This window comes from Bacillus hominis (assembly GCF_030348325.1).
Taxonomy (GTDB): Bacteria; Bacillota; Bacilli; order Bacillales; family Bacillaceae_G; genus Bacillus_A; species Bacillus_A hominis.
Genome location: NZ_JAUCFS010000005.1, coordinates 1,287,053 through 1,402,395 on the forward strand (window position 1 = coordinate 1,287,053; position 115,343 = coordinate 1,402,395).

At 35.4% G+C, this 115,343-nt stretch carries 131 protein-coding genes, 3 pseudogenes, 4 riboswitches and 3 other annotated features (2 of these 141 running past the window's edge); of the genes and pseudogenes, 94 read left to right on the forward strand and 40 right to left on the reverse strand.

What is annotated here, in order from left to right; all coding sequences use genetic code 11:
- On the forward strand, positions 1-408 hold the 3' portion of the coding sequence (locus tag QUF93_RS08880) for a DinB family protein (protein ID WP_289358521.1). Its footprint begins 126 nt before the window's first position; 408 of the gene's 534 nt are visible here — the last part of the coding sequence; its start codon lies beyond the left edge, outside the window; the stop codon is at positions 406-408.
- Positions 409-575: 167 nt separating this feature from the next.
- Positions 576-692, forward strand: a complete 117-nt coding sequence (locus tag QUF93_RS08885) for a DUF6254 family protein (protein WP_000038354.1) — start codon at positions 576-578, stop codon at positions 690-692.
- A 9-nt stretch (positions 693-701) separates the two neighbouring features.
- Here QUF93_RS08885 and QUF93_RS08890 read toward each other — a convergent pair whose 3' ends face one another.
- Complete coding sequence (locus QUF93_RS08890) at positions 702-1,910, reverse strand: ATP-binding protein (RefSeq protein WP_002117348.1); 1,209 nt, start codon at positions 1,908-1,910, stop codon at positions 702-704.
- 208 nt (positions 1,911-2,118) lie between these two features.
- A riboswitch (PreQ1 riboswitch) is annotated at positions 2,119-2,162 on the forward strand.
- A gap of 93 nt (positions 2,163-2,255) precedes the next feature.
- Between QUF93_RS08890 and queC the strand changes: the two genes are divergently transcribed.
- The 4 genes from queC to queF are packed head-to-tail and all read left to right on the forward strand — an operon-like array spanning position 2,256 to position 4,634.
- Complete coding sequence (gene queC, locus QUF93_RS08895) at positions 2,256-2,918, forward strand: 7-cyano-7-deazaguanine synthase QueC (RefSeq protein WP_002117350.1); 663 nt, start codon at positions 2,256-2,258, stop codon at positions 2,916-2,918.
- A complete protein-coding gene (gene queD, locus QUF93_RS08900) occupies positions 2,918-3,409 on the forward strand; it encodes a 6-carboxytetrahydropterin synthase QueD (RefSeq protein ID WP_002064383.1) in 492 nt (163 codons plus the stop codon). Before queC ends, queD begins: the two co-directional genes overlap by 1 nt.
- A complete protein-coding gene (gene queE, locus QUF93_RS08905) occupies positions 3,402-4,118 on the forward strand; it encodes a 7-carboxy-7-deazaguanine synthase QueE (RefSeq protein ID WP_289358522.1) in 717 nt (238 codons plus the stop codon). Before queD ends, queE begins: the two co-directional genes overlap by 8 nt.
- Before the next feature lie 18 nt (positions 4,119-4,136).
- On the forward strand, positions 4,137-4,634 hold the full coding sequence (gene queF, locus QUF93_RS08910; protein ID WP_002117354.1) for a preQ(1) synthase: 498 nt from the start codon (positions 4,137-4,139) through the stop codon (positions 4,632-4,634).
- 48 nt (positions 4,635-4,682) lie between these two features.
- Here queF and QUF93_RS08915 read toward each other — a convergent pair whose 3' ends face one another.
- The gene (locus QUF93_RS08915; protein ID WP_002064385.1) at positions 4,683-4,868 is read right to left on the reverse strand and encodes a YkvS family protein; all 186 of its coding nucleotides are present in this window, start codon (positions 4,866-4,868) and stop codon (positions 4,683-4,685) included.
- Between the two features lie 257 nt (positions 4,869-5,125).
- Between QUF93_RS08915 and QUF93_RS08920 the strand changes: the two genes are divergently transcribed.
- Together QUF93_RS08920 and QUF93_RS08925 are read left to right on the forward strand one after the other, a co-directional pair.
- A complete protein-coding gene (locus QUF93_RS08920) occupies positions 5,126-5,281 on the forward strand; it encodes a hypothetical protein (protein WP_002117356.1) in 156 nt (51 codons plus the stop codon).
- Positions 5,282-5,372: 91 nt separating this feature from the next.
- Positions 5,373-5,975 (forward strand): histidine phosphatase family protein, encoded by a 603-nt coding sequence (locus QUF93_RS08925; RefSeq protein ID WP_002117357.1) that lies wholly within the window; start codon positions 5,373-5,375, stop codon positions 5,973-5,975.
- A gap of 60 nt (positions 5,976-6,035) precedes the next feature.
- Here the strand turns inward: QUF93_RS08925 and QUF93_RS08930 are convergent, their stop codons facing one another.
- The gene (locus QUF93_RS08930; protein WP_289358523.1) at positions 6,036-6,614 is read right to left on the reverse strand and encodes a GNAT family N-acetyltransferase; all 579 of its coding nucleotides are present in this window, start codon (positions 6,612-6,614) and stop codon (positions 6,036-6,038) included.
- A gap of 261 nt (positions 6,615-6,875) precedes the next feature.
- Between QUF93_RS08930 and ykzS the strand changes: the two genes are divergently transcribed.
- From ykzS to QUF93_RS09025, 19 genes and pseudogenes are all read left to right on the forward strand, one after another.
- Positions 6,876-7,070, forward strand: a complete 195-nt coding sequence (gene ykzS, locus QUF93_RS08935; RefSeq protein ID WP_000360788.1) for a protein YkzS — start codon at positions 6,876-6,878, stop codon at positions 7,068-7,070.
- A gap of 170 nt (positions 7,071-7,240) precedes the next feature.
- Positions 7,241-7,558, forward strand: a complete 318-nt coding sequence (locus tag QUF93_RS08940) for a hypothetical protein (protein WP_289358524.1) — start codon at positions 7,241-7,243, stop codon at positions 7,556-7,558.
- Between the two features lie 477 nt (positions 7,559-8,035).
- The gene (gene nrdI, locus QUF93_RS08945; RefSeq protein ID WP_000959445.1) at positions 8,036-8,395 is read left to right on the forward strand and encodes a class Ib ribonucleoside-diphosphate reductase assembly flavoprotein NrdI; all 360 of its coding nucleotides are present in this window, start codon (positions 8,036-8,038) and stop codon (positions 8,393-8,395) included.
- Positions 8,382-9,509, forward strand: a pseudogene (locus tag QUF93_RS08950) (ribonucleotide reductase barrel domain-containing protein); the annotation flags it as partial. The gene nrdI and the pseudogene QUF93_RS08950, both read left to right, overlap by 14 nt.
- A 382-nt stretch (positions 9,510-9,891) precedes the next feature.
- Entirely contained in the window at positions 9,892-10,842 is a 951-nt protein-coding gene (locus tag QUF93_RS08955; protein WP_353050853.1) for a ribonucleotide reductase barrel domain-containing protein, read from the forward strand.
- Positions 10,843-10,935: 93 nt separating this feature from the next.
- The gene (nrdF, locus tag QUF93_RS08960) at positions 10,936-11,904 is read left to right on the forward strand and encodes a class 1b ribonucleoside-diphosphate reductase subunit beta (RefSeq protein WP_128282261.1); all 969 of its coding nucleotides are present in this window, start codon (positions 10,936-10,938) and stop codon (positions 11,902-11,904) included.
- Between the two features lie 420 nt (positions 11,905-12,324).
- Positions 12,325-13,674 (forward strand): APC family permease, encoded by a 1,350-nt coding sequence (locus tag QUF93_RS08965; protein WP_289358525.1) that lies wholly within the window; start codon positions 12,325-12,327, stop codon positions 13,672-13,674.
- 486 nt (positions 13,675-14,160) lie between these two features.
- Positions 14,161-14,451 (forward strand): SAV0927 family protein, encoded by a 291-nt coding sequence (locus QUF93_RS08970; RefSeq protein WP_002117370.1) that lies wholly within the window; start codon positions 14,161-14,163, stop codon positions 14,449-14,451.
- A gap of 27 nt (positions 14,452-14,478) precedes the next feature.
- Entirely contained in the window at positions 14,479-14,727 is a 249-nt protein-coding gene (locus QUF93_RS08975) for a biotin/lipoyl attachment domain-containing protein (RefSeq protein WP_000291043.1), read from the forward strand.
- Between the two features lie 145 nt (positions 14,728-14,872).
- Positions 14,873-17,002, forward strand: a complete 2,130-nt coding sequence (locus QUF93_RS08980) for a sigma 54-interacting transcriptional regulator (protein ID WP_289358526.1) — start codon at positions 14,873-14,875, stop codon at positions 17,000-17,002.
- Positions 17,003-17,273: 271 nt separating this feature from the next.
- Positions 17,274-17,447, forward strand: a complete 174-nt coding sequence (locus QUF93_RS08985) for a hypothetical protein (RefSeq protein ID WP_289375265.1) — start codon at positions 17,274-17,276, stop codon at positions 17,445-17,447.
- A 132-nt stretch (positions 17,448-17,579) separates the two neighbouring features.
- Complete coding sequence (locus QUF93_RS08990; RefSeq protein ID WP_289375266.1) at positions 17,580-19,073, forward strand: aldehyde dehydrogenase family protein; 1,494 nt, start codon at positions 17,580-17,582, stop codon at positions 19,071-19,073.
- Positions 19,074-20,456: a putrescine aminotransferase gene (locus tag QUF93_RS08995; RefSeq protein ID WP_289358528.1), complete on the forward strand. Its 1,383-nt coding sequence runs from the start codon at positions 19,074-19,076 to the stop codon at positions 20,454-20,456.
- 195 nt (positions 20,457-20,651) lie between these two features.
- Positions 20,652-21,032 (forward strand): GntR family transcriptional regulator, encoded by a 381-nt coding sequence (locus QUF93_RS09000; RefSeq protein WP_289358529.1) that lies wholly within the window; start codon positions 20,652-20,654, stop codon positions 21,030-21,032.
- Complete coding sequence (locus QUF93_RS09005) at positions 21,029-21,727, forward strand: ABC transporter ATP-binding protein (protein WP_289358530.1); 699 nt, start codon at positions 21,029-21,031, stop codon at positions 21,725-21,727. Before QUF93_RS09000 ends, QUF93_RS09005 begins: the two co-directional genes overlap by 4 nt.
- Positions 21,724-22,518 (forward strand): ABC transporter permease, encoded by a 795-nt coding sequence (locus QUF93_RS09010; RefSeq protein ID WP_289358531.1) that lies wholly within the window; start codon positions 21,724-21,726, stop codon positions 22,516-22,518. Before QUF93_RS09005 ends, QUF93_RS09010 begins: the two co-directional genes overlap by 4 nt.
- A gap of 14 nt (positions 22,519-22,532) precedes the next feature.
- Entirely contained in the window at positions 22,533-23,435 is a 903-nt protein-coding gene (locus tag QUF93_RS09015) for an ABC transporter ATP-binding protein (RefSeq protein WP_289358532.1), read from the forward strand.
- A complete protein-coding gene (locus QUF93_RS09020; RefSeq protein WP_289358533.1) occupies positions 23,435-24,211 on the forward strand; it encodes an ABC transporter permease in 777 nt (258 codons plus the stop codon). The genes QUF93_RS09015 and QUF93_RS09020 overlap by 1 nt, the downstream gene beginning before the upstream one ends.
- A 367-nt stretch (positions 24,212-24,578) precedes the next feature.
- Positions 24,579-25,595: a CPBP family intramembrane glutamic endopeptidase gene (locus QUF93_RS09025; RefSeq protein WP_289358534.1), complete on the forward strand. Its 1,017-nt coding sequence runs from the start codon at positions 24,579-24,581 to the stop codon at positions 25,593-25,595.
- Positions 25,596-25,632: 37 nt separating this feature from the next.
- Here QUF93_RS09025 and QUF93_RS09030 read toward each other — a convergent pair whose 3' ends face one another.
- Positions 25,633-25,815 (reverse strand): DUF3913 family protein, encoded by a 183-nt coding sequence (locus QUF93_RS09030; RefSeq protein WP_098546348.1) that lies wholly within the window; start codon positions 25,813-25,815, stop codon positions 25,633-25,635.
- Between the two features lie 168 nt (positions 25,816-25,983).
- A complete protein-coding gene (locus QUF93_RS09035) occupies positions 25,984-26,436 on the reverse strand; it encodes an Lrp/AsnC family transcriptional regulator (RefSeq protein ID WP_002117396.1) in 453 nt (150 codons plus the stop codon).
- 125 nt (positions 26,437-26,561) lie between these two features.
- Here QUF93_RS09035 and QUF93_RS09040 point away from each other — a divergent pair, with 125 nt between their 5' ends.
- From QUF93_RS09040 to QUF93_RS09050, 3 genes are all read left to right on the forward strand, one after another.
- Positions 26,562-26,972, forward strand: coding sequence for a carboxymuconolactone decarboxylase family protein (locus QUF93_RS09040; protein ID WP_289358535.1), 411 nt, complete (start codon positions 26,562-26,564; stop codon positions 26,970-26,972).
- A 13-nt stretch (positions 26,973-26,985) separates the two neighbouring features.
- Positions 26,986-27,549 carry a cysteine hydrolase family protein gene (locus QUF93_RS09045; protein ID WP_289358536.1) on the forward strand — a complete coding sequence of 188 codons (564 nt, stop codon included), beginning with the start codon at positions 26,986-26,988 and terminating at the stop codon, positions 27,547-27,549.
- A 79-nt stretch (positions 27,550-27,628) separates the two neighbouring features.
- Positions 27,629-28,027 carry an SseB family protein gene (locus QUF93_RS09050; RefSeq protein ID WP_289358537.1) on the forward strand — a complete coding sequence of 133 codons (399 nt, stop codon included), beginning with the start codon at positions 27,629-27,631 and terminating at the stop codon, positions 28,025-28,027.
- A gap of 28 nt (positions 28,028-28,055) precedes the next feature.
- Here QUF93_RS09050 and QUF93_RS09055 read toward each other — a convergent pair whose 3' ends face one another.
- On the reverse strand, positions 28,056-28,976 hold the full coding sequence (locus QUF93_RS09055; RefSeq protein ID WP_289358538.1) for a S66 peptidase family protein: 921 nt from the start codon (positions 28,974-28,976) through the stop codon (positions 28,056-28,058).
- A 70-nt stretch (positions 28,977-29,046) separates the two neighbouring features.
- Here QUF93_RS09055 and QUF93_RS09060 point away from each other — a divergent pair, with 70 nt between their 5' ends.
- Entirely contained in the window at positions 29,047-30,183 is a 1,137-nt protein-coding gene (locus QUF93_RS09060; RefSeq protein WP_289358539.1) for an NAD(P)H-dependent flavin oxidoreductase, read from the forward strand.
- A gap of 17 nt (positions 30,184-30,200) precedes the next feature.
- On the opposite strand, the gene dltD is transcribed toward QUF93_RS09060, so the two are convergent.
- The 5 genes from dltD to QUF93_RS09085 form a co-directional block, all read right to left on the reverse strand.
- Positions 30,201-31,376 (reverse strand): D-alanyl-lipoteichoic acid biosynthesis protein DltD, encoded by a 1,176-nt coding sequence (dltD, locus tag QUF93_RS09065; RefSeq protein ID WP_002117410.1) that lies wholly within the window; start codon positions 31,374-31,376, stop codon positions 30,201-30,203.
- Positions 31,373-31,612 carry a D-alanine--poly(phosphoribitol) ligase subunit DltC gene (dltC, locus tag QUF93_RS09070; protein ID WP_002011622.1) on the reverse strand — a complete coding sequence of 80 codons (240 nt, stop codon included), beginning with the start codon at positions 31,610-31,612 and terminating at the stop codon, positions 31,373-31,375. The genes dltD and dltC overlap by 4 nt, the downstream gene beginning before the upstream one ends.
- Positions 31,613-31,679: 67 nt before the next feature.
- Positions 31,680-32,846 (reverse strand): D-alanyl-lipoteichoic acid biosynthesis protein DltB, encoded by a 1,167-nt coding sequence (dltB, locus tag QUF93_RS09075; RefSeq protein WP_002117413.1) that lies wholly within the window; start codon positions 32,844-32,846, stop codon positions 31,680-31,682.
- A complete protein-coding gene (gene dltA / locus QUF93_RS09080) occupies positions 32,843-34,357 on the reverse strand; it encodes a D-alanine--poly(phosphoribitol) ligase subunit DltA (RefSeq protein ID WP_289358540.1) in 1,515 nt (504 codons plus the stop codon). Before dltA ends, dltB begins: the two co-directional genes overlap by 4 nt.
- Before the next feature lie 12 nt (positions 34,358-34,369).
- A complete protein-coding gene (locus QUF93_RS09085) occupies positions 34,370-34,516 on the reverse strand; it encodes a teichoic acid D-Ala incorporation-associated protein DltX (RefSeq protein WP_002011626.1) in 147 nt (48 codons plus the stop codon).
- 359 nt (positions 34,517-34,875) lie between these two features.
- Between QUF93_RS09085 and QUF93_RS09090 the strand changes: the two genes are divergently transcribed.
- The 5 genes from QUF93_RS09090 to QUF93_RS09110 all read left to right on the forward strand — a co-directional run bounded on the left by QUF93_RS09090 (position 34,876) and on the right by QUF93_RS09110 (position 37,938).
- Positions 34,876-36,045: an amidohydrolase gene (locus QUF93_RS09090; protein ID WP_289358541.1), complete on the forward strand. Its 1,170-nt coding sequence runs from the start codon at positions 34,876-34,878 to the stop codon at positions 36,043-36,045.
- Positions 36,046-36,278: 233 nt separating this feature from the next.
- The gene (locus tag QUF93_RS09095) at positions 36,279-36,443 is read left to right on the forward strand and encodes a hypothetical protein (protein WP_164881586.1); all 165 of its coding nucleotides are present in this window, start codon (positions 36,279-36,281) and stop codon (positions 36,441-36,443) included.
- Entirely contained in the window at positions 36,436-36,882 is a 447-nt protein-coding gene (locus QUF93_RS09100; RefSeq protein WP_289358542.1) for a flavodoxin, read from the forward strand. Before QUF93_RS09095 ends, QUF93_RS09100 begins: the two co-directional genes overlap by 8 nt.
- A 24-nt stretch (positions 36,883-36,906) precedes the next feature.
- Positions 36,907-37,680: a hypothetical protein gene (locus QUF93_RS09105; RefSeq protein ID WP_289358543.1), complete on the forward strand. Its 774-nt coding sequence runs from the start codon at positions 36,907-36,909 to the stop codon at positions 37,678-37,680.
- Between the two features lie 96 nt (positions 37,681-37,776).
- Positions 37,777-37,938 carry a hypothetical protein gene (locus QUF93_RS09110; protein ID WP_002149564.1) on the forward strand — a complete coding sequence of 54 codons (162 nt, stop codon included), beginning with the start codon at positions 37,777-37,779 and terminating at the stop codon, positions 37,936-37,938.
- On the opposite strand, the pseudogene QUF93_RS09115 reads toward QUF93_RS09110, so the two are convergent.
- Positions 37,935-38,102, reverse strand: a pseudogene (locus QUF93_RS09115) (aminoglycoside phosphotransferase family protein); the annotation flags it as partial. The gene QUF93_RS09110 and the pseudogene QUF93_RS09115 overlap by 4 nt on opposite strands.
- Before the next feature lie 257 nt (positions 38,103-38,359).
- On the opposite strand from QUF93_RS09115, the gene QUF93_RS09120 reads away from it, so the two are divergent.
- A complete protein-coding gene (locus QUF93_RS09120) occupies positions 38,360-38,857 on the forward strand; it encodes a DAPG hydrolase family protein (protein ID WP_289358544.1) in 498 nt (165 codons plus the stop codon).
- Positions 38,858-39,113: 256 nt separating this feature from the next.
- Here QUF93_RS09120 and QUF93_RS09125 read toward each other — a convergent pair whose 3' ends face one another.
- The 3 genes from QUF93_RS09125 to QUF93_RS09135 form a co-directional block, all read right to left on the reverse strand.
- Positions 39,114-39,263: a hypothetical protein gene (locus QUF93_RS09125; protein WP_002149552.1), complete on the reverse strand. Its 150-nt coding sequence runs from the start codon at positions 39,261-39,263 to the stop codon at positions 39,114-39,116.
- Positions 39,264-39,281: 18 nt separating this feature from the next.
- On the reverse strand, positions 39,282-39,455 hold the full coding sequence (locus tag QUF93_RS09130) for a 2-isopropylmalate synthase (protein ID WP_289358545.1): 174 nt from the start codon (positions 39,453-39,455) through the stop codon (positions 39,282-39,284).
- 76 nt (positions 39,456-39,531) lie between these two features.
- A complete protein-coding gene (locus QUF93_RS09135) occupies positions 39,532-40,890 on the reverse strand; it encodes an MATE family efflux transporter (RefSeq protein ID WP_289358546.1) in 1,359 nt (452 codons plus the stop codon).
- A gap of 181 nt (positions 40,891-41,071) precedes the next feature.
- Here QUF93_RS09135 and uppP point away from each other — a divergent pair, with 181 nt between their 5' ends.
- Positions 41,072-41,863 (forward strand): bacitracin resistance undecaprenyl-diphosphatase, encoded by a 792-nt coding sequence (gene uppP / locus QUF93_RS09140; RefSeq protein WP_002201211.1) that lies wholly within the window; start codon positions 41,072-41,074, stop codon positions 41,861-41,863.
- Positions 41,864-42,056: 193 nt separating this feature from the next.
- Positions 42,057-42,521: an SRPBCC family protein gene (locus tag QUF93_RS09145; protein WP_212935449.1), complete on the forward strand. Its 465-nt coding sequence runs from the start codon at positions 42,057-42,059 to the stop codon at positions 42,519-42,521.
- A 40-nt stretch (positions 42,522-42,561) separates the two neighbouring features.
- Here QUF93_RS09145 and QUF93_RS09150 read toward each other — a convergent pair whose 3' ends face one another.
- Together QUF93_RS09150 and QUF93_RS09155 are read right to left on the reverse strand one after the other, a co-directional pair.
- On the reverse strand, positions 42,562-43,149 hold the full coding sequence (locus tag QUF93_RS09150) for a thioredoxin family protein (protein WP_080018400.1): 588 nt from the start codon (positions 43,147-43,149) through the stop codon (positions 42,562-42,564).
- 33 nt (positions 43,150-43,182) lie between these two features.
- Positions 43,183-43,614 (reverse strand): regulatory YrvL family protein, encoded by a 432-nt coding sequence (locus QUF93_RS09155; protein ID WP_289358547.1) that lies wholly within the window; start codon positions 43,612-43,614, stop codon positions 43,183-43,185.
- A 162-nt stretch (positions 43,615-43,776) separates the two neighbouring features.
- Between QUF93_RS09155 and QUF93_RS09160 the strand changes: the two genes are divergently transcribed.
- A complete protein-coding gene (locus tag QUF93_RS09160) occupies positions 43,777-44,196 on the forward strand; it encodes a MarR family winged helix-turn-helix transcriptional regulator (protein ID WP_289358549.1) in 420 nt (139 codons plus the stop codon).
- A gap of 153 nt (positions 44,197-44,349) precedes the next feature.
- Positions 44,350-44,505, forward strand: coding sequence for a hypothetical protein (locus QUF93_RS09165; RefSeq protein WP_002149538.1), 156 nt, complete (start codon positions 44,350-44,352; stop codon positions 44,503-44,505).
- Positions 44,506-44,528: 23 nt separating this feature from the next.
- Here the strand turns inward: QUF93_RS09165 and QUF93_RS09170 are convergent.
- A pseudogene (locus tag QUF93_RS09170) lies at positions 44,529-44,749 on the reverse strand (cation:dicarboxylate symporter family transporter); the annotation flags it as partial.
- 1,089 nt (positions 44,750-45,838) lie between these two features.
- Between QUF93_RS09170 and QUF93_RS09175 the strand changes: the two are divergent.
- Complete coding sequence (locus QUF93_RS09175) at positions 45,839-47,182, forward strand: TrkH family potassium uptake protein (RefSeq protein WP_289358550.1); 1,344 nt, start codon at positions 45,839-45,841, stop codon at positions 47,180-47,182.
- Positions 47,183-47,216: 34 nt separating this feature from the next.
- On the opposite strand, the gene QUF93_RS09180 is transcribed toward QUF93_RS09175, so the two are convergent.
- Positions 47,217-47,582 carry a hypothetical protein gene (locus QUF93_RS09180; RefSeq protein WP_000136552.1) on the reverse strand — a complete coding sequence of 122 codons (366 nt, stop codon included), beginning with the start codon at positions 47,580-47,582 and terminating at the stop codon, positions 47,217-47,219.
- A gap of 283 nt (positions 47,583-47,865) precedes the next feature.
- Here QUF93_RS09180 and ytfJ point away from each other — a divergent pair, with 283 nt between their 5' ends.
- Together ytfJ and QUF93_RS09190 are read left to right on the forward strand one after the other, a co-directional pair.
- Positions 47,866-48,333 carry a GerW family sporulation protein gene (ytfJ, locus tag QUF93_RS09185; protein WP_289358551.1) on the forward strand — a complete coding sequence of 156 codons (468 nt, stop codon included), beginning with the start codon at positions 47,866-47,868 and terminating at the stop codon, positions 48,331-48,333.
- Between the two features lie 108 nt (positions 48,334-48,441).
- Positions 48,442-48,531, forward strand: a complete 90-nt coding sequence (locus QUF93_RS09190) for a hypothetical protein (protein ID WP_000608227.1) — start codon at positions 48,442-48,444, stop codon at positions 48,529-48,531.
- Positions 48,532-48,955: 424 nt separating this feature from the next.
- Here QUF93_RS09190 and QUF93_RS09195 read toward each other — a convergent pair whose 3' ends face one another.
- Both QUF93_RS09195 and QUF93_RS09200 read right to left on the reverse strand, forming a co-directional pair.
- On the reverse strand, positions 48,956-49,195 hold the full coding sequence (locus QUF93_RS09195; RefSeq protein WP_289358552.1) for a YkuS family protein: 240 nt from the start codon (positions 49,193-49,195) through the stop codon (positions 48,956-48,958).
- Positions 49,196-49,280: 85 nt separating this feature from the next.
- Entirely contained in the window at positions 49,281-49,520 is a 240-nt protein-coding gene (locus QUF93_RS09200; RefSeq protein ID WP_002117451.1) for a DUF3911 family protein, read from the reverse strand.
- Positions 49,521-49,936: 416 nt separating this feature from the next.
- On the opposite strand from QUF93_RS09200, the gene ilvE reads away from it, so the two are divergent.
- From ilvE to QUF93_RS09300, 20 genes are all read left to right on the forward strand, one after another.
- Entirely contained in the window at positions 49,937-50,833 is an 897-nt protein-coding gene (ilvE, locus tag QUF93_RS09205) for a branched-chain-amino-acid transaminase (RefSeq protein WP_002011723.1), read from the forward strand.
- A 16-nt stretch (positions 50,834-50,849) separates the two neighbouring features.
- Positions 50,850-51,076, forward strand: a binding site (T-box leader).
- A gap of 72 nt (positions 51,077-51,148) precedes the next feature.
- Positions 51,149-52,849: an acetolactate synthase large subunit gene (ilvB, locus tag QUF93_RS09210; RefSeq protein WP_289358553.1), complete on the forward strand. Its 1,701-nt coding sequence runs from the start codon at positions 51,149-51,151 to the stop codon at positions 52,847-52,849.
- Positions 52,846-53,355, forward strand: coding sequence for an acetolactate synthase small subunit (gene ilvN, locus QUF93_RS09215; protein WP_000822949.1), 510 nt, complete (start codon positions 52,846-52,848; stop codon positions 53,353-53,355). The genes ilvB and ilvN overlap by 4 nt, the downstream gene beginning before the upstream one ends.
- A gap of 27 nt (positions 53,356-53,382) precedes the next feature.
- Positions 53,383-54,393 (forward strand): ketol-acid reductoisomerase, encoded by a 1,011-nt coding sequence (gene ilvC / locus QUF93_RS09220; RefSeq protein ID WP_002117458.1) that lies wholly within the window; start codon positions 53,383-53,385, stop codon positions 54,391-54,393.
- 1 nt (position 54,394) lies between these two features.
- A complete protein-coding gene (gene leuA, locus QUF93_RS09225) occupies positions 54,395-55,915 on the forward strand; it encodes a 2-isopropylmalate synthase (protein ID WP_289358554.1) in 1,521 nt (506 codons plus the stop codon).
- Positions 55,916-55,992: 77 nt separating this feature from the next.
- Complete coding sequence (gene leuB / locus QUF93_RS09230) at positions 55,993-57,057, forward strand: 3-isopropylmalate dehydrogenase (protein ID WP_289358555.1); 1,065 nt, start codon at positions 55,993-55,995, stop codon at positions 57,055-57,057.
- Positions 57,057-58,451, forward strand: coding sequence for a 3-isopropylmalate dehydratase large subunit (leuC, locus tag QUF93_RS09235; RefSeq protein WP_289358556.1), 1,395 nt, complete (start codon positions 57,057-57,059; stop codon positions 58,449-58,451). Before leuB ends, leuC begins: the two co-directional genes overlap by 1 nt.
- Entirely contained in the window at positions 58,429-59,010 is a 582-nt protein-coding gene (gene leuD / locus QUF93_RS09240; RefSeq protein ID WP_289358557.1) for a 3-isopropylmalate dehydratase small subunit, read from the forward strand. The genes leuC and leuD overlap by 23 nt, the downstream gene beginning before the upstream one ends.
- A gap of 308 nt (positions 59,011-59,318) precedes the next feature.
- Entirely contained in the window at positions 59,319-60,581 is a 1,263-nt protein-coding gene (locus tag QUF93_RS09245; protein WP_289358558.1) for an ATP phosphoribosyltransferase regulatory subunit, read from the forward strand.
- Complete coding sequence (gene hisG / locus QUF93_RS09250; protein WP_289358559.1) at positions 60,557-61,192, forward strand: ATP phosphoribosyltransferase; 636 nt, start codon at positions 60,557-60,559, stop codon at positions 61,190-61,192. Before QUF93_RS09245 ends, hisG begins: the two co-directional genes overlap by 25 nt.
- A gap of 11 nt (positions 61,193-61,203) precedes the next feature.
- Positions 61,204-62,493 (forward strand): histidinol dehydrogenase, encoded by a 1,290-nt coding sequence (gene hisD, locus QUF93_RS09255; protein WP_289358561.1) that lies wholly within the window; start codon positions 61,204-61,206, stop codon positions 62,491-62,493.
- A complete protein-coding gene (gene hisB / locus QUF93_RS09260) occupies positions 62,493-63,077 on the forward strand; it encodes an imidazoleglycerol-phosphate dehydratase HisB (RefSeq protein ID WP_002117469.1) in 585 nt (194 codons plus the stop codon). Before hisD ends, hisB begins: the two co-directional genes overlap by 1 nt.
- A complete protein-coding gene (gene hisH / locus QUF93_RS09265; RefSeq protein WP_289358562.1) occupies positions 63,078-63,707 on the forward strand; it encodes an imidazole glycerol phosphate synthase subunit HisH in 630 nt (209 codons plus the stop codon). It abuts the gene before it with no gap.
- Positions 63,680-64,399, forward strand: a complete 720-nt coding sequence (gene hisA / locus QUF93_RS09270) for a 1-(5-phosphoribosyl)-5-[(5-phosphoribosylamino)methylideneamino]imidazole-4-carboxamide isomerase (protein ID WP_289358563.1) — start codon at positions 63,680-63,682, stop codon at positions 64,397-64,399. The genes hisH and hisA overlap by 28 nt, the downstream gene beginning before the upstream one ends.
- Positions 64,393-65,151 carry an imidazole glycerol phosphate synthase subunit HisF gene (hisF, locus tag QUF93_RS09275; protein WP_289358564.1) on the forward strand — a complete coding sequence of 253 codons (759 nt, stop codon included), beginning with the start codon at positions 64,393-64,395 and terminating at the stop codon, positions 65,149-65,151. Before hisA ends, hisF begins: the two co-directional genes overlap by 7 nt.
- On the forward strand, positions 65,148-65,453 hold the full coding sequence (hisI, locus tag QUF93_RS09280) for a phosphoribosyl-AMP cyclohydrolase (protein WP_002117475.1): 306 nt from the start codon (positions 65,148-65,150) through the stop codon (positions 65,451-65,453). The genes hisF and hisI overlap by 4 nt, the downstream gene beginning before the upstream one ends.
- Before the next feature lie 10 nt (positions 65,454-65,463).
- The gene (gene hisE / locus QUF93_RS09285) at positions 65,464-65,787 is read left to right on the forward strand and encodes a phosphoribosyl-ATP diphosphatase (protein WP_002117477.1); all 324 of its coding nucleotides are present in this window, start codon (positions 65,464-65,466) and stop codon (positions 65,785-65,787) included.
- 12 nt (positions 65,788-65,799) lie between these two features.
- On the forward strand, positions 65,800-66,819 hold the full coding sequence (locus QUF93_RS09290; RefSeq protein ID WP_289358565.1) for a histidinol phosphate phosphatase domain-containing protein: 1,020 nt from the start codon (positions 65,800-65,802) through the stop codon (positions 66,817-66,819).
- A 68-nt stretch (positions 66,820-66,887) separates the two neighbouring features.
- Positions 66,888-67,052, forward strand: coding sequence for a DUF4025 domain-containing protein (locus tag QUF93_RS09295; protein WP_289358566.1), 165 nt, complete (start codon positions 66,888-66,890; stop codon positions 67,050-67,052).
- Positions 67,053-67,198: 146 nt separating this feature from the next.
- Positions 67,199-68,170, forward strand: coding sequence for an NAD(P)-dependent oxidoreductase (locus QUF93_RS09300; protein WP_289358567.1), 972 nt, complete (start codon positions 67,199-67,201; stop codon positions 68,168-68,170).
- Positions 68,171-68,202: 32 nt separating this feature from the next.
- Here QUF93_RS09300 and pssA read toward each other — a convergent pair whose 3' ends face one another.
- Positions 68,203-68,904 carry a CDP-diacylglycerol--serine O-phosphatidyltransferase gene (pssA, locus tag QUF93_RS09305; RefSeq protein ID WP_002117483.1) on the reverse strand — a complete coding sequence of 234 codons (702 nt, stop codon included), beginning with the start codon at positions 68,902-68,904 and terminating at the stop codon, positions 68,203-68,205.
- A 165-nt stretch (positions 68,905-69,069) separates the two neighbouring features.
- Positions 69,070-70,956, reverse strand: coding sequence for an LTA synthase family protein (locus QUF93_RS09310; RefSeq protein WP_289358568.1), 1,887 nt, complete (start codon positions 70,954-70,956; stop codon positions 69,070-69,072).
- A 261-nt stretch (positions 70,957-71,217) separates the two neighbouring features.
- Between QUF93_RS09310 and QUF93_RS09315 the strand changes: the two genes are divergently transcribed.
- The 12 genes from QUF93_RS09315 to QUF93_RS09370 all read left to right on the forward strand — a co-directional run bounded on the left by QUF93_RS09315 (position 71,218) and on the right by QUF93_RS09370 (position 82,225).
- Complete coding sequence (locus QUF93_RS09315; RefSeq protein WP_289358569.1) at positions 71,218-71,613, forward strand: DUF3888 domain-containing protein; 396 nt, start codon at positions 71,218-71,220, stop codon at positions 71,611-71,613.
- Positions 71,614-71,701: 88 nt separating this feature from the next.
- A riboswitch (Lysine riboswitch) is annotated at positions 71,702-71,883 on the forward strand.
- A 179-nt stretch (positions 71,884-72,062) separates the two neighbouring features.
- The gene (gene lysA / locus QUF93_RS09320; RefSeq protein WP_002117487.1) at positions 72,063-73,379 is read left to right on the forward strand and encodes a diaminopimelate decarboxylase; all 1,317 of its coding nucleotides are present in this window, start codon (positions 72,063-72,065) and stop codon (positions 73,377-73,379) included.
- Positions 73,380-73,496: 117 nt separating this feature from the next.
- Positions 73,497-73,605: riboswitch (SAM riboswitch) on the forward strand.
- A 72-nt stretch (positions 73,606-73,677) separates the two neighbouring features.
- Positions 73,678-73,821, forward strand: a complete 144-nt coding sequence (locus QUF93_RS09325) for a YezD family protein (RefSeq protein WP_000116159.1) — start codon at positions 73,678-73,680, stop codon at positions 73,819-73,821.
- Positions 73,822-73,907: 86 nt separating this feature from the next.
- Complete coding sequence (locus tag QUF93_RS09330; RefSeq protein WP_289358570.1) at positions 73,908-74,612, forward strand: phosphoadenylyl-sulfate reductase; 705 nt, start codon at positions 73,908-73,910, stop codon at positions 74,610-74,612.
- Positions 74,613-74,651: 39 nt separating this feature from the next.
- Positions 74,652-75,788: a sulfate adenylyltransferase gene (gene sat, locus QUF93_RS09335; RefSeq protein ID WP_289358571.1), complete on the forward strand. Its 1,137-nt coding sequence runs from the start codon at positions 74,652-74,654 to the stop codon at positions 75,786-75,788.
- Positions 75,789-75,800: 12 nt separating this feature from the next.
- Positions 75,801-76,394: an adenylyl-sulfate kinase gene (gene cysC, locus QUF93_RS09340; RefSeq protein WP_002117491.1), complete on the forward strand. Its 594-nt coding sequence runs from the start codon at positions 75,801-75,803 to the stop codon at positions 76,392-76,394.
- A gap of 11 nt (positions 76,395-76,405) precedes the next feature.
- Positions 76,406-78,028 (forward strand): nitrite/sulfite reductase, encoded by a 1,623-nt coding sequence (locus tag QUF93_RS09345; protein WP_289358572.1) that lies wholly within the window; start codon positions 76,406-76,408, stop codon positions 78,026-78,028.
- Between the two features lie 10 nt (positions 78,029-78,038).
- Complete coding sequence (locus tag QUF93_RS09350) at positions 78,039-78,239, forward strand: DUF3906 family protein (protein WP_097902378.1); 201 nt, start codon at positions 78,039-78,041, stop codon at positions 78,237-78,239.
- Between the two features lie 87 nt (positions 78,240-78,326).
- Complete coding sequence (gene cobA, locus QUF93_RS09355; RefSeq protein WP_289358573.1) at positions 78,327-79,103, forward strand: uroporphyrinogen-III C-methyltransferase; 777 nt, start codon at positions 78,327-78,329, stop codon at positions 79,101-79,103.
- 1 nt (position 79,104) lies between these two features.
- On the forward strand, positions 79,105-79,857 hold the full coding sequence (locus QUF93_RS09360; RefSeq protein WP_289358574.1) for a sirohydrochlorin chelatase: 753 nt from the start codon (positions 79,105-79,107) through the stop codon (positions 79,855-79,857).
- On the forward strand, positions 79,832-80,449 hold the full coding sequence (locus QUF93_RS09365) for an NAD(P)-binding protein (RefSeq protein ID WP_002117500.1): 618 nt from the start codon (positions 79,832-79,834) through the stop codon (positions 80,447-80,449). Before QUF93_RS09360 ends, QUF93_RS09365 begins: the two co-directional genes overlap by 26 nt.
- Before the next feature lie 61 nt (positions 80,450-80,510).
- Positions 80,511-80,758: a binding site (T-box leader), on the forward strand.
- Between the two features lie 111 nt (positions 80,759-80,869).
- Entirely contained in the window at positions 80,870-82,225 is a 1,356-nt protein-coding gene (locus tag QUF93_RS09370; RefSeq protein WP_002117502.1) for a sodium-dependent transporter, read from the forward strand.
- A 30-nt stretch (positions 82,226-82,255) separates the two neighbouring features.
- Here QUF93_RS09370 and QUF93_RS09375 read toward each other — a convergent pair whose 3' ends face one another.
- Both QUF93_RS09375 and QUF93_RS09380 read right to left on the reverse strand, forming a co-directional pair.
- Positions 82,256-82,417, reverse strand: coding sequence for a hypothetical protein (locus QUF93_RS09375; RefSeq protein WP_289358575.1), 162 nt, complete (start codon positions 82,415-82,417; stop codon positions 82,256-82,258).
- 99 nt (positions 82,418-82,516) lie between these two features.
- Entirely contained in the window at positions 82,517-83,779 is a 1,263-nt protein-coding gene (locus QUF93_RS09380; protein WP_289358576.1) for a murein hydrolase activator EnvC family protein, read from the reverse strand.
- A 501-nt stretch (positions 83,780-84,280) separates the two neighbouring features.
- Between QUF93_RS09380 and gltP the strand changes: the two genes are divergently transcribed.
- The 9 genes from gltP (at position 84,281) to QUF93_RS09425 (ending at position 91,978) form a co-directional block, all read left to right on the forward strand.
- On the forward strand, positions 84,281-85,555 hold the full coding sequence (gene gltP / locus QUF93_RS09385; RefSeq protein WP_289358577.1) for a glutamate/aspartate:proton symporter GltP: 1,275 nt from the start codon (positions 84,281-84,283) through the stop codon (positions 85,553-85,555).
- Positions 85,556-85,623: 68 nt separating this feature from the next.
- A complete protein-coding gene (locus tag QUF93_RS09390; RefSeq protein WP_289358578.1) occupies positions 85,624-86,142 on the forward strand; it encodes a ribonuclease FAU-1 family protein in 519 nt (172 codons plus the stop codon).
- Positions 86,143-86,262: 120 nt separating this feature from the next.
- Positions 86,263-86,369, forward strand: a riboswitch (SAM riboswitch).
- 94 nt (positions 86,370-86,463) lie between these two features.
- A complete protein-coding gene (locus QUF93_RS09395) occupies positions 86,464-87,780 on the forward strand; it encodes a Na+/H+ antiporter NhaC family protein (RefSeq protein ID WP_289358579.1) in 1,317 nt (438 codons plus the stop codon).
- A 229-nt stretch (positions 87,781-88,009) separates the two neighbouring features.
- Positions 88,010-88,366, forward strand: a complete 357-nt coding sequence (locus QUF93_RS09400) for a lmo0954 family membrane protein (protein WP_000808645.1) — start codon at positions 88,010-88,012, stop codon at positions 88,364-88,366.
- A 49-nt stretch (positions 88,367-88,415) separates the two neighbouring features.
- The gene (locus QUF93_RS09405) at positions 88,416-89,078 is read left to right on the forward strand and encodes a PspA/IM30 family protein (RefSeq protein ID WP_097831771.1); all 663 of its coding nucleotides are present in this window, start codon (positions 88,416-88,418) and stop codon (positions 89,076-89,078) included.
- Between the two features lie 108 nt (positions 89,079-89,186).
- A complete protein-coding gene (gene liaF / locus QUF93_RS09410) occupies positions 89,187-89,927 on the forward strand; it encodes a cell wall-active antibiotics response protein LiaF (protein ID WP_002117517.1) in 741 nt (246 codons plus the stop codon).
- Positions 89,927-90,982 carry a sensor histidine kinase gene (locus QUF93_RS09415; RefSeq protein WP_002117519.1) on the forward strand — a complete coding sequence of 352 codons (1,056 nt, stop codon included), beginning with the start codon at positions 89,927-89,929 and terminating at the stop codon, positions 90,980-90,982. The genes liaF and QUF93_RS09415 overlap by 1 nt, the downstream gene beginning before the upstream one ends.
- A complete protein-coding gene (locus QUF93_RS09420; RefSeq protein WP_002117521.1) occupies positions 90,979-91,611 on the forward strand; it encodes a response regulator in 633 nt (210 codons plus the stop codon). Before QUF93_RS09415 ends, QUF93_RS09420 begins: the two co-directional genes overlap by 4 nt.
- Positions 91,612-91,621: 10 nt before the next feature.
- Positions 91,622-91,978 carry a DUF3992 domain-containing protein gene (locus QUF93_RS09425; RefSeq protein ID WP_080018402.1) on the forward strand — a complete coding sequence of 119 codons (357 nt, stop codon included), beginning with the start codon at positions 91,622-91,624 and terminating at the stop codon, positions 91,976-91,978.
- 24 nt (positions 91,979-92,002) lie between these two features.
- Here QUF93_RS09425 and brnQ3 read toward each other — a convergent pair whose 3' ends face one another.
- Complete coding sequence (gene brnQ3, locus QUF93_RS09430; protein WP_289358580.1) at positions 92,003-93,358, reverse strand: branched-chain amino acid transport system II carrier protein BrnQ3; 1,356 nt, start codon at positions 93,356-93,358, stop codon at positions 92,003-92,005.
- A gap of 59 nt (positions 93,359-93,417) precedes the next feature.
- Positions 93,418-93,675: a binding site (T-box leader), on the reverse strand.
- A 262-nt stretch (positions 93,676-93,937) separates the two neighbouring features.
- Here brnQ3 and QUF93_RS09435 point away from each other — a divergent pair.
- A complete protein-coding gene (locus QUF93_RS09435) occupies positions 93,938-94,147 on the forward strand; it encodes a hypothetical protein (RefSeq protein ID WP_289358581.1) in 210 nt (69 codons plus the stop codon).
- Between the two features lie 39 nt (positions 94,148-94,186).
- On the opposite strand, the gene QUF93_RS09440 is transcribed toward QUF93_RS09435, so the two are convergent.
- Complete coding sequence (locus tag QUF93_RS09440; protein ID WP_289358582.1) at positions 94,187-94,963, reverse strand: class I SAM-dependent methyltransferase; 777 nt, start codon at positions 94,961-94,963, stop codon at positions 94,187-94,189.
- Between the two features lie 108 nt (positions 94,964-95,071).
- Here QUF93_RS09440 and QUF93_RS09445 point away from each other — a divergent pair, with 108 nt between their 5' ends.
- A complete protein-coding gene (locus tag QUF93_RS09445) occupies positions 95,072-95,923 on the forward strand; it encodes a YhfM domain-containing protein (RefSeq protein ID WP_289358583.1) in 852 nt (283 codons plus the stop codon).
- 221 nt (positions 95,924-96,144) lie between these two features.
- Here the strand turns inward: QUF93_RS09445 and QUF93_RS09450 are convergent, their stop codons facing one another.
- Positions 96,145-96,342 carry a hypothetical protein gene (locus QUF93_RS09450; protein ID WP_289358584.1) on the reverse strand — a complete coding sequence of 66 codons (198 nt, stop codon included), beginning with the start codon at positions 96,340-96,342 and terminating at the stop codon, positions 96,145-96,147.
- Positions 96,343-96,493: 151 nt separating this feature from the next.
- On the opposite strand from QUF93_RS09450, the gene QUF93_RS09455 reads away from it, so the two are divergent.
- The 3 genes from QUF93_RS09455 to hmpA all read left to right on the forward strand — a co-directional run bounded on the left by QUF93_RS09455 (position 96,494) and on the right by hmpA (position 99,592).
- On the forward strand, positions 96,494-97,591 hold the full coding sequence (locus QUF93_RS09455; RefSeq protein WP_289358585.1) for a site-2 protease family protein: 1,098 nt from the start codon (positions 96,494-96,496) through the stop codon (positions 97,589-97,591).
- Positions 97,592-97,705: 114 nt separating this feature from the next.
- Positions 97,706-98,227, forward strand: a complete 522-nt coding sequence (locus QUF93_RS09460) for a hypothetical protein (protein ID WP_289375268.1) — start codon at positions 97,706-97,708, stop codon at positions 98,225-98,227.
- Positions 98,228-98,383: 156 nt separating this feature from the next.
- A complete protein-coding gene (gene hmpA / locus QUF93_RS09465; protein ID WP_289358587.1) occupies positions 98,384-99,592 on the forward strand; it encodes an NO-inducible flavohemoprotein in 1,209 nt (402 codons plus the stop codon).
- Positions 99,593-99,621: 29 nt separating this feature from the next.
- On the opposite strand, the gene QUF93_RS09470 is transcribed toward hmpA, so the two are convergent.
- Complete coding sequence (locus QUF93_RS09470) at positions 99,622-100,134, reverse strand: Crp/Fnr family transcriptional regulator (RefSeq protein ID WP_128281665.1); 513 nt, start codon at positions 100,132-100,134, stop codon at positions 99,622-99,624.
- A 170-nt stretch (positions 100,135-100,304) separates the two neighbouring features.
- Here QUF93_RS09470 and QUF93_RS09475 point away from each other — a divergent pair, with 170 nt between their 5' ends.
- Positions 100,305-100,532, forward strand: a complete 228-nt coding sequence (locus tag QUF93_RS09475) for a hypothetical protein (RefSeq protein WP_088057988.1) — start codon at positions 100,305-100,307, stop codon at positions 100,530-100,532.
- Positions 100,533-100,826: 294 nt separating this feature from the next.
- Here the strand turns inward: QUF93_RS09475 and QUF93_RS09480 are convergent, their stop codons facing one another.
- The 3 genes from QUF93_RS09480 to QUF93_RS09490 all read right to left on the reverse strand — a co-directional run bounded on the left by QUF93_RS09480 (position 100,827) and on the right by QUF93_RS09490 (position 103,375).
- Positions 100,827-101,627: a sulfite exporter TauE/SafE family protein gene (locus QUF93_RS09480; protein ID WP_002117550.1), complete on the reverse strand. Its 801-nt coding sequence runs from the start codon at positions 101,625-101,627 to the stop codon at positions 100,827-100,829.
- Between the two features lie 117 nt (positions 101,628-101,744).
- Complete coding sequence (locus tag QUF93_RS09485) at positions 101,745-102,743, reverse strand: inorganic phosphate transporter (RefSeq protein ID WP_289358588.1); 999 nt, start codon at positions 102,741-102,743, stop codon at positions 101,745-101,747.
- 11 nt (positions 102,744-102,754) lie between these two features.
- On the reverse strand, positions 102,755-103,375 hold the full coding sequence (locus tag QUF93_RS09490; protein WP_000231445.1) for a DUF47 domain-containing protein: 621 nt from the start codon (positions 103,373-103,375) through the stop codon (positions 102,755-102,757).
- A gap of 311 nt (positions 103,376-103,686) precedes the next feature.
- On the opposite strand from QUF93_RS09490, the gene QUF93_RS09495 reads away from it, so the two are divergent.
- On the forward strand, positions 103,687-105,726 hold the full coding sequence (locus tag QUF93_RS09495; RefSeq protein ID WP_289358589.1) for a transglycosylase domain-containing protein: 2,040 nt from the start codon (positions 103,687-103,689) through the stop codon (positions 105,724-105,726).
- Between the two features lie 178 nt (positions 105,727-105,904).
- On the opposite strand, the gene QUF93_RS09500 is transcribed toward QUF93_RS09495, so the two are convergent.
- From QUF93_RS09500 to QUF93_RS09510, 3 genes are all read right to left on the reverse strand, one after another.
- Positions 105,905-106,333, reverse strand: a complete 429-nt coding sequence (locus tag QUF93_RS09500) for a hypothetical protein (protein WP_289358590.1) — start codon at positions 106,331-106,333, stop codon at positions 105,905-105,907.
- Between the two features lie 220 nt (positions 106,334-106,553).
- Complete coding sequence (locus tag QUF93_RS09505) at positions 106,554-107,768, reverse strand: Gly-Xaa-Xaa repeat protein (RefSeq protein ID WP_289358591.1); 1,215 nt, start codon at positions 107,766-107,768, stop codon at positions 106,554-106,556.
- A gap of 186 nt (positions 107,769-107,954) precedes the next feature.
- Complete coding sequence (locus tag QUF93_RS09510) at positions 107,955-109,220, reverse strand: ATP-binding protein (protein WP_289358592.1); 1,266 nt, start codon at positions 109,218-109,220, stop codon at positions 107,955-107,957.
- Positions 109,221-109,381: 161 nt separating this feature from the next.
- On the opposite strand from QUF93_RS09510, the gene QUF93_RS09515 reads away from it, so the two are divergent.
- Positions 109,382-110,227, forward strand: coding sequence for a DUF72 domain-containing protein (locus tag QUF93_RS09515; RefSeq protein ID WP_002117564.1), 846 nt, complete (start codon positions 109,382-109,384; stop codon positions 110,225-110,227).
- 215 nt (positions 110,228-110,442) lie between these two features.
- Here QUF93_RS09515 and QUF93_RS09520 read toward each other — a convergent pair whose 3' ends face one another.
- From QUF93_RS09520 to deoD, 4 genes are all read right to left on the reverse strand, one after another.
- Positions 110,443-110,637, reverse strand: coding sequence for a DUF3924 domain-containing protein (locus QUF93_RS09520; RefSeq protein WP_002117567.1), 195 nt, complete (start codon positions 110,635-110,637; stop codon positions 110,443-110,445).
- Positions 110,638-110,758: 121 nt separating this feature from the next.
- Positions 110,759-111,289, reverse strand: coding sequence for a tyrosine-type recombinase/integrase (locus QUF93_RS09525; RefSeq protein WP_000806236.1), 531 nt, complete (start codon positions 111,287-111,289; stop codon positions 110,759-110,761).
- A 107-nt stretch (positions 111,290-111,396) separates the two neighbouring features.
- Entirely contained in the window at positions 111,397-113,208 is a 1,812-nt protein-coding gene (locus QUF93_RS09530) for a sensor histidine kinase (RefSeq protein ID WP_289358593.1), read from the reverse strand.
- A gap of 201 nt (positions 113,209-113,409) precedes the next feature.
- Positions 113,410-114,117 carry a purine-nucleoside phosphorylase gene (gene deoD, locus QUF93_RS09535; RefSeq protein WP_000110705.1) on the reverse strand — a complete coding sequence of 236 codons (708 nt, stop codon included), beginning with the start codon at positions 114,115-114,117 and terminating at the stop codon, positions 113,410-113,412.
- Between the two features lie 175 nt (positions 114,118-114,292).
- On the opposite strand from deoD, the gene QUF93_RS09540 reads away from it, so the two are divergent.
- On the forward strand, positions 114,293-115,087 hold the full coding sequence (locus tag QUF93_RS09540; RefSeq protein ID WP_289358594.1) for a DUF8832 domain-containing protein: 795 nt from the start codon (positions 114,293-114,295) through the stop codon (positions 115,085-115,087).
- Between the two features lie 4 nt (positions 115,088-115,091).
- Here the strand turns inward: QUF93_RS09540 and mprF are convergent, their stop codons facing one another.
- Positions 115,092-115,343, reverse strand: partial view of a bifunctional lysylphosphatidylglycerol flippase/synthetase MprF gene (mprF, locus tag QUF93_RS09545; protein WP_289358595.1) — the final stretch only. Its footprint extends 2,334 nt past the window's final position; the window shows 252 of its 2,586 coding nt (coding positions 2,335-2,586); its start codon lies off the right edge, out of view — the gene reads right to left on this strand; its stop codon occupies positions 115,092-115,094.

A 115,343-nucleotide genomic window follows, 5' to 3' on the forward strand; every position in this document is an offset into this window, starting at 1 on the left:
GATAAATGGAGTATTATTCAAATTTTACATCACTTGCATTTAGTAGAACAATCGGTGACATCTGCCCTTGTATATGCTTTACAAAAAAAAGAAAGAAAACTGACTCCATTTAAAGACCTCCAACTTACGCTTGATCGCACATATAAACGAGAAGCTCCTCAGCAAATGCAACCAACAGAAACTTTAATGAAAAAACAACAAGGAATTCAATTACTAGAACATTCACGACAAGAACTATTCCATGCGCTTCATAGTGTGATAGATGAAAAAGAATTATTTGAAAATGGATTAAAACATCCTATTTTTAATGATTTGAATTTATATCAATGGGTTCAATTTCTTGATTTGCATGAACAAAGACATCTTACGCAGTTAAAAGAGGCGAAACATGCAATACTACAACGGTAAGATGAGAGGGGCGGGGGATCTTCCTGCTTCTTTTTTGTGCGCAGCTCACTTCAAAAGCCGGTGAATGTATGGTAAATAATCAAAAAGGGTAGAAAAAACTATGCATAGTTTCCTGTCTTACTTTGGAATAATACTTGGTGAAAGAGTTAGAAGGAGTTGAACAAAGTATGTCAAAGAAAAAGAGAGAAGAAGAGCGCGCTTGGAAAGCTCGGAAAGAAAACCAAAAGCCACATGGAAAGGTGAAAGCTTTTGCAGAATTAGTTGAAGGAACAGAAAAAACGTGATGAACTTCATCACGTTTTTTGTATGATTGGGAAAGTTAATAAAAATGTTGTACCTGTTCCTTTTTCACTAATAATATCAACCTTTCCATTCATTGCTTGAATAACACTGAAGACGACCATCATCCCGAGTCCGGTCCCTTTTTCTTTCGTCGAGTAGAAAGGTGACCCGAGGCGTTTTACTTGTTCTTGATCCATACCAATACCTGTATCTTTTATATATAATTGTATATGTTTATGGTCTGGAACTAATGTAAGAATAAGGTCACCACCGTTAGGCATAGCCTCAATACAGTTTTTAAAAATATTTAATAAGCATTGGTTCAGCTTTTGCTTTTCACCAGCTATAAAGAAAGATGTACTTTGTTTTATGTAATGTATACGAACATTTGTTAAATTGGCGAGAGGTGTAATTAAAGATAACGCATGAAGTAATTCTTCCTCTACTTGTAATTGTTGTTCTTTTTCAATACTCGGTTTTGCAAAAGTTAAGTAGTCTGTAAGAACATGATTTGCTTGTTCGATACCATTAATGGCTATGTCGATATATAATTTTCGTTCTTTCTCAGAACATGTATCTGACTGTAAAAGTTGTAAAAACCCTTTCGTTGCAGTTAAAGGATTACGAATTTCATGAGAGATAGAAGCTGCCATTTCACCGATTAAATGAAATTTTTCAGCATTTATAAGTTCATTTTGGAGACGAACTTGTGTTTGTAATATGTGTAGCAAATATAAAATAAGAATTGTACCAAGCATCGTACATAGTTCGTACACGATAATATGTGGTATATAATCTGCCGTATTTGTAACCTCTGAAAGGAAAAATGGTATCCAGACAAATCCGAATATGAGACTGTAAAAGATAGCGAGTGCTATTTTTATACGATTAGAACTTCGGTTAAACAGTTTGTATGTTAATAGTAGAACAATGAATAGTAGAACCGAAGCGATAAAGGATGGGAAAACACCTATTCCTCCTAATAAGAAGCGGTATATGTTTAATACAGCTAAGATAGAAGCACCAGCAATTGGCCCCCCTGTTAATGTACCAACAATTAATACGATATGACGCATATCAAATTGAAATCCATAATTTGTTTTTGCTGCGAAAGTGATACATAGTATGGTAGCGAGGCAACATAATATAATAAATATAGCTGAATTTAATTTTGGAGAGCGTTTCCCTTTTTGATTCCAAAATAAATGATATACAAGCATTGTAACAAGGATGGATAATATATTTAAAAAGAGATAAATAATAAAGAGTTTCAGTTGGATGCCTCCTCTCTTCTCACATTAAATTAATCATACTATAAAATGAAAGAAATGAAATGTGAAATAGCGGAAAAAATCAGAAATTTTTTATGGTAGTATACAATATGTTACAATAATCTTTGTTAATGAAAGAAGAAATTCCGTGCACTGCATGGGAGAGGTTCGCGAACTCCCTCTATAAAAAACTATAGAAACAACAATATCCTTAGGTATTGTTTTGTTTTTTTATTGTGACAGTTCAAGAACGTTCTTTCTTCTTATTCGTAGTAGAGAAGGAGAATGAGTGAAATGAAAAAAGAAAAAGCAGTTGTTGTTTTTAGTGGTGGACAAGATAGTACAACATGTTTATTTTGGGCAATACAACAGTTTGCAGAAGTGGAAGCTGTAACGTTTAATTACAATCAACGTCATAAGTTAGAAATTGATTGTGCAGCGGAAATCGCGAAAGAGTTAGGAATTAAACATACGGTACTAGATATGAGCTTATTAAATCAACTTGCTCCAAATGCGTTAACGAGAACGGATATGGAGATTACACATGAAGAAGGTGAATTGCCATCAACATTTGTAGATGGACGGAATTTACTATTTTTATCATTTGCGGCTGTATTAGCAAAACAAGTTGGAGCACGTCATATTGTAACGGGTGTATGCGAAACTGATTTCAGTGGTTATCCAGATTGTCGTGACGTGTTTGTGAAATCATTAAACGTTACATTAAATTTATCTATGGATTATCCGTTTGTTATTCATACACCACTTATGTGGATTGATAAAGCAGAGACATGGAAATTATCTGATGAACTTGGAGCATTTGAGTTTGTTAGAGAAAAAACATTAACATGTTATAACGGAATCATTGGTGATGGTTGCGGTGAATGTCCAGCATGTCAACTTCGTAAAGCAGGATTAGATACGTATCTACAAGAACGCGAAGGAGCGAGCAACTAATGGATAACTTTTTTGGATTTCGCATCGTAGAAAATTTACAAAAAATGGACAAGGATATTCAGCGTGAACAACTCAAATATCATAATAAAAGAGTAATGGTCAGCAAGGAATTTACATTTGATGCAGCGCACCATTTACACTGCTATGAAGGGAAATGTAAAAATTTACATGGACACACATATAAAGTCGTATTTGGAATTAGCGGATATGTAAATGAAATAGGCCTTGCAATTGACTTTGGAGATATAAAAGAGATTTGGAAAAATGAAATAGAAATTTATTTAGATCATCGTTATTTAAACGAAACATTGCCAGAAATGAATACGACTGCTGAAAATATGGTCGTTTGGATTTATGAAAAGATGGCAGAAGCATTAACGAAAGATAATCGTGAGAACGAATACAAGGGAGCTCGCGTTGAATTTGTTCGTCTTTTTGAGACACCGACTAGTTATGCGGAAGTAAGACGGGAGTGGATGCTCGATGAGTAAAATCCCCGTCTTAGAAATATTTGGTCCGACTATTCAAGGAGAAGGAATGGTTGTAGGCCAAAAGACAATGTTTATCCGTACAGCGGGCTGTGATTATAGCTGTGCTTGGTGTGATTCTGCTTTTACATGGGATGGATCGGCCAAAGATCAAATTAAACAAATGACACCGGAAGATATTTGGAATGATCTTGTAGAAATTGGTGGAGAAAACTTTTCTCATGTTACGATTTCAGGTGGAAATCCTGTTTTGCTGAAAAATATGCAATTTCTTCTTTCTATATTAAAGGAGAATGGAATGCGAACAGCGATAGAAACACAAGGAAGTAAATGGCAAGATTGGTTGCTTCAAATTGATGAGGTAACGATTTCTCCAAAACCACCAAGTTCGGCGATGAAAACAGATTTTCAGATGTTAGATTCTGTTATTCATAAACTAGCAGGGAAAGATTTTAGTTTAAAAGTAGTAGTATTCGATGATCAAGATTTTGAATATGCAGTTAAGATGCATGAGCGTTATCCGAATGTACCATTTTTCTTACAAGTAGGGAATGATGATACGAAAACAGTGGATGATGCGGTGCTTATAAAAAACTTATTAGAAAAATATGAATGGCTTATTGAAAAAGCTGTGAATTGTAAAGAAATGAATGATGCGAAAGTATTGCCTCAGCTCCATGCGTTAGTATGGGGAAATAAACGAGGAGTATAACAAGAAGGGATGTTTAAAATGGCAGGAAGATTAGACGAAGATTTAAAAGATGTAACATTACTAGGAAATCAAAATACAAAATATTTATTTGAATATAGCCCGGGAATTTTAGAGGTATTTGATAATAACCATCCAAACCGTGATTACTTTGTAAAATTCAACTGTCCTGAATTTACAAGTTTATGTCCGAAAACAGGACAACCAGATTTTGCAACAATTTATATTAGCTACATTCCAGAACAAAGAATGGTAGAGAGTAAATCTTTAAAGCTATATTTATTTAGCTTCCGAAATCATGGTGACTTCCACGAAGATTGCATGAACGTTATTATGAATGATTTAATTAAATTAATGGATCCACGCTATATTGAGGTATGGGGGAAATTTACACCACGTGGTGGTATTTCAATCGATCCTTACTGTAACTACGGCCGCCCAGGAACTAAGTATGAGCAAATGGCAGATTACCGTATGATGAATCACGATTTATATCCAGAAACGATCGATAATCGTTAATAGAAAGAAGGGATCTGTATGATATACAGATCCCTTCTTTCTATTATATTATGCATGTTGATTAATGACAGTATAGTTTTTATGGCTTACAACTGTAAGAGGTTCCATATCTAGTTCTCTAAAATTCTCCATAATTGTTATATCAACAATAACGGAGTTTTGATTTACCTTTTGAACACGGCCTTGCATTCCACCTTTAAATTCGATGATATCTCCAGTTTCTGCGATCTGCATAAGCAACTCTCCTTGTTCTAGTTTTCCCAAAAAAAGAATAATTTGGGCTTTTTTATTTCCTCTTATTTTGAACTATATTTACTACTTTGTAAATGTTTCCAAAGTAAAAAGTCGAAAAATATTCACTTTTTGTAAGGAAATATGTAAAAAGATATTGTTTAGGAGAGGAAGGATGAAAATGCATACATCTTTATATAGGAGTATAATAAAAAATACAATGACCTACTAAAGTGGGAGAAATTAGGGGCGGTAAAATGATGTTTGAAATTGTGGGGAGCTTTATAGCGATTTTATTATTTTTATTTTCTTATATACAGTTGAAGAAAGTGCGTCATCATGAAACAACTACATATTTTGATGGACTGGATGGTGTGCACACATCAATAACACATCATAGTGGTGGGGATATGTAATGATATATAACTTTCTTTTTATGCATGGTATGATGGCAATAAGAAATAGTACGTAATATAGTTCGTAAGTGATGAATGGGGAGTGGGAAGAATGCGAATTTCTTTTATTCGTCATGGTCGTTTGGACAGTACTATAGAGCCAATGACAATTATTTCATTTCGTGAATGGATGAAGCAATATGATTTAGGGACTACCGTAAAAGAAACTCCTATACCAATTGAAACAATTGAGATGATTGAATCAGCGAAATTGGTCGTAACGAGTGATCAGAGGCGTGCTGCGCAATCAACAGCCGAATTAACTGATTCTTTATCTTTTGTGCAAAATCCTCTTTTTAGGGAAGCTGAAGTTCCAACGAGTTTTTATGCTCCAAAATGGTTGAAATGTAAACCTAATGTATGGATGTTTATTGGACGTACACGATGGATATTTGGTTATAGTAAAGATGTTGAGTCTTATAAGGAAGTACGAGAAAGAGCAAGGCAAGCTGCTAATATGTTGCACCGCTATGCGCTCGTACATGGACGTATTGCCCTTGTAGGTCATAGTTATTTTAATGCGATGATTGGGACTGAACTGAGGGCGATGGGATGGTCTGGTTCGCCTATTTTTCATAGGAAGCCATGGGGATGTACAACGTATACATTTCATGAGGAGATGGATGGAAATGTATTAAATACAAAATTAACTTAAAAGAGGCTGTCTCTTTGGCAGCCTCTTTCTCTACATAACAAGCAAAAAAGAATTGTCCTTTTAATATATAGAAACCAATGACCGTAATGGTTTTATTAGATGGGCATACGGTTCGCCGACGAGCATAACGATTTTATCTTCTTTGTAACCAAGTTTTTCATATAGTGAAAAAGCGCGTTTGTTTTCTAAATTAACAAGTAAGGCGATTTTTTCATGCCCTTTTTCAGTTGCATGAAGTTCAGCTGCATCGATTAATTTAGAGCCAATGCCACGTCCACTGTACATATTTGAAACTGACAACGTGTCAATATAATACTCATCAAGTTCAGCTTCTTTTTCTAACGTAATGAATTCGTCTTCATGTAGTTCTCTTAAGTGGTGTACGATTGGTGCATCAAGTTGTTCAGCGTCACTACCGTGATAAACGACAATAACTCCAACTACTTTTCCATCTTGTTCAGCCACTAAACAGTTTTCATAGCTCAATCGATTATTTTCTTTTGCGAACCATGTTTCAAGCCCTAGTATTACTTTTGCTTCAATTGTGCTACCTGTGATTTTTTCAGCAATTTCGTGCAGAGCGTCATACAGTAAAGGTGCTACTCCTACCGCATCTGTCTTTTTTGCTTTCCGAATCATAGTATCCCTCCTAGTTCTATGTATATATTGTAGCATAAAATAAAATAACAAACAGTGGCTTGGAACTTTGTTGTACAGAGCGTCAAAAAGTTTGATATAGAGAAGTAGCTATGTTAGTATATGATATTTAGTGCGAATATAATAAAGTGATATAGCTATAAAAATAATAAAAGTGAATTATATAATAGTAACGGGATAATTTTACCGTTGTCGACATATAGAAGATGCGATAAAATAAACTATTGCAGAGAGGTGAAATACATGGATAAACAATTAGCAAATGCAATTTTGGATCAGCTGAAAAATGGTGAAATAAAGGAGTATGTTGCGACGAAAGATGTATTTTATACGTTCAGGGAAGTTGTTGTAAGTCGAGAAGATTTTAAACATATTATCGGGAACGCACAGCGCGGTGGACAGGTAATTTATACATATTCAGAAACACCACGTTCATAAAGTGAAACTTTAATCAGTGGGGGCATCCCCCACTGATTATTAGTTGAACCAATCGGGCATTTACGGGCAGTTATCTCCCACCTGACTTCCTTGTATCCATCGAATTTCAAGGTGGGAGTCTTACTGCCCGAAAATAGCGGGATAAATAGAAGATAAAGGAGAGGAGAATTATGGGAGATTTTAAACAAGGCATATTGCCACATTGGGATTATATGTGGAAAGATAGAGCTGGGAATAGGTTTATGGGAATGGTTATGTATCCAGAGAAACGAAAATGTTCAGCAAAAATGCTTCAGAAAATAAAAAGAGCATATGAGCAAGCAGTAGAAATTAAAGTAACTGTACAAGTTCAACATACATATCAGTACGTAGAGGGAATGATCGTATACTTTGATGAAGAAGCTCCTGTATGTACAATGCTCGATAAAGATGAGAATCCACATCATATATTTGTAAAAGATATTTTGCGTATTGAGCACTCTGAATAATTTTTTTCATAAATAAATTGAAGTTCCATAATAATAATCTTTTTCTATAATAGTTATCTTTTAGTATGTAACGAGGAACGAAAGAGTATGTATAATATTTAATAAAGTAAAATTGATAAATGTAATCGTTTTTTGGAACAGATTATCGTTTAAGGTCTGTTCTTTTTTGCGTGATGCTGGAGAAATATATTACTCCAGCATTTACTGTTTTATGACAAAAAATATTGTTAACTTTTTTTAAAATAAGGTTAAATTCGTTGACAACTTTTTTGAAAAGCACTTTATTGACATGAGTTTTAGAATGTTGTTTCATAGTCTTTGTATTGAAAAAAATCGACGGTCATGTCGAAAAGTAAAAGTTAAAAAAAGAAAGAATTTATACATATATCTTGTGTCTTATTTTGAAACGTAATACAATATATAGAGAAATCAAGAAACGACATACAGAGAATATAGATTGGAGAGGGAGGGTCGGAAATGTTAGTTGCATATGATTCTATGACAGGAAACGTGAAGCGTTTCATCCACAAATTAAATATGCCGGCCGTTCAAATTGATGAAGCTCTAGTATTAGATGAAGACTTTATTCTTATTACGTATACAACAGGTTTTGGCAATGTACCGGAACGTGTTTTAGACTTTTTAGAACGCAATAATGAAAAATTAAAAGGCGTATCTGCAAGTGGCAATCGTAATTGGGGAGACATGTTTGGTGCAAGTGCTGACAAAATTTCTACTAAATATGAAGTGCCTATTGTATCAAAATTTGAGTTATCTGGAACAAATAATGATGTAGAATATTTTAAAGAAAGGGTGCGGGAGATTGCGACACATTGAACTGAATAATGAAATCACGCAAATGCAGGACGGTTTTTATCAGCTTCATAAAGATAAAGAGGCATTAGAAGTCTTTATGGAAGAAGCTAGAGAGAATACCGTTCATTTTAATAGCGTGGCAGAGCGAATGGAGTATATGAAAGAACACGATTACTATTACAACGTTCTGGACGAGTATAACTTGGAGGAAGTAGAAGGAGTATATAACATCGCTTATGGTGAAAACTTCGAGTTCCAATCTTATATGGCAGCATCTAAGTTCTATAAAGATTATGCGTTAAAAACGAATGATCAAAAACAATACTTAGAAAGCTATGAAGATCGTGTAGCAATTGTTTCATTATACTTAGGACGCGGTGATGTTGCGAAGGCAAAACACTTCGCAAGCATGATTGTAAAACAAAACTACCAACCAGCGACACCAACCTTTTTAAATGCGGGAAGAAGCAGAAGAGGAGAAATGGTGTCTTGTTTCTTGTTAGAGATGGATGATAGCTTAAATTCAATCGGCTTTAACATTAATACTGCAATGCAATTATCGAAAATCGGTGGTGGAGTAGCTTTAAACTTATCTAAGCTACGCGCACGTGGTGAGCAAATTAAAGGTATCGAAAATGCCGCAAGTGGTGTAGTGCCTGTTATGAAATTGCTTGAAGATTCGTTTTCATATGCGAATCAACTTGGTCAACGAAAAGGTGCCGGCGCTGTATACTTAAACATTTTCCATTGGGATATTATTGAATTCCTTGATACAAAAAAAATAAATGCCGATGAGAAGAGCCGTATTCAGTCTCTATCAATCGGAATTATCGTTCCAAGTAAGTTCTTTGAGCTTGCTGAGAAAAACGAACCTTTCCATGTTTTCGCGCCTTATACAGTATTTAAAGAGTACGGAAAACATTTAGATGATATAGATATCGACGAAATGTACGATGAATTAATGAGCAATCCGAAAGTGAAGAAGAAGCCACTAGATATTAGTGCGCGTGATATGCTTATTAAAATTGCTATGATTCAGCTTGAGTCTGGTTACCCATACTTAATGTTTAAATCAAATGCAAATAACCAACATCCACTGAAGGATATTGGAACTGTGAAGATGTCGAACTTGTGTTAAATATGTAGCACCTTCTAGTAGAAATGCTAGTCGAAAACTCCGTTAAACGGGGAAAGCCTCAAGTTTGAGGTAACCTACCGTGCTAAATCTTATCTTAGAATGAAAATATAAAAGTTCAGAATGTATCTTATTATTTTGTATAGCAGAGTTATTGAACAACATAAAGTAATAAGAGATTTTCTGAAAGATTAAGATAAGTAAAAGCCTAACGACTATCCCTTATGGGAGTAGAGCGCAAGCGATTGGCGTTCGAAAAGCGGAGCACCTAACCAGGTAATGCTGTAGGTGATGATATAGTCTGTCCTGTATGGTGACATACAGCAGTTGCATGAGCAACGGACCGAGCAGTAGCGAACTCGGTTGAACATTCGAGACAGAAATCTTCCAGCTACAAGAAACTTCTGAAATAAATGATTACGGTACAGAAGACATTATCCGTCGTGATATTAACTGTAACTTAGGATCGTTAAATATCGTAAACGTAATGGAAAATAAAGAAATTCGTGAAGCAGTTCATGCGGGAATGGAAGCTTTAACAGCTGTTTCTGATATGACGATCATTCCGAATGCCCCAACTGTGAAAAAAGCAAATGATGAGCTTCATTCAGTTGGACTTGGTGCAATGAACTTACACGGATATTTAGCAAAAAATAAAATCGCTTATGAAAGTGCTGAAGCGAAAGAATTCGCTCGTACATTCTTTATGATGTTAAATTACTACTCGATTGAGAAAAGTATGGAAATCGCTAAAGAAAAAGACGAAACATTTAAAGACTTCGATAAGTCTGATTATGCGAACGGCACATACTTTGAAAAGTATGAAACAACAGATTACAGCCCAGTAACTGAAAAAGTTCAGCAACTATTTGAAGGAATTCATATTCCAACAAAAGAAGATTGGACAAGTTTAAAAGAGCAAGTGAAGAAGAATGGATTATATAATTCATATCGTCTTGCAATCGCTCCTACACAATCTATCAGTTACGTTCAAAATGCAACTTCAAGCGTAATGCCGATCGTAAGTCAAATCGAATCAAGAACGTATGCGAATGCGACAACATATTATCCAATGCCGTATTTATCAAAAGATACGTTCTGGTACTATAAATCGTCTTACGATATGAATCAGTTTAAACTAATTGATTTAATCGCAGAAATTCAAGAGCATATTGATCAAGGAATTAGTACGATTCTTTACGTTAATAGTGATATTTCAACACGTGAGTTAGCACGTTACTACATCTATGCGCATAAAAAAGGCTTAAAGAGTCTGTACTATACAAGAACACGTAAGTTAAGTGTGGAAGAGTGCGTGGCTTGTACCGTTTAATATAAAAAGTGTGACATTATGAGCAGGGTTTTCTGAACCCTGCTCATGCTTAGTTATCAATTTTTCATGTTTATTTAGAGAAGGGGCGATTGAATGCGTGCGGTAAACTGGAACAAAAAAGAAGATGATTTTAGTTTAATGTTTTGGAAGCAAAACATCGCTCAGTTTTGGACAGAAGAAGAAATCGCGGTATCTTCTGACAAAAATACTTGGGCACAATTATCAAAAGAAGAGCAGGTTGCTTATAAGCGCGTATTAGGTGGTTTAACACTTTTAGATACGAAACAAGGCGGCGAAGGGATGCCACTTGTACTTGTTCATCTTGAAAATTTACAAGCGAAAAGTGTATTAGCTTTCATGGGAGCTATGGAAGAAGTACATGCGAAGAGTTACAGTCATATTTTCACAACGTTAGCTACGGAAGAAGAAATTGATGATATTTTTGAATGGGTAGATAATCATCCATTACTTGAGAAAAAGGCTGGTATTGTTACTAGTTACTATCGTCGTTTATTAAAGCCTGAAGTAACGAAAAAAGAGCTATACATGGCAATGGTAGCAAGTGTATTCTTAGAAAGTTACTTATTCTATAGTGGATTCTTCTATCCACTTTACTTAGCAGGTCAAGGCAAATTGACGGCAAGTGGTGAGATTATTAACCTAATAATTCGTGATGAGTCCATTCACGGCGTATTCGTCGGTATTTTAGCACAACAAATCTTCGCAGAACTTTCTGCAGAAGATCAACAAGAAGTGCAAAAGGAAACGCAAGAGTTATTAATGGAACTATATGAAATCGAAATGGCATATACAGAAGAAATTTACACTTCTATCGGTCTTGTAGAAGATGTAAATCGTTTCGTTCGTTACAATGCGAATAAAGGACTTATGAACTTAGGACTTGAGCCGAAGTTTGAGGAAGAAGAAATTAACCCAATCGTTTTAAATGGTTTACGTACAGATACGAAAAACCATGATTTCTTCTCGGTAAAAGGAAATGGTTACGTAAAAGCAACGAACGTTGAAAAGTTAGCAGACGATGACTTCGTATTCAATTTTTAATATAGTGTTATAGAAAAAGCTGTCTTTATAGAAAAGACAGCTTTTTTGTTATGAATAGTTTACATAACGTTATTATTTCATGAAAATATTTTTATCTCGTAAAAGTATAATTTATGAGGAAGTGAAAATAAAAAACGGATTAAAGTTCTGTTTTTTTTATATTTAGCAGTATGAGAGATTGAATAACTTATGTCAAAATGAATAAAAAATGATAAGAAGTGAGGCCTAATTCCACCTATATGTTCTTTTTCGGAGTGCTTTTTTTGACTACAGAAATATTGGCTCGAAAATTGCATGGATATTTAAAAACAAAAGGAAATTGTAATAGATTGTGTGAGATATACAGTCGTTTGAAAACGCTTCCTTTTAACTGTCGATTTTTAAATGGAAATTAGATAGAGAAAGTAGGGGGAATGATAGGTGGGAAAAGTAGTTGGTTTAAAACGTTCATTAGGGCTGTGGTCAATTGTTATGCTAGGGGTCGGGTACATGACACCGATGGTTGGATTTGATACGTTTGGAATTGTTTCGGAAAAAACGGGTGGACATGTGCCAGGAGCTTATTTGATTGCATTAGCGGGGATGTTGTTTACCGCTGCAAGCTACGGCAAAATGGTAAAGGTTTTTCCTACCGCAGGATCTGCTTATACGTATACACAGAAGACGATTAGTGCAAGGCTTGGGTTTCTTGTTGGATGGTCCGCGTTATTGGATTATTTGTTTCTACCGATGGTGAACGCACTATTAACGAGAATTTATATGTCAGCATTTTTCCCAAGTGTTCCTAATTGGGTATGGGTCATTGGCTTTGTTCTCCTGATTACATTAATAAACATGATTAGCGTAAATGTTACTGCTAATTTCAATACGTTCTTAGTAATATTTCAAGTGTTAGTAATGGCCGTGTTTGTTTTTCTAGTTATAAAAGGCTTATTATCGGGAGAGGGAACAGGAGAAATCTTTTCCATTCAGCCGTTTTTTCAATCAGATATACAAATATCACCGTTAGTTGCAGGTGCGACAATTCTTTGTTTCTCATTTTTAGGTTTTGATGCAGTAACTACATTTTCAGAAGAGACACCAAACGCGGAGAAAACAATTCCTCGAGCTATTTTTCTTACTGCTTTAATCGGTGGAGTTTTATTCATTACTACTACGTATTTTACACAATCTATGTTTCCAGATACATCTGTATTTAAAAATCAAGAATCAGCATCTCCAGAAATTGCACTATATGTTGGTGGGAAATTATTTCAAGCTTTCTTTTTAGTAGGAACCCTTATGGGGACACTTGCGTCCGGTTTAGCTTCTCATACAAGTGTATCCAGGTTATTATACGTAATGGGGCGAGATAATGTAATTCCGAAGAAAATATTCGGATACATTCATCCTCGATGGCGAACTCCAGTATATAACATTATTATTGTAGGGATTATTTCACTCTCCGCTATATTCATTGATTTAGAAACGGCAGCATCCCTTATTAACTTTGGAGCGCTTATTGCATTTACATTTGTTAATTTATCTGTAATTTTCTACTATGTAATTAAGAAAAAAAGATATAAAACGATAAAAGACTGTTTAAATTTCTTAGTGATGCCTATTTTAGGTGCTGCTACTGTAGCAGTACTATGGTTTAACCTCAATATCCATTCACTTATTTTGGGACTTGGCTGGGCTGCTATTGGAATTGGGTACCTTCTATATATTACGAACATGTTTCGTTCAGCTCCTCCGCAAATGCATTTTGAAGAAGTACAGGAAATATAAAGTGAAACTATAATCAGTGGGGGTTTGTTCATCCCCCACTGATTATTAGCCTTCACCAATCGGGCGTTTACGGGCAGCCCGACTCCAACCTAACTTCTTTGCTCCAGCCGAATTTTGAGGTGGGAGTTTTACTGCCCACAAATAGCGGGATAAAAAGCAAAAGACATCGGGAATGGATCCGATGTTTTTTGCTTTGAAGATTGGGAAACCATGCAGTATTGCATAATTCATTCAAAGATTCATAAGGAAGAGGGGGAAGGCTAGGGAGTATGGCTGATAAATGATGATCAATATAGTATTTTCATTTGGCACAATTATTGCTTTGTACAATTAGTAACAATATAAAAGCGGGGTGTTATGGTCGTAATCCAAGCAGAAAACAAATGCAGTTGAACTTGAAAATCATTTCATTGAAGGTGGTTGCGCAATTGTAGGGATATTACGTCTAATATGCTAGTTGCATTTTTAACCTAAAGGAGGGACCAAATGAAACTGGATATTTTATTAGAAGAAGTGGAGAGACAACAAATCGGCTATTATTGCATTTTGTCGAATAGTCATCGTTACGATATAGCTGTTACGTATTCGCAACAGTTTCTTGGAAAAGCAATGGTTACCTCAATTCAAAATGGGAGAATGGTTTTATTAAGTCAAGAAGATATTGGAGAGGAACAATATTGGGCACCAAGGCTAGGAATTGAGGTAGAAGATATAGAAGAGATTCAAAGCTTTTTCTATACGATTCTTCAGTCACAAAGGTTAGAAGAACAATATTAATAGAATACAAGAAAGGGATGATTGATTGTGTATTATGATATTATTACGAGTCCATGTTATGGAATAATTGAAAAGGTGTCTATTGATAAGGATTCTCGAATTTATGAATGGGAGCCATTATTCTCTATTAAAGATATGAATGGTAAACTGGAAGTAATTAAGATGGGATGTAGTGGAGAAGTTCAATCTTTAGAAGTAGAGGCAGGAGATAAAGTAATTCCAGGTATGGTATTAGCTTATATTCAAGAAGATCTTTTTGTTAGTGGTAGTGATTAATGATAGAACAATGAGGAAGATGGAGGCGTTCATCTTCCTTTTTTTTATTAGGTAAAGGAAAAAACGCTTTATTTTCAGATTAATTAAAAAAATCTGTATTTAATGATACAATACAAATTAAATAGTTCAAAGGAGGAATAGCAGAATGTTTTCCATTGCTCATAAAAAAATTAGACCTATTGTCTCTCTACCTATCGATCAATCTGAAAAGGAATGGAATATAGATGTTAAAAATATAAAAGAATCTTTTCTATTTTTAAAAAGAGGGGAGAAATTATTTGCATACGTTCATGTGAAGGATCTGCTATCAAATAGTAAGGGATTAACTTCTAAAGTATTGCTTTCAAATGCTATTTCACTAGATACAATATGTCATCTTAGTAAAGATATTTCTTTAACAGCTCTTTTTCAAATTATTGGAGCGCCAATTGTCATAGTAAAAAATGAAATGGATGAGCTAACAGGATATATAAGAAGAGAGGATGTTTTTGCAGAACTATTTAAACAAGAAAATCAGAGTGTTGATATATTGAAAATTATTTTAACGTCTATTCCAATGGGAATTTTTGTAGTAGATCGTGAAAAGAAAATTGTAAATTGCAATGAGTCTGGTTTGAAGATGATTAAATCGACTCCTGAAAAAGTTATGAATGTACCAGCAGAACTGATTTTTAATGAAGAACACATTAATAACGTATTTACAACGGGAAAAACGATCTTGAATCAATTACAAATCACAAATGAGATGGGTGTATTAGTTGACTATAGTCCGATTCCAAACTTTGATCAAAGTATTGAAGGAATGGTTATTATTGTGCAAGATTTGCCGATGGTCGAGGACATGGCGATGGAAATTGAATATATAAAGGATTTAAATAAAGATTTACATGCAATCTTGTCTAGTATTTATGATGAAATATTAGTTGTTAATCATAAAGGGGAATTAATTCGTTATAGTGAAACTGTTATCAATGATTTTTGGGGGAGTAATTTGAAAGACCTTTTAGGAAAAAATCTTTTAGACCTAGAAAAGAAAGGATTATTTAGTCCATCTGTTACACGATTAGTGTTGGAAAAACAAAAAAAGGTATCAGTTGTACAAGAAACAAAAAGCGGAAGAAAAATATTAGCAGTTGGAAACCCTGTATTTAATGAAAACGGAGAGCTTCATCGTATTATTATTGCCTCAAGGGATATTACCGAAGCAACGAGATTGAAGACAGAATTACATGAAATAAAGAAGATATCAGAGCAATATAAGAAGGAGTTAGATGACTTTAAAAATAAAGATCGTTTTCTTAAGAAGCTTATTTACTGTAGTCCGAAAATGGAGCAAATTATTAACCAAGCTAAAAAAATAGCAGATTTTTCTTCCAATGTTCTTATTTCTGGAGAATCTGGTGTCGGAAAAGAAGTGATTGCCCAAGCAATTCATCAACTTGGAAACCGATCGTCAAAGCCATTTTTAAAATTAAATTGTGGTGCAATTCCAGAAACTTTGTTAGAAAGTGAACTATTTGGTTATACGAAAGGTGCTTTTACAGGAGCCGATAAAAATGGAAAAGAAGGATATTTTAAGAGGGCTGATCAAGGTATTTTATTTTTAGATGAAATTGGAGAAATGCCTTTACATTTGCAAGTAAAATTGCTTAGAGTCCTGCAGGAACAAGAAGTAATTCCTATTGGAAGTACAATACCTACGAAAATAAATGTACAAATTATTGCTGCTACAAATAAGAGTCTTGAAAAGATGGTGGAATCTGGAACATTCCGTGAAGATTTGTTTTATCGCCTAAATGTAATTCCGTTGCGAGTTCCTCCTCTACGAGAGCGAATGGAAGATGTTCCGGTACTTGCCTTTCATTTCTTGCAACAGTTAAATGAAAAATATAATAAAAATTATCATTTAACTCCAGATGCGCTTAGCTTACTAGAGTTTTACTCATGGCCAGGAAATGTACGTGAATTACAAAATATGATTGAACGTTTAGTAGTATCAGCAGACGATCCAGTAATTGAAGCGGAGTTTGTTAGTAAGTTTTTAACACCTCGTTATGACTTTAAAAAATCAAAACCAGTTATTACAAGAGTATTACCATTACAAGAAGCACTACATTCTGTAGAAGAACAATTGATTTTACTTGCAATGAAGCAGTATAAAACAACGACTAAGGCTGCAAAAGCTCTTGGAATCAGCCAATCTTCAGTGAGTCGTAAATATCAAAAAATTGTTAGTGAAAAAGGGATAGCGGCTGATATCATCTCTTATTCCTAAAAAAGGAGAAGGTCACATAGACTTCTCCTTTTTGTGTGCGCTCAGCAAGTACATATTCTCTAGGGTTCAAGTCCCGAGTCGTGAAGGCGGTAGCGGAAATGATTAACGTTCTGTTTTATCCCGCTATTTGTGGGCAGTAAAACTCCCACCTCAAAATTCAGGTGGAGCAAAGAAGTTAGGTGGAAGCCCCGCTGCCCGTAAACGCCCGATTGGTGAAGGCTAATAATCAGTGGGTGATGAACAAACCCCCCACTGATTAAAGTTTCACTTTATGCAAAATGGAATAGTGTATGCCAAAATGCATAAATTGTTTGTTGTTTTTAAGAAAATAGTCAGTTTATCCCGCTATTTGTGGGCAGTAAAACTCCCACCTCAAAATTCAGGTGGAGCAAAGAAGTTAGATGGAAGCCCTGCTGCCCGTAAACGCCCGATTGGTGAAGGCTAATAATCAGTGGGTGATGAACAAAACCCCCACTGATTAAAGTTTCACTTTATGTATGATTCCTTTGAAGTTTAAATATTGGCATGAAATTTGCTTATAAATATATAAACGATCGATAAAGGGGGATTCAATATAGTGCTAGATTTAAAAATGTATGTAAACGGTGAATGGATAGAGTCTAGTAATCAAGAGAAAAGAATGATTATTAACCCTGCGAATGGTAAGGGTATAGCATATGCACCTGAGGGGACGATTGAGGATGCAAAATACGCGATAGAAGTGGCAAGAGCGGCCTTCGATAGCGGAATTTGGTCAGAAACATCCACTGCTGAAAGGGCATCATATTTATTTAAAATAGCAGATGAAATTGATAAAAATATGGAAGAATTAGTATACCTTGAAACAATGGATAATGGAAAAACGTACCGTGAGGCAGAAGGAGATATTGGAGATGCAGCGGCTTGTTTTCGCTATTATGCCGGATTGATTACAAAGCCAGATGGTCAAACATATCATGTAGCCGATCCGATGCAAGCGATGGTTGTAAGAGAGCCAGTTGGTGTTTGTGGATTAATTGTTCCATGGAATTATCCGCTATTGATGAGTGTATGGAAAATTGCACCTGCTTTAGCAGCTGGAAATACAATTGTGTTTAAACCTTCTGAAGTGACACCAATCACTGCAACAAAGCTATTCGAAATCCTTGAAAAAGTAGGGCTACCAAAAGGTGTTGCCAATATGGTAATGGGGGCCGGTCCAATAGTAGGAAATGAAATTGCAGCGAGTAATAAAGTGGATATGATTTCCTTTACAGGTGGAACAAAAACAGGTAAGCACATTATGAGAACAGCGGCAGATAATATGAAAAAGATTTCGTTAGAACTTGGAGGGAAATCTCCAAATATTATTTTTGCAGATGCAGATTTTGAGACCGCTATTGATTATGCTCTATTCGGTATTTATGCAGGTAGCGGACAAGTATGTTCAGCAGGATCAAGAATCCTTGTAGAAGAAAAGATTTATGATAAATTTGTTAATCGTTTTGTAGAGCGAGCACAGCAAATTAACGTTGGTCCTGGTGATAATCCAGAATCAGAAATGGGGCCACTTGTAAGTCAAGAACATATGGAAAAAGTATTACGTTATATTGAAATTGGGAAAGACGAAGGTGCAAATGTTGCTTGCGGAGGTAAACGAATAATGGAGGATGGAAAAGGTGATGGTTTCTTTATTGAACCAACAGTCTTTGTCAATGTAAAACCTGATATGCGCATTGTCCAGGAAGAAATTTTCGGTCCTGTTGTAGTAATTCAAAAGTTTAAAGACGAACAGGAAGCAATTGAGTTGGCAAACGGTACAGACTATGGCTTGGCTGGAGGGGTATTTACAGTTGATGGTGCAAAAGCAATGCGTGTGATTCGTAAACTTCGCGCAGGAATTACGTGGATTAATAGTTATCATCCAACATACAATGAGGCGCCTTGGGGCGGATATAAGCAAAGCGGTATTGGACGTAGCCTAGGAACGTTTGGTTTAGAAGAATTTCAAGAAATTAAGCAGATTAATATAAATCTAGAAGTAGAACCTATTGGTTGGTTTGCAAATAAAAAAAATGTAGAGGTGAATTAGATGGAAACGAACGTGAAAAATAAATTGAATGAGAAAGATAAAAAAGATTCAAATGTAAATGAGTATATTACGAAAGTACTACAGTTAATTGAAAAAGAAAAGGTTACTGAAGAAGAGGCGAACTGGATTCAAAAAGAAACAGTAGATGGATTTAGAGAGCATGTAAACCCTGGTTTCCTTGCTTATAGAAAAACAGTAACAAAAGATGGACAATTTGCAGCGGTAGAATGGTCAGATGAAGGATCGTGTTTCATGGATATTAATGGTAAAAGATATATTGACTGTTTAGGTGGATTTGGAATTTATAATGTTGGTCACCGTAATCCGAAAGTGGTAAAAGCTGTGACAGATCAATTAAAGCGTCAAGCATTACATAGTCAGGATTTACTGGATCCACTTCGAGCAATTCTTGCAAAGATTTTAGCGGATATTACACCTGGTGATTTGAAATACGCCTTCTTTACAAACAGTGGTACAGAAAGTGTGGAGGCAGCGTTAAAACTAGCAAAAATGTATAGTGAACGAACAACTTTCATTGCTACAACTCGTGCCTTCCATGGTAAGAGTCTTGGTTCCTTATCCGGAACGGCAAAAGGAATGTTCCGTAAGCCATTCTTACCATTGATTCCGGGTTTTCGCCACGTTCCATTTGGCGATATTGAGATGATGAGAAAAACATTTGAGACATGTGCATTAGTAGGAGAAGATGTTGCAGCAGTTATTTTAGAACCAATTCAAGGAGAGGGCGGTATTATTTTACCTCCAGAAAATTATTTGAAACAAGTACGAGAGCTTTGTGATGAGTTTGGATCACTTCTTATTTTTGATGAAGTACAAACTGGAATGGGACGCACAGGAAAAATGTTTGCTGCAGAATTATATGATGTTGTGCCGGATATTATTTGTCTTGCGAAGGCGTTTGGTGGAGGTGTAATGCCAGCGGGAGCTATTGTTGCGAAAGAAACAGTATTCAAAAGTTGGTTTGAAAATCCATTTATGCATACAACAACATTTGGAGGAAATCCTCTTGCATGTGCTGCTGCAATTGCAACAATCCATGTATTATTGGAAGAGAAATTACCGGAACGAGCTATGGAAGTTGGGGAGTATTTCTTAAATGGATTGAAACAAGCAGCAGAAGGGCACGAAGATAAAATCTTTGAAATTCGTGGTCAAGGTTTAATGATTGGGATTGAATTCCATAAAGACGAGATTGGTTATGAAGTGTCAAAGGCGATGTTTGATGAAGGAATTCTTGTTGCGGGAACATTAATTAACTCAAAAACAATTCGTATTGAACCATCCCTTACAATTAGTTATGAAGAAGTAGATACAGTTATTAATACGTTTAAATCTGTGTTAACTCAAGTAAAAGTAAAATAAATTTCGTATAAGGTTATATGTGAATTCAAACGATTGAAACTATAATTAGAATAGATTTACTTATATTTTATTACAGGAAGGCAGTGTAACGAAAAGTTACACTGCCTTTTTATTACATTTTATTTGTAAGTATTTACATATATTCTGTTCTAGTGTACTATTTAACTAATACACTAATACGAAAGGAGGGAAGAAATGAAAATAGAGTTTTCTCCAAATACACCAATTTACATTCAAGTAATGGAATACATAAAAAAAGAAATTGTAACGGGGCATTTATTGTCTGGCGATAAAATCCCCTCCGTACGTGAATTAGCGAGTGAATTACAAGTAAATCCAAATACGATTCAACGCACATTTCAAGAGTTAGAACGTGATGGTGTTGTTGTAACACGTAGAGGAATGGGACGATATGTAACAAATGAAGGGGAGAAAATCATGGAGCTGCGCAAAGACATGGCGAAAGAATTACTTCACTCTTTTATAGATGGAATGGACAATTTAGGTTTTTCAGAAGACGAAATTCTTTCAATTCTTCGTTCTTCATTAAATGAGAAAAAGGAGGAGAGCGAATGACAGAGCTATTAAAAATAGAAAACTTATGGAAGAGATATGGATTGAAAGCGGTGATTCGTGAATTAAATATAGAGATTAAGGAAGGGAAAATTATAGGGCTTGTTGGAGATAACGGGAGCGGGAAAACGACGTTATTGAAAATGATTGCAGGTCTGCAGCACCCTTCTGAAGGTAGTATTACAATAGCTGGTAAGAAGGTAGGATTAGAGACGAAAGAAATTGTTTCCTTTATGTCCGATAAGCCAGTCTTTGATGATTGGATGACTGTAAAAGATACTTTATTTTTCTATAGAGATTTTTATAAAGACTTCGATATTCAAAAAGCGGTAGATGCGATCGCTGAATTTAAAATACCGTTAGAAGAAAGAATTACAGCATTGTCAAAAGGGATGATCGAGAAGCTGCAAATCATTTTAACATTTTCTCGAACAGCGAAGTTATACGTACTGGATGAACCGCTGGGCGGGATTGATCTTGTTTCTAGAGAGCACGTATTAGAACTTATTTTACAGTTTTATCGCGAAGATTGTACCATTTTAATTGCAACACATTTAATCGGAGAAGTTGAAAATATTTTTGACGAAGTAATCTTTTTAAAAGATGGTGAAAGTGTACTTCACGAAAATGTAGAGGAGTTACGTTTCCAACGAGGAAAAGCGGTTACAGATTTGTTTAAGGAGGTGTTTAGTAGATGAAGGCCAGTTTAATATATATGTACAATGCGAATAAAAAACAGATTTTTATTTTATTGTTGTCATTTATATTCATTGCAGCTGTTGCTTTTGTAAGTATGGGGAATTATATTAAACAAGAATCTGGAGAGGTAAGGCAAACAATTATAATTGCTTTAGTTATCTTAGTATATATAATTTTTGCAGTATTAATATTTCTGCAGGCGATGTCTGCGTTTGGGAAAATGACTGAAAGTACATTATTTCGATTAACACCGATATCTGGTAAAAAAATTGTTTTAGCAATATTGTCATATGCAGCAATTAACTTAATGGTTTTTGAAGTAATAGGGACTATTTTTCTATATAGTATTTCAATGAAAGTAATAAAAGGTACAGAGCTATATGGAATGTTATTTACCGAAAGTACGCTCACGCTAAATATATTCAAGCAGTTATTTAGTAGTGTGTTATATGTATTTAATTTATCAAGTATACTACTTTTCTTACTTTTTATAGTAGCTAGTGTTAAAATGTTTTCTTTGAAAAAGAAGAAAATGGAATATACAATTGTTTTCTTTTTATTTTTACTAGTAACGAAATTAACAAGTGTGATATATGGAATGCTAGGCGGGCTTGCACCTACATCTTCTTTTATAACAAAGTTAGTTTATATAGATGAATCAACGGATGTAAATCTGATACTATATCCAGAAAAGCTTATGAATTTATACAGTATTGCTTTTTCAATCGGTATATTTGTTTTACTTGTTTATATAACAGGTCGCATAATCGATAAAAAACTAGAAGTCTAAAGGAGGAATCAGCATTGGGAAATGTAGTAGTGAAATTAGAGAATGTTCGAAAAAAGATTGGTGGAACAGAAATTATTCGCGGTTTATCATTTGAGGTTCGCGAGGGAGAAGTATACGGGTTCCTTGGGCCGAATGGTAGTGGTAAGACGACGACAATTCGTATGATGACAGGTCTTATTTCGATGACAGAAGGAGATATTACAATTTGTGGTCATAGTATTCGTACAGAGCGTGAAAAGGCGTTAGAACAAATTGGAGCGATTGTAGAGAATCCGGAACTATATGATTATATGACTGGTATGCAAAACTTGAAGCATTTTGCAAACATGGCAATTACCCCTATTAGTAAAGAGCGCATCGCTGAAATTGTAAAGCTTGTTGAATTAGAGCATGCAATTCATAAAAAGGTAAAAACATACTCACTTGGTATGAAACAACGTTTAGGAATTGCACAGGCGTTACTTCATCAGCCGAAGATTTTAATTTTAGATGAACCGACAAATGGATTAGATCCAGCTGGTATTCGTCAAATTCGTGACTATTTACAACGATTAGCGAAAGAAGACAATATCGCTGTAATCGTATCAAGTCACTTACTAAGTGAAATTGAATTAATGTGTGATCGTGTTGTTATTATAAAGCAAGGTGAGTTCGTACAAGAGTATAACTTACATGAAAAAACGAAGCATGATGAAACAGTTGTAGTCGCATTTGAAGTAGATCAAGTTCAGAAAGCGAACGAAATTATTAAAGGTAAAGTACAAGGAAATGTAGCTGTGACATCTGTAATGAAAGAAGAGATTCCGCAAATTGTAAAACAGTTAGTGAATGCGGATGTACTTGTATATGGTGTTACTGTACAAAATAAAACGCTAGAGGATGAATTCTTAGCGATTACAGGGGGAGTGAAAGCGTAATGTTTAAATTAATTCAAAATGAATTTTTAAAGTTACATGCGAAAAAAGGTATGTACATTTTAATAGGTGTAATTGCAGCATTGGAGATTTTGGGAGTTTTAGCGATGCTGAAATGGGGAGGAGGACATGAGTTTAAAGGATCATATGTAGATTTTGCAAGTTCAGAGATTGGTTTAATTACCTTATTTGCAACAATTTTTGGAATTACGATTGCTTCTCGTACAATTACTGATGAGTTTCAAAAAGGTACAATTAAGCAGTTATTAATCCGTCCGAGAAAACGAATTACAGTTTTGTTCTCTAAATATATGACAGTGTTACTTACTATATTATTTATCATATTTGCTAGCACGTTAATCGCAATGATTATTGGCGGAATTGTAATGGATGGTAGTAAAACAGAATTAACGTTAGGAATCGTAATGAAGTCTATTTTATATCAAGTACTTTCACCGTTCTTCTTTGCAACGCTTGCATTTTTCTTAGCAAATGTATTTAGAAATTCTGTATTGCCATTAATTATTACGATGTTCCTATTTTTCTTACAAGGAGCAATTAATATGGTACTAATGATGTTTGCAAAAGGTGTAGCGAAATTTGTGGTGTTTTCCCATTTGAATTTAAGTGTTTACGACAGTAATAAATTAGTAAGCGGTGGAATGGAACCACCATTTACAGAATTTACGTTTACAACTTCATTATTACTTGTAGTTGCATACCTTGCTGTATTACTTGTAGCATCAAGTGTATTATTCCAAAAACGTGACGTATTATAATAGAAAAAGTCCCCGTGTTAACGGGGATTTTTATTAAACAGTTCTTTCTTCAATCGTTTTAATAGATATATTGTTTGAAAGTATCTGAGAAAAATAGGGGTATTTTCAACTATGTTCATATTGTAATTTAGTTATTCGGCCATTTGTGGGAGAAGAGCTACCCATAAAGCACTGAATAAAGTTTCACTTTATCCCGCATTAACGGGCAGTAAAACTCCCACCTCAAAATTCGGCTGGAGCAAAGAAGTTAGGTGGGAGATCAACTGCCCATAAAAGCCCGATTGGTGCGGGCTAATAATCAGTGGGGGATGAACAAAACCCCCACTGATTAAAGTTTCACTTTATATCATCTCTGGAGGTGTTCAATATGCAATATGCATTTTCACGTATAAGAATGCGTAGTTTTTTTGGATGGATGATTATAGGGATGTTCCTGACGATGATTCCATTAAGTTTATCAGGTGCTTCTGACAATACGATAGAGTTCCTGTCACAAATATCAATATTTTTCGTATTTCCACTATTGTGGCTATATTTAAAAACAAGTAAAAATAATGTTGTTTTTAAAAGTTTTTTTGATAAGCCCGGACGTTTACATTGGGGGTTAATTGTATTAGCAACGATAATGGGAATGATTTTTTCAGTCGGTATATCCCAAATTCAATTTTATATTTTAGCACATACTTTACCTGATTTCTTAGTTACCATGTTAGAAGATGGAAATGTAATTAATACGAGTAACATATACATGACGATATTTACTTTCATTTCAGCATGTGTATTAGCCCCAATAATGGAAGAGGTTATTTTTAGAGGGTTTTTCTTACAGCGAATGGCTTACAAATGGGGGATTAAACGAGCGGTTATTATATCCTCTCTTATTTTTGGACTAGGACATTTTGATGTTATCGGTGCTTTCATGTTCGGTGTTATTATGTGCCTTCTATACATAAAGACAAAAAATATATGGATGAATATTGCTGTGCATGCTCTAAATAATTTGGTTGCAACGAGTATGCAATTTGTAGGTGGAGATGGAAGTGACGCAATCTCGATTACTGAATTACAAGTACAAAGTAATTTATGGATCGGCATTGGTCTTACGATTATCGGTTTATTATGGTTAATTCCTTTTACTTGGAAACAATGGCGTACTGTAAAAGAAGTAGGTGTGCCACCAATTCGCTTAATAAATGAAGAAAAAGTGGGGAATTTATCACGGGAAAATGAAATGTATAGCCAAGTTATACTAACGAATAGATTGATGGCGGTGGAACTGCCAGATGAGGCTGTCAACCAGCTCAAGTTAGAAGAAAATGAGTATGTAACAATAGCTGTAGAAGAAGATAAGATTATTATAAAAAAGGCGGATTATAGGCCGTGAAAAAGTAGCTCTCCGGTATGAAAAGGAGAGCTGCTTTTTAATTTGTAATAATTTCTACACGGAAGTTATTTCCATTTTTAACGTATTTAATATCTGTAACGATCCGAACTGTTTTTAGAAGTTCAACTTTTTCACCAATTCGAGGGATGGTTGGAACATTGTCCCAAATACCAAGCAAATCATCTAAGTGTGCCGTTTTTTCATAAAACCAGATTTTCAATGTAAGGCCCCTTTCTCGAACTTTATGTATTTTAATACATAATATATTATTTTTATTCTTTTTGTAAGGGGTTTTTTATCTTTTTGTGAATAAAGTGAAACTTTAATCAGTGGGGGGCTGTTCATCCCCCATTGATTATTAGCCCTCACCAATCGGGATAAAAATTAATTAATCTTCTGGGAAGATATGTTCAATGTCCGGAGTAAGAGCTACTTCTGATAATACGATATGAGAAACTGTCGTTGCATATGAAGAAACATCATTGATAAATTCTTCAAGTTCAACGAGTGAAGGAACAGAGATTTTTACAATGTAGCATAAGCTTCCTGTTACTCGGTAACAAAAACTTGCAGATGGATAAGACTGAATAAACTGTTGCATACGTGTTGTATCACCATTTTTTAAAGTGATTTCTAAAATACAATCTAAAACAAGTCCTGCTTTTTTATAATCGATATCGATTGTGTATTTTTGAATAATTCCTTCACTTTCAAGTTTACGAACACGTTCTGTAGTAGACGGAGCCGATAAGTTTACTCGTTTTGCTAATTCGCGCATCGAAAGGCGACTATCATTATATAATTCATTTAAAATTTTTCGATCAACACGGTCTAATTGCATTTGTAAATATACCTCCAGTAAAATGATAATTTTTGTAAAGAAAAATTATAAATTAAGATTCATATGAAATGTAAAGTGAACTTTATTTATTTTACAATAAAAAAGAAGGGAATAGGAGGAAAATGATGGAGAGAATTACATTATCAAATATAGGAGATACAAAGTTTCAAAAATTATTAGGGCATAATCCGGATATATTAAATTCGTGGAGTACGTTAGAAAATACACTGTATAGTACAGGGACCCTTTCCGCAGAGTTAAAGGAGCAAGTAAGAAGAACATTAGCGTTTGGGAATGAATGTTCGTACTGTATGGCAAAGGGAAAGCCGGATGATATACAAAAGATAGAAGAAATTAGCGTAGCCGTTACTTTTGCACATGCATTTGTTCATGACCAAAAGGCGATAGATGATAATATGTTTCATATATTAAAACAATATTGGACTGAAAAAGAAATTGTAGAGCTTTGTGCCTATATTTGTTTTCTTACTGCGTCACAACAACTTGGTTTTCTGTTTCAATTACAGCCCAATTAACTAGGAGGATAGTATGCTTAATCAAGCAGCACTTATAATCATTGATGTACAGGAAGCATTCAACTTACCGTACTGGGGCACAAGGAATAACCTTTTTGCGGAAGAAAATATGAAAAGTTTGTTAGAAGAATGGAGAAAAAGAGAATTACTAGTTATTCATATTCAGCATGTGAATAAAGAAAATGTGGAGTCGATGTTTCATCTAGATGCAGAAACAGTACGTTTTAAAAAAGAAGTGAGGCCATTACCAGGTGAGATTATTATTCAAAAGGTTGTTAACAGTGCATTCATTGGGACAAATTTAGAAGAGATATTACGAGTAAAAGATCATACTTCTTTAGTAATTGTAGGATTAACGACAAATCATTGTGTGGAAACTACAACACGGATGGCAGGTAATTTAGGGTTTACAACGTATTTAGTGAGCGATGCGACGGCTACTTTTAATCGTACAGGTCCAGACGGGGTAGAGTATAGTGCAGAGGCTATTCATAATATGACACTTGTAAATTTACATGAAGAATTTGCTGCTATTGTGACGACGAAAGAAATATTAAAAACTATTTCGATAAAATAATTGCAGAATTATGTAGAAAAAAATAAGAATATTTCGTATAATCTAAGTATAATCATTTTGAAAATAGGGGTGGCATCATATGAAGCAAATTCCAGTAAAGAAAATAGAAGAAGTACTCGTTTTAGCAGGGGATGATAAACAAAAGCAAAAGGAATTTTATGAATTGCTCTTAACAACGGAGTTTTATGTTGCTGGTTCATTAGAAGCAGAGGACGGGGTAACAGAAGGCACACTTCGTTTACGTCATTTCCAAGGAGAAGGTAGATGGATCGTTCCATTCTTTACACAATTGGAATTTGTAAAAGATGTGTTGCCAGAAGGGACACCCCTTATTACGATACGTGGAAGAGAATTATTTGGTAGCATCGAGAAAGATGCGACAGCTGTATTAAATGTTGGGACAGATATGAGTAAAACATTTATTCCAGAAGAAATCGCAGATATAGCATCAGGACGAATCTTTAATTATTATAAATAAAAGGAAAAGCCTTAGCAGCTTTTCCTTTTTAATTTGAACAGGGAGTGGCTATACCAGAAGAAATAGAAACAGTTTTGTTATTTGTATTTATTGTTGCTGTAGCTCCGAGGGGAATACCGATATTTGGGCTTATATGTCCAATCGGTAAACCGAATAACACAGGTATATTATATGGCGTGAAATATTCATATAATATTGTTTGCAATGATTGGGACGGTTTAGAAGGGGTGCAGTCGTGACAGCTTGTAAAAATAACACCGCTGCATTCATTAAACTGTCCAGATAAAAGTAGTTGATTTAACATCCGATCAATTCGATACGGTTCTTCACCAATATCTTCAAGCAATAAAAGTTTATTTGCCGTATTTATCTCATAGGGCGAGCCAACTATACTTGTTAACACAGTTAAATTCCCTCCAACTAATGTGCCTGTAGCTGTACATGGAGAGGTAGGTACGATACATTCTGATGCGTATAAGATAGATGAATACGGATGGAATAGTTGATTAAAAGAAGATAAAGAGAGAGAATCTATACCTTTTCCTAATTCCTCAATCATTGGACCATGAAAAGTTACAAGCTCTGCATAACGTGAAAAGGCAGTATGTAAAGCCGTAATGTCGCTATACCCCCAAAAGATTTTTGGATTCTGTTGAATGATTTCATATTGAATGTGAGGGAGGAGACGAGCACTTCCGTAACCGCCTCGTGCACAGAAAATTGCTTTCACTTCATTGTTGGTAAAGGCTTCATGTATATCATCAAGACGAACTTGATCATTTCCAGCTAAATATCCATACTGTTCATAAACACTCTTCCCAATTATTACGGATAAACCCATCTCCCTTAATACGTTCACACCTTTTAATACATTCTCAAGTGTTGGTGGGCCAGACGGTGCAATAATCATTACAGTGTCACCTTTTTTTAACGCATTTGGATAAATCATTGTATTCCCTCCCTTTCTTTCAATATATTCGCGTACTGATGGTTCAATCCTTGTAAAAGGAGGGGAAAGCATGTCATATAAAGAAGCTATAAGGAAAGTAGGAGGGAAAATGATGTTTACAAGCCGAGTTACAGAGATATTACAAGTGAAGAATCCTATCATTCAAGCGGGGATGGCAGGTACCATTACAACGCCAAATCTCGTTGCAGCTGTGAGTAATGGCGGAGGATTAGGTACGCTTGGAGCTGGCTATATGAGCCCAGAACAAATTCGTGAAGCGATTTATAAGATAAGGGAGTTAACAGATAAACCATTTGGCGTTAATTTACTTTTAGCAAAAGAGGTACAGATAGAAGAAGAGAAGGTAAAAAGGGCGAAAGAATTACTTAGTGGAGTGAATAGAGAATTAGGTATAGAGGAAGAAGATGTATTAAAGCTTCCAACAAGCTATAAAGAACAATTACAAGTGCTATTAGAGGAAAAGGTACCAGTCGTTAGTTTTGCATTTCAAACGTTAGAACAAGAAGAAATAGATGCTTTGAAAAGGGAAGGGATAAAAGTTATCGGAACAGCTACCCATGTAGCTGAAGCGAAAGCACTTGCCGAGTTAGGGGTAGATATTATCGTCGGGCAAGGTAGCGAGGCAGGAGGGCATAGAGGAACGTTTATTGGGAAAGAACAAGATGCGATGATTGGTACATTTGCATTAATCCCGCAATTAGTAGCGGAGGTACCTCATATTCCGATTGTCGCAGCAGGTGGTGTAATGAGTGGGCAAGGGCTTGTTGCGGCATTTGCGTTAGGGGCAGAAGCTGTTCAAATGGGATCAGCCTTTTTAACGAGTGAAGAAAGTATTACCCATGAGGTGTATAAAGAAGTGATTTTACATAGTACAGATACGAGTACAACGGTAACCCGTGCGTTTTCCGGGAAATATGCACGGGGTATTCGTAATAAATTTATAGAGAAACATGAAGGAAGAGAAGGGGATTTACCGATGTATCCAGTGCAAAACGTATTAACTTCAAAAATACGCCAAGAAGCAGCGAAGCAAAATAAGGAAGAATATATGTCTCTTTGGGCGGGACAAGCATCATCGTTAGCACGAACGGAATCAGCTCAGCACGTAGTGAAACGTGTCATGAATGAAGCGGAGAATGTAATAGAACAATTAAAAAATGTATATAGAAAAAGACCACTTGAATAATTCAAGCGGTCTTTTCGTTAGTTTGCTTTATAAAATTGTTGGATAGCTTCGTCGATGTAAACCCAGCCTTTCCAACCTAAGTGCATATGATCTTTTAAGAAGTACTTATCATATTCATGATTTGAGAAATCAGCAATTGGATAGCCAGCTTTCTTAATTTGCTCATGAACTTTATTGTAGTATAATTCGCGTTTTTCTTTTGGGAAGCCAGCGTAATCATACCAAGGACCTTTTACAGGGACAGAAATGAAGAGCGGTTTTGCGCCAGATTGTTTTAATAAATCAAGTACAATTTGTAAATCTTCATACTCTGGTGATTGGTCATAAGCATCATTTTTTAAGTAACCTTCACGTTGCTTTAATTTCTTCTTAATTTTGCTATTGAAGTAATCATCTTCGATACCATATTCGTTAGATCCTGATTCTAATGCACCTGTTTGATCAGCATGCTTACGAGCTTCTTCCCAGTTCATTTGTTTCAATGATGGATCAAGCTTTTCTTTATGCGGTTTAATATCAAACATAACTGTAAATAAATCTTTACGATCTAGAATGTTACGATAAATATAAGCGAAAGGTTTAGCAGCAAGTGCTTTTACTTTATACTTTGTATCATCGTAGGCGATACCTTCAAGCGAAATTTTTAATAAAGTTTCTTTTTTAACAATCTCAAAGTTTAATAAGCGTTTTGCAATTTGTTTTTTCATTTCAGGTTTTAAATCATCGTTGAAAATGAAGTGGTAACCTTGTTGTTTTGAAAAGTTAGGTGCAAAGTGTGTCTCATCAATACCTTGTGGTACAAACCATTGTGGAGAAAGAACGAATATCATTTTCTTATCTTTCAATTGATCCATTGTAGATGCGAAGTTTAATACATGTACAAGGTCTTGTGTTCCGCCGCGTCCAAGTAGGAATGGTGTGAATCCTTCAGGCTTTACTTTGAAATAATTCGATGGATGGAAAGCATCCATACGTGCGAATTCCGATGAACCGTACATCGGAAGGTATTTCGGGTCTGCTAACATCTTTTGCTGTAAAATCATACTTTGAATCTTTTCTTCTTTTAAAGAAGTCGCAGCTTGTTCTACTTTCTCATCACTTAAAAGTGGGAGTAGGAAGCGCGTAGGAATAAGTAAGAATACAGCAAAAAGGGCCAATGCTAAAAGCATCGGACCAAATTTTGCTTTGTTCATCGGATTTCTTCCAACTTTTTAATAACCATATTTGGTGTAGCCCACTCATCGCGGTCAAAATCAGAAATAGAAACTTCAATCTCTAAACGCTCTTGGAATTCAACTAATAAAGATACTACAGCGAAAGAATCAAGAATACCTTCTTCAAATAATTGAACATCTAAGTTTTCTTTCACAATATCGTTTTCACATACTTCTTCTAAAATATCTAATACTTGCTCTTTGAATTCTGCCATTTTTAAAATCTCCTTTATATCCGAATATATTATATGTGCAACTTCTTAATGGAATAAGAAGGGTGCATTAAAAGTATCTGTTAAGGTGTCCAGAGAAAATTAGGAAACCGAAACATACAACGTGGAACGTAATTACAATCGCAAGGACATGTGTAAATTTATTGTTTGGCCAAAACTTATGCTTCTTGTTTTTTCGTTCGAAAATATCGAACAAGATAAACAAGGCAGCGTGATAAAGACCATAAATAATGTATTGATACACATGCTCACCAGTAATATGCCATATTCCCATGATGAAAAAGTTTAAAAATGCACCGATATACGAAATTGTGTAACGGTTTTTAATTAGCTTTTTCTTCGTTGCGAAAAAGACGAAACGCATGTAAATAAAGTCACGGAACCAGAATGATAAACTCATGTGCCAGCGATTCCAGAAGTCTTTAATGTTACGACTAATAAATGGTTTATTAAAGTTTTCTGGAGTTTTAATTCCCATCATATAACTTACACCAATTACAAATGAGCTATAACCAGCAAAGTCGAAGAATAAATATAAGCTATAGCTATACATGTAAATCATATTTGATAGGATTGTATCTTGCTGAGCAAATGCCGGATCCATAAAATATTGCTTTATTAAGTAAGCAATAATAAATTTATACAAGAAACCTTGGAAAATACGATTTAGCCCTGTATATAGTAAATTTTGATATTCTTCTGCACTAGGTGGCTTTTGAATATCTTTTTGGAATCTGCGGTAACGATCGATAGGTCCTGTTGAGATAGCCGGGAAGAATAAAACGAATTCCCAAAAATTAAAGAAGGAAAGTTCTTTAATTAAGCCATCACGAACTTCAAATACCATTTGTACTGCTCTAAATGTTACATAGGACATTCCTAAAAATACAACAAACTTTAGCTCAGGTACAAACGGTGCGATTTTTGCCAAAATAAGCGGTAAAATCGATAAAATAACAGCTATACAAAACGTGAATGTACTATTATTTTGTTTTCTTAATATTAAATAGCCTTTAATAAGGGCATATTGCCAAATAATAAATGCGGCTAACATGATTGCTTGCTTCGGTTTATCAGAGAAGATAATAACAAGCATTACTAATGTTAAAACGGCATTATATTTACGCAACATTTTACCTTTTAATCCAGCTATGATAGTAGGTATTAATAAAATGCCCACTATAGCGAAAAAATAAAATGATCCATATGCGGTCATGCTGTAACCTCACTCAATAATTTTTTGCGATCTACCTTTCCATTTGGTGTCATTGGAATAGAAGAGTGATACATGAATTTACGTGGAATCATGTAATTTGGTAATCGCTCATTGAGTTCTTTTTTGATTGCAGAGGTTAATTTGAATTCTTTTTCAAATGAATGCTCTCCAGGAACAACAACCGCTAATAAATAATCGTATTTTTCACCTTTTTTAATTGGAACAACAACTGCTCCTTCTACGTAAGAACATGCGCGAAGATGATGTTCGATTTCTTCTAATTCCATTCGATAACCATGAAGCTTAATTTGGAAATCAAGACGACCATTATAGAATAGAAGACCATTTTCTACATAGCCAGCATCACCTGTTTTATAGGCGCGCTCACCATCAATCATGGTAAATACTTTTTCTGTTAATTCAGGACTTCCTAAATAACCAACGCTTACACTTGGTCCAACAATTACGATTTCACCTTTTTCACCGTCAGGTGCAATCGTACCATCTTCTTTCACAATAAGAAGGCGGCAGTCTGATTTACAGTAGCCGACTGGAAGAGATTTGTATTTATCTACAATTTCTTCTGTAACGTGAATGCCTGTTACAGCAACGGTAGCTTCTGTAGGACCGTATGTATTCATAATTGTTGCTTTTGGGAAACGCTCAATTAATTTTCTAGCTACTTCATTTGGTAACACTTCACCGCAGAATAAGAATGTTTTCATGTTTGGTAGCATACTTTCAGAGAAAGAGGCTTCCATTAAACACATTTCTGCGAAAGATGGTGTCGAAGTCCATACTTGTATATCCGATTGCTCTAAAGAAGCAAACAAGTCTTTTGGACGTGCAATCATGTCTTTATCGATTGCCCATAGTGTACCACCCGTTACTAACGATGGGTAAATATCCATCACAGATAAATCGAATGAGAAAGGTGCTTGATTTAAGAATACTTGTCCTGTTTGTAAGTTGAAATCTTCAACAGCCCACTTCGTAAAGCTAACAAGGCAATTATAAGTAATCTGAACCCCTTTCGGATTACCTGTGCTTCCTGATGTGTAAATAATGTAGAAGTTCTCATCGTCTTTTACCGCATGTTCAGGATTTGGAGTATTCCCTTTATGAGTAAAGAAAATATCTTTTAAGTTATCTTCACTTGCAATGCGAACTGGTAAGTCCGTTACCGTTACTTCTGCCCCTGATAACAGTAATTTCGCACCAGAACTTTCAGCAATACGTTGTACACGATCAGCTGGAATAGATAAATCTACAGGAATGTAAGCATGCCCAGCTTTCACACATCCTAAAAAGTTAATAATCATTTCAGGCTGCATATGGCCATAAACCATAATTGGTGAACGATCATCTGGATACTCAGAAGAAATCCAATGTGCTAACGCATCAGAATCTTCCTTTAATTGTTTATACGTAATTTTCGCATCTCGCCAAACAAAAGCGGTTTGATCAGGCGTTACTTCAGCCCACTTTTCAATTTGTTCTAATAACTTCATAACGTTCCCACCCTAAAATTCGTTGTAAATAAATGTACTTGTGTTTGTATCATGGAATCCATACAACCAAAGCAATGCAAATAAAATTGCAAGGTAATAAACCGTCTTTGCAACCCATTGTGTGAGTGGTTGAGACCATATCTCTTTTAATCTTTCCATGTCTTTCCCTCTCTTAATGAAATAATAGCTCTTTGTAGGTATCATGTCCTACATTATTGTGAAAAAAACGAAATTCCACATTTTAGGTAAAAATAAGACAAAAGGCTCTTTTCTGATATTAGCACTAAATACTAAAAAAGAAAATCCCTAACTTAGCAATTATATTACATTCAGCATGAATTTGTAATGGGTTTGTCATGTGAAAAGAAAGTGGATTGTATGAATACATAAAAGTGGATTGTGAGAAGGCGTGAAAATATAATATTTGTTTTGTTATTCCTGAATTGGAGTGGGCTAATAATCACGGGGTACTTAGTACATTTTCAAGGTATAGAGCCTTTTAAAAGGAGGGAATTATTATGAAAAGAGAGTGGAGGAGTTTTATTTCAGAAGAAAATATCATTAAATGGAGACGGTATTTCCATAAATATCCAGAATTATCATTTCATGAAAAAGAAACTTCGCAATTTATATATGATACATTATGTTCATTTTCTTATTTTGAAGTAACAAGACCGACTAAGTATAGTGTACTAGCCATTAAAAGGAGCGTGAAAAAAGGAAAAATAGTTGCTATTCGAGCGGATATAGACGCATTACCAATTCAAGAAGAGACACTAAAGCCATATGGATCGGTTAATAAAGGTGTCATGCACGCATGCGGGCACGATGCACATGCAGCTATTTTATTAAGTACAGCAGAGACGATAGCAAATATGAAGGAAGATTTTGCAGGCGAAATCCGTCTGTTCTTTCAGCACGCAGAGGAAGTGTATCCCGGTGGCGGACAAGAAATGGTGGAGGCCGGTGTTATGGACGGCGTCGATTATGTAATAGGTTTGCACGTTATGTCTGGATTAGAAAGTGGGAAGGTAGGAATTGTATATGGCCCTATGATGGCAGCACCAGACGTATTTACAATTGAAATTTTAGGAAAGGGCGGTCATGCGGCACGACCAGAAGAAACGATAGATCCTATTGCTATCGGAGCACAAATTATTACAAATTTACAACATATCGTATCAAGAAATACAAGTGCTTTCATGCAAAGGGTAGTTTCAGTTACGCAGTTTCATGGGGGAACGGCCGATAATATCATTCCAAACAAAGCAGCTTTAATGGGAACTGTTCGATCTTTTAATCAAACATTAAGAGAGGAAGCAAAAGAGAAAATTGAGCAAATTGTGAAAGGAATTACAGAAGCACATGGAGGGGATTATACATATACGTATCGTTACGGATATGATCCAGTTGTTAATAATGAGTACATTACGAAAATAGTAGAAAAAAGTGCGATAGAATTGTTCGGAAATCAGCGTATTGTGCATCTTGAACCTTCTATGGGAGGAGAAGATTTTTCAGCGTATTTAAGAAAAGCACCTGGTTGTTTCATTAAATTAGGAACAGGGAATAAAAATATTGATACTTGTTATCCACATCATCATCCGAAATTTGATGTAGATGAATCAGCTTTAATTTATGGAGTAGAATTATTTTTAGAAACAACGATAAGATTACTAAAATCATAGAAAAGTATAAAAAAAAGCAACTGCGCTCTATCGCAGTTGCTTCTATTTCTTCCGTCAGAGAGGGCTGAGAAAGAACTATGCTCATTTATAGTATATGAATAGCTAACGGACAAGCTTGTACATTTTAACTATTTTTTAAAAAATAGTCATTGACTTTGATAATCAATTTCAATTAATCTAATAGTATAATCGGAATTGATAATTATTATCAATGAAACGAATGAGGAATCTTAATGAGAAAAACATTTCACCTTTTACGAAGGGGATTAAAAAATAAAGATGTTGATAAGCATATTGAATGGCAACGAAATATAATTCGTTCTGAATATGTAGATGAGAAGAAAATAATTCAAATAGAAAAAGCGATACATAGTAAAGGGAGAGATTCAGTTGAGTAAGTTAGTAATGATTTTTGCAAGTATGAGTGGAAATACGGAGGAAATGGCTGATCATATTGCGGGTGCAATTCGTGAAACAGAAAATGAAATTGAAGTCATTGATATTATGGATTCACCAGAAGCTTCTATATTAGAGCAATATGACGGTATTATTTTAGGTGCTTATACTTGGGGAGATGGTGATCTTCCTGATGATTTTTTAGATTTTTATGATGCAATGGATTCTATTAACTTAACTGGTAAAAAAGCAGCAGCATTCGGTTCTTGTGATTCGGCTTATCCGAAATACGGGGTAGCGGTTGATATTTTAATAGAAAAGCTGCAGGAGCGCGGGGCAGCAGTTGTGTTAGAAGGATTGAAAGTAGAATTAACGCCAGAAGATGAAGATGTAGAAAAATGTTTACAGTTTGGAGCTGAATTCGTAAAACACCTTTCTTAATGGCAGAAGGGAGATGAAGAGCAATTGCATGAAAAAATCGCAATCAAAACGATGACAGATTACCATTTGTATGATTTTATGCGTTGTCCACACAAATTTTATTTCCGTCATATAAAAAGAAGAGAACCTTCTTCATTTGAATGGCAACAAATAGCACAAATGATTGTGAATCAAATTATTAATGAATATTACACGCTACCTGCGGGCCAACAAACGAAAATTGTACTTTTAATATTAATAGAAAAGTACTGGAAAAAAGTAAGGATTAATATGTTTGCTTCAAAGGCGGAGTACTATATTGTTTTAGCGAAGTTAACTGATCATTTATTACAGTTTGTTGAAAGAGATGAGAGTCAGGCGCCGCCGTTATTTTTATATGAGAAGTTTCAAACATATATGGAAGAGTTAGGTGTTCATATTTCATTGACATTTGAAGTTGGTGAGTGGAGTACAGAATCATTTACAATTAAAAAGTATGTTATTGATGCAAATGAAGAAATGCTAGCTCTGTGTCAGAAGTTAATGACTGTGTTTAGTTATAAAGCTTTCGGCATTCTTCCAGGAAAAATCGAAGTGATTAATTTAATAGAAGGAACTAAGTATGAGTACGTTCCAAAACAGGAAGATATTATAACTGGAATGGATGATTTATTTAGAATGAAAGAAATGCTGCAACAACCTGAGCACTACACAGAGCGTAATGTTCGTTCTGAGTGCATGAGTTGTGCCTTTCGTAGCGAATGCCAAGTAGAAGAGGCAAAAGAGGAAACATTGCAGAAGAAAAATATCGTACATTAAAGGATGCAATTTTGCATTCTTTTTATTATTGACATGAAAAGCTTTTCATCATTTACGGTATATTTGTAGAAAATTTTATAAGGGGAGGAATAATCAATGAAAGATGAAACGAAAGTATTTCAATGGTTAAAAGAACAAAATGCTCCTTTTGGAATTCAACTGCAAATTTTACAGGCGTTTCAATTGTATAAAGTTATTGTTGAAATGGATAAAAAGTTAATGATGTATGAGGAGAGAGAATATAGGGAGAGAATTTAATCTCGTCCCTGTAATATCGCTTGCAGTTGTTTTACACTCTTGTTTATTTCTATTTCGTTATTTGTCTCAATGTTATAGATGAGGTTATGTAGTAAAGGGCTGTATTGATAAAAACTAGTGATGCGGTGAATGAGTAATGGATCGTGGTGAGAAATAAGTGTACTGTTTATAAGAGCCCATAATCGTTCCTCGTTTTAGGGTATTCTACCTTATGATATCGGAATTTTCTTTCTATATGTATCACTTTCACTTTGTTTTTGTAAATTTTTTCCCTCCTGAATTTTTTTAGACATATTGTTATAAAATGTTCAGAATGCAACAGATCAGCTATTTCTGTTTATTGAACACATACGATACCCATACTATAATACTTAATATAAATAACCAACACTGTGTTGGTTAAAAAACAGGAGGTATAGAAATGAAAAACCAAGTATCACTAGTAGTTGAACATAAATTGAATGGCGTAACACCAGAAATGATTGACTGGTGGTGGGATAATATTGATACTCCTGAGCGATATAAACTATGGCATCCAGAAGAACATGTTGATTTTAAGTGGTTAGTTGACCCTAAAGTACATGGGCATGTAGGAGCCATATCAGTTTCAATCGAATCTGCGGGGGATGGAGTGGAATTTCCACTAAGGATTAGATGGGAAGATTCTAAAAAATGTCCTATAAATACCCATTACAGCCATGTTTTAATGGGTTCATGTTTAGATGATAATGACGATGTAATTTCACAAGTAATACATCAATACGAAAAATCCGAGAATGGTACAGTAATGACTTCTACATTCATTTTCCCGAAAGGATTACCACCATTTATTAATCTAAGTGGTTTATATAAACACAATGTAGAAGAAATGAGTCAGTTCAGTAAATTTTTACCGGAACTTTTTGAAGAAAATTTGTAAGGCAACTTAACAGCTTTACTTTTAATAAGTGACTAACTAGAAAATAAATCGGATCCCACCATTTTAGATAGGACTAAAATGGTGGGATCTTTTTAATATCAAATTAATCACTTTCCACTTTACTTCTTTTGGGTAATGTACTCTTCCCTTCAAACGAAAAACACCTCCGCTGAATTTACATACTTAGTATGCGAATTCAACAGAGGTGTTTTTTTATGTACTACTATTCGGGCTCACTTCAAAGAGCAGAGGGATCTTAAAGATTTTCATTTTGTTGACCAAGTTCTTTTTGAGCAATGTATAAATTTCCTTGTTCGACTTGTTTCAATGTATGAACAGAATCTCCTGCATATCCTTTTTCCGTTTTCACAGTTCTTTTTGAACGATTGGATTCTTGTTTCTTCATATAATATGTCACCTTTCCTTAAAAATAGACGAAAATGATGAGTACGAGTAATACAGCAGCGAAAATGGTAATGCCCATTAAAAACGAAGTGTTTTTATATTTAGGTGGCTTATGTATATCTTGCCGATATCCAGGTGAGATTTCAGGGGCGAATTCTTCATCGAATGATTGATTTTTTTCTTTTTCGTCCATATGTATCCACCTTTCTTTTTCATTATGTTATACGTTATAAGAAAAAATATGCATAAAGAAAACAGCCGCTCTATCTTTAGCGGCTGTTTTGTGTTGTATATTTTCGTTGTACTTGAAAGAGACGGATAAGTAGGAAGCTCGCGCCAAACGCTAAACCGATAATAAGACCAATCCAATAACCTTTCGCTGCCCAGTCAGTATACGTTGCGAATATGTAGCCAAGAGGTAGACCTATTACCCAATAAGCAATTAATGTCATAATTAAGGCAACGTTTACGTCTTTATAACCACGAAGTGCTCCTTGTACTGGAGTTGCAATCGCATCTGAAATTTGAAATAAAATCGCAAATATAAGAAATTCTTTTGCTAAATGATGAACTTGTACATCTGTCGTATAAATAGAAGCAATTTCATCATCAAAGAAATAGAGAAGAATCGAATATAAAAGGGCGAATGCAAGGGCTAAGCCAATGCCGATAAATCCATATTGTTTTGCATTATTGTAACGTTTTGCTCCAACTTCGAATCCAACCGCGATGGTCATTGCCATTGCTAAACTTAGCGGAGTCATATATAACAAGGAAGCAAAGTTCATAGCTGCTTGATGTGCTGCAATTGTTGTCGTACTAAAGTTACTCATCATAAGTGTTACCGCAGCGAAAATACTCGTTTCAAAAAAGATAGCAAATCCGATCGGGACGCCAAGTTTTAGGAATTCCTTCCAACTTGCAAGAGAAGGACGATATAACTGTTTAAAGACATGGAAAGATGCGAAAGGTTCTTTCGTACGAATAATAATGACTGTAATAATTAAAATGCACCAATATGTTGCTGCAGAAGCGATTGCCGCACCAACACCACCGAGTTTTGGAAAGCCGAAGTTACCAAAAATTAATAAGTAATTTAATACTACGTTAATTGGTAATGATAGTAATGTAATAATCATCGTTGTTCGAGTTTTTCCTAATGCATCAATAAATCCTCGTAAGACAGTGTAAGTAAATAAAGGGATAATTCCAATTGCGATGATACTTAAAAATTGTGCTGCAATACGTTCTACAGGTTCTTCTAAGCGCATGCCATTTAAAATAGGTGAAACAGCGAAGAAACCGATAAGGATGACAACGAAACTAGCACAAATTGCTAAATATACTGCTTGTATAACAACGTGGGGAACATCCTCTTTTTTCTTGGATCCAACGAGTTGTGCAACAATAGGAGTAGTAGCCATTAAAATTCCTGTTAATCCTGTACTAACTGGAAGCCATATACTTGTTCCGATAGCTACACCTGCTAAATCAATAGGACTTGCATGTCCAGACATTGTCGTATCAAAAAAGCTCATCGCAAATAATGACATTTGCGTTACAAAAATCGGGAAAAATAGTAAGACAAATTGCTTTAACTTTTGTGAGAATGAAGTAGTTTCTTTCATAAAATCCCCTTTCCGATAAAAACCAAACTCTTCCTATCATACAATTTAATCAAAAAATAGAAAAGAAATACGCGCATGCAACATATGAAATCAATAAAAAAAGGATGCACTTTGAAAAGGGATAAGGTATTATGATAAGGTGTGAAAAAATTACATATTCGTTATTAAGGAGGCACTATTCGTGGCTGATTGGTTAATTGGATTAATCATGGGTGCTGTTGAAGGTTTAACAGAGTTTTTACCAGTTTCATCAACAGGACATATGATTTTAACAGGTCATTTACTTGGATTTGACGACGAGAGAGCGAAAGTTTTCGAAGTTGTTATCCAATTGGGATCGATTTTAGCAGTTGTTGTTATATTTTGGAAGCGTCTATGGTCATTAGTTGGAATCGGGAAAGTAACAGATGGACCATCGTTAAATTTATTACATATTATTATCGGGATGATTCCTGCCGGAATTCTTGGTGTATTATTCCATAGTGCAATTAAAGAAGTCTTATTCGGTCCAGGTCCGGTTGTTATTAGCTTAGTAGCTGGTGGTATTTTAATGATTGTTGCTGAGAAGTTTTCAAAACCAAGTACAGCAAGAACATTAGATGAAATCACATATAAGCAAGCATTTACAATCGGAATGTTCCAATGTTTAGCACTTTGGCCAGGGTTTTCTCGCTCTGGATCTACAATAAGCGGTGGTTTATTAGCTCGCGTTTCGCATACAGCGGCAGCTGAATATACGTTTATTTTAGCAGTACCAATGATGGTAGCTGCAAGTGGTTTAGATTTAATTAAAAGCTGGGATATATTAAGTGCAGCAGATATACCGTTATTTGCAACTGGATTTATTACAGCATTCGTTGTTGCGATGCTTGCAATTGTTTCATTCTTAAAATTATTAGGTCGTGTAAAACTAACACCGTTCGCTTATTACCGTTTCATTTTAGCTGCGGTATTCTATTTCTTCATTATGTAATAATAAATTATCAGCAATCCCCTATAGAATAGACATTGGAAAAAAGTCTATTCTATAGGGGATTTTTTTATAGAGAGAGAAAAATAAAACTTTTACCTTCAATTACTTGTATTTCACTATGTGAAATATGCCATAATGATTTCGTTATAATAACTTTACGAAAATCGATAGGGTATTTGAGAGGGGCAGTTTAGTGAGTTTTGCAATAGAAATAGTAATTCCAGCACCAATTGATGTTGTGTTTGATTATGTAAATAATGACGAGAAAATAATGGAATGGAGTACCTTTATGGTAGAAAATAGGTATCCTCCACACGTAGATGTAAATAATCCTCGTGAAGGTGATAAATATATATCCGTGCAAAAGATGGGGAAGAAAATATATGAGTTTGAGGCGGAAATTTTAGAGTGTGAAGCACCTTATATCGTGTCAATTGGATGTGACATGAAGCAAGGCTATACAGCCGCAACTTATATGTTGGAAGAAGATGAAGAAGGCACATCGCTTACCTTAATATTAGAATTTGAACCGAAGAATTTTTTATATAAGATTATGTATAAGTTGACTGGATGGATGACACGTGCGGTATATATGGGTGAAATGGAACGTTTAGCAGAGTGCGTAGATGCTGCATATTCTCAGAAAAAAGGATTATAATTTTGTTTAATAAAAAAACATGCCGAATTCGGCATGTTTTTTATTTTACTACTTTTTCAATCATGCTTTCCATTACATGCTCCCAAAGAGAAGTATCATCAGCTAATGTAGCACGGAAATTAGCGTACATTTCTTTTTGTTTTTCCTCGAATGTTGGATCTTCTTTTTCAGGCAGTGTAGCGCGCATGGAAGTTACTAATTCTTGTACTTTTGGAGCGCGTGGTCCCCAAACGGCTTGTTCATTTCCGTCTTTATCAATGAAGATAAAGATTGGAATGGCGCGGGCTGTTCCATTTGTTAAATATTGATCCATTAATTCTAAGTTTTCATCACGAATTAATAATGTCATATCAATATTTGCAACTTCAGAAATTCGTTTCATAACAGGTACACATAAAAGAGCGTCGCCGCACCAGTCAGCTGTTAATACGATAACGCGCCAGCCATCATTTTGGCGTTCTTCTAAAACTGGAAGTAATTCATTAGGAATTAAAAAGTTATTGTAAATGTGTAGTAGCTCATATTGGTTTACTTTCATTTCATTCACATATGTATCAAAGGACATGCCTTTATCAGCCCATTGTAGTAAGTTCATAAGTAACACCTCTTTAGTATGATTTGTTTTTATTGTACCAATTTTTATATAGAAAAGCTTGTATTCTTACTCTTTCTTATCACTAAATAATTTATTTAGTGTGTAAAGGAATAGTGCGACACATAGTTCAGCTATGTTGGACATTTGTACGCTCTCTATCCAGTCATCGGCAGTATGAATGACGAACCAATCTAGTGTAATTTCAATAATGGAGAGAAGAGCAATTGAGAGCCAATTTGGCATGTTTGTCATCATTGGATATAGGAGTACTTTAAAGAAAATGAAGATAAAATATGTAATACCATCTAATAAAAGGATAAGTGAAAAAAAGAGTAGTAGAGCTGTTCGTGATGAATATTCTATACCTGTAATTTGAAAGATTCCTACATATACAAAGAATATAAATGCAAAGAATATAATGAGAATAAGAATGACAACACCAATAATAATAGTCTTATCTTTTAGACTGAGATTAGAAAATTTGTCTTCTTCACTCACTATCCCAACTCCTTTTTCTGGAAAATCAATTTCATTGTACCATGAAATATTTATTAAAAAACTACGAATTATGGGAAAATAAGGTGACAAAAAGTAAGATTTCATGTAAAATTATTAATAAGGTTTTTATTTAACTAAATGAAATAAAAGGGGCTGTCAAAGTTGTCTCAAAATCGAGAGCAATTAATGGAAGAACTATCGACAAACGTTTTTTCTATGTTTCGCACGCTGCGTAATGATATTGGAAAAATATTTGGTGGTTACATACCGTGGAATGAGTTCATCGTCCTTAGAATATTGAACCGTACGAATAAAGAAATGGTATCACGTGTAGCGAATGAGTTAAATGTGTCGAATAGTCATATTACAGCTGTTACAGAAAAATTAATTAATAAAGGCTTTGTAACTCGTTCACGTTCTACATCAGATCGCCGAGTTGTATATTTAGAGATTACAGAACAAGGGAAAGATTTAGTTGCGAAAATGGAAAGTGAGAAAAAGAAATATTTACAAGAAAGATTCTCAGCACTTTCAGAAGACGAAATGAATGTAATGATATCTATTTCTAAAAAACTTATTTAAATAATTACAAATAAGAAAACGCTTACCTAATGAAAAAGAAGACCTTCCTCATATATGGAAGGTCTTTTTCTGTGTGTAATGGATGATAAAAAATAAAATGTGTATGAAAAAAGATAGAGCGCCATACTACTAATAAAGGAAGGAGGGGGAAATATGACGAATCGTAATGGTAGTCAAGGAAGTGGAAATCAAGGTTCACCAAAATCAGGGCAATTCCAGCAGGAGTTTAGTGCTGAATTTGAAACAGGTAATGATAACAAAGGAAAAGAATATCGTTCGAAAAAAGGAAGCAAATCAAAAAAGGAGTGAAATGATTCACTCCTTTTTTTGATTTAAGATGCCGCAGATTGATCAGTATTATATTTTTCTTCTGATTTTGAAACAATCATTGCGCAAATTCCATCGCCAGAAATATTGACCGCATTCTAGACATGTCTAGAATGCGGTCAATACCAATAATTAAAGCTACCGGTAGATTTGCTTGATTTAAAACCATCGTAAGCATTACAAGTCCAACACCTGGTACACTAGCAGTGCCAATATAAGCGAAGAGAGTTAAATTATGTATGTGGAAAACAAAATAGACCATCATATGATGGCCTAGGGAAGGGGACAATTTATGTCAATTTAATTAGGGATGGAAGCTATTCAAAGACACTGGGGAATGTCTTATAAATTAGGGAGGAACAGCTCCGATACGTATACTATAAAAGTTGGATGTGATTCTCGTGTGAACTTGGAGTGAAAGAGAGGGGGAGTTTTAAATAAATGATAAAAGAAACAAAAAATAAGACCATCATATAAAAGATGGTCAAGGGAAGGGGACAATTTATGTCAATTTAATTAGGGATGGAAGCTATTCAAAGACACTGGGGAATGTCTTATAAATTAGGGAGGAACAGCTTCGATACGTATACTATAAAAGATAGATGTGACCTAGATGTGAACATAGAGTGAAAGAGAGAGGGAGTTTTAAATAAAAGATAGAAAGAACAAAAAAATAAGACCATCATATAAAAGATGGTCAAGGGAAGGGGACAATTTATGTCAATTTAATTAGGGATGGAAGCTATTCAAAGACACTGGGGAATGTCTTATAAATTAGGGAGGAATAGCTCCGATACGTATACTATAAAAGATAGATGTGACCTAGATGTGAACATAGAGTGAAAGAGAGAGGGAGTTTTAAATAAAAGATAGAAAGAACAAAAAAATAAGACCATCACATATAGGATGGTCTAAGGAAGGGGACAATTTATGTCAATTTAATTAGGGATGGAAGCTATTCAAAGACACTGGGGAATGTCTTATAAATTAGGGAGGAACAGCTTCGATACGTATACTATAAAAGATAGATGTGACCCTCGTGTGAACTTGGAGTGAAAGATATGGGGATTTGAAAAGGGATAAATAGTTGTTGGTGTTGTTGTAAGAGTTATAGTATAAGTGGAGATATAATAGAAAATATTCTTTTGTAAAATGATGGGAGTCTGAATATAAATAAAAGTTGAAATCTATGAAAAAAAGGATTATGCTCAACTATGTTATAAGAATATAAGGTTTATCCTTCTACTTGTAGGCTCTTAAAGAGTCTTTATTTATGAGGGGATAAAAGCTTCGCTTGATAAAGGGAGTTAGTGATATGGAAATAGCAAAAAAACAAGGGTTGTATAATCGCCTTATACGATTAAATCCACCACAAATTTTAGCATTAGGCTTTTTTTGTTTAATTGTGGTCGGAGGATTGTTATTAAAGTTACCGTTTGCAACGAAAGTACATATTAGTTGGGTAGATGCTTTCTTCACAGCTACGTCGGCAGCGACTGTAACGGGTTTAGGTGTTATAGATACTGCAAGTACGTTTACGATGTTTGGTGAAATTGTTATTATGTTTTTAATTCAAACAGGTGGTCTCGGTCTTATGACGATAGCCATTTTAATTGTTTGGGTATTAGGTAAAAAAATTGGTTTACGTCACCGATTATTAATTGGAGAAGCATTTAATCAAACAAATATTGGTGGTCTTGTGAAATTAGTGAAACGAGTTTTTATTTTTTCTATTTGTATTGAGCTAATTGGAGTTATCTTTTTATCGATTCGCTTTATTCCAGAGTTTGGATTTGGAAAAGGTTTATACTATAGTATTTTTCACGTTATTGCGTCATATAATAATGCCGGTTTTGCGCTTTGGCCAGATAATTTAACAAGATATGTAGGAGACCCTATTATTAATATTGGGATTTGTTCTTTAATTGTAATAGGAGGGCTAGGGTTTACGGTATTAATTGATATATGGTATAGCCGCAGTTTCCGAAAATTATCACTTCACTCCAAGATCATGATTGTTGGAACGATAGCACTTAACATTATTGCGATGATTGTGATTTTTGTATTGGAATATAATAATGTGAAGACTTTGGGACAACTATCTTTAAATGAAAAGTTATGGGCTTCGTTCTTCCAAGGAATTACACCTCGTACAGCCGGTTTTAACACGATAGATTATGGCGGCATGGAAGAGTCATCGATATTATTTACGATGATATTAATGTTTATTGGTGCAGGAAGTGTATCGACAGGTGGTGGAATTAAGTTAACGACATTCGTTATATTAATTACATCAGTTCTTTCTTTCTTTAGAAAGAAAGAGGATTTTGTTTTATTTCAGCGTACGATTAAAATGTCGACAGTAACGAGAGCGTTAGCAATTGTCGTTGCTAGTCAAATACTTATTTTTACAGCGGTATTTGTATTAATGCTTACAGAAGACTTCAGTTTTATTCAGTTATTATTTGAGACAATTTCAGCATTTGGCACAGTAGGGTTAACGATGGGGATTACTGCGAAGCTATCGGCGTTTGGAAAATGTATTATTATGTTTGTTATGTTTTGTGGATTAATCGGACCGTTAACACTTGTTTTCTCTTTGGCACGACCAGCGAAACAAAAAATTAAATATCCATCAGAAGATGTATTTACAGGATAAGGTATCCCGCATAAAGCGAGATACCTTTTTCTTTTTAAAAAAGAGAGAACAATAAACCAATAAGCGCCACTCGGAATAAAATCGCAATGAGTGCAGCGATACCACCTACAATGGCAGCGATACCGCCAGTTACAGTAGCCCCACGATTATATGCGTAAATACCGAGTAAAACAGACACAAGACCAAACAGTGTTGGGAATGTGAATAGCGATAATATTGCTAAAGCAAGAGCAATAAAACCAGCAGTCGATCCAGCTGCAGATGATCTTACATCATCGTTATCTTTATCATCATAATCAATACGCTGTGGCGCAACTTCAGCTGCGTATTCTTCTTTATAGTCACTATAATCACTATCTATTCGATCTCTTTTTTTATATTCATCAAATTTCTCAGTCAAAGTAAGGACTCCTTTCATAACAAGGTTCAATAATAGTATGTTTCTCTTTACTGTTTTTATCCCTCTATTTGCGTGCAGTAAGACTCCCGCCTCAAGATTCGGCTGGAGCGAAGAAGTTAGGTGGGAGTCGGGCTCCCCGTAAACGCACGATTGGTGCGGGCTAATAATCAGTGGGGGATGAACAAAAGCCCCACTGATTAAAGTTTCACTTTATCCGAGCCTGTACAGGGAGTAATATCCAATTGGAAAGTAAAAATGTTTTTTCAAAATAGGAAAACTAAGTATGACTTCCTCTATTTTGGAAAGTATAAAAAAGAATAATGAGGAAAGGGTGCAATACATAATGGAACATCCAATTGAAAATTTAATGAAAACAGCAATGACCAATTTAAAAGAAATGGTAGATGTAAATACGATTGTTGGAAGTCCAGTTTCAACAACTGATGGAAATGTAGTATTAACAGTATCCCAAGTTGCTTTTGGTTTTGGTGCCGGCGGAAGTGACTTTAAAGGTGATTTTATTTCCGAAAAACATAATAACGGACAAGGGCAGCATAAAGAGAACAAGCAAAGTCATCCATTCGGAGGCGGAAGCGGGGCTGGGGTTTCTATTAGCCCAGTTGCTTTTTTAGTAGTTGGTTCTAACGGTGTGCAAGTATTACACCTCAATAGTAGTACACATTTAATTGAAAAGGCTTTAAATACTGTCCCAAGCACTTTAGATAAATTTGTAAATGGTCGCCAAAAGTGAACTTGCATTTTTTAGGAATTATGATATATTAGAAAAAGTGCGCTTTAGGATGATCGGAATAATTGAACTGTAAATATATATGATGTGTGGAATAAGGGAGAGGAATTTATGATTAATATCAAAAACTTAGTAGTTGGCTTATTTATGTTAGTAAGCGGTTTTGTTGTATATGTAATAAAAGAAAAAGCTCCATTCTAAAACAGACAAACCGTTAATGTCTGTTTTAAATTTGTAAAAAAATGTTGACAAGTTATTGTATTGGTGTTAAAATTTTAATTCGTGTCTCGGTTAAAGCTAGTGTAAAGTAAATAAATCTTATGAATATAATACGAAAAGTTTGCGAAAGATCGGGTAGTCTTACCAACAACTTTTGTGAACAAACCCTATAAATTGTATATGTAAGCTTTATATGTATACTAGTGAATCAAGGAGCGGTCAGTGGAACCGTAATGATGAGAGAGAGGTAGGGCTTTCATCCAGTATATGTTACTTTCCCGTTAGGTGAATATAAAAAAGAGGGCTCCTTTTGAAAAGGAGCCCTCTTTCTATAGATAAATTGAAACTATCATCAGTGAGACCATTCCCGTTAAATGTTAGCTCACAAATAATGTGATAAAAATGATTAAGTGCGGTTTTCAACTTGCTGACAAATTTCATCTGTTGTTAAACCATGTGCTGTAATTACAGATCCTTTTATCGATGTATCTGCAATGCCCATTATATTAGAATCTTGCCCAGTTACAACACAACAATCACAACCTTGTGCATCATGTTCAGAGTTAAGTGAAACGACTTCATGCCCTTGTTGCTGAAGAGCATGCTGAACATCTGTTAAAGAGTTTTCAACACCAATTCTAGCCATAATTCTCACCTCCTACCATCTAATTGCTAGTATGCTCAAGTACATAGCATATATTTATAAAAAAAGGTAGGAAGAGAATATTTGTTTAGTCGTTATATACACCCGTAAGCATTTGACTAACGAATTGATCGTTTACTGTATCTTGGGCGAAAGTAGTATTAGATTGAATGCCGATTGAAGCAATAAAGTTGTTATGTTCTTTGTTATTAGGTTCCACCTCTACATAATTATCGAATTTACAAAAACCTTTCGAATCCATTAGATCAAATAGTTGTAGCATTTCTACTACCTCTTGTCTCGTTCCTTTAATTTGTACACACGCCATTTTTATTTCCTCCTTCAATTTGACAAATTGTTTTTTAAAAATAGGATTATGATTACTAAATGAAAAATATGAATGTTATTTTTAGACAGCGTTATTTTTGTTATTTTCCCCCTTTTTCACTAAAAGTCGTTGTATATTCCCGAATTTATAAAATCGGACGTCCGTTTATTGAATACAATAGATTCGTATCAATTGGCGAAAACCCTTCTTTTAAACAAATATTTTTTTAGTAGAATTTGGCGAAAAAAAATATTTGTTTTTTTGTAAACGTTAACAATGTTGTTAAATCAATATAATCAAAGATGTACGTACGATTAAAAATTAAAAATTTTCTAAAAATTCACTTGATTTATTTGAAAAGGAGAGTAAACTAGGAAACAATAAAAAACTCATAGAACATAGGGGGGCGCTTTCAAGTGAACGAGCAGTGGATTTTCTTAAATGGAGAATTTGTTCCAAAAGACGAAGCAAAGGTTTCAGTATATGATCATGGCTATTTATATGGCGATGGAGTGTTCGAAGGAATTAGGGTATATAGCGGTAATGTTTTCCGTTTGAGAGAGCATCTTGTCCGGTTATATGAATCAGCGAAATCCATCATGTTAGAAATTCCATATACGTTAGAAGAAGCAACGAAAATCGTTGTTGAAACGATTCGACAAAACAAACTATCTAATGGATATATCCGCCTCGTTGTATCAAGAGGGCCTGGGAATTTGGGATTAGATCCCGATTCTTGTACGAAACCAAATGTAGTAGTAATTGCAGAGCAATTATCTTTATTCCCACAAGAATATTATGAAAAAGGGATTCCGATTATAACAGTTGCAACGCGCCGCAATCGCCCAGATGTTTTATCGCCTCAAGTAAAATCTTTAAATTACTTAAATAATATTTTAGTTCGCATTGAGGCGAAACTAGCTGGAGTACAAGAAGCACTTATGTTAAATGACCAAGGATACGTAGCTGAAGGCTCTGGAGATAACGTATTTATTGTGAAGGGAAATAAATTAATTACACCACCAAGTTCTGCTGGAGCGTTAGAAGGTATTACACGAAACGCGATTTTAGAAATCGGCGAAAAACTTGGATATGACGTAAGAGAAGAATTATTTACAAGGCACGATGTATATGTAGCTGATGAAGTGTTTTTAACAGGAACAGCTGCTGAAGTAATTGCTGTTACGACAGTAGATGGAAGAACGATTGGTTTAGGTAGAACAGGGCCACATACGAATCGTTTATTAGAAGAATTCCGTAAATTAGTTGTAGAAGATGGAGAGAAAATTTACGAAGAAAATAAAGTTGGATAATAGCTCTTTATGACATGATAAAGCGTTGATAGGGAGGAGTAGTTGACTGTGAAGCCTCACAGAGAGTCGGTGGTTGCTGGAAACCGATGGTTCACGTCGACGAACATCACCCTTGAGTGCTAAGCTGAAACGTTTGTTTAGGCTTAGACGGTAGCTCCGTTATTAGCTAGACTCATCCCGAGTCACTGAGGCAAGAGTATTCTTGCAAAGAAGGGTGGTACCGCGAAATCTTTCGTCCCTTCAGCACATAGCTGGAGTGTGGACGTAGGATTTTTTTATTTTATAAATGTTTAAAAAAGGGGGCTTATAAGAAAAATGTCTTCAAAAACAGAAGAGAAACTGGCAACTGGTGCACAGCTATTGTTAGAAGCGCTAGAAAAGGAAGGAGTAGAAGTGATTTTCGGTTATCCAGGTGGTGCGGTTTTACCTCTATATGATGCACTTTATGATTGTGAAATTCCACATATTTTAACGAGGCATGAGCAAGGTGCAATTCATGCTGCTGAAGGATATGCAAGAATTACAGGAAATCCAGGAGTGGTAATTGCAACAAGTGGACCGGGTGCTACAAATGTTATTACGGGTCTAGCTGACGCGATGATTGATTCATTGCCACTTGTTGTATTTACAGGGCAAGTAGCAACAACGTTAATCGGAAGTGATGCTTTCCAAGAAGCGGATATTATGGGGCTTACGATGCCGGTGACAAAACATAATTATCAAGTGCGAAAAGCATCGGATTTACCCCGAATTATTAAAGAAGCATTTCATATCGCTAGGACAGGAAGACCGGGCCCAGTCGTTATTGACCTTCCGAAAGATATGGTAGTAGAGCAAGGCGAGCGATGTAGCGACGTACAAATGGATTTACCAGGATACCAGCCTAATTACGAACCGAATCTACTACAAATAAACAAATTATTACAAGCGATTGCGGTCTCAAAAAAGCCATTAATTTTAGCTGGAGCAGGTGTATTGCATGCGAAAGCATCGAAAGAATTAACAAGTTTTGCTCGCAAATATCATATTCCAGTTGTTCATACATTACTTGGCCTTGGTGGGTTTCCACCAGATGATGAACTATTTCTAGGGATGGGAGGAATGCACGGTTCATACACCGCAAATATGGCGTTATATGAATGTGACTTGCTTATTAATATAGGTGCAAGATTTGATGATCGTCTTACTGGGAATTTAGCTTATTTTGCTAAAGAAGCGATTGTTGCACATATAGATATTGATCCAGCGGAAATTGGGAAAAATGTGCCGACTGAAATCCCTATTGTTGCGAGTGCGAAGCAAGCATTAGAAGCTCTACTCACTTTTAAAGAAGGGGAAGTAGATCACAATGATTGGCTTTCGTTATTGAATAGTAGAAAAGAAAAATACCCTCTTTCTTACAAAGAACATGCAGAACGTATTAAACCTCAATATGCAATTGATATGCTATACGAAATTACGAAAGGAGAAGCGATTGTAACAACAGATGTTGGGCAACATCAAATGTGGGCAGCCCAATATTATCCACTGAAAAAACCAGATAGATGGGTAACCTCTGGGGGATTGGGAACAATGGGATTCGGGTTTCCAGCAGCAATAGGTGCACAAATCGCAAAGCCTGAAGAACTAGTTATTGCAATTGTCGGTGATGCTGGATTTCAAATGACCTTGCAAGAACTTAGTGTGTTAAAAGAGCATTCTTTACCAGTTAAAGTTTTTATTTTAAATAATGAAGCTTTAGGGATGGTGAGACAATGGCAAGAGGAATTTTATAATAGGCGATATTCGCACTCCTTACTTTCATGTCAACCAGATTTTGTCGCACTTGCCAATGCATACGGCATAAAAGGTGTTCGTATTGAAGACCCACTTCTTGCAAAGCAACAATTACAGTATGCAATTGAATTAAGAGAGCCTGTTGTAATTGATTGCCGTGTACTTCAATCTGAAAAGGTTATGCCGATGGTTGCCCCAGGGAAAGGGGTTCACCAAATGGAGGGAGTGGAAAAAAGGTGAAGAGAATTGTAACAGCGACAGTTCGAAATCAAAGCGGTGTGTTAAATCGCATTACAGGTGTTATGACACGTAGACATTTTAATATTGAAAGTATTTCAGTAGGTCATACGGAATCGTCAGATATTTCGAGAATGACGATTGTTGTACACGTTGAAAATGAACAGCAAGTTGAGCAGTTAATTAAACAACTCCATAAACAAATCGACGTTCTGAAAGTATCAGATATTACAGAAGAAGCAATGATTGCTAGAGAGCTTGCACTTATTAAGGTAGCAACTTCTGTAGCAAGAGCAGAATTATATAGTTTAATTGAACCATTTCGAGCCACTGTAATAGATGTTGGGAAGGATTCCATAGTGGTGCAAGTAACAGGTACTCAGGAGAAAGTAGAAGCGTTAATTGAATTACTTCGTCCATACGGTTTGAAAGAAATTGCTAGAACAGGTGTAACAGCATTTACACGTAGTATGAAAAAACAAGATAAACAAGTTATGTTAATTCAATAATTATTTAAAAAATAGGGGGAAATGAAAATGGCGAAAGTTTATTATGAAAAAGACGTAACGGTAAATGTATTAAAGGAAAAGAAAGTAGCAATCATCGGTTATGGATCGCAAGGTCATGCACATGCGCAAAACTTACGTGATAACGGATTTGATGTAGTAGTAGGACTGAGGAAAGGGAAGTCATGGGATAAAGCGAAAGAAGACGGTTTTTCTGTATATGCAGTAGGAGAAGCGGCTGAAAAAGCAGATGTAGTAATGATTCTACTACCTGATGAATTACAGCCAGAAGTATATGAAGCTGAAATTGCACCAAATTTACAAGCAGGTAATTCTCTCGTTTTCGCGCATGGATTTAATGTTCACTTTGATCAAGTAAAACCGCCAGCTAATGTAGATGTATTTCTAGTAGCACCGAAAGGTCCAGGACATCTAGTGCGTCGCACGTTTGCTGAAGGGGGAGCTGTTCCTGCATTATTTGCAGTATATCAAGATGCAACAGGAATTGCGACTGAAAAGGCACTCTCTTATGCAGATGGAATTGGAGCGACGAGAGCGGGGGTACTAGAAACAACGTTTAAAGAAGAAACAGAAACAGATTTATTTGGAGAGCAAGCTGTACTTTGCGGCGGAGTGACTGCACTTGTAAAAGCAGGATTTGAAACGCTAGTTGATGCTGGTTATCAACCTGAACTTGCATATTTTGAATGTTTACATGAACTAAAACTAATTGTTGACCTTATGTATGAAGGTGGACTTGAAAATATGAGATATTCAGTTTCAGATACAGCACAGTGGGGGGACTTCGTATCAGGACCACGCGTTGTTACTGAAGATACGAAGAAAGCGATGGGGGAAGTGTTAGCAGAAATTCAAGATGGCACATTTGCAAGAGGATGGATTGCAGAGCATAAAGCAGGAAGACCAAATTTCCAGGCGACAAATAAGAAGGAAAATGAACATGAAATCGAAGTAGTTGGACGTAAATTACGTGAAATGATGCCTTTCGTACAGCCACGAGTAAAGGTAGGGATTAAATAATATGAAGCAGATTTTGTTCATGGATACGACGCTTCGTGATGGCGAACAATCACCAGGAGTTAATTTAAATGAACAAGAGAAATTGCAAATTGCAAGGCAATTAGAGAGACTTGGTATTAATGTAATGGAGGCGGGATTCGCAGCGGCTTCTGAAGGTGATTTTCAATCGGTAAAACGTATCGCAAATACCATTCAAAGTGCTACGGTTATGAGTTTAGCTAGAGCAAAGGAAAGCGATATTAGAAGAGCATATGACGCAGTGAAAGGTGCTGTATCTCCTCGTTTACACGTATTTTTAGCTACAAGTGACATTCATATGAAATATAAGCTTTGTATGTCGAAAGAAGATGTATTAGATAGTATTCATCGCTCGGTTACGCTTGGGAAATCATTATTTCCAACAGTACAATTTTCAGCAGAAGATGCGACAAGAACATCGAGAAGGTTTTTAGCTGAAGCAGTAGAAGTAGCGATTCGTGCAGGAGCGAATGTAATCAATATTCCTGATACAGTTGGATATACGAATCCAGAAGAATATTATTCTCTTTTTAAATACTTACAAGAATCCGTTCCTTCGTATGAAAAAGCAATTTTCTCTTGTCATTGTCACGATGATCTTGGGATGGCAGTAGCGAACTCGTTAGCTGCAGTTGAAGGTGGAGCGTTACAAGTAGAAGGAACGATTAACGGAATTGGAGAAAGAGCAGGAAATGCAGCCTTAGAAGAAGTCGCAGTTGCTCTCCATATTAGAAAAGATTTCTATGAAGCAGAATCCTCTATGACGTTAAAAGAAATTAAAGCGACAAGTACATTAGTAAGTCGTTTAACAGGTATGATTGTACCAAAAAATAAAGCGATTGTTGGAGCAAATGCATTCGCTCATGAATCAGGTATTCATCAAGATGGTGTTTTAAAAGAAGTGACGACATATGAAATTATTGAACCGGCGCTTATAGGTGAATCTCAAAATTTATTTGTACTTGGAAAACATTCTGGACGTCACGCATTTACGGAAAAAATGAAAGAATTAGGCTACGAATTTACAAACGAAGAACGAGATGCGGTGTTTGAAGCATTTAAAAAATTAGCTGATCGAAAAAAGGAAATTACAGAAGAAGATTTACGTGCGCTTATGCTTGGTGAAGCAGCATTTTCGGCACAACAATATAGCATTACGCAATTGCAAGTACACTTCGTATCAAATAGTACACAGTGTGCAACGGTTGTACTAAAAGATGAGGAAGGAAATATGTACGAAGATGCAGCAACTGGTTCTGGAAGTATTGAAGCGATCTATAATGCCATTCAAAGAATTTTAGGATTAGAATGTGACTTAGCGGATTATCGCATACAATCTATAACGCAAGGTCAAGATGCACTTGCACATGTTCATGTTGAATTAAAAGAAGGAACTCATCAAGTATCAGGTTTTGGTGTTGCGCAAGACGTATTAGAAGCATCGGCGAGAGCGTATGTCCATGCAGCAGGGAAATTGAAATCTTTTATATCACTTGTAAAGTAAGTGTGTGATAGGTGAGGGAAACTTTCCTCACCTATCAAATTAAAGTTCTGAAAATTCAGTTAAAAGGAGTGTTTATATTGGAAAAACGTATCGTTTGTTTAGCTGGTGATGGTGTTGGTCCGGAAATTATGGAAAGTGCGAAGGCAGTATTGCATATGGTAGAGAGGCTATATGGACATCATTTTCATTTGCAAGATGAGTACTTTGGCGGGGCTGCTATCGATTTAACAGGGCAACCATTACCACAGCGAACGCTTGCCGCCTGTTTAGCGAGTGATGCGGTTTTACTTGGCGCAGTGGGTGGACCTCGCTGGGATCATGCGAAAGAAAGGCCGGAGAAAGGATTATTAGCTTTAAGAAAAGGACTTGGTGTATTTGCGAATGTTCGACCTGTAACGGTAGAAAGCGCAACTGCACATTTATCACCATTAAAAAACGCTGATGAAATTGATTTCGTTGTCGTTCGTGAATTAACAGGTGGGATTTATTTTTCTTATCCGAAAGAACGAACGGACGAAGTAGCAACAGATACACTTACGTATCATCGCCATGAAATTGAACGTATCGTTTCTTATGCTTTTCAATTAGCGAGTAAGCGGAAGAGAAAAGTAACATCTATTGATAAAGCGAATGTTTTAGAGTCTAGTAAACTGTGGAGAACTGTGACGGAAGAAGTAGGTCTTCGTTATCCAGACGTTGAATTAGAACATATTTTAGTAGATGCAGCTGCTATGGAGTTAATTCGGAACCCAAGGAGATTTGACGTTATCGTAACAGAGAATTTGTTTGGTGATATTTTAAGTGATGAGGCTTCTGTATTAGCGGGGTCATTAGGAATGCTTCCATCAGCGAGTCATGCGGAAAACGGGCCATCTTTATATGAGCCTATTCACGGATCAGCACCAGATATTGCGGGGAGAAATAAGGCGAACCCAATTGCGATGATGCGTTCGGTTGCGATGATGCTTGGGCAATCATTTGGATTAACGAGAGAAGGATATGCGATTGAATCCGCAATATCTGCAGTTCTTCAATCTGGAAAATGTACAGCAGATATCAGGGGAGATGAAACGACAACTTCATTTACGAAAGCGGTTATTCAAGAGATGGAAGAGCAAGCGCTAGTAGGGAGAGGACGATAATGGGAAAAAGATTACTAGATAAGCTTTGGGAGAGACATGTAGTTGCGACAAACGAAAATGGATTGGATTTATTATATATCGATCTTCATCTCGTTCATGAAGTAACGTCACCGCAAGCCTTTGAAGGCTTGCGGCTTGCAAATCGAACTGTCCGGAGACCAGAATTAACATTTGCAACAATGGATCATAATATTCCAACGAAAGATGTTTGGAATATTACTGATCGTATTGCGAAGCAGCAATTGGATACACTTCGTGAGAACTGTAAACAATTTCAGGTGCCATTAGCGGATATCGGTGATGAAGAGCAAGGGATTGTTCATGTTATAGGACCAGAACTTGGGCTTACACAGCCAGGGAAAACGATTGTTTGTGGTGATAGTCATACGGCTACTCATGGTGCATTCGGTGCGCTAGCGTTTGGTATTGGTACGAGTGAAGTCGAACATGTATTAGCAACGCAAACGTTGTGGCAACGAAAACCGAAAGCGATGGGCATTGAGTTAAAAGGAAAATTACAGAAAGGTGTTTATGCAAAAGATATTATTTTGCATCTTCTTTCAAAGTACGGTGTAGCAGTTGGAACTGGATATGTAATGGAATTTTACGGAGAGACGATTCATGCTATGGAGATGGAAGAGAGGATGACACTTTGCAATATGGCAATTGAAGGGGGAGCAAAAGCGGGCGTTATTGCACCAGATGAAAAAACATTTTCTTATGTAAAAGGGCGTAAATATGCACCAAAAGACTATGAATCTTTCACGGGAAAATGGTCGGAGCTTTATACAGATTCAGATGCGATTTATGATTTACATATTTCAATAGATGTTACAAGTCTAGCACCGTACGTAACTTGGGGAACAAATCCTAGTATGGGTGTTCCTATTGATGAAAAATTACCAGAAAAGCATAATGAAAATGATGAAAGAGCATTTTCATATATGGGATTGAGCCCTGGGCAAAGTACGTTTGAAATTCCTGTTAAGCATGTCTTCATTGGTTCTTGTACAAATTCACGTTTATCTGACTTAGAAATTGCTGCATCTGTTGTAAAAGGGAAAAAGGTAAAAGAGGGTGTGCGAGCACTCGTTGTACCAGGATCAAAAAGTGTGAGAGAGCGGGCAATGCAAAAAGGCTTGCATCGCATATTTGAAGAAGCGGGGTTTGAATGGAGAGAGCCTGGATGTTCAATGTGTCTTGGGATGAATCCAGATCAAGTACCTGAAGGAGAACATTGTGCTTCTACTTCAAATCGTAATTTTGAAGGAAGGCAAGGGAAAGGGGCAAGAACACATTTAGTAAGTCCAGCTATGGCTGCAGCAGCTGCATTATATGGGCATTTTGTTGATATTAGAAAGGAGAGTTATGATGGAGCCATTTCGTATTCATAAAGGCACTGCCGCAGTACTTATGAATGATAACATTGATACAGATCAAATTATTCCGAAGCAATACTTAAAGAGAATTGAAAGGACGGGATTTGGAAAGTATTTATTTGATGAGTGGCGTTATGATAATGAGCGCCATGAAAATCCTAATTTCCCCCTTAATGCACAAGAACGAAAAGGAGCAAGTATATTAATTACAGGTGATAATTTTGGATGTGGTTCTTCAAGAGAACATGCTCCGTGGGCGCTTGCGGATTATGGTTTCCGCGTTATTATCGCCGGAGGATTTGCAGATATTTTTTATATGAATTGTATGAAGAATGGTATGTTACCGATTGTAATGGATAAAGAGATGCGTGAACAACTTGCCAAAATGAATGCGAGAGATCAAATGGAAGTCGATTTAGAGAATGAAGTAATTACTACGAATACGCACAGATTTCATTTTACAATCGAGAAAATGTGGAAAGAGAAATTATTAAATGGTCTAGATGAAATTAGCATTACGATGCAATACGAACGAGAAATTGGAGAGTATGAAAGGGAGATAGCCTTATATTAAGAAATAACGGAATATTAAAAATGTATTTACATTCAGAATTAACTGTTATATACTATGTGAAAATCAGAGGAGAAAGGGAGTAAGTATTATGAATATCGTGCAATCTATTAAAATGCTTACACAACTACATCATCATACATGAAACCCTTGAACCTAACGTGAAAACGTGTAGGCACAAGGGTTATTCCCGTTGTACCTACACTCTACTAAAGAGCCTTGTAGGTATTTTTTCTACAAGGCTCTTTTTATTTTCGGTTTAGGTGAATGGAATGAGCATACATTAGAGAGGGAAGGGTGTGTGAATTTAGATGACAAAGTGGAAGCGTGCAAATCCGAATGGAACGAGGGATTACTTATTCGAAGAATGTACGTTAATTGAAGAAGTGGAACAAAAATTAAGACGGACCTTTTTAGATAGAGGTTATGAAGAAATAAGGACACCTACAATTGAATTTTACGATGTTTTTGCATTTCAAAACAGGCCGATAGATGAAGAAAAGATGTATAAATTTTTTGATGAAAAAGGACGGATTATTGTACTGCGCCCAGATATGACAATTCCTTTAGCAAGAGTAATTGGAACGCAGAGACGGGACACTCCTCTTAAAGTGACGTATAGCGGAAATGTATTTCGGGCGAATGAGTCTCTTTCTGGAAAATATAATGAAATGGTACAAAGTGGTATTGAAATTATCGGGATTGATAATGTAAGAGCAGAAATTGAGTGTGTCATAAGCGTAATTCAAGCACTTCAAAAATTGAAGGTACAATCTTTTACAATTGAGATTGGGCAAGTGCAGTTATATAAATGTATTGTAAAAAAACTCTCCATTCATGGTGAAGAAGAGAGGGTACTTAGAACATATATTGAGAGTAAAAATTATGCTGGTCTCTCAAATTTTATTGAAGAAAAAAAATTAGATCGGTGTGATGAAACAGTAAGATTACTTGAGAAATTACCAAGGTTATTCGGGAGTTTAGATGTTATTGAGGAAGCAGAAAAACTCGCCTCAAGTAATGAAATGAAAATGGCCATTGCAAGAGTGAAAGAAATATATGAAACAATTGAACAGTTAGGATATGGATCTTACATATCAATTGATTTAGGTATGGTTCAACATTTGGATTATTATACGGGTGTTATTTTCAAAGGGTATATATATGAAATTGGAGAAGAGATTGTTAGTGGCGGAAGATATGATGAGTTAATTGGAAATTTTGGAGAGATGATGCCAGCTGTTGGGCTCGCGGTGCAAGTAAATCAAATTGTTAAGGCACTTCAAGAGCAGCAAGAACCATATAAACGAAAGAGAATAGATATTATGATTCATTATGAGTTAAATAGATTAGCAGAAGCGGAAAGGTTACGAAATTTACTTCAAAAGGACGGGAAGAATGCCCAATTATCTTTATTCCCAAATTTAAACGATACTTTTCAATTTGCAAACAAGAATAAAATAATGACAGTCGTTGAGGCGAAGAGTGAGTCACTAGTGGAATATGTATGGAGAGAGAAATGGATCATCCAGAAAGAAGGGGAGGCTTCATGCGTAACATTCAAATTGCGTTAACGAAAGGAAGATTAGAAAAGCATGTTATTCCACTGTTTGAGAAAATTGGAATTGATTGTTCAGAGCTCAAAGATAAAGGAAGAAAACTTGTTTTTAAAAGTAAAAACAAAAACATTTCATTTATTTTAGTGAAAGCGGTAGATGTTGCTACTTATGTAGAACATGGCGTAGCTGATATTGGAGTCGTTGGAAAAGATATATTAATGGAATGTGAGAAAGATATATATGAGATGGTGGATTTAGGAGTAGGCGTGTGTAAATTTTGTGTCGCTTCTATTCCTACGTATAATCCGAAGAGTTATCGAAAAAAACGAATTGCTACGAAATATCCGCACATTACTTCTACATATTTTCATGATAAAGGGGAGGATGTAGAAATTATTAAAATAGAAGGATCTGTAGAGATTGCTCCACTTCTAGGGTTGGCAGATGCAATTGTGGATATTGTTGAAACAGGAAAAACATTACAAGAAAACGGATTAATTGTATTTGAGGAAATGTGCTCTATATCAGCTCGAATGATAGTAAATAAGGCTGCATTGAAAACTAAAAAAGACGAAATATTCGGTATTATAAACATGATGGAACAAGAAATTTTGTCAGGGAAATAGGGGGAGTTTCAATGGAGATAGTTTGTGAAGAGTTCCAAGAGGCTTTATCGAAAATAAAATTGCTAAGAGAAAGCGCTAATATAATAGAAGAAACTGTTCAAAGAAGTGTAAGTGAAATTGTTCAAAACGTAAGGAAGAGTAAAGATGAAGCTGTATCGTTCTATACAAAAAAGTTTGATGGTGTAGAGATAAAAAATTTTCGTGTAAGTGCAGAAGAAATAAAACAAGCAAGTAAGTTTGTAGAACAAGCTTTTTTAGAAGCGTTAGAAGAGGCAAAGAAAAATATTGTCTCGTATCACGAAAAGCAAAAAAGACAATCTATGTTCGATTGCGTGAGTGAAGGGGTAATTAGAGGACAGCTCATCCGGCCGTTAGAAAATGTAGGTGTATATGTGCCGGGCGGGACAGCTTCGTATCCTTCATCAGTATTAATGAATGTATTGCCAGCAAAACTCGCAGGAGTGAAAAAAATTGTAATGGTAACACCGCCGAGGCAAGGAGGAATTGATCCGCATATTTTAGCTGCTGCAAGCCTTGCAGGTGTAGATGAAATTTATATGGCTGGTGGTGCTCAAGCAATTGCTGCTTTAGCATATGGGACGGAATCGATTCCGAAAGTAGATAAAATAGTTGGCCCCGGAAATTTGTATGTCGCTCTAGCAAAACGAGAAGTATACGGGATAGTAAATATCGATATGATTGCTGGACCATCAGAAATTGTAGTTATCGCAGATGAAACAGGAAATGCCGAATATATTGCTGCGGATTTATTATCACAAGCAGAGCATGACGTGAGAGCGACTGCTATTTGTATTACAACGAATGTACAGCTTGCTAAAGAAGTAGAAAGAGAAATAGAAAGACAGCTAGAGACGTTACCAAGAAGTGAAATAGCTCGTGAGTCAATAAAAAGAAATGGATCAATTTTTATTGTTCCTTCTTTAGAAGAGGCATTTCAATTATCAAATGAAATTGCTCCAGAACATTTAGAGTTACACATAAAAGAGCCAATGAATGCTCTAGCTTATGTAAAGCATGCTGGATCAATTTTTCTTGGTCCATATGCACCTGAACCGCTCGGAGATTATTTGGCGGGGCCGAATCACGTATTACCGACAAGTGGAACGGCAAGGTTTTTCTCTCCGTTATCCGTCGATGATTTTGTGAAAAAATCAAGCTTCGTTTCTTATACGGAAGAAGCGTTAAGAAGTGTACAGCATCATATTGTAGAACTTGCAAATAAAGAAGGTTTACATGCACACGCAAGAGCGATCCAAATTAGGTTTAAGGAGGAAGAATAATGCGCCAATCTAGTCAAGCACGTGAGACGACTGAAACAAAGATTAAATTAAGTTTGCAGCTCGATGAAAGTACGAGTGTTTCTGTGCAAACGGGAGTTGGTTTTTTTGATCATATGCTAACTTTATTTGCTAGGCATGGAAGATTCGGTTTGCAAGTTGAAGCTGAAGGTGATGTATTCGTTGATGCGCATCATACGGTTGAAGATGTTGGAATTGTACTCGGAACTTGCTTGAAAGAAGCGTTGCAAAATAAAGAGGGGATTAACCGTTACGGCTCAGCATATGTACCGATGGATGAATCTTTAGGATTTGTCGCGATTGATATAAGCGGGCGCTCATATATTGTATTTCAAGGTGAATTAACAAATCCGAAGCTGGGAGATTTTGACACGGAATTAACGGAAGAATTTTTTAGAGCAGTTGCCCATGCTGCAAATATTACATTACATGCTCGCATTCTATACGGAAGCAATACACATCACAAAATTGAAGCTTTATTTAAAGCGTTCGGTCGAGCTCTTAGAGAGGCAGTCGATAAAAATGCCAATATTACTGGTGTAAATTCAACGAAAGGGATGTTGTAATTGATTGCAATTATAGATTATGGAATGGGAAATATTCGCAGTGTGGAACAAGCATTAAAATATATTGGAGCAGAGTACATCATAACGGACCATAAAGAAGAAATATTGAGAAGTGATGGAGTTATTTTACCAGGAGTAGGCGCATTTCCGAAAGCGATGGACATTTTAGAAGAAAAAAATTTAGTATGTGTGCTAAAAGAAGTTGGGAGATCAGGAAAACCGCTTCTAGGCATTTGCTTAGGAATGCAGCTTTTATTTGAAAAAAGTGAGGAACTACAAGACTGTACCGGATTAAATTTACTACCAGGTGTCATTCGAAAGTTAAAAGTTCCTTATAAAATTCCACATATGGGGTGGAATGAATTAAAAAAAGAAGGAGAAATATCGCTTTGGGATAGAGTAGAGGACGGTTCTTTCGTATATTATGTCCACTCTTATTATGCAGATTGTCCGAATGAAATTGTGTATGGGGCAAGTGAATATGGAGTGAAGGTACCTGGTTTTGTAGCAAAAGGAAATATATTTGGCGCACAGTTTCATCCTGAAAAAAGTGGTGAAATTGGAATGCAAATGTTAAAAAATTTCAAAGGGGTGGTAGAAGCATGGAAATCTTCCCAGCTATCGATGTAAAAGAAGGGCGATGCGTAAGGCTGTATCAAGGAGAGTTTAGTAAAGAAACGGTGATGAATGAAGATCCAGTCGCACAAGCAATCATATTTGAAAAAATTGGAGCGAAAATACTACACGTTGTTGATTTAGATGGAGCAATTGCTGGAGAGTCAGTAAATTTACCTGTCATTGAAAAAATATGCAAGGCGGTGCGTATTCCGGTGCAAGTTGGAGGAGGTATTCGGTCACTTTCGGCGGTGGAGAAGTTGTTGTCAGTAGGTGTAGAAAAAGTGATATTAGGAACCGCAGCGCTGTATGATAAATCATTTTTAGAAGAAGCGATTCGTCTATATAAAGAGCAAAGCATAGTTGGAATTGATGCGAAAAATGGTTTCGTAGCAACGAGGGGGTGGCTCGATGTGTCTGAAGTTTCTTACATTGATTTAGCAAAGCAAATGGAAGGTTTAGGTGTTCAAACGATTGTGTTTACAGATATCTCAAAAGATGGGACGCTTGCAGGTCCGAACTTTGAACAATTAGAGTTACTGCAAAAAAGCGTGGGCATTCGTGTGATTGCTTCTGGAGGAGTGGCATCTATTCAAGATGTGAAAAGGTTAAATGATATGAATATATATGGCGTCATCATTGGGAAGGCACTTTACGAGAAAACGATTGATTTAGAAGAAGTGTTACAGGTTACAAAACTATGTTAGCGAAACGAATTATTCCATGTCTAGATGTGAAAGAAGGGCGGGTAGTAAAGGGTGTAAATTTTATAGGGTTACAAGACGTCGGTGATCCTGTTGAAATAGCCGCATTATATAATGATGCGGGAGCAGATGAAATCGTATTTTTAGATATTACTGCGACGCATGAAGGGCGAAAAACGATTATAGATGTTGTAGAAAAAACTGCTTCAAAAGTATTCATTCCTCTCACAGTTGGCGGGGGGATTTCAAATGTTCAAGATATGTACAATTTACTAAGAGCTGGAGCGGATAAAGTTTCAATAAACTCAGCGGCAATGCGAAATCCAAAGTTAATCCAGGAAGGTGCAGAACATTTTGGCTCACAATGTATTGTCGTAGCAATCGATGCTAGAAAAGTGGCAAAAGATAAATGGAATGTATACGTAAATGGCGGAAGACTTGATACGGGAATGGATGCAATAGAATGGGCGAAGCGCGTTGTCGAGCTCGGGGCAGGAGAAATTTTGTTGACGAGTATGGATGCAGATGGAACGAAAAACGGATATGATCTTCGTTTAACAGAAGCAATTTCAAACAGCGTTTCTGTCCCAGTAATCGCATCAGGTGGATGTGGTCATGTGGATCACATTATAGAAGTATTTCAAAAGACAACAGTTGATGCAGCATTAGCAGCATCAATCTTTCATTATGGTGAAGCGACTGTACAGGATGTAAAGAAAAAATTAAGAGAAGCAAACGTTGAGGTGCGGTTATGAAGCCTAACTTTTCAAAAGGATTGATACCAGCTGTTGTTATCGAGGAAGATACGAAAGAAGTTTTAATGCTAGCTTATATGAATGAAGAAGCGTATGACAAGACGCTGGAAACGAAAAGAACATGGTTTTATTCCCGTTCGAGACAATCGTTATGGAATAAAGGAGATACATCGGGAAATGTTCAATATGTACAATCACTTTATTTAGACTGTGATCAAGATTCAATCGTTGTTGTCGTAAAGCAAGTAGGGCCTGCTTGCCATACGGGAGAAAAAACGTGTTTTCACTACAAAATTATATAGGGGGATACATATGGAAGATATCCTTAAGTTATTATTTGAAACAATTGAAGAACGAAAGAAAAATCCACTCTCTGAATCATATACGAATTATTTATTTTCAAAAGGTGAAGATAAAATTTTAAAGAAAATCGGTGAGGAGTGCACTGAAGTAATTATCGCGTCTAAAAATAATGATAAAGAAGAAATAGTAAAAGAAATGGTTGATGTGTTTTATCACTGTTTTGTTCTGTTAGCTGAAAAAAATATTTCATTAGAAGATGTCATGCAAGAAGTGAAAGAAAGAAATGGAAAGCTTTCGAGAGTAGGGGAGCGAAAAGAAATAGATACGTTATAAGGGGGAATATATATGAAAGTGGATTATCATCTTCATTTAGAAGAAGGGCCCTATTCAATAAGCTGGCTTGCCAAAATAAATGAAGCACTACAATATTATGAGCCACTTCAAGAAGAAAGGCATTCTATTGGCTGGCTAATGAAAACACAAGAACGCCTGCAAAGACGTGTGAAGGAAGGACCATTTACAGCGAAATGGATTGATTTATATTTAGAAGAAGCTTTGCGAAAAGGTATAAAAGAAGTTGGTATTGTCGATCATTTATACCGTTTTCATGAAGCGAAAGGATATTATGAAAAGTATGTAAATATTAGTGATTCTAAGCTCGGTCGTTTACAAAAAGAATGGTTAGATCAAGTAAGAGTAACGTCTCTTTATGATTTTACAAAGGCGATTGAAGAGGCAAAAGAGCGATGGAGTAAACGAGGGGTAACGCTCAAACTTGGAATTGAAGCGGATTATTTTATCGGCGGTGAACAAGAGTTAAAAGGCTTACTAGCATTAGGAGAATTTGATTATGTAATCGGTTCGGTCCATTTCATAGATGGTTGGGGATTTGATAATCCAGATACGAAAGAGTATTTTGATACGCATGAGTTACATACTTTATATCATACGTTTTTCGCTACAGTTGAAAATGCTGTTCGTTCGGAGCTCTTTGATATTATAGCTCACCTCGATAACATAAAAGTATTTAATTACCGGTTAGATGAGAATGAACAGCTTTCTTATTATAAGGAAATAGCGCGTGCGTTAGTAGAAACGAATACGGCAACAGAAATAAATGCGGGATTGTACTATCGCTATCCTGTGCGCGAAATGTGTCCAAGTCCGCTTTATTTACAAGTATTAGCTAAGTATGGAGTTCCGATTACTCTATCCTCAGATGCTCATTATCCGAATGATTTAGGAAAATATGTGGAAGAAAATATAAAGACATTACGCAATCATGATATTTCTCACATAGCTACATTTACGAAACGAGTAAGAACGATGAGATTGCTTGAAGAAGAAGTAACAATTTCAAAATAAAACGCGATTTTTTGATGAAAATCTTCCTTTTTGTTCAAAATAAGAAAGAATGAAAAGGAGGGTAAGAAATGGCGAAACAACAAAAGAAACAAAATGTACAAGCGGTGGACCAAGCGTATACTTCTGAAACGAATCAAACAGCTAATTCAGTTATTGAGGAACAAATTAGCGATACAGTTGCAGAAGGAACTATTGATGCGAAGCTTGAGCAAGAATCACAAGAGAAAGCGTAAGAAGAGAGGAGAGATGAATCTCCTCTTTTCTTATGTGAAAAAATGACGATTTTCAAAACTATAATCAAATCCCTTGGTTTTTATATATGAATTTCTTACAATGAAATATAAGAGGTATCTTATTTTGTATAGAAGAGGTGTTAGTAGTGGCGAAAATATTAGTAGCAGGGAAAATTCCAGAAATCGGCTTAGAATTATTAAAAGATCATGATGTAGAAATGTACGATAAAGAGGAGTTAATTTCTTTAGATGAATTAACAGAGCGTGTAAAAGATAAAGATGCATTGTTAAGCTTACTTTCTACAAAGGTGACGAAAGAAGTTATTGATGCGGCACCTAATTTAAAGATTGTTGCAAACTACGGTGCTGGTTACGATAATATTGATTTCACATATGCAGGAGAAAAAGGAATTGCAGTATCGAATACACCGAAAGTATCAACTGAAGCGACAGCAGAATTAACATTTGCACTTCTTTTAGCAGCGGCACGTAGAATTCCTGAAGGAGATACGTTATGTCGTACAACTGGATTTAACGGATGGGCGCCATTATTTTTCTTGGGCCGCGAAGTACACGGTAAGACAATTGGAATTATTGGCCTTGGAGAAATCGGGAAGGCAGTTGCAAAGCGTGCGAAAGCATTTGGAATGGATGTTTTATATACAGGACCAAATCGTAAGCCTGAAGCAGAAAGTGAACTGGGCGCAACATATGTGACATTGGAAGAATTATTACAAACAGCGGACTTTATTACAATTAACTGTGCTTATAATCCAAAGTTACATCATATGATCGATGAAGAACAGTTTAAAATGATGAAGAAAACAGCATATATTATAAATGCTTCACGTGGACCAATTATGAATGAATTTGAACTTGCTCAAGCATTAAAAACGAATGAAATTGAGGGTGCAGCCCTTGATGTGTTTGAATTTGAACCGAAGATTACAGAAGAGCTAAAAGGATTAAAGAATGTTGTGCTCGCTCCTCACGTAGGAAATGCAACATTTGAAACTCGTGATGCGATGGCTGAAATGGCAGTTAGAAATATTTTAGCTGTATTAAATGGTGAAGAACCAGTAACACCTGTAAATCAAAAAGTATTAGTTACAAAATAAAAAGAAACCTTCCAATTTCGGAAGGTTTCTTTTTATTTTTCTTTATTTTCTTTTTTAGATGGTCTTTGTCTAAGAAATTGAGATAGCATATACAAAATATATAGTGGAATGGCAATGAATAAGAAAACAGAAAAATTACCAAAACCTGTTTGGTACATTGTGATAATGCTTCCGACTAAAAATAGTGTAATAATGATGCTATATCGTGGAATTGGTACATCTTTTAAACTTGGGATACGAATACGACTTACCATTAAAAATGCGAACGTTACAAATACTGTAATAAGAACGATTTTTGGAATGGTATTTGAAAATAATGTTAGGAAAGCGACAAGCCCTCCTGCTGCAGTAATCGGAACTCCAGTGAAATATTTCATAGAAGTAGAAGATGGTGTTACATTAAATCGTGCTAAGCGATATGCTCCAAACAGTGGGAATAATCCCGCTATGTATAGTCCAATGATTCCGTAGTTGGAAAAAGATGTGTAATACATTAAAACAGCAGGTGCTGCGCCAAATGTTACAACATCTGCGAGTGAATCAAGCTCTTTCCCCATTTGTGAATCAACGCGTAATAAACGAGCAACACGCCCATCAAGACTATCTAACATCATCCCGATAAGTACTAAAATAGCAGCTGATTTATAATATCCTAAAGATGCATAGCCGATTGATAAAAATCCGCTATATAAATTTCCGAGCGTAAATAAGTTTGGAATAGCTGCTCTATACAAAATCTGATCCCTTGCTTTCTGTTATAAATTCTTAATTAGTGTATGAAAGTTTACTTATTTTATCATACCATAAATTTCTTTCTCATACGAAAGAAATTCCCAATTTGTGAAAGATTTGAAGTGTAAGTAAAAAAGAAGCAACTTTTCACAAAGTTGCTTCCTACATTATTCAAATTTCGTTGTCATCGTTCCAGTTTTATATCGATTGTTAGGATCGAATCGTAATAAATCTCCATAAATCAGTTTGTCAGAGAGTTTTAAATCTGTTTTTGCTTTTTCAATATACGGCTGACATAGTGATACATCTGCCTCTTCACCTGAGCTTTTTTTGTAGCACACATTTTTTGTATACACATAATCCTCTGTTACAAAACTACCATCGCGCATTACCATAAGTGGATCTTTTTCTTTTATAAATAAGTCAGTTCCAAATTCAACTGATTGATTCGTTTTAATACCAAGTAAATGAAGCAGCGTTGGTTTAATATCGATTTGACCGGATACTTTAGAAATGACTTTTCCTTCTTGACCAGGTACATGAATGATGAGAGGGACGCGTTGTAATTGCATCGCATCAAACGGTGTAATAGCGTCTTTCCCAAGGAACTGAGCCATAGCTGCGTTATGGTTTTCGGAAATACCGTAATGATCACCATAAATGACAATAACGGAATTGTCGTACAGTCCTTCTGCCTTTAATTGATTAATAAATAATTTAAGAGCTTCATCTGTGTAACGAACTGTTGGGAAGTAGCGGTTTAAAACAGCACTTTCCGAATTAAACTCATCAACATATTGATCTTCTGGATTTAGAAGAAACGGAAAATGGTTTGTTAAAGTAATAAATTTTGTATAGAACGGCTGCGGTAAAGATTTTAGTTTTGGAATAGATTGCTCAAAGAACTCTTTATCTTTTAATCCCCAACCGACAGACATTTGTTCCGTGCCTACGTAATCATTTAAATTAAAATAGCGATCATATCCAAGTGCAGGATACATTACATCACGATTCCAAAATGTTTTATCGTTTGAATGGAAGACAGCAGAAGAATATCCGTATTTCTTTAATTGTTCTGGTGTGGCTGTATATTCATTTGTTGCATGAGTAAAGAACACAGAACCACGATCTAACGGATAAAGTGAGTTTTCCACGATAAATTCAGCATCAGAAGTTTTACCTTGTCCAGTTTGATGATAGAAGTTATCGAAATAAAAACTATCTTTAATAAATTCGTTTAAAAATGGAGTGATTTCTTTTCCATTTATTTTTTTATTAATAACAAAACTTTGTGTAGATTCCATTGAAATTAAAATTACATTTTTCCCTTTTGCAGCTCCAAATAAGTTTTTATCTACGTGTTTATCTTTTGCGTCAGTATAGTTTTTAATCTCAGAGAATCCGTCCCCACTTGCAAATACACGTTCAGCTGAAGATTTAGATTGGAGTGTAATATCAAATAGATGATATGTGTATAAACCTAAATTTTTCACGACAGTTTGACGGTCAAATGAGCGTGAGAACATTTGTGGCTTATAAATAACTGAAACGACAATTTGCAGTGCCAATATCGCTGTTACACCACTAAAGAAAGTTCGCTTTTCAGAGCGTGAAAGTGGTGTTTTGTCACAAAATGCCGGGAATTTACGTGATATAAACATTAAAATAATTGCATCCGCAAATAAAAGTAATGTTTTATACGTAAAGAGTTCTTTAATGCTCGTTCCTAAATCAGCCATATTATTTGTTTGGAATAAAACGGGGAAAGTAACGAAATCATCATAAAACCCGTAAAACATTGCATTTCCAAATAAAATAAATGACAGAACAAAACTAATTCCAATAATAATTCGGTTGCGGTGCTTAGATGCAAGTAAAGCGAAACCGAAAAATAAAAGTAATGAAGCTAGTGGATTAATAAAAAGCATAAATTCTTCAAAGAAGTTATCAATTTTAATATCGAATGCTAGCTTGTACACAATATATGTTTTAATCCATAATAAAACGACTGCAACGAGTGCAAATCGCAGTTTTGGAAACAAATGTTTTAGCATAATATACTCCTCTCTTAAAATCATGACAGTTCCTGTGAGTTTGTTTGAAAAGTGTCTCACTTTATATATACGAACAGTCCTTTATTATTATGATTATTATACTATGAGTATCATTATACGAAAATAAAAGAGGGTTGTGGGCCTTTTTTGCAACAATTGAGTAGAAAAAGCGAAGTGGGAGACAATAAAATGGAATTTCTATGTATGATTATTATCATTCGTTAAACATGGAAAGTATTGCGTAATGATAAGGAGGTTATGATGCGAAAATTATTATATTTTATAGTATGCATTAGTTTTATGCTTTTTGCTTCACCGAGTGTGTCAATAGCCCAATATGATGCACCCCTTATGGAAGATGCACTTTATTCTGTTTTATTTCCAAAAATAAATAAAGCAATTGAAAAACAATATGGGACCTTGAAACCTTATCAATGTCCTAAAATTATTAGTATAAAAAAAGTGTATAGTGGTACATATTTATTTCAAGCAATTATTGAAGTAACGAAGTATGAACAGGTTGGAGGGAAAATTCTTCCCCCATTTGAAAAAGTAGCAATTACATTTAATAACGAAGAAGGCGAATGGGAAGTAACAAAGATTATAGTAAAGCGCTTACCAAACGATGCGAAACTAAACTGTAAAAAAACAATATAAAAAATTGTTTGACAAATAAAATGTTCCTTTGGTATTGTTAATAGCAACATTAGATGTTTGAAAATTAAATAGACTTACCTCATCTACTCTCAAAGGTAGAGGCCGCGATAGGAAAGAGTAAGCTATGTGAGATTTAGTGGAATCTGTGATCATAGGTTGAAAGGGACTATTGCCGAAATATAAGAATGACCACCTTATTCTTATATTGGGACTACATTGAATAAATGTAGTACTGTCATAATATTTATTTTATGGAGAGCTATTTGGAGATGTTGATGCGGTTTCTTATTTGAGAAGATAACAACTCGTTTATTTTTTCAATATATATTTTTCCTAATAAGAAACGCGTGTGAACATTGTTCCGCGCGTTTTTTGTCTATCTAAAAGCGTGCTGCAATGAATAGAAGATTGGGGTTATGAGTTTTAGAGGAAATAAGGGAGGAATTCAAATGTATTTACACGGCACAAGCCGAATCAATGGGCAAGGACACTTAGAAATTGGAGGGTGCGATACGACGCAACTAGCAAAAGAATACGGAACACCACTTTATGTATACGATGAAGAGTCAATTCGAGGGAAATGTCGTGCGTTTCATCGTGCTTTTAAAGAAAGTGGTTTCTCTTATCAAGTAGCATATGCTAGCAAGGCGTTCTTGTGCATGGAGATGTGCCGAGTAGCTCGTGAAGAGAATATGTCTTTAGATGTTGTTTCTGGAGGAGAATTATATACTGCGCTCCAAGCAGGGTTTCCTGCATCGCGTATTCATTTTCACGGAAATAATAAAACAGAAGAAGAAATGATTATGGCTCTTCAGGCAAATATCGGTTGTTTTGTAGTAGACAATTTCTTAGAATTAGAAATTTTACATGATTTAGCAGTGCAACATGGGAAATTTGTGAACATATTAATCCGTGTAACGCCTGGAGTAGAGGCACATACACACGAATATATAACAACAGGTCAAGAGGATTCGAAATTTGGATTTGGTGTTTCAAATGGTCAAGCGATGCAAGCAATTGAGCTTGCCTTGCAAAAATCAAATTATAATGTGTTAGGAATTCACTCGCATATTGGATCCCAAATATTTGAAACGGCTGGATTTGTTCGAGCAATTGAAGTACTCCGCCAATTTTTAGAAGAAGTGAGAGAGCGAACACATTATGTGATGAAAGTATTAAATGTGGGCGGAGGTTTCGGTATACGTTATACGGAATCAGATACACCGTTAACACTTGAAACGTATGTGCACGCTGTAACGAGTACGATAAGCGAACAATTTACACTATGTGAATATCCGCTTCCAGAAATATGGATTGAACCAGGTCGTAGTATCGTAGGTGATGCTGGAACAACACTTTATACAGTCGGATCGGTGAAAGATATTCCTGGCATTCGAAAATATGTTTCAGTCGATGGTGGAATGACAGATAATTTAAGACCGGCTCTATATGGAGCTCGTTATGAGGCAATGTTGGCGAATCGAGGAAATGATGAAAATGAGGAACTCGTTTCGATTGCTGGGAAATGCTGTGAAAGTGGAGATATGCTTATTTGGGATATTAATCTCCCGAAAGTTGCTTCTTCTGATTTACTAGCGATTTCATGTACAGGTGCATATGGGTACTCGATGGCGAATAATTATAATCGTATTCGTAGACCAGCTGTCGTTTTTGCAAAAGGTGGGACATCACAAATTGTTGTAGAGCGTGAAACATATGAAAATATTATTGGGAACGATCGCATACGTATTAAAGAGCTGGTGTGAATGAGAAAGAAGGAGTTGTCTAGTAAAGGCAACTCCTTTTAAAAAAAGAAAAATAATTAAATATATCGGAAAACTAGGATTGAAAAAAATCTGAATTGTGATAAAATACAAATACAAAGCTTATCAAGAGAAGCGGAGGGAACTGGCCCGACGAAGCTCGGCAACCTGCTTATAGAAAGCAAGGTGCTAAATCCAGCAAAATGGAATCCATTTTGAAAGATAAGGTAAAATATATTACCGAACAGTCTTTTCGAAATGGGAAAGATTTTTTTTATGAATAAAAGGGGGGGCTGTTCGCGTGAGTGTACGGGAGCATTTTGATGAAGTGTCTGAGAAGATTCAAGCGATGCTTGCTGATATGAAATATGGTTCAATTACAATTGTTGTGCAAGATGGAAAAGTCATTCAATTAGAGAAAAGTGAAAAAGTACGTTTAAAGTAAAAAGCGCTGACTAGAAAAACTAGAGGCGGTTTTAACCTATTTTATTAGGTTAAAACCGTCTTTTTGCTTTTACAGGGGGAAAAAACATGTTGACGTATGAAACGTGGGAAGAAAATAGCGTTTCATTTTCAGAAGAAGATGAAACAAAAGGCGCGCTATCAGTATTAAGTTGGGCTTATAAAGAATATAAAGGTGAAATTGTATATGCATGTAGCTTTGGAGTGGAAGGGATGGTTTTATTGCATCTTATAAACCAAGTAAATCCATCTGCTAAAGTTGTATTTTTAGATACAAATGTTCACTTTCAAGAAACGTACGAATTAATTAAAAAGGTACGAGAGAGATTTCCTTCATTAAATATTATAGAAAAACAGCCAGCACTTACACTTGAAGAACAGGCAAAGCTTCATGGAGAAAAATTATGGGAAAGTAATCCGAATCTCTGTTGTAAGATCAGAAAAATTTTGCCGCTAGAAAAATCATTAGCAGCCGAAAAAGCGTGGATATCAGGCCTTAGAAGGGAACAATCAGAAACGCGTAAGCATACAAAATTTGTGAATCAAGATCATCGTTTTCGGTCTATTAAAATTTGTCCACTCATTCATTGGACTTGGAAAGAAGTTTGGCGATATGTATACAAACATAGTTTGCCATATAATCCACTGCATGATGTTGGGTATCCAAGTATTGGGTGTGAAAAATGTACATTGCCTGTAGGAGATGGTGGCGACTCAAGAGATGGAAGATGGGCTGGGAAAATGAAGACAGAATGCGGACTCCATTTTCAATAAGATAGATCTTGAAATAACTCTAAGAGGGGATATAAAAAGATGAGTACAACAAATAAATTAGTAAACCGTATTGATGAAACATATGACATATCGAACATTGTCAAAGAAATTGAGCTAGACAAAATTGCGCTTAGTGATTTAGAACTTCTGGCGACAGGGGGATATAGTCCACTTACAGGATTTTTAGGGAAGAGAGATTATGACTCAGTTGTAGAAACGCTTCGTTTAGTAAACGGTAGTGTTTGGAGTATACCGATTGCATTACCAGTAACAGAAGAAGAAGCGGATAGATTGAAAATTGAAGAAGAAGTAAAACTGGTTAACGATGGAACTATATATGGTGTCATTCAAATAGAAGATATTTTTGTGCCTGATAAAGAAAAAGAAGCGTTACTCGTATATAAAACGACGGATGAGGCTCATCCAGGAGTGAAAAAATTATATGAACGACCAAACGTTTACGTTGGAGGAGCTATTATTCTCACAAAACGCTTTGAACATAATCAATTTCCTTCTTATCATTTAGATCCAATTGAAACGAGAGAAGAATTTAAAAAACGTGGTTGGAAAACAGTAGTGGGATTTCAAACGAGAAACCCAGTGCATCGTGCTCATGAATATATTCAAAAATCTGCCCTTGAAATTGTAGATGGCCTCTTTTTAAATCCGCTCGTTGGTGAAACGAAATCAGATGATATTCCAGCTGATGTAAGGATGGAAAGTTATGAAGTATTACTGCAAAATTATTATCCGGCAAATCGCGTTTTTTTAGGGGTATTTCCCGCAGCAATGCGTTACGCCGGGCCAAGAGAAGCGATATTTCATGCATTAGTAAGAAGGAATTTTGGGTGTACCCACTTTATTGTAGGGCGTGATCATGCCGGGGTAGGAGACTATTACGGAACATATGAAGCACAAGACATCTTTGCGAATTTTACAGTAGAAGAGTTAGGGATTACACCGCTATTCTTTGAACATAGTTTTTACTGCACGAAATGTGAAACGATGGCTTCAACGAAAACATGTCCGCACGGAAAAGAGGATCATGTCATTTTGTCGGGTACGAAAGTAAGAGAGATGTTAAGAAATGGTGAGATTCCACCAAGTGCATTTAGCCGTAAAGAAGTAGTGGAAGTGTTAATTAAAGGTTTGAAGAAAGAAGCAGTAACAGAATAGGGAGAGAATGAGATGGATACGAATATTACTTGGCATACAGCATCTGTTTCAAAAGATGAGAGAAGAGTGAAAAATGGGCATCATAGTTTTGTAGTTTGGTTTACTGGTTTATCGGCTTCAGGTAAATCTACCGTAGCGAATGCGGTTGCTCGGAAACTATTTGAAAAGAATATTGGGAATTATGTGTTAGATGGGGATAATATTCGCCACGGTTTAAATAAAGACTTAGGGTTCTCTGAAAGTGATCGTATGGAAAATATAAGACGTATTGGTGAAGTGGCGAAGCTATTTGTAGACCAAGGAACTGTTGTCCTTACAGCGTTTATTTCACCATTTCGAGTAGATCGAAAACAAGTTAGAGATCTATTAGCGGCAGATGAATTTATTGAAGTCTTTGTGAAGTGTCCGATTGAAGAATGCGAGAAACGTGATCCGAAAGGGCTTTATAAAAAGGCGAGAAAAGGTGATATTAAACAGTTTACAGGTATTGATTCACCGTATGAGGAACCAGAACGAGCGGAATTAATTGTAGAAACGCACAAGCATTCTATTGAAGAATGTGCAGAACAAATTGTGAAGTACTTACAAGAGCGCAGTTTCATATAGGGGGATAAAAGATGAGTTATGAAAAAGTGTGGGCTAATAATGAAAAATTAAATCAAACAGAGAAAAAGAAATTAGAGAAAGACGGATTAGAAATCTTCAATGATATTCCTTACTATGCGGAGAATGGATTTGAATCTATTCCGAAAGAAGAGTGGGACGCCTTTAAATGGGCGGGATTGTATTTACAACGTCCGAAAGAAGCTGGATATTTTATGATGCGTGTCAATATTCCTTCTGGGATTATTACAAATGCACAGGCGGAAGTTCTTGCTTCTATCGCTGCGGACTATGGACGCGATGTGATAGATATTACGACAAGGCAGGCGATTCAGTTTCATTGGTTAGAAATTCAGCAAATTCCAGATATTTTTAAAAGATTAGCGAGAGTTGGTTTATCTTCAGCGGGGGCATGCGGTGATATTACGCGTAATATTACAGGTAATCCACTTGCTGGAATTGATGCGAATGAACTATTTGATACAACATCGATTGTTAAAGAAATATACGATTATTTCCAACATAATGAAGAGTTTTCTAATCTACCACGTAAATTTAAAATGTCTATTAGTTCTAACATTTATAATTCAGCAAATGCAGAGATTAACTGTGTGGCATTTACACCTGCTACGAAAGAAATAGATGGTGAGAAAAAAGTTGGTTTTCATATAAAAGTAGGCGGAGGCTTATCAGCTCGTCCATACTTAGCGGAAGAATTAGATGTATTCGTTTTACCAGAAGAAGTGAAGGCAGTATCGATTGCAATCGCTACTATATTCCGTGATTTTGGATATCGTGAAAAACGCCACTTAGCACGTTTGAAATTTCTTGTCGCTGACTGGGGCGCTGAGAAATTTAAAGAGAAACTAGTAGAATACACAGGCCCATTGCAAAGTAAAGGGGAAAGTGCTCTCAAAGGCTGGAATGCAGGATACTTTTATGGCGTTCAAAATCAAAAACAAGAAGGATTAAAGTATGTCGGCTTTAATGTACCAGTAGGGCGTTTACATGCAGAGGAAATGTTTGAGATTGCAAGAATTGCAAAGAAATATGGAAACGGGCAAATTCGAACTTGTAACTCTCAAAACTTCATTGTTCCGAATATTCCGCCGGAAAATGTTGCAGGATTATTAAGTGAACCGTTGTTTGAAGCAATTTCTGCAAATCCGAAATCATTTATTGGTCATGCGGTTTCATGTACCGGTATTGAGTATTGCAATCTTGCTTTAGTAGAAACGAAAGAAAGATTACGCAAAATCGCAGAGTACTTAGATACACAAATTGCACTCGATGTTCCAGTTCGAATTCATATGGTAGGATGCCCGAACTCCTGTGGTCAACGTCAAATTGCTGATATTGGTTTGCAAGGGGTAAAACTGAAAACAAAGGAAAAGGGAATCGTTGAGGCGTTTGAAATATATGTGGGCGGAACGCTATTAGACGGAGGAGCATATAACGAAAAATTAAAAGGGAAGATAGATGGAGAAGATTTGTCGGATGTTCTCGTGTCCTTTTTAAGTTATTTCCAAAAGAATAAATTACTAGCCGAAACGTTTTATGATTTCGTAGGACGTGTTGGAGTGGAAGAATTACAAATTGTACTAAATCGTGTATTAGAAGAAGTAATAGCATCTTAGGAGGGATAGTATGGATTTATATCGATTTGAAGCGGCATTAGCAAATACTATTGTTCCAATTGTTGTCGTTGCTCAAAGTGAAGAACAGGCATTTAAGCTTGCCGAGATTGAGCTCGAAAAACATTTTTTACCGTTGCCAGAAGTAAAAGAGATTTCCTTGTTTGAAAAAAAGAAGATTCGAAAAGGTGCGGCCTTTGTTATTCACGAGTAAGGAACATTGAAATACGAAGTAATGTAAACTTCCATTCATACTATAAGGATGGAAGTTTCACTTTAATAGTAGAAATGAGGAGAGATGATGGGAAAAGTATATATCGTTGGAGCGGGTCCTGGTGATCCAGAGTTAATCACTGTTAAAGGATTGAAATGTATTGAGAAAGCGGATGTTATTTTATACGACCGTCTGGTGAATAAAGAGTTGCTCTCGTACGCAAAGCCTGAAGCAGATTTAATTTATTGCGGGAAGCTCCCGAATTATCACACGATGAAGCAAGAGACGATTAACACATTTCTTATTAAATACGCAAAAAAAGGAAAGGTTGTAACGCGTTTAAAGGGCGGAGATCCGTTTGTATTTGGCAGAGGCGGAGAAGAAGCTGAAGCGCTAGCGAAGCAAGGTGTACCATTTGAAATCGTCCCAGGTATTTCGGCTGGGATAGCTGCACCTGCTTATGCTGGAATTCCAGTAACGCATCGCGATGCAAGTGCAAGTTTTGCTGTTGTGACAGGGCACCGGAAAGAAGGTGCTGAAGAGGACGTGAAGTGGGAAAGTTTAGCGAAGGGTGTAGATACATTAGCGGTTTATATGGGGGTTAGTAATTTACCTTACATATGTGAACAACTAATAAAACATGGAAAAGATCAAAGTACACCTGCCGCTATCATTGAGTGGGGAACGACATCTATGCAGCGTACTGTTACAGCGACGTTAGGAACAATTGTAGATGTTGCCAAAAAAGAACAAATTCAAAATCCGAGTATGATTGTTATTGGAGAAGTTGTCCGTTTTAGAGAAAAGATACATTGGTTTGAGAAACAAACGGAAAATGCATATCAAGTAAGCGGAGTATTGTAAAATGAAGGCTGTTCTATATATATGTCATGGAAGCCGTTTGAAAGCAGCAAAAGAAGAAGCTGTTGCATTTATTACGTCATGTATGAACCGTGTAGAGGCAAATATTCAAGAAATTTGTTTTTTAGAGCTAGCGAGTCCTTCTATTGAAGAAGGATTTCGTACATGTGTGAAGCGTGGTGCTACAGAGATTGTTGCTATTCCTGTTTTTTTATTAGCGGCAGGACATGTAAAGAAAGATATTCCGCTTGAATTACGAAAGTTAAACGAGGAATATCCGGATATCAAAATAGTGTATGGTAATCCATTTGGTGTATCCGAAGTACTAGTAAAAGCGGTATATAACGGAAGTGGCATTAAAGACTATGATGAAGAAGTAACACTTTTACTTGTTGCAAGAGGGAGTAGTGATCCGGAAACTTTACAAGACATAAAGTGGATTTCTTCTTTATTTCAAAAAGAAGAGAACATTAAAGAAGTGGAAGTTTGTTATTTAGCAGCCGCGGAGCCGAAGTTTGATGAGAAGTTGAAAGAAATTGTAGAACAAAAAGAACGGAACATTGTTGTGTTACCTTACTTATTATTTACAGGCTTACTCATGAAACATGTTGAGAAAGAAGTGCGTCAATATGAGTCGGAAGAGATAAAAATAAGTCCATATTTAGGAAAGAATGTAGCGTTTCGAGAGATGTTAATTCAGAAAACAGAGGAAATATTGAAGGGAGATCAATATGTATCCACTTACAGTGCGAGTTGATAAGAAACGTGTTGTTGTCATTGGTGGAGGGAAAGTAGCAGGGTTTAAAATTATTCCTTTACTAAAACAAGGTGCGGATATAGTTGTGGTAAGTACAGAATTAGATGCGAATTTAGTGAAACTTGTAGAAGAAAAGCAAATTCGTTGGTATCAAAGAGAGTATGAAAAAAGTGATATCAAAGATGCTTTTTTAGTAGTTGCAGCGACTAGCGATTCGGTACTAAATGAACAAATTGCTGAAGATGCCTCGGTAAATCAATTGGTAAATGTTATTACGAATCCGGAAAGTGGAAATGTTCATTTTCCGGCGGCAATTCATCGTGGACTACTTAATGTAGCTGTTTCTACTGGAGGGGCAAGTCCGAAACTTGCAAAAAAAATTCGGGATGATATCGCAAATAAATATGATGAGAAGTATGAATCGTATCTTGATTTTTTATATGAAGTAAGAATGCAAGTGAAAGAATTACAACTAGAGAAACGGCAGAAAAATATAGCATTACAAGAAGTGTTAAAATCGATATATGTTCAAGATGAAATAAAAAGAGAACTCTTTTTACAGGAATTAGAGAAAAAAGTTCATATAGGATAGTAAGTAAATTGTACTTTACAAGTATAAAAATATAATTTATAATCACAAGTAACTTCAATAGATGAAATCGATGAGCAAGAAGAGTACGTATATTTGAGGCGTTCAGAGAGCTGGGATAAGGTGTGAGCCCGGTACGATAAAATATACAGAATGGGCTTGCGAGAGGTATGCTGAACATTGCAGTAGGCAACCCGGGTTCCGCCGTTAAAAGGATAGAGTATCGGATTTTTCCTGTACTTGAACAAGTGGGATTTATTGATCCAATTGAGGTGGTACCACGGTATTTATATTACATATATCGTCCTCTACATGCATATTTGCGTGTAGGGGACTTTTTTATTTTCTAAAGGAGGTGTGCGAGTATGAAATGAAAGTGTATAATTAGTAAAAGTTTAAATATTCAGAAAAGGAGAAATTATAATGAAAGAAACACAGCAATGGACGTCGAAAATAGGCTTTGTACTCGCAGCAGCCGGAGCAGCAGTAGGTCTTGGGGCAATATGGAAGTTTCCATATGTTGCAGGTAATGGCGGGGGAGGCGCATTCTTCCTTGTATTCTTACTATTAACTGTATTTATTGGTATGCCTCTTCTTGTAGCTGAATTTGTTATTGGCCGTAGTACTCAAAAAGAGGCAGTTACAGCTTATAAAGTATTAGTACCAAATAGCAAGTTATATCCTTGGATTGGTCGTATGGGGGTTGTTACTTGTTTTAGTGTACTATCTTTTTATAGTGTTGTAGGTGGATGGATTTTACTTTATTTATACTATAGTGTCACAGGTAGTTTCTGGAACGGAGTAGTCGATTATGGGCAATTGTTTGCTGAAACAATTTCAAATCCAGTAAGTGCGGTTGGGGCGCAATTTATCTTTATGCTTTGTACCATTTTTGTTGTTAGTAAAGGTGTAGAAAAAGGCATAGAAAAGGCAAGTAAGTACATGATGCCGCTATTATTTATTTTATTTATTGCTATCATTATTCGTGCGTTAACACTTGATGGCGCTATGGCTGGGGTTGAGTTCTTCTTAAAACCAGATTTTTCAAAGCTTACAGCAGATACGATTTTATATGCGATGGGACAATCCTTCTTCTCACTAACGGTAGGTGCCTCGGTAATGGTAACGTATAGTTCGTATTTAAAGAAAGAAGAGCATTTAGCGAAATCAGCAACATCTATTGTAAGTTTAACTGTATTTATTACAGTACTTGCAGGATTAGCGATTTTCCCAGCGATTTTCGCATTAGGAGTTAAACCGACAGAAGGACCAGGGCTACTGTTTATCGTTCTTCCTGCTGTCTTTGCAAAAATTCCATTTGGACAATTTTTCTTCATTATGTTTTTAGTGTTATTTTTCTTTGCGACTTTAACATCTGCGATTTCAATGCTTGAAATTGTAGTAGCATCTGTTGCGAAAGATAATGAGAAGAAGCGTCCGTCAGCTTCGTTATTAATTGGTATTCTTATTTTTGCAGTTGGAATTCCATCAGCGTTATCGTTTGGAATTATGAGTGATGTGAAAATATTTGGTAAGACATTCTTTGACTTCGTCGATTTTTCGGTAAGTAATGTATTAATGCCGTTAGGAGTACTAGCTATTTCGCTATTCGTACCAAATAAAATGAGTAAAGAGTTATTAATGAAAGAATTAGAAGTTACGGAAACGAAAGGGAAAACATTGTTTAACATTTGGTTCTTCTTACTTCGTTATGTTATTCCAGTAACTGTAATTATCGTATTTTTAAATGCGATAGGCGTATTTAAAATGTTTGCATAATAAAAAGAAGGAGAAATCTCCGTCTTTTTATTATGTTGTAGGTGTATTTAATAAGCGATTATATGCTTTATAAGCTGTGACAACTGCGATAAATGATCCAATTAAAAATAACGCTGAGCCGCCGAATGTAAATAACCTGCCGATGTATGTTTCTCTAGCTTCTTCTATTTCTTGCTGTAATTGTGTATTCATATTGATCACCTCGTAAAATATAGGCATTTAGTTGTAGTCTATGTGGAATGCCTATATTGTGTGAAGTGTAAATAAAAAACTCGGTATGCACCGAGTTTTTTATAATCCGATATAAGGAGATGGATCGACAGCGTTTGTCTTGCCGACATTCCATTCACCAAGGTGAAGTTCGAAGTGTAAATGTTGTCCGTAAGACTGACCAGTATTCCCCATAAATCCAAGTTGATCGCCTTGTTTTACAGTTTGTCCATTCGATACAGAACGGCTACTCATATGAGCATATACTGTCGTATATGTTTTTCCATTTATACGGTGTGATAAATATACAACGTTTCCGTAACTTGATGATAATTCTGAGCGAATAACAACACCATCTGCAGCGGCGATAATTGGAACCGTTCCCGACGCGGCAATATCGATTCCTTTATGGTTATCTAAAGAACGTGTACCAAATCCTGAAGTTTTCGATCCGGCTGCTGGTTTAATAAAGCCACCTATATTGGTATCGTGTGGTGTTGGAGCAGCTTGAGCAGATGTAGCAGCTTGTTTGCGTGCTTCTTCTGCCTTACGTGCCTCTTCAGCTTTACGTGCTTCCTCCGCACGTTTTTCTTCTTCAATTGCTTTTTGAACAGCTTGACGCTGATTTTCTAAAATACCTTTTGACTCTTCTAATCCTTCAATCTCTGAATCTACTTTTGCTACTTTCGTATGTAGATCGTTAATGAAAGTTTGTTGCTGCTGCTGGTTATTTTGTAATTCTTGCTGTTTTTGTACTAATTTTTGCTCAGATTCTTTCAGTTGTTGCTCTTTTTTCTCAACAGCTTCTTTTTCTGTCGTTATAGCATTTTGATCAGTTGTTTGTTTTTTCACAATATCTGTATCGTTGTTTATTATTAAACTTACGGAGTACATATTATCAACAAGGTCAGCAATGTTTGTAGAAGTTGTTAATACCTCTGTGATAATATTTGTACGAGGTTTTTCTTGCATAGATTGTAATCGTTGTTTAATAATTTCCTGACGCGTATCTATGTTTGTTTGTAATTGCTCTATATGTTTCTTTTTGTCAGCAATTACTTGTTGTGTTTTGCTAATTTCTTTTTTTGTATCATTTAATTCAGCTTCGTTTTTATTAATAGAAGTAGTTAATTCATCGATTTTCTTTTGTAATTCTTGAATTTCTTTTTCTATTTGTTCTTTCTCAGCTGATTTATTTTGTAAGTCATTTTGTTTGCCATCTAATTCTGATTGTATATTAGATAATTTATCTTGATTTGTTTCAGCGTATACAGGTGAAAGTAATGGAGAAACAAAAATCGTTCCTGCTGCTAAAACGCTAAACGCTGCAAATTTCTTTTTCATGGTTGTCTGGCTCCTTTCCCTATGAATGTTATATATCATAAGAAGAAGGGTGTCTATCATTGTAATCATAATGTAAAGAAAATTTTATGAAATTGCTAAGTTTTGTCGGAATTTAGTGTTTTTTCGTATTGTTCGTCATAAAGTTAAAATTCTTGAATGTATAAAAAGGTGTGGATTTCTATTTTGTTTTTTAAGAAAAATATGGAAAGTGATGGAGTTTTTTGGGGGTGAAACATCACTTTAAAAACCTATAAATCACTAGTGAGGAATCGATCTCATGTGAGGTTTTCTGACATGGGGTTTGTTTTTGTCAAGAAAATTATTTGCGTTCGGGCAAACTTATTTTGTTGTCAGATTTTAATTTTTGATTTATGATTTTTAACAGGGACAAAATGTAGTGAATTGTCGAATAATATGTAATACTCTTAATTTCTTAGTTTTATAGAGATAGATAGAATGAGAGATAGATAGAGTGACACATCGAAGGGGGTTACAACAAGTATGAAAAGAATAGGACTTGCATGGCAAATATTAATTGGTCTTGCACTAGGTATTGCAGTTGGTGCGATTTTCTTTGATAATCCAGCAGTTGCGAAGTACTTACAACCAATTGGCGATATTTTCATCCGATTAATTAAAATGATCGTTGTGCCGATTGTTGTAGCAAGTATTGTTGTTGGTGTTGCTGGTGTTGGCGATGTTAAAAAACTAGGCCGACTAGGCGGAAAGACAATTCTTTACTTTGAAATTATTACAACAATTGCAATTGTTGTTGGTCTATTAATAGCGAACATTTTCCAACCTGGAAAAGGCGTTGATATGGAAAAATTAACAAAAACGGATATTTCTAAATATGCAGAAACAACAGAGCAAGTACAAAGTCATTCGTTTGCGGATACATTTGTAAATATTGTTCCGACGAACATTATGAAATCATTAGCTGAAGGTGATATGCTTGCTATTATCTTCTTCTCTGTACTATTTGGTTTAGGTGTAGCAGCAATTGGTGAGCGTGGTAAACCAGTCCTACAATTTTTCCAAGGTGTAGCAGACGCCATGTTTTACGTTACGAACCAAGTTATGAAATTTGCACCATTTGGTGTATTCGCATTAATTGGTGTTACAGTTTCTACATTTGGTCTTTCTTCACTAATTCCATTAGGAAAATTACTCATTGTAGTATACGGAGCAATGATCTTCTTCGTTGTAGTTGTACTAGGAATTACAGCGAAAATATTCGGAGTTAACATTTTCCAATTCTTTAAGATTTTAAAAGACGAGCTGATCTTAGCGTACTCTACAGCAAGTTCAGAAACAGTTTTACCAAAAATTATGGAGAAAATGGAGAAATTCGGTTGCCCGAAAGCAATTACATCTTTCGTTATTCCGACAGGTTATTCATTTAACTTAGATGGATCAACTTTATATCAAGCAATTGCAGCAATTTTCTTAGCGCAAATGTACGGTATTGATTTATCCCTTACGGAACAAATTACATTATTACTTGTATTAATGGTTACATCAAAAGGTATCGCGGGTGTACCGGGCGTATCATTCGTTGTATTATTAGCGACACTTGGTACAGTAGGTATTCCAGCTGAAGGTTTAGCATTCATTGCTGGTATTGACCGTATTCTAGATATGGCTCGTACAGCAGTTAACGTTGTAGGTAACTCTTTAGCAGCTGTAGTTATGTCTAAGTGGGAAGGTCAATATGACGCTGAAAAAGGACAAGCTTATTTAAAAGAGATATCTGAAAAAGGTCAAGCAGCTTAATTATAATATGAACAAGCTCTCACATAATATGTGGGGGCTTTTCTATATATAGAAGAGGAGCGGGCGAAATGAAACGTAAATATGGTGACGGTTCTTCGTGGAAGAGACTAATAGAGAAGAATTATATAGTCAAGCAAGTTGAAGCAGGTATGTTAGGGGTATTGGATATAAAAAAAGTGAGAGAGCCTAGTTATAAAGAATACAATGGTAAAGAGCTTTGTATTGCAGATGATGGGTATACATGGATGCAATATTTTATAACCAGGAAGAACTTTGCGATAACAGCTATGCTAGATGATAGAAAAAAATTAGTGCAATATTATATTGACGTAACGAAAAAATATGAAATAGACGAACGAGGTTTACCTTATTTTGATGATTTATATTTAGATGTAGTATTGTTACCAAACGGTGAAATATATGTATTGGATGAAGATGAGTTAGAGGATGCATATAAAATGGGGGATGTTACAAAGGAAGAATATGAGTTAGCTTGGCATACAACAAAATGGATAATAGCGGCAATAAAAAAGAGAGAATTTTATTGGATTTCAATTTTAGAGAAAGAAATTGAAAAGTTGAAATGATTGCTGTATTCGTGTTTTTGTATAATTACCAAAAAAATCTATACAAAAAATAATTGACTTTTTTTTTGTAAGCAAGTAAAGTTAGAGAAGAAATTATTATTAAAAAATAAATACGAAACCTTCTTATAAAGAGAGGCGGAGGGACTGGCCCTACGATGCCTCGGCAGCGGACTCGATTTCAGAGTGCTGTGCCAAATCCAGCAAGCATGTTGCTTGAAAGATGAGAAGAGTGTTTCTTATAGATGTATAAGACCTCTTCTCGTTGGAAGAGGTCTTTTGTTATTCATTAGAAAAAGGTTGAAACTAGGGAGAGATGGTACTTTGAAAGAAACGAGAGGAAATGGTTTAGCTTTATTACCGCTTGGGATATTTTTGGCACTATTTATTGGTTCTGGAATTATTACAGGTGATTTCTATAAATTGCCGATACTTGTAGCGATTTCAATTGCTGTAGGAATCGCTTTAGCGATGAATCGTAAAGAAAGCTTTAATGTAAAAGTAGAACGATTTGCAAAAGGTGCAGGAAATCCAGATATTATGATTATGGTATTAATTTTTGTGCTTGCAGGTGCATTTTCTGAAACAGCAAAAGGGATGGGCGGAGTCGATTCTACAGTCAACTTAGCGCTATCTATTTTACCGCAAGGATTTATCGTTGCTGGAATTTTTATTATCGGGGCATTTATTTCATTAGCGATGGGAACTTCAATGGGAACAATAGCGGCATTAGCGCCGATTGCTGTAGGTATTAGTGGGCAAACTGATATCTCGATTGCATTAACAATGGCGACGGTTGTCGGCGGAGCGATGTTTGGTGATAATTTATCATTTATTTCTGACACAACAATTGCAGCAGTTCGTTCACAAGGAACAGAAATGAAAGATAAGTTTAAAACGAACTTTTTAATTGTATTGCCAGCTGCAATCATTACAATTGTACTATTAGTAATGATTACTTTAGGAAGTGATACAGAAATTAAAGCTCAAACATTTGATTGGGTGAAGATATTACCATATGCAGGTGTACTTGTTACAGCATTACTTGGTTGGAATGTACTTATCGTATTGACAGGTGGAACTGTACTATCTGGTGTTATCGGTCTTATAGATGGAAGTTATACGTTAGAGAGTTTCTTTAAAAGTGTAACGACTGGAATGGGCAGTATGATGGAATTAGTATTACTTGCAATTTTAATAGGTGGTATGGTTGAGCTTATTCAGTATAATGGTGGTATTCAATATTTAATGAATCTTTTAACACGTAATATTCGTTCGAAAAAAGGAGCAGAGTTCGGCATTGCTGGTTTAGTGAGTATGACGAATATGTGTACAGCAAATAATACAATCTCTATCATTTTTACAGGTCCGCTTGCGAAAAATATTGCGGATCAGTATGAAATTGATCCCCGTAAATCAGCGAGTGTACTGGATCTTTTCTCTTGCTGTATACAAGGGTTAATCCCATATGGTGCTCAAATGTTAACAGCGGCAGGATTTGCAGCTTTATCTCCGATTGAATTGTTGCCATATGCATTCTATCCAATTTTAGTTGGAGTATGTGGAATCATTTCTATATTAATTGGTTTCCCGAGGTTTTCTAAAGCGGCGGAAAAGAAAGAGTATCATAAAACAGCATAATTAAATATGAATTTTATTAGTAGCAACTGAAGCCGTTCAGAGAATATTCTCTGAACGGCTTTTTATGTGCGATAAAAGAGTGCGTTATCCTATCTTTCCTTATATTTTTACAAAAGGCTGAATGCAACTCGGTCTTAAGTCTGAGTCGAAAACAGTTCTTAAGCTCGTTATGGAAAAATGAAAAAATAGTTAAGATAAGAGTATCAAATCGAAGGGAGGCAAGCACAAGATGAAACAATTTCTAGCGTTTATCGCAGCCGGTATTTTGGCTTTAATTGCTCTTGGTAGTCTTGCTGGTATTGTAGGATTCGCCATTGGAGCAGGAGTTGTGTACTGGAGCTATAAATCATTTGTGCGAGCTAAATCATTCTTTGGAAAGTTAGCTTGGGGTATTGTTGGTTTAATCGGTTTGTCCATTGCACTTTCTCATTCCCCAGCATTAATCGGTATCGCAGCATTAGTAGTTTTATACTACGGATACCGTGAGTGGAAAAAAGAAAAAAATGTAGTTGTTGATTCTGCTCCAGAAAGTTCTAAACCATATAGCAACTTTGAAGATGAGTGGAACAAGTTAATGAAAAACTAATATAAAATAAATCAAATCAAATTATAAAGTAGAAGAGAGGAAGATTATAATGAAACAATCTTTATTCGGACGTGTACGCGATGCAATTTTAGCTGATTTTCATAATGTGTTAGATGAGAAAGAAAGAAAAAATCCAATTGCTATGTTAAACCAATATTTACGTGATAGTGAGCGTGAAATAACAAAAATTGAGAAGTTAATTCAGCGTCATAAAACATTAAAATCTAACTTTGCTCGTGAGCTTGAGCAAGCACGTTATTTCGTTAATAAAAGATCAAAGCAAGCTATCATCGCACAAGAAGCAGGCGAATTACAATTGCATGAACGTGCATTAGAAGAAGTAGCGTATTATGAAGGGCAAGTAACTCGCTTAGAAGAAATGTATGCTGGTGTTGTAGAGCAAATTGATGAGTTAGAGCGTCGTCTTTCAGAAATGAAAAATAAATTAAAAGAAATGAACGCAAAGCGTATGGAATTAATGGCACGTGAAAATATGGCGCATGCAAACCGCCGTATGAATACTGCTATTCATAAAATGGATGAAAATAATCCGTTCTTACGATTCGAAGAAATTGAAGATCACATTCGTGATTTAGAGCTTCGTATAAATGAAGAGCATGAGCGTGATACATTTGATATGAAAATTGCAAAACTAGAGCGTGAAATGAAAGAGAAAAATGAAGTATCGTTAACGAAAGAAGTAACAAAATAATTGTAGTATATAATAAAACAGGCTTATGATATAGTGATAGAAGAAAAGGTGTTGGAAAGCAATGCCTTTTCTTCTATGTATATGTGACAAAGAGGGAGGGGAGCTGAAATGAAGAAGCACTTTTCAAAAACACAATTAATGGGGATGCTCCTCATCATATTTGGATTCGGTCTTTTTCTTGATATGATACTTGGACATTTTGAACCAGGTGGTCTAATATTTGCATTTATTATGATTATGTTTGGAAGACATTATCGAAAGAAGAACCGTTATGTAAGAGGGAATGTATTTTTATTTGTCGGTGGTATTGTATTCTTATTCTTCTTATTTTCATCAGCAGCATTCGTACTTGTTGTGTTTGCTTGTTTAGCTTTAATTGGTTATCAACTTATTCAACAAGGACATCAGCAAAAAGCAATGAAAGTTGAAATTAAAGAAAAGGGATATATAGATGAAGAAAAACAAATATATCGTACAGAACCGTATATAAAAAATATGTTTGTAGGTAATGTACGAATGATGGATCATATTTATGAACTAGAGGATATTAACGTCCAATATGGTGCTTGTGATGTCGAGATTGATTTAACAACTGCTATGATTCCAGAGGGGGAAACGGTTATTGTTATTCGGGGCGTCATTGGTAATATTCGCTTATATGTACCATATGATATTGAATTGTCTTTAAATCATTCTGTTATTGTTGGGCGAGTGCTCCTGCCAGGACACGAAGAAACTGGATTTAACCGTAATGTTACGTTTAGAACAGAACAGTATAAAGAAGCCCCTCGTCGTATTAAAATTATTTCTTCGCTTGTCGTAGGCGATACGGAAGTGAGGAAAGTATAATGAAAAAACAAAGGAATATATCGTGGATGTATATTCGTTATTCTATGTTGTCCTCTATGAGTATCGCACTTATTTGTACAATTGTATATGTATGGAAAAGCGAGCAACAAGTTTATGATTTACTATGGAAAGAATCCATTGCTTCTGTTCCAATTGGCTTGTTTATTATGAGTACGAGTCTTCTTATCGGAGGAATTGTAGGATATGCAATCGGTTATTATATAGAGCAGCGTATACAAGGATTAAATACTTTTCTATTTGAAGTAGAGCGAGGGAATTTTCCGAGTGATGTTTCATTTACTGCAGACGATGAATTTCATGAAGTGGAACGCAAAGTAATTGGTCTTGCTCGCCGCTTAGAGGAGCAAGCTGGGCTATTTCAAAAAGTAACGAATGAACGAGCCCATTGGAATGAAGAGATGAGACAAGAAGCGATTTCTCAAGAAAGGCATCGATTAGCGAGAGAGCTGCATGATTCTGTAAGTCAGCAGCTTTTTGCAATGTCGATGATGATGTCAGCCATTAATGAACAAGTAGCTGAAATTCCAGATACGACGAAAAAACAGTTGCAGCTTGTTGAGAATATGGTTGTAAATGCACAATCAGAAATGAGAGCATTGCTCCTTCATTTACGTCCAGTGCAGTTAGAAGGTAAGAAACTAACAGAGGGTATAGAAGAATTATTAACAGAACTGTCTAGAAAGCAACATATGAAAATTGAATGGTTAATTGAACCGATTCAATTAAAAAAAGGTGTAGAGGATCATTTATTCCGTATTGTACAAGAGGCACTGTCTAATACTTTACGGCATGCGAAGGCAAAGAAAACCGAAGTACGCCTTCGTAAAATTGATCAATATGCGATTTTGAAAATTATTGATGACGGTGTTGGTTTTAAAGTTGGGGTTAATAAGGCTGGTTCATACGGTTTAAGGTCAATGCAAGAGCGAGTTCATGAAATTGGTGGTACATTAAAAGTTCTTAGTTTTCCGAATAAAGGTACGCAAATAGAAGTGAAAGTACCGATTATGATTGAGAGAGGGGGAGAATCATGATAAAAGTATTACTAGTTGATGATCATGAAATGGTTCGAATGGGTGTATCAGCATATTTATCAACGCAGCCAGATATTGAAGTAGTTGGAGAAGCTGAAAATGGAAGAAAAGGTTCAGAGTTAGCTTTGCAATTAAGGCCGGATATTATTTTAATGGACCTTGTTATGGATGAGATGGACGGGGTTGAAGCAACACGTGCTATTATTCAAGAATGGCCAGAAGCGAAAATTGTAGTTGTAACGAGCTTTTTAGATGATGAAAAGTTATATCCTGTTATTGAGGCGGGAGCGACAAGTTATTTATTAAAAACATCAAGAGCGAGTGATATTGCAGACGCTGTACGAGCTACTTATGATGGGGAAACGGTGTTAGAGCCGAAAGTTACTGGCAAAATGATGTCTCGTATGCGTCAGAAGAAAGAACAACCTTTGCATGAGGAGTTAACAGAAAGAGAGTCTGAAATTTTATTATTAATTGCAGAGGGGAAAAGTAATCAAGAGATTGCAGATGAGTTGTTTATTGCCATTAAAACAGTAAAGACACATGTGAGTAATATATTAAATAAGCTAAATGTAAGTGACCGGACACAGGCGGTTATTTATGCGTTTAGACACCAATTGACGAAATAAGAGGGAGGCTTTGACTATATATGGTCAAAGCTTTTTGTTGACGGTTAATTATGTAAGCGTTATCATAAAGGTGTTAACAGTACATACAAAGGGGAGAGAGTGTATGTTAGTTCAAACGATATTTGGAATGGATGAAACGAAGAAATTAGGTAACTATGTGAATGCGTTGCAAGCACTTTGTGAACAATATGATATTGAAACAAATCGTATTGCAATTATTGAGGCAACAGAAGAATATTATTTATTTCTAGTGAAGCAAGAAGATTGCTACGATGTTGTAAAAGTAGAAATGGTGGATACGAATATTGATTACTATACGAAAGCTTATAAAGTAAGTAGCTTTAATCATACTTCTTATCAAATGTAAAAAACTCCCGGAATGGGAGTTTTTTTATGATGCTTTCGATTCAGGTGAATGATCCGTTAATGGTACTGCTTTTGCACCACTTAATTTTGCGATAGCAAAACCGATAATAGCCCCAACTAATGCTGGTACTAACCAGCCAATTCCTTCATTATATAATGGAATAAACTCGAGATAAGATGTGATAGATGAAACAGGAATATTCCCTTGTTTTAATCCATCAAATACGCTCACAACTGCAGATCCAATTAACGCACCTACATAAACAGAACGATATCCACCGAAATATTTATGTAGTAATGATAGTAACACGAGTACAATCGCAATTGGATATACAACAACTAAAATAGGAACAGAGATTGCAATGATTTTTGTTAAACCTAAGTTGGCAACTAATAATCCTAACGAGCAAATGATACTTGCGAACGTTTTGTATGAAAATCTCGTTAATAATGTTGAGAAATATTGACTGCATGCAGATACAAGTCCAATACATGTTGTTAAGCAAGCGAGTGTAACGATAAGAGATAATAGAATTAGACCATATGGACCGAGTAATTGTTGTACGATAACGGTAAGTAGCTGTCCGCCATTTGTTGCGTATCCGAGAGAGACACTGGTTGTACCGAGCCAACCAAGTGCACCATATACAAGTACGAGACCAGTAGCGGCAATAAGTCCTGCTTTTGCTGTTGCAATGGCAATGGATTTACGGTCATTCACACCTTTTGAGCGAATTGCATTTACAACGATAATTCCAAATGCAAGTGCTGAAATGGTATCCATCGTTAAGTATCCTTCCATAAAACCTTTGAAGAGTGGAGAAGTTTGATACTCTTGCATTGCTGGTCCTGATTGCCCGAGTGGTGTAAATACACTTTTAACAAATAATAAGAAAATAGAGAGTAATAAAATAGGTGTTAATACACTTCCGATACGATCGACGAGTTTAGAAGGATTTAAACTAAGCCAAAATACAATAGCAAAGAAGATGACTGTGTATAAAAATAGCGCTAGGCTGCTAGAGCGAATAGTTTCTGGTAAGAAAGAACTAACTCCCATTTCATAAGCGACATTAGCAACACGTGGGATGCCCATAGATGGACCGATTGCAATGTATACAACTACAGTAAAGAATATTCCGAATAATGGGTGAACACGACTTGCAAGTTGCTGCATTCCATTTCCTGATAGAGAAATGGCGATAACAGTAAGTAGTGGTAAGCCGACTCCTGTTAGTAAAAAACCAATCATTGCTGGCCAAAAGTTTTCTCCAGCATTTTGTCCAAGCATTGGAGGGAAAATTAAATTTCCTGCTCCAAAAAATAAAGAAAATAGCATAAGACCTGTGAAAAAAACATGTTTTTTTGATACAGTGTTCATTGTTTTTTTCCTCCTTTTTTGTAAATTCATTGTAAGAACACAAAAAACTCGCCCCTTAAGAAAGGGACGAGTTATATTTACCCGCGATACCACCCTAATTTATACATGTAGAAATATATCTATATGTATACGGCTTACAACGTACAACATGATACGTGTTCCTTGTAACGGGGGACGACCGGTAAGAACTTACTTCAGCATTCGGTTCTACTTCTCGGAGATGATTTTCGGTTACGAACTGAGCATTGGCTTTCAGCAAAATACCAACTCTCTGGGGAACAGTACTATAACTTACTCGTTCTCGTCAATGAATTTTTATTTAAGTATTCTGACAATATTTTCACATGTTTTTTTTAGAAAGTCAACATATTTTTTGGGAAATAACCTTTCCTGTAGAAATATAGCTGAGAATATAAGGTTTAATACTGTTTGTAAAAACGCTGTAAAACATTATAGAGAATTGTAAAGTTTATGGAGAAAATCGATATTTATAGGAATAAAGAAGGAATTATTCGAATTTACAGAGAATAATAAAACAATCCACTTGCTGGAAAGAACAAACCAAAAGAGGTGACTGAAATGCTTGCGATGGGAGTATTATTTGGCATTATTGCTATATGTGGTTTTATATGGTTATATTATTCGCGTTCGTTTAAACAAGCAGAAGTTTTACTCTTTCAAAAAGGTAGTTTGTTGACAAATCATTCTAGATATTTAGTATGTCCGAAGTGTGGAAGTGCACAGGCCAGGAGTGGAGGATATCAAGAGTGTTGCAAAATTAGATTATGAAAGAAGGAAGCCTCACATTATTTTGTGAGGCTTCCTTCCTTACAATTTCTTAGCGCTCCAAATTGTCCAACGATCTTTTTCGATGATAGGAGAGACGTTTTGCAATGCCGTTTGGATATGATGTAGAAGTTGAGAAAGTTCATTATCTGTTAATTCATATAGAATGGATCGTCCGGTTCGAGGAGATAAATCTTGCAGCAATGCTTCTACAGAATCATGTGTTTTTCGCACTTCCCATTGTGTTTGAATGGGGAACGCTTGAAGAGAATATTTTTGTAATTCGTGCTGTATAGTAGTGGTTTTTGGCCTTCTTTTTGATTCTATTTCAATGAGTTTTTGAAATACAGAGAAAAAGTATCCACGAATGTGTTCAGGACTTCCTGGAATTGTACAATCTTCAATGGTCCGGTCTTGTAAAATAAGTATACCGTCTTTTTTTAATATGCGAGAAGCTTCTCGTATAAATGTAGGAATATCTTGTAAATGATGGATGACTGCGCGAGAAATGACAAGGTCGAATGATTCGTTAGGGTATGGAATGTTATGCGCATCACCGTGAATGAATGAAATGTTTGGAAAGGCATTGCAATTTTCTTTTGCAGCTTGTAATATTTCTTTTGAAAAATCAAGCCCAACAACACTTTTGGCTCCCATAAGAGCAAGTTCTTTCGTATAAATGCCTCCACCACAACCTATATCAATCACATGTTTATTTTGCACATCTGCAATATTGTTTATTGTTTCCTGCCATGAAATATGTGCGTTACGATTTGCATACGTATACTTATTATTTGCATCATGAAAATTAATGGACATTGTAAAATCCTCCCTTCAGTGTATAGTATAGCTCATTCTATATAATGTAACGTTTTTGTTTTATGTATGAGGATTATAAGAATTTCTTATTGGAAAAGGAGAATCGATTTGAAAGGGAAATATTTAATGTTTTTATGTGTTATTTTACTCGCGTCGTGTGGTCAAGCCGAGAAAAAGAAAGAATCGAAACAAGTAGAGGAGACAGTGAATGAAGTGAAAGAACCATTACAAGTAACTGTTATACAAAAAGGTAAAGAAGAAAAAAATTTAAAGAAAATGGATGCGGAATTAGTGATGGATATTATAAACAAAGCGGAAAAACAAGAAGTAACGGGTAGTTTTGGTGAACCAGAATATGAAATGAAAATTAGTAGAGATGGGAAAATTGAAACATATTATGCATGGTTAAGAGGAGAAAATCGCCGAGGATGGATTCAATATAAGAAAGATATGTATATGCTGAACGAAAAAGACACGGAAAAACTTTTGGCTATATTTCCAAAGATTCCAGAACAAAAAGAAGATGAGATGCAGATAGGGCCTTTAACGGAAGTAACGAAAAAAGATTTGCAGATTACCGCGTTTCATATTAAAGCAGGTGATCAAAAAATGAATTATACGGTACGTTATACGATTTCACAATCACTATACAACAAGTTAGTGAAGGAACAAGAATATTATTTGCAACTCATTTACCCGGAAAAAGTTCAAAAATTAATTGGAGCAAAAGAGAGTGAAATGATTTCAGCTGAAAAAGTAAAGGAAGGGTATAGACAGTATGAATTGAATGTTACTGTTCCGATAAAAGATGCTTCAGAATCACAATTAAAATCACTAGAAACCTATTATGATAATTATGATTTACAAATATTAAATAGTAAGAAAGAGAAAGTAGGAGCATTTCAAAACATTATTCAAATTGTTAAAGAGTATGGTGAAAAAATGAATTTACAAAGATAAAGTGAAGACTAATAATCAGTGGGGGTTTTGTTCATCCACCACTGATTATTAGCCTTCACAAATCGGGCGTTTACGGGCAGTAAGGCGCCCACCTAACTTCTTTACTCCAGCCGAATTTTGAGGTAGGAGTCTTACTACCCGCAAATAGCGGGGGAAATATGAGTCGTAAAGTCTATATGGCCTTCCAAGGAGATGATAATAGAGGGGAAAGACCCCCTCTATTATTTTACTTTTACAGATGGCTCATTCATTGATTTTCGTGTAATTAGAAAAGAAATCATAAGAGCAGAAAGAATAATAAGGGCTATAAATAAGTGATTTGGCAACCAATCTAATAATAATACGTAGCTGACGGTATAAAAAATAAGAGTTGAAGCTAAAAACGATAGAGCGCCTATCATAAGAGATTGTAATTTCATTTGTATTTACCTCCTTTTATTTTTATTTTTGGCTAAAAACGGATGAAATAAACATTATTTCTAACAATAGAAAAAAATATGTCATAATAGAGAAAAGAATAAGTTTTGATGAATGTATATGGCTCAGTAAAGCGAGATAAAGGAGAGGGATATGAAAAATAATAAAAAAGGATTATGGGGAATTATTGTTGCAATAGGATTATTTTTACTGTCGAAGTTAAAGTGGGTATTTGCAATTTTAAAATTAGCAAAATTTTCAACTGTATTTAGTATGTTTTTATCACTTGGTGCATATGCAGTCATATATGGTTGGAAGTTTGGGGTAGCACTCGTGTATTTATTGTTTGTACATGAGATGGGGCATTTATGGGCAGCGAGAAGAAAAGGTATACCAACATCGCCAGCAATCTTCATACCATTTATGGGAGCTCTTATTGGGATGAAAGAGATGCCGAAAAATGCAAAAGATGAAGCATACATTGCGTATATGGGACCTCTTTTCGGATTGCTTTCATTTTTACCCGCGATCCCACTGTATATAATAACGAAAGAGCCGTTTTGGGCGCTTATTATTTTACTCGGAAGTATGATTAATTTCTTTAACTTAATTCCAGTTTCTCCGTTAGATGGAGGACGAATAATTTCAGTTGTAAGTACGAAAATTTGGGGAGCAGGGCTAGTCTTACTACTCGGCTATTCTATTTACTATAAGAGTATTTTGGGAGGATTTATTTTTATTATCGGCTGCATGGAACTATATAGAGTAATAAAGAGAGATGAGCCGATTAAGGAATTAGGATATAAAATCGATGGAATGAAAGAATATGTTGCTAAGCTTGAATGGGAATTAAAAGAAACCGGTGCGGTGCATCGAACTATATATATGATGCATCACGAGATGAATGTATTGAGACAAAGAGAACGTGAGAAAGAATTAAAAACAGGAGAACTTCAAAAAATCGAAGTGTTAGAGTATCTTTTACCAAAGTTTGAACCGCTTGATTACGTCCCGTATGAAGATGAAAAAGAAATGCATACAATTCATGTACAAGAAGCGTTTGAAATGTCAGAAAGAAAATTAAATGAATGGGATACAGAAAAGAGACAACAAGAAAACTATTATAAAGTTGATACGAAAACGAAGTGGACAGTATTTGCTTGTTATATCGGATTAATGGCTATACTGGGTTATACAGCTTATGAAGGGTATATTGTTTTACAGGAACATTTACCACGGAGAAGTTTGTAGAAAAATAGTGTCGAAATGACAAGAAAGATTTAAACAGGAATTACATTTCTACGAGAGAATGTTACAAGTATAACAGTACATTGTAATATTCATAGTAGAAAAGGAGTTCTGTATATGAAGAAATTGCTAAATGTGTTTGGTATTATTATCGTGATGATAATTGCAAGTTATAGTCTTATGAAAGTATTATTACATTATGCAAATAAGCCCGCTGGGGTAAGTACAATAGCTCAAATAGAAGATGTGCAAGAAGAGACAAAAGTGCTTGATTTTATTCGTATGACACATGAAAGTTATAATAATTTTTTAAATTATGGTAAAGCAGAGAATTATACAGACGGGGACTGGAATCAATTTAAGCAATGGTTTCAACAACAAGAATCATCTTTAAAAAATATACATACAGAAATAAAGAATGAAAAAATAAAACGTGATGTAAATAGAAGTTATGAAATTGTAAAAAAAGGTGTGGAACTTCAAAATGTTGAGTATGTAGTGTATGCTCATCGTGTATACCATGACTTGAATATTATCGTAAATAAATATAGAGGCGAGACGAACATATGGGGGTATACAGAGTTTGGAGATGGGAAAGATATAAAAGTAATTGAACAAGCTATACAAGAAAAACAATAAGCTAACTAGAATTCTAGTTAGCTTATTTTCTTTTGTAAGTGCATTGTTCATATATTTTTCACAAAAACACCGTGTTAATAGTGATTAAAATCACAATATGTATTATACAATTCAGTTAAACTAAAAACAGTTAAAGAAACAGAGGAGTGGGATACAATGTTAAGTGCAAAAACAATTGAAATCGTAAAGTCAACAGTACCGTTATTACAAGAAAAAGGCGTTGAAATTACAACAAGATTTTATCAAATTTTATTTTCGGAACACCCGGAGTTATTGAATATTTTCAACCATACGAATCAGAAAAAAGGAAGACAACAACAAGCGTTAGCAAATGCTGTTTATGCAGCTGCGATGTACATTGATAATTTAGAAGCTATTATTCCAGTTGTAAAACAAATCGGTCATAAGCATAGAAGTTTAGGTATTAAAGCAGAACATTATCCGATTGTAGGTACATGTTTACTACGAGCGATTAAAGAGGTTGCAGGTGCACCTGATGAAGTTTTAAATGCATGGGGAGAAGCGTATGGTGTCATTGCTGATGCATTCATTAGCATTGAAGCAGATATGTATGAAGAAGCTGCACATCAAGAAGGTGGATGGAAAGATTTCCGCAACTTTGTGGTTGTTAAAAAAGTGAAGGAGAGCGACGTTATTACATCATTTTATTTAAAACCTGAAGATGGCGGAAAAGTTTCTTCATTCATCCCAGGACAATATGTAACGATTCAAATAAATATTAAAGGCGAAACATATACACATAATCGTCAATATAGCTTATCTGATGCTCCTGGAAAAGAATACTACCGCATTAGTGTAAAGAAAGAAAAAGGTGTAGATACACCAGATGGTAAAGTATCTAATTACTTACATGATCATGTAGGGGAAGGAGATATTTTGCCAGTAAGTGCACCAGCGGGAGATTTTGTATTAAATATGGATTCAACATTACCTGTTGTACTAATTAGTGGTGGAGTAGGTATTACACCGATGATGAGTATGTTAAATACACTAATTGAACAAGAATCAAAGCGTAATGTATGCTTTGTTCATGCGGCGATAAATAGTAATACACATGCGATGAAAGAGCATGTTGAGACAGTAGAAAAAGAGTATGAACAAGTTAAAGCATATACTTGCTATTCTTCACCGACAGAGCAAGATGTGGAAATGAAGAATTTTGATAAAGAAGGATTCATTGAACGTGAATGGTTACAAACTATTATTCCAACAACTGAAGCAGAATTTTATTTCTGTGGTCCAGTGCCATTTATGAAACATATTTATGCCGTATTAATCGAGTTAGGTGTTAAACAAGAGAACATTCATTATGAATTTTTTGGTCCCGCAGCAAGCTTACAATAGATTAACGTTGCCAAGCAAAAAACGAGGTATTATTTTACCTCGTTTTTTGCTTGTTCTCTTAATAAGCGATTTACTGTTTCGCGGCGTACACCTATGAGCTGACCAATTTCAGTTTGTGTTAATATTTCATAAATAGGGATATCACCTAAATATAAGGTGAACCACTCTTGTAAACGATGAAGGCGCTCTTTAGGAGAGACCGTTGTCAATTGATCGATACGCTGTTGCATCATTCGTAATTTCGCTTGTAATTGCATAGCGATATTTGCATATGATGCAGGATTTGCCTGAAGTTTATCGTACCATTCATTACTAATTATGGGCTCAACTTCTGTTTTCATTAAAGCGATAGCTGTACCGTGATATTCCTTCGGTGAAATTAAAGAATGGTGAGGTATCGTTTCACCAGGAACGATAATATTAAATAAAAATGGTGTTCCATCTTCTTCTAATCGAATAACTTTTAATAAACCTGTTTTTATAAAGTATAAAGGACCGTCCTCACCTTGACGGAATAATACATCTCCCTTATGTAGAATCAATGTTAGCCCCCCATTAAAACATTTCTATTTCTTATATTTTAGCGTATATGTATAAAGATAATATGCTTTTTAAACAGCAATTTCATTGACGAAATATATGCTATTACAGTAGTATACTATTTAGTGTGTAATAGTACTAGCAATGAATACGCTGTAGGGGGTTTAGTATATTGTTAGATGCGATGAAGATGACGGATATAAGAATTCCGGCGAATGCTATCATTCATGTAGAAGAGATGAAAGGTGGAGTCGTTTTATCCGTTGAAATAGACGGCCAAATTATTTATACGATGGCTTATGATGAAGAAACAGATAGTTATGCTGAATTATATGATCGAAACGATAAGAGGGCGTGCCAAGTACATGAAGACTTTATGGGATGGTCACTTCTTCACTAAAAAGATGTCAATATGACATCTTTTTTTATTTAATCGATAGATTATACAAAGAAATGCAATATAAGGATAAAATTTGTAATAAATGATTTTGCATTGTTAGCACTTTGTAACTGTAAGATAACTGTTTTTTCGCTATCATAAAGATAACAGTCATAGCTATAGGAGTGATCAACTTGAAGAAAGTACATATTTCAAATTTTATGCTATTAAGTGTTTGTTTAGTTTTATTTGTTCTCCTAGGAGCCTTTTTATATTCATGTGTATAAGAAAAAAACGCATTCTAGAAAGAACGCGCTATAAAAATGAAGTAATGATTAATCTAGTTCCAAGAATCATTAATGTGATACGTAATAAATTAATTACTGCATTACCGCTTAATTTTGTGTTAATATAAGCCCCGATTTTTCCGCCAATCCATGCACCAGGAATAAGAATTAATGCATAAGCCCAGCTGACATTTCCTAGAGAGATGTGAGTTAAAGAACTTACAATTGCTGAGAGAAATACGATAAACATTGAAGTTGCTACAGCAATGTGTGCTGGGAACGCAAAAAGGAGCATCATCGCTGGCACAAGTAAGGCGCCACCACCGATTCCGAATAATCCGGATATAAATCCAACTATAAAGGCAATAAAGATAGCGAGAAATGGTGGGAATTGATAGTCTACAGTATTTCCTTCGTTATCTGTAAAAGATCGCTTAATTACAGTCATATTTGATAGGGAAAGAGGTTTCAATTTGTCTCGTAGTATAAGAAGAATGGAGACGAATATAAGAAAAATCCCAAAGTATAAAGAAAATGTATCTTGGTTTAAAAATTTGTTTGCCCATGATCCGATAATACCACCAGGGCCACTCCCGATAAATAAAATAAGTCCACTTTTATAATCTACCCGTTTATGTTTCATATAAGTAAGGGTAGAAGACAGCCCTGTAAAAACGACTGTTACCATAGAAGTTCCCACTGCGAGTTGTGGGGATAAACTGTGCAATCCAATTAATAACGGAACGATAATAATTCCGCCCCCAAGTCCGACTAGGCTCCCGACTGTCCCAGCGATTAATCCGATGAAAAGTAACATGATGTATTCCAAAATTGCCAACTCCTCTATATAACTTATCCAACAATCATTATACACGCTTTTTAATAAGAAATAGACTTGTTCACAAAAAAGTCGTCTTCCTAGAAAAATAAGGAAGACGACTTTTGATTAAAAGATTAAGTGTAATAAGTAGTAAAATAACGCAGCTAAAGAAGCTGAAATAGGAAGTGTAATTACCCATGTAATTAACATGCGTTTTGCAGTTCCCCATTTTACACCTTTCACACGATGTGAAGCACCAACTCCTAAAATAGAAGAAGAGATAACGTGCGTTGTACTAACCGGTAAGTGAATGAATGTTGCACCGAAAATAACAAGTGATGATGATAAATCGGCAGCTACACCATTTACAGGACGGATTTTCATAATTTGTCCACCGACAGTTTTAATAATTTTCCATCCACCGACAGAAGTACCAAGCCCCATTGCAGTTGCACAAGCTAATTGTACCCAGAAAGGGATGTCGTCAGAAGTATGATAGTTATTGGCCATAAGAGCCATCGTAATGATTCCCATTGCTTTTTGTGCATCATTCGTACCGTGTGTAAAAGCTTGTAATGCTGCAGTGAAGATCTGGAATATACGGAAGTTTTTGTTCGTTTTCGTTAAGTTAAAGTTTTTAAAGACGACTTTAAAAATACTATATACGATATAACCAATAACAAAAGCGATAATCGGTGAAATGATTAAAGCTTCAAGAATTTTTATAAACCCTTTATAGTTTAATGCGTTAACACCAGCAGCAGCAATTGCTGCACCAGCGATTGAGCCAATTATTGCATGCGAAGAACTACTTGGAATACCATAGTACCAAGTGAGTAAATTCCAAGCTATTGCCGCAAGCAAAGCAGCTAAAATTACAAGAGAACCATTAGGTAAAGCAAATGGGTCAACGATATCTTTTGTAATAGTTTTTGCTACACCTGTAAATGTCATCGCACCTAAAAAGTTCATAATAGCTGCCATAATAATTGCATGTCTAGGCTTTAGAGCTTTCGTTGAAACAGCCGTTGCAATAGCGTTTGCTGTATCGTGAAATCCATTGATAAAGTCAAAAGCTAAAGCGCAAATGACTACTAAAACGGTCAGTATCAAGAGTGTATCCATGATCAAACTCCTTACGCGTTCTTCATAATGATTGTTTCTAATACGTTTGCAACGCTTTGACAGCTATCAGCTACTTCTTCAAGCTCTTCGTAAATCTCTTTAAATTGAATAATCTTAATCGGATCTTTCTCACGAGAGAATAGGTGCTTAATCGCATGACGGCGAATATCATCACATTGTGACTCGTAATCCTTAATCTTAATCGCATTTGTACGAATATCGACTAATTTCTTTTTAGACAGTAATTCAACAGAGTTTGCAATTTCAATCGCACATTGATTAATTGCTTCTACGAATTTAATCATGTATTCATCAGCTTCTGTAATAGAATACATTTCGAATAGACCAGCACTATGATCTAATCCGTCTAATACATCATCCATACTCATTGCAAGCTGTAGGATGTCTTCACGTTCAATAGGAGTAATAAACGCTTTGTTTAGCTCCATAATGATTTCGTGAATAAATGAGTCACCTTTTGACTCGTACTCTTTCATGCGCATAGAAAACTCTTTTAAATCGCTAGCATTTTTAATTTTATACTCCACGAAAAACTGCGCGCCTTCTTTTAAATTTTCGGAAACATTCATTAGCATTTCAGAAAATTTATCTTTTTTTGATTTAAAGACCATTATTGTTACCCCCACAAAAGTAATATATGTAAAATATATTGGCTAGTCAATTCTAACAAAAAACTGTCGTTTTTTAAAACATTTTATCGAAAAATTTACAAAAACTTAACATAACTCACGTAGTTGTATTAATAATATTAATACTGAATAGTGAATATCTTACTTGTAGAATGTCCTTTTCTTGTGAAAAGTATGAATGTGAAAGAAAAGCTTTACACTATAGGAACGACTACGTTATTATAATAAATTTAAAAGGAGGTATATTCTTCCTTTTAAAAAGAAGAGTGTAAACAAATGAAGGAAGTGAACGAATGAAATTGAAGAACACTCACTTTAAAAAAACGCTTGAGTGGTTCAATAAGAGGAAGAAACTACGCAATTCATTAATTGTATTGGGAAGTTTACTTGCTATTCTATTTATTGTTGTAAATATAATAATTTCCATTCAAGATATATCTGAATTAAAACAAGCTGTTCCACAACCGACTTTAATTTATGATGCAAATAATGAAGTTGCGACTAAATTAGCTTCTTCTAAAGCCGAAGGGGTTAAAAGGAAAGATATTCCTGATATTATGGTTCAAGCAATTGTTGCAGTAGAAGATAAGGAATTTTTTAGTCATCATGGTATTTACTATAGTGGAATCATAAGTGCTGTATTTAAGAACATTACAGCCGGTGAAGTTGTGGCAGGTGGTAGTACAATTACACAACAACTTGCGAAAAATGTATTTTTAACGCAAGACCGTACATACTCACGGAAAATAAAGGAGTACTTTCTAACGAAAAAAATAGAACGTACTTATACGAAAGATGAAATTATTGAAATGTATATGAATCAAATTTATTTTGGTGAAGGTGCTTGGGGGATAAAAAGAGCAGCTAAATCGTATTTTGATAAAGAGGTAAAAGACTTAACAATTTCAGAAGCTGCAACGATTGCGGGATTAATTAAAGCGCCATCTGCGTATTCGCCGTATAAAAACTTTAATAAATCAATTGAAAGACGTAATGTCGTATTAGGTTTAATGAAGGAGCAAGGATATATTTCTGAAGAACAATATAATCAGGAGAAAGAATCAGGTCTTGTATTACGACGTGGTGTTGACGATAAATATAAGGGGAAATATTCTCAATACGTAGATTATATTGTTAGAGAAGCGATGGACAAGTATGAATTAACACAAAATGAAATTTTAGCAGGTGGTTATCGTATTTATACGGAACTTGACCCGAAAAAACAACAAGCGGTTGAAGATGTTGTGAATAATGATAGTTATTTTAAAGATAGTGGTTCAGATCAGCTTATGCAAACTGGAGTGGTCCTTATGAATCCAAAAACTGGCGGTGTTCCGGCTTTAGTTGGAGGTAGAGGTCCTTATCAATTTTTACAGTTTAATCATGCAACACAATTAAAAAGGCAGCCAGGTTCAACGTTAAAGCCTCTTGCAGTGTATGTGCCAGCGTTAGAGCAAGGATATGAAGTATATGATGTCTTAAAAGATGAACCGTTTAATATTAAAGAATATGCACCACAAAATAGTGATCATACGTTCCATGGTAATGTGACGATGTATGAAGCAGTGGCAAAGTCATATAATGTTTCAGCAGTTTGGCTATTAGAGCAAATTGGATTAGATAAAGGATTGAAATCTTTAGAGCGGTTTGGTATTCCATTAGAGCCTGAAGACCGTACGTATCCGATTGCTTTAGGAGGTATGCATGTAGGGACTTCTCCATTTGTAATGGCTCAAGCGTATAGCGCACTTGCAAATGATGGTGTCCAAGTAGAAGCTCATGCCATTAGAGAAATCCAAAATGCTGAAGGGGAAACAATTGGAAAATGGTATAAGAAAGAAACTCGTGTGACGAACGAGAAAGTTGCCCAAAAGATGACATACTTATTAAAAGGTGTTATTGAAAGGGGAACAGGTGAAAAAGCGAAAGTTAATAATATCGATACCGCAGGCAAGACAGGGACTACCCAGCTTGTAAATGGACCAAGCACTGGTGCGAAGGATTCGTGGTTTGTTGGTTACACACCGGATTTAGTAGGTGCGATTTGGGTAGGGTATGATAAAACGGATAGTGAGCATTATGTGCCAGGAGGCAGCCAAATTACAACGACAATGTTCCGGGACATTATGAAGAAAGCGAATGGAAATCCAACTCAAAAGGCATTTCAGTTATCACTAATACCTGAGGCGGATTATACAAAACAATTAAAAACGATTGAGGAAGAAAAACGAAGGAAAGAAGAAGAGAAAAAACGAAAAGAAGAGGAACAACAAAGAAAAGAACAGCAAAATGAATGGATAGATAAAGTAAAAGGGTGGATTCCATTTTGGTAAAAAAAGAGGCGAATAACGAGTTCGCCTCTTTTTTATGAGAAATGAGTGATTTTATCTCGGTTTAAAATGTAGCAAAAGAAAAGAAGTTAGGTGAGAATCGAGCTGCCTATAAAAATTTGATTGGTTTAGCTTAATAATCAGTGGGGATGGGAAAAGCTCCACTGATTAAAGCTTCAGTTTATTTATTTAGCGTAACATTGGTCCTGCCGAAGGATTGAGAATCATACGTGACGGTTATTATTCCTTTACTAATAGGTTCATATGGTAATTCCTCTTCATAAATTCCGGCATTTTCATTATGGATAGAGAGTGTTATTTCATCAACGTCTTTAGTTTTATATTGATCTTTAATCGTTTCGGCGATTTGAAGTAGGTTTTCATAACTAGAAGCTTCTGTAATAAGCATTCCTTTTATAACTTTTTTTTCATTTTGTGTGGAAGAGGAATACGGGATGTTGTTTTGTTTTGTATACAGAAGTTCGTATGGAACTGTTTTTCTTTCTGCTTTTGAAATGTTTGAATATTTTAGGGTTAAAAGAAATCCTATACATAAAATTATGCATACCATAAGAACAAACCAAAAACGTGTCAGTGATATAATTCTCATTATCATCCCTCTTTCATGTCTTTGTCTTCACTATTCATCATACAAAAAGAGAATTAAGCTAGAGTAAATTTGAAGTAAAGAAACGTAAAGAAGGAGTACTTATCCTCCAACATAAGTAATTCTTTTTATTAAAAGAGAGATTTAACATACAATCAAAATAATACAGATTCCTATAAATCAAATATTCTTGGTCGTTCAAAAATAAGATAAAAACTAAAAGTTAGTAAATTCGGAAGACTGATAGCGTAGCTGTTGTGTCACCGGTGTTAGGAATAGAAATAGTATTTGCTGTAGGTTGTACAGAGAGTGTTGTACCAGCTGTTAAAGTAACAATTGTGGAGAAAGAAACCGCGCCACCGATAACGTTAGTTGAAAAATTACGAGTAGGTGGTTGACCGTTGAATGAAATACCGAATCCAAACGGTGAAGAACCCGGGAAGGTTGTAGATGCTGAGAAACTAATATCGTATACTCCTGTTTCTAAAATAGTTAAAGTATCTGAAGTGTCATTAAAATTGATGTTATTTAAGTTGAAAATTTGATTAAATTGGATGTTTGTTCCAGGAGATATAGTTTGTGGATTAGAATTTTCTATTGCTGCTATAGTTACAGGGAGTGGTGTGTCCGCCGGTCCAGTAGCACCTTGAGTACCCGCTGGCCCTTGAGCGTCAGTAGCACCTTGAGTACCCGCTGGCCCTTGAGCGTCAGTAGCACCTTGAGTACCCGCTGGCCCTTGAGCGTCAGTAGCACCTTGAGTACCCGCTGGCCCTTGAGCGTCAGTAGTACCTTGAGCCCCCACTGGTCCTTGAGCGTCAGTAGTACCTTGAGCCCCCACTGGCCCTTGAGCGCCAGTAGTACCTTGAGCACCCGCTGGCCCTTGAGCGTCAGTAGTACCTTGAGCCCCCGCTGGCCCTTGAGCACCGGTAGCACCTTGAGCACCCACTGGCCCTTGAGCGCCAGTAGCACCCGCCGGCCCTATTGCTCCTCCGCCAAGGCAACCTGATCCATATTGCACTAGGATAGCTTGAATTTTTGTAATGAGCTTAACGAGTTTATCGATAGTACAGCAATTGATTTTGAATAACTTAGCAATATACAATAAATAATTAAGCAGATTTTGTAGTTCAACGTATAATGCTCCGCATGAGAAAGGTGATGTCTTTAGGATAGTTAATAGGTTAGCAATAATGGAGTTTCCGATTTTTTCTTGTGCGGGTGATAAATCTAAGCAACTGAGGAGTTTTTGAAGATTATTTAGGATATCAATATTATCTTGAGAAGGGTTTTGAAATACAGCTTGAATATTTTGAGCAAGAGCTTGAAGAAGTCTAACATACTCTTTAAGTTCGGACTTAGAGATATTAATATAACTGCAAGCTCTTACTTCGCAACAATCATTACCATAGAATGCTTTCCCTTTATTTTTGTTGGACATCTTTTCATTCCTTTCTTTTATAGAATAAATAGTCTTTGCTATATAATAAAATGAAAATTAAACTGAATTCGTGATGGATACACTACTATTAAGTAAAAAAGAATAGGCTATAATAAAAAAACTGCACGCCAATTGTTAGGTTATATCTAACAATTGGCGTGCAGTTCGTGGAATAGTCCAACATTTTTAATGATTAATTCTTTCATGGTTTGTTTTAGGTGAAATTGGAATAGAGATAGTGAAAGTTGTACCATTTTGATCACTAGTAACTTTTAATGTGCCATTATGATTTTGAATAATTTTCTTCGTTACTGATAATCCCAGTCCTGTTCCTGAGTCTTTTGTAGAGAAAAACGGATCAAATATATATTCTTGAATAGCTGGAGGAATGCCGATTCCATTATCTTTGAAAGTAATACGAACAAAATTATCTAAACGATAACTAGTAATTTGAATAGAAAGAGGTTCTTCACCTTGAGCATCGACAGCATTTTGAAATAAATTTAAAAAAACTTGCACGAGTTCATGACGATCAATATTGACGAGTACACCATCTAATTCGGCAGAAAAGTCATAGTCAATAGAAATGTTGTGCAAAAAAACTTCACTAGCGAGTAGTTGTTGAATATACTCGCGTAAAAACGTATTAATTGGAAAATGTTCTCTAGTAAATTCACGCGTTTTTGAAATAGCTAAAAATTTTGTAATAATACTATTTGCACGATCTAATTCAGGGATGAGTAGACTTTTAAATAATTCTTTATTGGATGGAGAAACGCTGTCTTGTAGAAATTGCAAGTACCCACGTACCGTTGTAAGGGGATTTCGTACTTCATGTGCAATCCCAGCTGCAATTCGCCCAGCTAGGGAAAATTTTTCGGCATCACGTTCTGTATTTAAATAATGAAATACACTAATAACTCGGAAAATCTCTCCATTATAATCACGAATAATGCGGTTGTTTACGATGCCGTAGTTTTTGTCTAATACTTCTTCATTATATATTTCAGTTCCTGTTTTTAATGTTTCAATAGCTTTAATTTTTTCTTCTGGCAAATTTAATAATTGTTGAATTGGCTTGCCGATTATTTCGTTTCGTATTACACCAAAATCATCTGCAGCAGCTTGATTACATAAAGTAATATTGCCTTTGCTATCAATAAAGGTTACATGATGTGAAAAAGCATCAAAAATATGAACAAAGTGTTTTTCGAGTTGTTCAAATAAAAATAATGAATCGCAAGTAAGTTGAAAGTCAGCCTCTGTATTCTCTTTACGTATGTTTTGAATGGAATGGGTTGTTCGTGTTTTTTTAATTTGTAAACCGATATGTGGATTTTTATATGTGAAATGATGTGGTAATTGATCCACAAGTTCTTCATAAAAACGTACTTTATTTTCTAGTTCTTCTATTCGTTTTTCATGAGATACAATAGCATCGTTTGGAAGCATAAATAAATAACCCCTCAATTTAAAAATTCTTCCATTTAGTATATCATATTTTTATACGGATACTCTTAAAGAAAGAGCTACTTTATGAAATTGGTCGGATGGTATTTTTGTGAAGTAATATCGAATGAGTGTAAGCTGAAGTTGGGAAGGGAGGAATTCGTTTGTTGTTTATTGGAGTGACGGGATGGGGAGATCATGATTCTTTATATATAAATCCCTATGAAAATAGAAATAAACTACGAACATATAGTGAGCATTTTCCTATTGTGGAAGTAGATAGTTCATTTTATGCGATGCAACCTGCACGAAATTATACGAAATGGGCGATGGAAACACCAAAAGATTTTTCATTTGTCGTAAAAGCATATCAAGGAATGACAGGGCATATGAAAGGGGAAATCCCTTTTTCTACGTTTGATGAGATGTTTGATGTGTATAAACAATCAATTCTGCCTTTAATAGAAGCGAATAAATTAAAAATGATTTTATTTCAATATCCACCATGGTTCGATTGTAAAGTGAAAAATGTAGATTTACTTCGATACACGAAAGAAAAAATGGAAGATTTCCCATGTGCAATAGAGTTTCGGAATCAAACATGGTTTTATCCAGAAATGAGAGATAAGACGTTACAATTTTTAGAACAAGAAAAATGGATTCATACAATTTGCGATGAGCCTCAGGCAGGAATAGGATCAGTACCGCTTGTATTAGAGGCAACAAACTCAGACATGGCGTTAATACGTTTTCATGGTCGGAATGTTCATGGATGGCTTGACAAAGGAGAAAATTGGAGAGCGGTTCGTTGTTTATATCGCTACAATAATAATGAGTTGAAAGAATGGGTAAACCGATTAGAGCAATTGAAAAAAAAGACTAAGGACATATACGTTTTGTTTAACAATAATTCGGGTGGGGATGCGGCGGATAATGCGAAACAGTTGATGGAAATGGCGAATATTACATATGGCGAACCGAAACCAGAGCAATTAAATTTATTTGAATAAATACAAACAAGAAAAGCACTGTACAAACAGGGGGAATGTACAATGCTTTTCTATATGAAAAAGAGGGGTAACAATGTTACTGAGCGTTTGGTTGATTCATCAATTGTTGGCTTCGTAATAAATGATAATGGTTATCATTATCATAGTCAATAGTTTTTCGGAAAATAAATAAAAAACTTTTGATATTTTGAAAATAAATAAAAAAAGAACAGCAATTAATGCTGTTCTTTTCCATTGACGAATTGTTGTAAATCAAAAGGAGTTATCGCCTGGATAAATTCTTTTGAGATAAGTGTTTGAACGAGAGTGCTTTCAGAAATTGTAGCACCTGTTTTCTTTTCATAAGCTTGCTTTAATAAATCAAGTTTTTCAGCCGTATCTTTCGGTAATTCAATTGTTAATGTGTTCATAATTTCTCCCCCTTACTATTAGAGTACCATTACAGTATAGGAGAGACAAGAAAAGAGAATATGAAACATAAAAAAGGTTACCAAATTTACAAATGGTAACCTTTTTTATGTATAAGAGTTATTAAGCAATACCGATATACTTTAAAGTTTTTGATGGAGTACTATGATCAAAGAAGTGTTGTAAAAATGCAATATCAACACCTGATTTGTATGCACAATAGCCCCAAGTTTTTCGAAGTGTATGTGAGCTAATCCCTTCTAATCCAACTTCTTTTGCAGCTTTGTTTAAAATGTACCATGCATGTTGTCTCGTAATAGACTTTGTTCCTTTTTGAGACTTTAATAATGGTTCATTACGTTTCCAAGTTTTACGTTCTTTCATGTAGTCTTCGATTGCGTGCTGTAAGTCTTCATTTACAGCAAACCATTTATGTTTCTTTACTTTTTCATTGTAAAATAAAATGGAATGGCGAACATTTTCATTTTCATCGATTACATCACTAACTTTTAATTGTAAGATTTCACTTACTTTCAAGCCAGAATTTACAGCTAATACGAATAATAAGCCATCACGTTTCGAAGATTGTAAAAGTATATTTTTGATAGTTTCTAATTGTTTTTCGTTTTGAATAGGTTGTCCTGCTTGTTTCATTTCACGCACTCTCCTCTTTTATATGTGTAAAGGAAAGGATTAACTTGTTTCTTACTATAAAGGGAGAGTGTGAATTTCATGTGAACTCCTAGTGAAATTAAGACAAATTATTTGACTTCTTTCACTTTTTGTAAATTAAAATAAAATACAACACTATTAGTTGTATTATACACGCCGTATTCAGCGCGATGTAAGTCTAAAATGTTTTTTACAATAGATAGCCCAAGGCCGGTACCTCCAGTATGACGGCTACGAGAAGCGTCTAAACGGTAGAAGCGATCCCAAATTTTTTCAAGGCTTTCTTCTGGAATAGGATTGCCTGTGTTTTCAATTTCGATTTTCACTATATCTTCCGCTTCTACAACAGAGACGTGTATTCTTTCTCCATCTGGAGTGTATCGAATTGCATTACTAAGTAAGTTCACAACTACTTGCTCAATACGACTACGATTCGCTTTAACAAATAGAGAAGCGTCGGCCTGGATGTCCACTTGTAAATGTTTTTCTTCCATGCTAAATAATAATTTTGTATAGACTTGTTGAATTAATTCACCGATTGAGAATGTCGACATTTCTAGTTTGTACGTACCAGATTCAAGTTTTGCTAATTCTAACATTTCAACAATAAGCCTGTTCATATTTTCTGTTTCTTCTAAAATAACATTTGTATAATATGTCGTATCTTTACTTACGCCATCTTGAATACCTTCAGCGAAGCTACGAATAACACTAAGTGGTGTTTTTAATTCATGAGATACACCAGAAATGAATTCTTTTCTCGTTTTTTCCAATTGACGTTCGCGTTCGATATCTTGTTGTAATTTTGTATTTGCAACATTTAATCGGTCGATTCGATCTTTTAAATTTACAGAGAGTGTATTAATACTACTTGATAATCCACCAATTTCATCATCTGCTACAACAGGTAACTTCTCGCTAAAATCAAAGTTGGCCATTTTTTTTGTAACGCGATTTATCTTAATTAATGGTTTAACAATGATTTTTGAGTAGTAGAAGGATAACAAAATAATAACGAGAAACACGATAATTAAGGCATAGACATAATAATCCTTTAAAACGAGCATCGCTTCATTAACAGGTTGCAAAGATGCTATCGCAAAAGCGTATTCTGTAATTTTTCCGTTTTCCATAATAGGTTTTACAAAGATACTATTTTTTATATTCTCTCCGCCATCTAGTATATAAGTGTTTAATTGCTGCGAGTTAGCAGTGCCATTTCTAATAATCTCTGCAAAATATTGAACGGCTTGTAATGTTTCAAAATCATTTGCAAGACGAACCTCGGCTTTTGATGGAAGCTGTAATTTAGATACAATACCAGTAAACTCAATTTGAGTCGCAGTTTTGTATCGGTTTGTAAGTCTATTTTTAGAAGGGTTGCCATTAATGGATTGAAAATCTGAATTGATACGTTCGTTTTGCCATCGATTATAATTTGTTGTCAATTCTAGTGGCGTTATTGTGTTCCCTTGTACCAAACCGACGACGTTTATCATGCCATCTTTTTTCAATCCTAAGTTTTCGAATTTCTGATATTCTTCGGGCGTTAAAAGATTATTGAGCGGAATGGAATATGTTTCATTATTTTTAGGATTAATGACATCAATGTAGTAATTGTTGTCACTTTGAATAATTCCTTTAGAATCTAAAAATTGGATTTCGGCATTTGTTTTATCATGAAATTCTTGTTTTAATTTTCTAGTTACCTCAAAGCCTTGGTCGCTTTTTTCGTAATTATCTACGAATTTTTCAAAAGCCGTTTGAACGGTTTTTACTTTTTTATTAATGTAAAACTTCTCTAAAAATAGAGATTGTCCAAGGAAAAAAAGGAGAAATATGATTGTAAATAAAGTTGATGTTAATAAAAATAGTTTAAAGACGATGCTTCTGTTCTTCACTGTTTCACCTCGTATGAAAAATACTGTAATATAAATGATTCCTTAATTATAACAAAGGTTACAAAAAAGTAGAGGGGAGAAATCTGTCTCTCTCTAAAGTAGTTTTTTATAGAAAGTCACATAAAGAGAAGGGGCAGTGACTGTCGAAGTATTTTAGCATAAAAAAGAACTCGCCAGACGTATGACAAGTTCTTTAGTGTGCTATTGCTGAATTGCTGCATCTAAAGCGATTTCAATCATTTCGTTAAATGTAGTTTGACGCTCTTCGGATGTTGTTTCTTCACCAGTGAAGATATGGTCGCTTACTGTTAAGATAGATAATGCATTTACACCATATTTAGCTGCTAATGTGTAAAGAGCAGTTGTTTCCATCTCTACTGCTAATACACCGTAATCTCCAAGTTTTTTAACCATGTCCATGCTCTCACGATAAAATACATCTGCTGTTAATACGTTACCAACACGAACGTGTAATCCTTTTTCTGTTCCAGCATCGTAAGCTTTCTTTAAAAGATCAAAGTTTGCAGCAGGAGCAAAATCAAAACCTGGGAATGTTAAGCGGTTCATATTAGAATCTGTACAAGCTGTCATCGCAATAATAACGTCACGTACCTTAACATCTTTTTGAATGGCACCACATGTCCCAACACGAATTAAGTTTTTCACTCCGTAGCTTTGAATTAATTCGTTTACATAAATAGAAATAGAAGGAACACCCATACCTGTACCTTGAACAGATACACGCTTTCCTTTGTAAGTTCCAGTGAAACCTAACATGCCACGCACGTTATTATAACAAGTAACATCCTCTAAAAATGTTTCAGCAATATATTTTGCACGTAATGGATCACCAGGTAATAGAATAGATTCAGCGATTTCGCCTTGTTTTGCTTCAATATGTACACTCATGAAAAGTCCTCCTTATTATGTATTGATAGAAATCAATATCATTTGCATTATACACTATGAATCCTGTCAATCAAAACCTTTTTAAAATTTGTAATGTGTACAAAATAGGAGGATTTCATGAATCATCACCTAGAATATATATTTAAGAAGTTTTGCATGAATAAAGACAATAAAAATGGTAGGTGATATTTTGAAAAATCTTGTCATTGGGCTTATTGCACTAGTACTTGTCGTGGCAGGAGGATTTTACATAAAAAAATATCAAGAAACTGTAGAAACGACCGGAGATGTTCAAGAAGTGAAATGGGATGTGAAAAATAAAAAGGGAAATGAAAAAGTCGATATTTCGTTTCAATTGCTAAATAAAATGAATAATGAAGTTCGTGGTGTGAACGATCAAATTCGAGCAGTGATAGTGGATGGGAATTTGAAAAATATACAACAAACGAAGCCTATATTTGCTGGAAATGGATCGTATAAGCTATCTTCAGATGTAGCGAAAGGTGAAGAGTACACGATATTTTTGTATGAAGATGAAAACAAGTCCGTGGAATCATTTTCTAAGAAAGATTTTGGTGAAGAAAAAAAGGAGAAAAACAAGGACAAGAATAAAAAGAAACTACCTGTTGATACTGTACTTACAAAAAATATAGGAGAGCATCAAGTGTCTCTTTTATTTGGTGCATTACATCCGAATGAGGTAGCGACATTAACATTTCAGTTTCAAGCGAAAAAGGGAGAAAAGCTGAAATTAAATTCAGGAAGAGGTGAAGTCAACGCTCTTTATATCGTTGATGAAACGAGGGAACATTTTTTATACGCCATTCCTGTTGATATGGAGGAGCAATTACAATATCGTATTACATTTCCAGAAGAAGGAACATATAAAATATGGGGGAATTTCTATATAAATGGTAAGAAGTATGAAAAGGAGTTTAGTATACAAGTGCAAAAACGAAAAAACAGCTAAGTACTTAGCTGTTTTTTCGTTTTCCTATTAATTTTGTTACAGAGAGCATTGTAATTGGTAAAGAATGATTCTTTCGAAATGCTAAATATTTGCCGCTCCATGCAGGTTTGTATTTTTCTTTAAAATGTCGTAAACCGCTGAAGCTATATGTGTAACGAACGTTATTAAATATTGCAGCAGCAACTCGTTCAGACCAGAACGATTGCGTTGATAAACCGACATTTGAGAGAGGTGCCATACCAATATTAAAGGAATG

Bases quoted from the DNA above. Each gene is read 5' to 3' on its own strand.
- ilvB (WP_289358553.1), top strand. From the start codon at position 51,149: ATGTCTTCAAAAACAGAAGAGAAACTGGCAACTGGTGCACAGCTATTG.
- leuD (WP_289358557.1), top strand. From the start codon at position 58,429: ATGGAGCCATTTCGTATTCATAAAGGCACTGCCGCAGTACTTATGAAT.
- QUF93_RS09450 (WP_289358584.1), bottom strand. From the start codon at position 96,342: ATGAAATTACAATCTCTTATGATAGGCGCTCTATCGTTTTTAGCTTCA.
- queE (WP_289358522.1), top strand. From the start codon at position 3,402: ATGAGTAAAATCCCCGTCTTAGAAATATTTGGTCCGACTATTCAAGGA.
- QUF93_RS09050 (WP_289358537.1), top strand. From the start codon at position 27,629: ATGAAGCAAATTCCAGTAAAGAAAATAGAAGAAGTACTCGTTTTAGCA.
- QUF93_RS09035 (WP_002117396.1), bottom strand. From the start codon at position 26,436: ATGCAATTAGACCGTGTTGATCGAAAAATTTTAAATGAATTATATAAT.
- nrdI (WP_000959445.1), top strand. From the start codon at position 8,036: ATGTTAGTTGCATATGATTCTATGACAGGAAACGTGAAGCGTTTCATC.
- QUF93_RS08925 (WP_002117357.1), top strand. From the start codon at position 5,373: ATGCGAATTTCTTTTATTCGTCATGGTCGTTTGGACAGTACTATAGAG.
- QUF93_RS09435 (WP_289358581.1), top strand. From the start codon at position 93,938: ATGCTTGCGATGGGAGTATTATTTGGCATTATTGCTATATGTGGTTTT.
- QUF93_RS09095 (WP_164881586.1), top strand. From the start codon at position 36,279: ATGAGAAAAACATTTCACCTTTTACGAAGGGGATTAAAAAATAAAGAT.
- QUF93_RS09120 (WP_289358544.1), top strand. From the start codon at position 38,360: ATGAAAAACCAAGTATCACTAGTAGTTGAACATAAATTGAATGGCGTA.
- dltC (WP_002011622.1), bottom strand. From the start codon at position 31,612: ATGGCAGAATTCAAAGAGCAAGTATTAGATATTTTAGAAGAAGTATGT.
- cobA (WP_289358573.1), top strand. From the start codon at position 78,327: ATGGGAAAAGTATATATCGTTGGAGCGGGTCCTGGTGATCCAGAGTTA.
- QUF93_RS09040 (WP_289358535.1), top strand. From the start codon at position 26,562: ATGGAGAGAATTACATTATCAAATATAGGAGATACAAAGTTTCAAAAA.
- hisD (WP_289358561.1), top strand. From the start codon at position 61,204: ATGGAGATAGTTTGTGAAGAGTTCCAAGAGGCTTTATCGAAAATAAAA.
- QUF93_RS09525 (WP_000806236.1), bottom strand. From the start codon at position 111,289: ATGAAACAAGCAGGACAACCTATTCAAAACGAAAAACAATTAGAAACT.
- QUF93_RS09310 (WP_289358568.1), bottom strand. From the start codon at position 70,956: ATGCTAAAACATTTGTTTCCAAAACTGCGATTTGCACTCGTTGCAGTC.
- nrdF (WP_128282261.1), top strand. From the start codon at position 10,936: ATGCGTGCGGTAAACTGGAACAAAAAAGAAGATGATTTTAGTTTAATG.
- QUF93_RS09455 (WP_289358585.1), top strand. From the start codon at position 96,494: ATGAAAAATAATAAAAAAGGATTATGGGGAATTATTGTTGCAATAGGA.
- QUF93_RS09420 (WP_002117521.1), top strand. From the start codon at position 90,979: ATGATAAAAGTATTACTAGTTGATGATCATGAAATGGTTCGAATGGGT.
- QUF93_RS09350 (WP_097902378.1), top strand. From the start codon at position 78,039: ATGGATTTATATCGATTTGAAGCGGCATTAGCAAATACTATTGTTCCA.
- QUF93_RS09500 (WP_289358590.1), bottom strand. From the start codon at position 106,333: ATGAGAATTATATCACTGACACGTTTTTGGTTTGTTCTTATGGTATGC.
- QUF93_RS09380 (WP_289358576.1), bottom strand. From the start codon at position 83,779: ATGAAAAAGAAATTTGCAGCGTTTAGCGTTTTAGCAGCAGGAACGATT.
- QUF93_RS09135 (WP_289358546.1), bottom strand. From the start codon at position 40,890: ATGAAAGAAACTACTTCATTCTCACAAAAGTTAAAGCAATTTGTCTTA.
- QUF93_RS09375 (WP_289358575.1), bottom strand. From the start codon at position 82,417: ATGAATACACAATTACAGCAAGAAATAGAAGAAGCTAGAGAAACATAC.
- queD (WP_002064383.1), top strand. From the start codon at position 2,918: ATGGATAACTTTTTTGGATTTCGCATCGTAGAAAATTTACAAAAAATG.
- QUF93_RS08885 (WP_000038354.1), top strand. From the start codon at position 576: ATGTCAAAGAAAAAGAGAGAAGAAGAGCGCGCTTGGAAAGCTCGGAAA.
- ykzS (WP_000360788.1), top strand. From the start codon at position 6,876: ATGGATAAACAATTAGCAAATGCAATTTTGGATCAGCTGAAAAATGGT.
- QUF93_RS09000 (WP_289358529.1), top strand. From the start codon at position 20,652: ATGAAAATAGAGTTTTCTCCAAATACACCAATTTACATTCAAGTAATG.
- QUF93_RS09010 (WP_289358531.1), top strand. From the start codon at position 21,724: ATGAAGGCCAGTTTAATATATATGTACAATGCGAATAAAAAACAGATT.
- cysC (WP_002117491.1), top strand. From the start codon at position 75,801: ATGGATACGAATATTACTTGGCATACAGCATCTGTTTCAAAAGATGAG.
- QUF93_RS09130 (WP_289358545.1), bottom strand. From the start codon at position 39,455: ATGGACGAAAAAGAAAAAAATCAATCATTCGATGAAGAATTCGCCCCT.
- QUF93_RS09505 (WP_289358591.1), bottom strand. From the start codon at position 107,768: ATGTCCAACAAAAATAAAGGGAAAGCATTCTATGGTAATGATTGTTGC.
- hisA (WP_289358563.1), top strand. From the start codon at position 63,680: ATGGAAATCTTCCCAGCTATCGATGTAAAAGAAGGGCGATGCGTAAGG.
- QUF93_RS08980 (WP_289358526.1), top strand. From the start codon at position 14,873: ATGTTTTCCATTGCTCATAAAAAAATTAGACCTATTGTCTCTCTACCT.
- hisF (WP_289358564.1), top strand. From the start codon at position 64,393: ATGTTAGCGAAACGAATTATTCCATGTCTAGATGTGAAAGAAGGGCGG.
- QUF93_RS09485 (WP_289358588.1), bottom strand. From the start codon at position 102,743: ATGGATACACTCTTGATACTGACCGTTTTAGTAGTCATTTGCGCTTTA.
- QUF93_RS08995 (WP_289358528.1), top strand. From the start codon at position 19,074: ATGGAAACGAACGTGAAAAATAAATTGAATGAGAAAGATAAAAAAGAT.
- QUF93_RS09060 (WP_289358539.1), top strand. From the start codon at position 29,047: ATGTCATATAAAGAAGCTATAAGGAAAGTAGGAGGGAAAATGATGTTT.
- QUF93_RS09390 (WP_289358578.1), top strand. From the start codon at position 85,624: ATGAAACGTAAATATGGTGACGGTTCTTCGTGGAAGAGACTAATAGAG.
- hmpA (WP_289358587.1), top strand. From the start codon at position 98,384: ATGTTAAGTGCAAAAACAATTGAAATCGTAAAGTCAACAGTACCGTTA.
- deoD (WP_000110705.1), bottom strand. From the start codon at position 114,117: ATGAGTGTACATATTGAAGCAAAACAAGGCGAAATCGCTGAATCTATT.
- QUF93_RS09165 (WP_002149538.1), top strand. From the start codon at position 44,350: ATGACGAATCGTAATGGTAGTCAAGGAAGTGGAAATCAAGGTTCACCA.
- QUF93_RS09125 (WP_002149552.1), bottom strand. From the start codon at position 39,263: ATGAAGAAACAAGAATCCAATCGTTCAAAAAGAACTGTGAAAACGGAA.
- liaF (WP_002117517.1), top strand. From the start codon at position 89,187: ATGAAGAAGCACTTTTCAAAAACACAATTAATGGGGATGCTCCTCATC.
- brnQ3 (WP_289358580.1), bottom strand. From the start codon at position 93,358: ATGAACACTGTATCAAAAAAACATGTTTTTTTCACAGGTCTTATGCTA.
- QUF93_RS09290 (WP_289358565.1), top strand. From the start codon at position 65,800: ATGAAAGTGGATTATCATCTTCATTTAGAAGAAGGGCCCTATTCAATA.
- gltP (WP_289358577.1), top strand. From the start codon at position 84,281: ATGAAAAGAATAGGACTTGCATGGCAAATATTAATTGGTCTTGCACTA.
- queC (WP_002117350.1), top strand. From the start codon at position 2,256: ATGAAAAAAGAAAAAGCAGTTGTTGTTTTTAGTGGTGGACAAGATAGT.
- leuA (WP_289358554.1), top strand. From the start codon at position 54,395: ATGAAGCAGATTTTGTTCATGGATACGACGCTTCGTGATGGCGAACAA.
- leuC (WP_289358556.1), top strand. From the start codon at position 57,057: ATGGGAAAAAGATTACTAGATAAGCTTTGGGAGAGACATGTAGTTGCG.
- QUF93_RS09495 (WP_289358589.1), top strand. From the start codon at position 103,687: ATGAAATTGAAGAACACTCACTTTAAAAAAACGCTTGAGTGGTTCAAT.
- ytfJ (WP_289358551.1), top strand. From the start codon at position 47,866: ATGACTTCCTCTATTTTGGAAAGTATAAAAAAGAATAATGAGGAAAGG.
- QUF93_RS09365 (WP_002117500.1), top strand. From the start codon at position 79,832: ATGTATCCACTTACAGTGCGAGTTGATAAGAAACGTGTTGTTGTCATT.
- dltD (WP_002117410.1), bottom strand. From the start codon at position 31,376: ATGAACAAAGCAAAATTTGGTCCGATGCTTTTAGCATTGGCCCTTTTT.
- QUF93_RS08985 (WP_289375265.1), top strand. From the start codon at position 17,274: ATGCAAAATGGAATAGTGTATGCCAAAATGCATAAATTGTTTGTTGTT.
- QUF93_RS08970 (WP_002117370.1), top strand. From the start codon at position 14,161: ATGAAACTGGATATTTTATTAGAAGAAGTGGAGAGACAACAAATCGGC.
- QUF93_RS09055 (WP_289358538.1), bottom strand. From the start codon at position 28,976: ATGATTTATCCAAATGCGTTAAAAAAAGGTGACACTGTAATGATTATT.
- QUF93_RS09175 (WP_289358550.1), top strand. From the start codon at position 45,839: ATGGAAATAGCAAAAAAACAAGGGTTGTATAATCGCCTTATACGATTA.
- QUF93_RS09405 (WP_097831771.1), top strand. From the start codon at position 88,416: ATGAAACAATCTTTATTCGGACGTGTACGCGATGCAATTTTAGCTGAT.
- QUF93_RS09090 (WP_289358541.1), top strand. From the start codon at position 34,876: ATGAAAAGAGAGTGGAGGAGTTTTATTTCAGAAGAAAATATCATTAAA.
- QUF93_RS09045 (WP_289358536.1), top strand. From the start codon at position 26,986: ATGCTTAATCAAGCAGCACTTATAATCATTGATGTACAGGAAGCATTC.
- QUF93_RS09460 (WP_289375268.1), top strand. From the start codon at position 97,706: ATGAAGAAATTGCTAAATGTGTTTGGTATTATTATCGTGATGATAATT.
- lysA (WP_002117487.1), top strand. From the start codon at position 72,063: ATGTATTTACACGGCACAAGCCGAATCAATGGGCAAGGACACTTAGAA.
- QUF93_RS09295 (WP_289358566.1), top strand. From the start codon at position 66,888: ATGGCGAAACAACAAAAGAAACAAAATGTACAAGCGGTGGACCAAGCG.
- dltB (WP_002117413.1), bottom strand. From the start codon at position 32,846: ATGACCGCATATGGATCATTTTATTTTTTCGCTATAGTGGGCATTTTA.
- QUF93_RS09200 (WP_002117451.1), bottom strand. From the start codon at position 49,520: ATGGCGTGTGTACAAATTAAAGGAACGAGACAAGAGGTAGTAGAAATG.
- hisE (WP_002117477.1), top strand. From the start codon at position 65,464: ATGGAAGATATCCTTAAGTTATTATTTGAAACAATTGAAGAACGAAAG.
- QUF93_RS09315 (WP_289358569.1), top strand. From the start codon at position 71,218: ATGCGAAAATTATTATATTTTATAGTATGCATTAGTTTTATGCTTTTT.
- QUF93_RS09360 (WP_289358574.1), top strand. From the start codon at position 79,105: ATGAAGGCTGTTCTATATATATGTCATGGAAGCCGTTTGAAAGCAGCA.
- QUF93_RS09330 (WP_289358570.1), top strand. From the start codon at position 73,908: ATGTTGACGTATGAAACGTGGGAAGAAAATAGCGTTTCATTTTCAGAA.
- QUF93_RS09245 (WP_289358558.1), top strand. From the start codon at position 59,319: ATGACAAAGTGGAAGCGTGCAAATCCGAATGGAACGAGGGATTACTTA.
- QUF93_RS09005 (WP_289358530.1), top strand. From the start codon at position 21,029: ATGACAGAGCTATTAAAAATAGAAAACTTATGGAAGAGATATGGATTG.
- QUF93_RS09110 (WP_002149564.1), top strand. From the start codon at position 37,777: ATGAAAGATGAAACGAAAGTATTTCAATGGTTAAAAGAACAAAATGCT.
- QUF93_RS09370 (WP_002117502.1), top strand. From the start codon at position 80,870: ATGAAAGAAACACAGCAATGGACGTCGAAAATAGGCTTTGTACTCGCA.
- QUF93_RS08890 (WP_002117348.1), bottom strand. From the start codon at position 1,910: ATGCTTGTATATCATTTATTTTGGAATCAAAAAGGGAAACGCTCTCCA.
- ilvC (WP_002117458.1), top strand. From the start codon at position 53,383: ATGGCGAAAGTTTATTATGAAAAAGACGTAACGGTAAATGTATTAAAG.
- queF (WP_002117354.1), top strand. From the start codon at position 4,137: ATGGCAGGAAGATTAGACGAAGATTTAAAAGATGTAACATTACTAGGA.
- QUF93_RS09190 (WP_000608227.1), top strand. From the start codon at position 48,442: ATGATTAATATCAAAAACTTAGTAGTTGGCTTATTTATGTTAGTAAGC.
- QUF93_RS09520 (WP_002117567.1), bottom strand. From the start codon at position 110,637: ATGAACACATTAACAATTGAATTACCGAAAGATACGGCTGAAAAACTT.
- QUF93_RS08915 (WP_002064385.1), bottom strand. From the start codon at position 4,868: ATGCAGATCGCAGAAACTGGAGATATCATCGAATTTAAAGGTGGAATG.
- QUF93_RS09400 (WP_000808645.1), top strand. From the start codon at position 88,010: ATGAAACAATTTCTAGCGTTTATCGCAGCCGGTATTTTGGCTTTAATT.
- QUF93_RS08940 (WP_289358524.1), top strand. From the start codon at position 7,241: ATGGGAGATTTTAAACAAGGCATATTGCCACATTGGGATTATATGTGG.
- hisG (WP_289358559.1), top strand. From the start codon at position 60,557: ATGCGTAACATTCAAATTGCGTTAACGAAAGGAAGATTAGAAAAGCAT.
- sat (WP_289358571.1), top strand. From the start codon at position 74,652: ATGAGTACAACAAATAAATTAGTAAACCGTATTGATGAAACATATGAC.
- QUF93_RS09020 (WP_289358533.1), top strand. From the start codon at position 23,435: ATGTTTAAATTAATTCAAAATGAATTTTTAAAGTTACATGCGAAAAAA.
- QUF93_RS09540 (WP_289358594.1), top strand. From the start codon at position 114,293: ATGGTAGGTGATATTTTGAAAAATCTTGTCATTGGGCTTATTGCACTA.
- QUF93_RS09025 (WP_289358534.1), top strand. From the start codon at position 24,579: ATGCAATATGCATTTTCACGTATAAGAATGCGTAGTTTTTTTGGATGG.
- QUF93_RS09085 (WP_002011626.1), bottom strand. From the start codon at position 34,516: ATGGAAAGATTAAAAGAGATATGGTCTCAACCACTCACACAATGGGTT.
- QUF93_RS08930 (WP_289358523.1), bottom strand. From the start codon at position 6,614: ATGATTCGGAAAGCAAAAAAGACAGATGCGGTAGGAGTAGCACCTTTA.
- QUF93_RS09195 (WP_289358552.1), bottom strand. From the start codon at position 49,195: ATGGCTAGAATTGGTGTTGAAAACTCTTTAACAGATGTTCAGCATGCT.
- dltA (WP_289358540.1), bottom strand. From the start codon at position 34,357: ATGAAGTTATTAGAACAAATTGAAAAGTGGGCTGAAGTAACGCCTGAT.
- QUF93_RS09415 (WP_002117519.1), top strand. From the start codon at position 89,927: ATGAAAAAACAAAGGAATATATCGTGGATGTATATTCGTTATTCTATG.
- hisB (WP_002117469.1), top strand. From the start codon at position 62,493: ATGCGCCAATCTAGTCAAGCACGTGAGACGACTGAAACAAAGATTAAA.
- QUF93_RS08920 (WP_002117356.1), top strand. From the start codon at position 5,126: ATGTTTGAAATTGTGGGGAGCTTTATAGCGATTTTATTATTTTTATTT.
- QUF93_RS09345 (WP_289358572.1), top strand. From the start codon at position 76,406: ATGAGTTATGAAAAAGTGTGGGCTAATAATGAAAAATTAAATCAAACA.
- QUF93_RS09490 (WP_000231445.1), bottom strand. From the start codon at position 103,375: ATGGTCTTTAAATCAAAAAAAGATAAATTTTCTGAAATGCTAATGAAT.
- QUF93_RS09510 (WP_289358592.1), bottom strand. From the start codon at position 109,220: ATGCTTCCAAACGATGCTATTGTATCTCATGAAAAACGAATAGAAGAA.
- hisI (WP_002117475.1), top strand. From the start codon at position 65,148: ATGAAGCCTAACTTTTCAAAAGGATTGATACCAGCTGTTGTTATCGAG.
- QUF93_RS09440 (WP_289358582.1), bottom strand. From the start codon at position 94,963: ATGTCCATTAATTTTCATGATGCAAATAATAAGTATACGTATGCAAAT.